108 protein-coding genes and 1 pseudogene (2 of these 109 only partly in view) are annotated in these 113,313 nt (G+C 69.1%); 70 read left to right on the top strand and 39 right to left on the bottom strand.

Annotation, left to right across the window (positions count from 1 at the left end; genetic code table 11):
• The 5 genes in view from AC4D2E_RS02435 to AC4D2E_RS02455 are tightly spaced (at most 45 nt apart) and all read right to left on the bottom strand, a layout consistent with a single transcriptional unit that may run on beyond the window.
• Positions 1-558 carry the 5' portion of a class I SAM-dependent methyltransferase gene (locus AC4D2E_RS02435; protein WP_104166187.1) on the bottom strand. 657 nt of this gene lie to the left of the window's left edge, so the window shows 558 of its 1,215 coding nt (coding positions 1-558); it begins with the start codon at positions 556-558; the stop codon falls past the left edge of the window.
• A 9-nt stretch (positions 559-567) separates the two neighbouring features.
• The gene (locus AC4D2E_RS02440) at positions 568-1,326 is read right to left on the bottom strand and encodes an iron ABC transporter ATP-binding protein (RefSeq protein ID WP_490951554.1); all 759 of its coding nucleotides are present in this window, start codon (positions 1,324-1,326) and stop codon (positions 568-570) included.
• 45 nt (positions 1,327-1,371) lie between these two features.
• Positions 1,372-2,385, bottom strand: coding sequence for an iron chelate uptake ABC transporter family permease subunit (locus AC4D2E_RS02445; protein WP_490951555.1), 1,014 nt, complete (start codon positions 2,383-2,385; stop codon positions 1,372-1,374).
• Positions 2,375-3,388 carry an ABC transporter permease gene (locus AC4D2E_RS02450; RefSeq protein ID WP_490909851.1) on the bottom strand — a complete coding sequence of 338 codons (1,014 nt, stop codon included), beginning with the start codon at positions 3,386-3,388 and terminating at the stop codon, positions 2,375-2,377. The genes AC4D2E_RS02445 and AC4D2E_RS02450 overlap by 11 nt, the downstream gene beginning before the upstream one ends.
• Before the next feature lie 32 nt (positions 3,389-3,420).
• The gene (locus AC4D2E_RS02455) at positions 3,421-4,365 is read right to left on the bottom strand and encodes a siderophore ABC transporter substrate-binding protein (RefSeq protein ID WP_490951556.1); all 945 of its coding nucleotides are present in this window, start codon (positions 4,363-4,365) and stop codon (positions 3,421-3,423) included.
• Positions 4,366-4,683: 318 nt separating this feature from the next.
• Here AC4D2E_RS02455 and groES point away from each other — a divergent pair, with 318 nt between their 5' ends.
• Together groES and groL are read left to right on the top strand one after the other, a co-directional pair.
• Positions 4,684-4,980, top strand: a complete 297-nt coding sequence (gene groES, locus AC4D2E_RS02460) for a co-chaperone GroES (protein ID WP_104166178.1) — start codon at positions 4,684-4,686, stop codon at positions 4,978-4,980.
• A 75-nt stretch (positions 4,981-5,055) separates the two neighbouring features.
• A complete protein-coding gene (gene groL / locus AC4D2E_RS02465; protein ID WP_104166176.1) occupies positions 5,056-6,669 on the top strand; it encodes a chaperonin GroEL in 1,614 nt (537 codons plus the stop codon).
• Positions 6,670-6,889: 220 nt separating this feature from the next.
• Here the strand turns inward: groL and AC4D2E_RS02470 are convergent, their stop codons facing one another.
• Positions 6,890-8,524, bottom strand: a complete 1,635-nt coding sequence (locus AC4D2E_RS02470) for a ribonuclease J (RefSeq protein ID WP_490909849.1) — start codon at positions 8,522-8,524, stop codon at positions 6,890-6,892.
• A 305-nt stretch (positions 8,525-8,829) separates the two neighbouring features.
• Between AC4D2E_RS02470 and AC4D2E_RS02475 the strand changes: the two genes are divergently transcribed.
• From AC4D2E_RS02475 to AC4D2E_RS02485, 3 genes are all read left to right on the top strand, one after another.
• Complete coding sequence (locus AC4D2E_RS02475; protein WP_490951557.1) at positions 8,830-10,884, top strand: acyltransferase family protein; 2,055 nt, start codon at positions 8,830-8,832, stop codon at positions 10,882-10,884.
• Positions 10,885-11,012: 128 nt separating this feature from the next.
• Positions 11,013-12,539 (top strand): IMP dehydrogenase, encoded by a 1,527-nt coding sequence (gene guaB, locus AC4D2E_RS02480; RefSeq protein ID WP_104166170.1) that lies wholly within the window; start codon positions 11,013-11,015, stop codon positions 12,537-12,539.
• A gap of 36 nt (positions 12,540-12,575) precedes the next feature.
• The gene (locus AC4D2E_RS02485) at positions 12,576-14,405 is read left to right on the top strand and encodes an ABC transporter ATP-binding protein (RefSeq protein ID WP_490909847.1); all 1,830 of its coding nucleotides are present in this window, start codon (positions 12,576-12,578) and stop codon (positions 14,403-14,405) included.
• A 24-nt stretch (positions 14,406-14,429) separates the two neighbouring features.
• Here AC4D2E_RS02485 and AC4D2E_RS02490 read toward each other — a convergent pair whose 3' ends face one another.
• On the bottom strand, positions 14,430-14,795 hold the full coding sequence (locus AC4D2E_RS02490) for a hypothetical protein (protein WP_104166166.1): 366 nt from the start codon (positions 14,793-14,795) through the stop codon (positions 14,430-14,432).
• Between the two features lie 169 nt (positions 14,796-14,964).
• Between AC4D2E_RS02490 and AC4D2E_RS02495 the strand changes: the two genes are divergently transcribed.
• Positions 14,965-16,104 (top strand): GuaB3 family IMP dehydrogenase-related protein, encoded by a 1,140-nt coding sequence (locus tag AC4D2E_RS02495; RefSeq protein WP_104166164.1) that lies wholly within the window; start codon positions 14,965-14,967, stop codon positions 16,102-16,104.
• A 17-nt stretch (positions 16,105-16,121) separates the two neighbouring features.
• Entirely contained in the window at positions 16,122-16,613 is a 492-nt protein-coding gene (locus tag AC4D2E_RS02500; protein WP_104166162.1) for a PTS sugar transporter subunit IIA, read from the top strand.
• Between the two features lie 18 nt (positions 16,614-16,631).
• Here the strand turns inward: AC4D2E_RS02500 and AC4D2E_RS02505 are convergent, their stop codons facing one another.
• Positions 16,632-18,377 (bottom strand): ABC transporter ATP-binding protein, encoded by a 1,746-nt coding sequence (locus AC4D2E_RS02505; RefSeq protein ID WP_490909846.1) that lies wholly within the window; start codon positions 18,375-18,377, stop codon positions 16,632-16,634.
• On the bottom strand, positions 18,370-20,091 hold the full coding sequence (locus tag AC4D2E_RS02510) for an ABC transporter transmembrane domain-containing protein (RefSeq protein WP_490951558.1): 1,722 nt from the start codon (positions 20,089-20,091) through the stop codon (positions 18,370-18,372). Before AC4D2E_RS02510 ends, AC4D2E_RS02505 begins: the two co-directional genes overlap by 8 nt.
• A gap of 130 nt (positions 20,092-20,221) precedes the next feature.
• Here AC4D2E_RS02510 and AC4D2E_RS02515 point away from each other — a divergent pair, with 130 nt between their 5' ends.
• The 4 genes from AC4D2E_RS02515 to AC4D2E_RS02530 all read left to right on the top strand — a co-directional run bounded on the left by AC4D2E_RS02515 (position 20,222) and on the right by AC4D2E_RS02530 (position 27,383).
• Positions 20,222-21,097, top strand: a complete 876-nt coding sequence (locus AC4D2E_RS02515) for an SURF1 family protein (protein WP_490951559.1) — start codon at positions 20,222-20,224, stop codon at positions 21,095-21,097.
• Positions 21,090-21,578: a DUF3817 domain-containing protein gene (locus AC4D2E_RS02520; protein WP_490951560.1), complete on the top strand. Its 489-nt coding sequence runs from the start codon at positions 21,090-21,092 to the stop codon at positions 21,576-21,578. The genes AC4D2E_RS02515 and AC4D2E_RS02520 overlap by 8 nt, the downstream gene beginning before the upstream one ends.
• 60 nt (positions 21,579-21,638) lie before the next feature.
• The gene (gene guaA / locus AC4D2E_RS02525; protein WP_490951561.1) at positions 21,639-23,225 is read left to right on the top strand and encodes a glutamine-hydrolyzing GMP synthase; all 1,587 of its coding nucleotides are present in this window, start codon (positions 21,639-21,641) and stop codon (positions 23,223-23,225) included.
• 93 nt (positions 23,226-23,318) lie between these two features.
• A complete protein-coding gene (locus AC4D2E_RS02530; RefSeq protein ID WP_490951562.1) occupies positions 23,319-27,383 on the top strand; it encodes a DUF4011 domain-containing protein in 4,065 nt (1,354 codons plus the stop codon).
• 50 nt (positions 27,384-27,433) lie between these two features.
• Here AC4D2E_RS02530 and cpaB read toward each other — a convergent pair whose 3' ends face one another.
• The 3 genes from cpaB to AC4D2E_RS02545 all read right to left on the bottom strand — a co-directional run bounded on the left by cpaB (position 27,434) and on the right by AC4D2E_RS02545 (position 29,305).
• Positions 27,434-28,105, bottom strand: coding sequence for a Flp pilus assembly protein CpaB (gene cpaB / locus AC4D2E_RS02535; protein WP_490951563.1), 672 nt, complete (start codon positions 28,103-28,105; stop codon positions 27,434-27,436).
• A gap of 100 nt (positions 28,106-28,205) precedes the next feature.
• Entirely contained in the window at positions 28,206-28,541 is a 336-nt protein-coding gene (locus tag AC4D2E_RS02540) for an FmdB family zinc ribbon protein (RefSeq protein WP_490951564.1), read from the bottom strand.
• An 86-nt stretch (positions 28,542-28,627) separates the two neighbouring features.
• Positions 28,628-29,305, bottom strand: coding sequence for a 5-formyltetrahydrofolate cyclo-ligase (locus tag AC4D2E_RS02545; protein ID WP_490951565.1), 678 nt, complete (start codon positions 29,303-29,305; stop codon positions 28,628-28,630).
• Between the two features lie 56 nt (positions 29,306-29,361).
• On the opposite strand from AC4D2E_RS02545, the gene galU reads away from it, so the two are divergent.
• From galU to AC4D2E_RS02565, 4 genes are all read left to right on the top strand, one after another.
• Positions 29,362-30,264, top strand: a complete 903-nt coding sequence (galU, locus tag AC4D2E_RS02550) for a UTP--glucose-1-phosphate uridylyltransferase GalU (protein WP_104166147.1) — start codon at positions 29,362-29,364, stop codon at positions 30,262-30,264.
• Positions 30,265-30,270: 6 nt separating this feature from the next.
• On the top strand, positions 30,271-30,894 hold the full coding sequence (locus tag AC4D2E_RS02555) for a GNAT family N-acetyltransferase (protein ID WP_490951566.1): 624 nt from the start codon (positions 30,271-30,273) through the stop codon (positions 30,892-30,894).
• 123 nt (positions 30,895-31,017) lie between these two features.
• Positions 31,018-32,016, top strand: a complete 999-nt coding sequence (locus AC4D2E_RS02560; RefSeq protein WP_490951567.1) for a hypothetical protein — start codon at positions 31,018-31,020, stop codon at positions 32,014-32,016.
• Positions 32,017-32,080: 64 nt separating this feature from the next.
• The gene (locus AC4D2E_RS02565; protein ID WP_104166141.1) at positions 32,081-33,397 is read left to right on the top strand and encodes a phosphotransferase; all 1,317 of its coding nucleotides are present in this window, start codon (positions 32,081-32,083) and stop codon (positions 33,395-33,397) included.
• Positions 33,398-33,410: 13 nt separating this feature from the next.
• On the opposite strand, the gene AC4D2E_RS02570 is transcribed toward AC4D2E_RS02565, so the two are convergent.
• Positions 33,411-34,289 carry an alanyl-tRNA editing protein gene (locus tag AC4D2E_RS02570; RefSeq protein ID WP_490951568.1) on the bottom strand — a complete coding sequence of 293 codons (879 nt, stop codon included), beginning with the start codon at positions 34,287-34,289 and terminating at the stop codon, positions 33,411-33,413.
• A gap of 38 nt (positions 34,290-34,327) precedes the next feature.
• On the bottom strand, positions 34,328-34,810 hold the full coding sequence (locus AC4D2E_RS02575; RefSeq protein ID WP_490952308.1) for an Lrp/AsnC family transcriptional regulator: 483 nt from the start codon (positions 34,808-34,810) through the stop codon (positions 34,328-34,330).
• 168 nt (positions 34,811-34,978) lie between these two features.
• Between AC4D2E_RS02575 and AC4D2E_RS02580 the strand changes: the two genes are divergently transcribed.
• The 10 genes from AC4D2E_RS02580 (at position 34,979) to AC4D2E_RS02625 (ending at position 44,538) form a co-directional block, all read left to right on the top strand.
• Positions 34,979-36,220 carry an MFS transporter gene (locus tag AC4D2E_RS02580; protein ID WP_490951569.1) on the top strand — a complete coding sequence of 414 codons (1,242 nt, stop codon included), beginning with the start codon at positions 34,979-34,981 and terminating at the stop codon, positions 36,218-36,220.
• A 59-nt stretch (positions 36,221-36,279) separates the two neighbouring features.
• Positions 36,280-37,302, top strand: a complete 1,023-nt coding sequence (locus AC4D2E_RS02585; RefSeq protein ID WP_490951570.1) for an N-acetylglucosamine kinase — start codon at positions 36,280-36,282, stop codon at positions 37,300-37,302.
• A gap of 114 nt (positions 37,303-37,416) precedes the next feature.
• Entirely contained in the window at positions 37,417-38,568 is a 1,152-nt protein-coding gene (locus tag AC4D2E_RS02590; protein ID WP_104166131.1) for an ABC transporter ATP-binding protein, read from the top strand.
• Between the two features lie 2 nt (positions 38,569-38,570).
• Positions 38,571-39,266 (top strand): ABC transporter permease, encoded by a 696-nt coding sequence (locus AC4D2E_RS02595; RefSeq protein WP_490951571.1) that lies wholly within the window; start codon positions 38,571-38,573, stop codon positions 39,264-39,266.
• The gene (locus AC4D2E_RS02600; protein ID WP_490951572.1) at positions 39,266-40,012 is read left to right on the top strand and encodes an ABC transporter permease; all 747 of its coding nucleotides are present in this window, start codon (positions 39,266-39,268) and stop codon (positions 40,010-40,012) included. Before AC4D2E_RS02595 ends, AC4D2E_RS02600 begins: the two co-directional genes overlap by 1 nt.
• Positions 40,009-40,977: an ABC transporter substrate-binding protein gene (locus tag AC4D2E_RS02605; RefSeq protein WP_490951573.1), complete on the top strand. Its 969-nt coding sequence runs from the start codon at positions 40,009-40,011 to the stop codon at positions 40,975-40,977. Before AC4D2E_RS02600 ends, AC4D2E_RS02605 begins: the two co-directional genes overlap by 4 nt.
• A gap of 89 nt (positions 40,978-41,066) precedes the next feature.
• Entirely contained in the window at positions 41,067-42,284 is a 1,218-nt protein-coding gene (locus AC4D2E_RS02610; protein ID WP_104166122.1) for a pyridoxal phosphate-dependent aminotransferase, read from the top strand.
• Between the two features lie 29 nt (positions 42,285-42,313).
• Positions 42,314-43,168 (top strand): PPK2 family polyphosphate kinase, encoded by an 855-nt coding sequence (locus tag AC4D2E_RS02615; RefSeq protein ID WP_490951574.1) that lies wholly within the window; start codon positions 42,314-42,316, stop codon positions 43,166-43,168.
• Between the two features lie 49 nt (positions 43,169-43,217).
• Entirely contained in the window at positions 43,218-44,054 is an 837-nt protein-coding gene (locus AC4D2E_RS02620; protein ID WP_490951575.1) for a formate/nitrite transporter family protein, read from the top strand.
• A 106-nt stretch (positions 44,055-44,160) separates the two neighbouring features.
• On the top strand, positions 44,161-44,538 hold the full coding sequence (locus AC4D2E_RS02625; protein WP_104166118.1) for a glyoxalase superfamily protein: 378 nt from the start codon (positions 44,161-44,163) through the stop codon (positions 44,536-44,538).
• A gap of 28 nt (positions 44,539-44,566) precedes the next feature.
• Here AC4D2E_RS02625 and AC4D2E_RS02630 read toward each other — a convergent pair whose 3' ends face one another.
• Both AC4D2E_RS02630 and xseA read right to left on the bottom strand, forming a co-directional pair.
• The gene (locus AC4D2E_RS02630) at positions 44,567-44,803 is read right to left on the bottom strand and encodes an exodeoxyribonuclease VII small subunit (protein ID WP_490951576.1); all 237 of its coding nucleotides are present in this window, start codon (positions 44,801-44,803) and stop codon (positions 44,567-44,569) included.
• Positions 44,804-44,903: 100 nt separating this feature from the next.
• Positions 44,904-46,205 (bottom strand): exodeoxyribonuclease VII large subunit, encoded by a 1,302-nt coding sequence (xseA, locus tag AC4D2E_RS02635; RefSeq protein ID WP_490951577.1) that lies wholly within the window; start codon positions 46,203-46,205, stop codon positions 44,904-44,906.
• 181 nt (positions 46,206-46,386) lie between these two features.
• Here xseA and AC4D2E_RS02640 point away from each other — a divergent pair, with 181 nt between their 5' ends.
• Together AC4D2E_RS02640 and AC4D2E_RS02645 are read left to right on the top strand one after the other, a co-directional pair.
• On the top strand, positions 46,387-47,229 hold the full coding sequence (locus AC4D2E_RS02640; RefSeq protein WP_490951578.1) for a hypothetical protein: 843 nt from the start codon (positions 46,387-46,389) through the stop codon (positions 47,227-47,229).
• A 61-nt stretch (positions 47,230-47,290) separates the two neighbouring features.
• The gene (locus AC4D2E_RS02645; protein ID WP_104166112.1) at positions 47,291-48,382 is read left to right on the top strand and encodes a 4-hydroxy-3-methylbut-2-enyl diphosphate reductase; all 1,092 of its coding nucleotides are present in this window, start codon (positions 47,291-47,293) and stop codon (positions 48,380-48,382) included.
• Positions 48,383-48,443: 61 nt separating this feature from the next.
• Here AC4D2E_RS02645 and AC4D2E_RS02650 read toward each other — a convergent pair whose 3' ends face one another.
• Positions 48,444-49,781, bottom strand: a complete 1,338-nt coding sequence (locus AC4D2E_RS02650) for a DNA recombination protein RmuC (RefSeq protein WP_490909825.1) — start codon at positions 49,779-49,781, stop codon at positions 48,444-48,446.
• Positions 49,782-49,844: 63 nt separating this feature from the next.
• On the opposite strand from AC4D2E_RS02650, the gene ychF reads away from it, so the two are divergent.
• From ychF to AC4D2E_RS02675, 5 genes and pseudogenes are all read left to right on the top strand, one after another.
• A complete protein-coding gene (gene ychF, locus AC4D2E_RS02655; RefSeq protein ID WP_104166108.1) occupies positions 49,845-50,930 on the top strand; it encodes a redox-regulated ATPase YchF in 1,086 nt (361 codons plus the stop codon).
• A gap of 174 nt (positions 50,931-51,104) precedes the next feature.
• The gene (locus tag AC4D2E_RS02660; RefSeq protein ID WP_490951579.1) at positions 51,105-51,386 is read left to right on the top strand and encodes a pyrophosphorylase; all 282 of its coding nucleotides are present in this window, start codon (positions 51,105-51,107) and stop codon (positions 51,384-51,386) included.
• A 419-nt stretch (positions 51,387-51,805) separates the two neighbouring features.
• A pseudogene (locus AC4D2E_RS02665) lies at positions 51,806-51,979 on the top strand (transposase); the annotation flags it as partial.
• Between the two features lie 80 nt (positions 51,980-52,059).
• Positions 52,060-53,982 carry a hypothetical protein gene (locus AC4D2E_RS02670; RefSeq protein ID WP_490951580.1) on the top strand — a complete coding sequence of 641 codons (1,923 nt, stop codon included), beginning with the start codon at positions 52,060-52,062 and terminating at the stop codon, positions 53,980-53,982.
• A gap of 17 nt (positions 53,983-53,999) precedes the next feature.
• Positions 54,000-54,542: a hypothetical protein gene (locus AC4D2E_RS02675; RefSeq protein ID WP_490951581.1), complete on the top strand. Its 543-nt coding sequence runs from the start codon at positions 54,000-54,002 to the stop codon at positions 54,540-54,542.
• A 1,654-nt stretch (positions 54,543-56,196) separates the two neighbouring features.
• Here AC4D2E_RS02675 and AC4D2E_RS02680 read toward each other — a convergent pair.
• Complete coding sequence (locus AC4D2E_RS02680; protein ID WP_490951582.1) at positions 56,197-56,382, bottom strand: NUDIX domain-containing protein; 186 nt, start codon at positions 56,380-56,382, stop codon at positions 56,197-56,199.
• Positions 56,383-56,472: 90 nt separating this feature from the next.
• Entirely contained in the window at positions 56,473-56,853 is a 381-nt protein-coding gene (locus tag AC4D2E_RS02685; protein ID WP_490951583.1) for a hypothetical protein, read from the bottom strand.
• Positions 56,854-56,922: 69 nt separating this feature from the next.
• Here AC4D2E_RS02685 and AC4D2E_RS02690 point away from each other — a divergent pair, with 69 nt between their 5' ends.
• The 7 genes from AC4D2E_RS02690 (at position 56,923) to AC4D2E_RS02720 (ending at position 62,433) form a co-directional block, all read left to right on the top strand.
• Complete coding sequence (locus AC4D2E_RS02690; RefSeq protein ID WP_490951584.1) at positions 56,923-57,219, top strand: hypothetical protein; 297 nt, start codon at positions 56,923-56,925, stop codon at positions 57,217-57,219.
• A 75-nt stretch (positions 57,220-57,294) separates the two neighbouring features.
• Entirely contained in the window at positions 57,295-57,819 is a 525-nt protein-coding gene (locus tag AC4D2E_RS02695) for a putative immunity protein (RefSeq protein WP_490951585.1), read from the top strand.
• 188 nt (positions 57,820-58,007) lie between these two features.
• Positions 58,008-58,859 carry a phosphotransferase family protein gene (locus AC4D2E_RS02700; protein WP_490951586.1) on the top strand — a complete coding sequence of 284 codons (852 nt, stop codon included), beginning with the start codon at positions 58,008-58,010 and terminating at the stop codon, positions 58,857-58,859.
• Positions 58,860-59,084: 225 nt separating this feature from the next.
• Positions 59,085-59,396, top strand: coding sequence for a hypothetical protein (locus AC4D2E_RS02705; protein ID WP_490909809.1), 312 nt, complete (start codon positions 59,085-59,087; stop codon positions 59,394-59,396).
• Between the two features lie 417 nt (positions 59,397-59,813).
• Positions 59,814-61,013 (top strand): excalibur calcium-binding domain-containing protein, encoded by a 1,200-nt coding sequence (locus AC4D2E_RS02710; protein WP_490951587.1) that lies wholly within the window; start codon positions 59,814-59,816, stop codon positions 61,011-61,013.
• Positions 61,014-61,177: 164 nt separating this feature from the next.
• Positions 61,178-61,810, top strand: a complete 633-nt coding sequence (locus AC4D2E_RS02715) for a class F sortase (protein ID WP_490909807.1) — start codon at positions 61,178-61,180, stop codon at positions 61,808-61,810.
• A gap of 401 nt (positions 61,811-62,211) precedes the next feature.
• Complete coding sequence (locus AC4D2E_RS02720) at positions 62,212-62,433, top strand: helix-turn-helix domain-containing protein (RefSeq protein WP_490952309.1); 222 nt, start codon at positions 62,212-62,214, stop codon at positions 62,431-62,433.
• Here the strand turns inward: AC4D2E_RS02720 and AC4D2E_RS02725 are convergent.
• Both AC4D2E_RS02725 and AC4D2E_RS02730 read right to left on the bottom strand, forming a co-directional pair.
• On the bottom strand, positions 62,334-62,831 hold the full coding sequence (locus AC4D2E_RS02725; protein ID WP_490951588.1) for a GNAT family N-acetyltransferase: 498 nt from the start codon (positions 62,829-62,831) through the stop codon (positions 62,334-62,336). The two genes, AC4D2E_RS02720 and AC4D2E_RS02725, sit on opposite strands and share 100 nt — an antisense overlap.
• A 109-nt stretch (positions 62,832-62,940) precedes the next feature.
• On the bottom strand, positions 62,941-63,231 hold the full coding sequence (locus tag AC4D2E_RS02730) for a DUF1905 domain-containing protein (RefSeq protein ID WP_490909805.1): 291 nt from the start codon (positions 63,229-63,231) through the stop codon (positions 62,941-62,943).
• A 371-nt stretch (positions 63,232-63,602) separates the two neighbouring features.
• On the opposite strand from AC4D2E_RS02730, the gene AC4D2E_RS02735 reads away from it, so the two are divergent.
• Positions 63,603-63,788: a hypothetical protein gene (locus AC4D2E_RS02735; RefSeq protein WP_490951589.1), complete on the top strand. Its 186-nt coding sequence runs from the start codon at positions 63,603-63,605 to the stop codon at positions 63,786-63,788.
• A 7-nt stretch (positions 63,789-63,795) separates the two neighbouring features.
• Here AC4D2E_RS02735 and AC4D2E_RS02740 read toward each other — a convergent pair whose 3' ends face one another.
• Positions 63,796-64,335 (bottom strand): hypothetical protein, encoded by a 540-nt coding sequence (locus AC4D2E_RS02740; RefSeq protein WP_490951590.1) that lies wholly within the window; start codon positions 64,333-64,335, stop codon positions 63,796-63,798.
• 809 nt (positions 64,336-65,144) lie between these two features.
• Between AC4D2E_RS02740 and AC4D2E_RS02745 the strand changes: the two genes are divergently transcribed.
• Entirely contained in the window at positions 65,145-65,618 is a 474-nt protein-coding gene (locus AC4D2E_RS02745; RefSeq protein ID WP_490951591.1) for a GNAT family N-acetyltransferase, read from the top strand.
• A gap of 421 nt (positions 65,619-66,039) precedes the next feature.
• Here AC4D2E_RS02745 and AC4D2E_RS02750 read toward each other — a convergent pair whose 3' ends face one another.
• Positions 66,040-66,624, bottom strand: coding sequence for a DapH/DapD/GlmU-related protein (locus AC4D2E_RS02750; protein ID WP_490909801.1), 585 nt, complete (start codon positions 66,622-66,624; stop codon positions 66,040-66,042).
• A gap of 217 nt (positions 66,625-66,841) precedes the next feature.
• On the opposite strand from AC4D2E_RS02750, the gene AC4D2E_RS02755 reads away from it, so the two are divergent.
• Positions 66,842-67,498, top strand: coding sequence for an HNH endonuclease family protein (locus tag AC4D2E_RS02755; protein ID WP_490951592.1), 657 nt, complete (start codon positions 66,842-66,844; stop codon positions 67,496-67,498).
• Positions 67,499-67,645: 147 nt separating this feature from the next.
• Complete coding sequence (locus AC4D2E_RS02760; protein WP_490951593.1) at positions 67,646-69,340, top strand: glycosyl hydrolase family 18 protein; 1,695 nt, start codon at positions 67,646-67,648, stop codon at positions 69,338-69,340.
• Positions 69,341-69,374: 34 nt separating this feature from the next.
• On the opposite strand, the gene AC4D2E_RS02765 is transcribed toward AC4D2E_RS02760, so the two are convergent.
• On the bottom strand, positions 69,375-69,689 hold the full coding sequence (locus AC4D2E_RS02765; protein ID WP_104166077.1) for a hypothetical protein: 315 nt from the start codon (positions 69,687-69,689) through the stop codon (positions 69,375-69,377).
• Positions 69,690-70,126: 437 nt separating this feature from the next.
• Between AC4D2E_RS02765 and AC4D2E_RS02770 the strand changes: the two genes are divergently transcribed.
• The 3 genes from AC4D2E_RS02770 to AC4D2E_RS02780 all read left to right on the top strand — a co-directional run bounded on the left by AC4D2E_RS02770 (position 70,127) and on the right by AC4D2E_RS02780 (position 74,605).
• Entirely contained in the window at positions 70,127-71,890 is a 1,764-nt protein-coding gene (locus tag AC4D2E_RS02770) for an ABC transporter family substrate-binding protein (protein ID WP_490951594.1), read from the top strand.
• Between the two features lie 142 nt (positions 71,891-72,032).
• Complete coding sequence (locus AC4D2E_RS02775) at positions 72,033-73,574, top strand: ABC transporter permease (protein WP_490951595.1); 1,542 nt, start codon at positions 72,033-72,035, stop codon at positions 73,572-73,574.
• Positions 73,571-74,605 carry an ABC transporter permease gene (locus AC4D2E_RS02780; protein ID WP_490951596.1) on the top strand — a complete coding sequence of 345 codons (1,035 nt, stop codon included), beginning with the start codon at positions 73,571-73,573 and terminating at the stop codon, positions 74,603-74,605. The genes AC4D2E_RS02775 and AC4D2E_RS02780 overlap by 4 nt, the downstream gene beginning before the upstream one ends.
• An 8-nt stretch (positions 74,606-74,613) precedes the next feature.
• Here the strand turns inward: AC4D2E_RS02780 and AC4D2E_RS02785 are convergent, their stop codons facing one another.
• A complete protein-coding gene (locus AC4D2E_RS02785; RefSeq protein ID WP_490951597.1) occupies positions 74,614-75,237 on the bottom strand; it encodes a PH domain-containing protein in 624 nt (207 codons plus the stop codon).
• Positions 75,238-75,326: 89 nt separating this feature from the next.
• On the opposite strand from AC4D2E_RS02785, the gene AC4D2E_RS02790 reads away from it, so the two are divergent.
• The 8 genes from AC4D2E_RS02790 to AC4D2E_RS02825 all read left to right on the top strand — a co-directional run bounded on the left by AC4D2E_RS02790 (position 75,327) and on the right by AC4D2E_RS02825 (position 87,568).
• A complete protein-coding gene (locus tag AC4D2E_RS02790; protein WP_490909795.1) occupies positions 75,327-77,168 on the top strand; it encodes an ABC transporter ATP-binding protein in 1,842 nt (613 codons plus the stop codon).
• Positions 77,169-77,386: 218 nt separating this feature from the next.
• Positions 77,387-79,024 carry a peptide ABC transporter substrate-binding protein gene (locus AC4D2E_RS02795; RefSeq protein WP_104166064.1) on the top strand — a complete coding sequence of 546 codons (1,638 nt, stop codon included), beginning with the start codon at positions 77,387-77,389 and terminating at the stop codon, positions 79,022-79,024.
• Positions 79,025-79,159: 135 nt separating this feature from the next.
• Entirely contained in the window at positions 79,160-80,086 is a 927-nt protein-coding gene (locus tag AC4D2E_RS02800) for an ABC transporter permease (RefSeq protein WP_104166063.1), read from the top strand.
• The gene (locus AC4D2E_RS02805) at positions 80,079-81,089 is read left to right on the top strand and encodes an ABC transporter permease (RefSeq protein WP_490909794.1); all 1,011 of its coding nucleotides are present in this window, start codon (positions 80,079-80,081) and stop codon (positions 81,087-81,089) included. Before AC4D2E_RS02800 ends, AC4D2E_RS02805 begins: the two co-directional genes overlap by 8 nt.
• Positions 81,086-82,813 (top strand): ABC transporter ATP-binding protein, encoded by a 1,728-nt coding sequence (locus tag AC4D2E_RS02810; RefSeq protein ID WP_490909793.1) that lies wholly within the window; start codon positions 81,086-81,088, stop codon positions 82,811-82,813. Before AC4D2E_RS02805 ends, AC4D2E_RS02810 begins: the two co-directional genes overlap by 4 nt.
• Positions 82,814-83,155: 342 nt before the next feature.
• Complete coding sequence (locus AC4D2E_RS02815; RefSeq protein ID WP_490951598.1) at positions 83,156-84,961, top strand: BCCT family transporter; 1,806 nt, start codon at positions 83,156-83,158, stop codon at positions 84,959-84,961.
• Between the two features lie 200 nt (positions 84,962-85,161).
• A complete protein-coding gene (gene typA, locus AC4D2E_RS02820) occupies positions 85,162-87,078 on the top strand; it encodes a translational GTPase TypA (RefSeq protein WP_104166055.1) in 1,917 nt (638 codons plus the stop codon).
• 22 nt (positions 87,079-87,100) lie between these two features.
• The gene (locus AC4D2E_RS02825) at positions 87,101-87,568 is read left to right on the top strand and encodes a hypothetical protein (RefSeq protein WP_490909791.1); all 468 of its coding nucleotides are present in this window, start codon (positions 87,101-87,103) and stop codon (positions 87,566-87,568) included.
• 13 nt (positions 87,569-87,581) lie between these two features.
• Here AC4D2E_RS02825 and AC4D2E_RS02830 read toward each other — a convergent pair whose 3' ends face one another.
• Positions 87,582-88,076, bottom strand: coding sequence for an ArsR/SmtB family transcription factor (locus AC4D2E_RS02830; RefSeq protein ID WP_104166051.1), 495 nt, complete (start codon positions 88,074-88,076; stop codon positions 87,582-87,584).
• Between the two features lie 153 nt (positions 88,077-88,229).
• On the opposite strand from AC4D2E_RS02830, the gene AC4D2E_RS02835 reads away from it, so the two are divergent.
• A complete protein-coding gene (locus tag AC4D2E_RS02835) occupies positions 88,230-88,517 on the top strand; it encodes a hypothetical protein (protein WP_104166049.1) in 288 nt (95 codons plus the stop codon).
• A 23-nt stretch (positions 88,518-88,540) separates the two neighbouring features.
• Here AC4D2E_RS02835 and AC4D2E_RS02840 read toward each other — a convergent pair whose 3' ends face one another.
• Entirely contained in the window at positions 88,541-88,771 is a 231-nt protein-coding gene (locus AC4D2E_RS02840; protein ID WP_104166047.1) for a putative acetyltransferase, read from the bottom strand.
• A gap of 144 nt (positions 88,772-88,915) precedes the next feature.
• Here AC4D2E_RS02840 and fdxA point away from each other — a divergent pair, with 144 nt between their 5' ends.
• From fdxA to AC4D2E_RS02855, 3 genes are all read left to right on the top strand, one after another.
• Entirely contained in the window at positions 88,916-89,242 is a 327-nt protein-coding gene (fdxA, locus tag AC4D2E_RS02845) for a ferredoxin (protein WP_043440973.1), read from the top strand.
• Positions 89,243-90,397, top strand: coding sequence for a succinyldiaminopimelate transaminase (dapC, locus tag AC4D2E_RS02850; protein WP_104166045.1), 1,155 nt, complete (start codon positions 89,243-89,245; stop codon positions 90,395-90,397).
• Positions 90,398-90,560: 163 nt separating this feature from the next.
• Positions 90,561-91,841 (top strand): citrate synthase, encoded by a 1,281-nt coding sequence (locus AC4D2E_RS02855; protein ID WP_490909790.1) that lies wholly within the window; start codon positions 90,561-90,563, stop codon positions 91,839-91,841.
• A gap of 78 nt (positions 91,842-91,919) precedes the next feature.
• On the opposite strand, the gene galE is transcribed toward AC4D2E_RS02855, so the two are convergent.
• Positions 91,920-92,945: a UDP-glucose 4-epimerase GalE gene (gene galE / locus AC4D2E_RS02860; RefSeq protein ID WP_490909789.1), complete on the bottom strand. Its 1,026-nt coding sequence runs from the start codon at positions 92,943-92,945 to the stop codon at positions 91,920-91,922.
• Between the two features lie 160 nt (positions 92,946-93,105).
• Between galE and AC4D2E_RS02865 the strand changes: the two genes are divergently transcribed.
• A complete protein-coding gene (locus tag AC4D2E_RS02865; RefSeq protein ID WP_490909788.1) occupies positions 93,106-93,720 on the top strand; it encodes a hypothetical protein in 615 nt (204 codons plus the stop codon).
• Between the two features lie 25 nt (positions 93,721-93,745).
• On the opposite strand, the gene AC4D2E_RS02870 is transcribed toward AC4D2E_RS02865, so the two are convergent.
• Both AC4D2E_RS02870 and dapD read right to left on the bottom strand, forming a co-directional pair.
• Complete coding sequence (locus AC4D2E_RS02870) at positions 93,746-94,624, bottom strand: hypothetical protein (RefSeq protein WP_258069746.1); 879 nt, start codon at positions 94,622-94,624, stop codon at positions 93,746-93,748.
• Between the two features lie 3 nt (positions 94,625-94,627).
• Entirely contained in the window at positions 94,628-95,599 is a 972-nt protein-coding gene (dapD, locus tag AC4D2E_RS02875; protein ID WP_490909787.1) for a 2,3,4,5-tetrahydropyridine-2,6-dicarboxylate N-succinyltransferase, read from the bottom strand.
• 33 nt (positions 95,600-95,632) lie between these two features.
• Here dapD and dapE point away from each other — a divergent pair, with 33 nt between their 5' ends.
• The gene (gene dapE / locus AC4D2E_RS02880) at positions 95,633-96,724 is read left to right on the top strand and encodes a succinyl-diaminopimelate desuccinylase (protein WP_490951599.1); all 1,092 of its coding nucleotides are present in this window, start codon (positions 95,633-95,635) and stop codon (positions 96,722-96,724) included.
• Positions 96,725-96,809: 85 nt separating this feature from the next.
• On the opposite strand, the gene AC4D2E_RS02885 is transcribed toward dapE, so the two are convergent.
• The 4 genes from AC4D2E_RS02885 to AC4D2E_RS02900 all read right to left on the bottom strand — a co-directional run bounded on the left by AC4D2E_RS02885 (position 96,810) and on the right by AC4D2E_RS02900 (position 100,109).
• Positions 96,810-97,679 (bottom strand): amino acid ABC transporter permease, encoded by an 870-nt coding sequence (locus AC4D2E_RS02885; protein ID WP_104166031.1) that lies wholly within the window; start codon positions 97,677-97,679, stop codon positions 96,810-96,812.
• On the bottom strand, positions 97,676-98,353 hold the full coding sequence (locus AC4D2E_RS02890) for an amino acid ABC transporter permease (RefSeq protein WP_104166029.1): 678 nt from the start codon (positions 98,351-98,353) through the stop codon (positions 97,676-97,678). Before AC4D2E_RS02890 ends, AC4D2E_RS02885 begins: the two co-directional genes overlap by 4 nt.
• 76 nt (positions 98,354-98,429) lie before the next feature.
• A complete protein-coding gene (locus AC4D2E_RS02895; protein WP_104166027.1) occupies positions 98,430-99,275 on the bottom strand; it encodes a glutamate ABC transporter substrate-binding protein in 846 nt (281 codons plus the stop codon).
• 57 nt (positions 99,276-99,332) lie between these two features.
• Positions 99,333-100,109, bottom strand: a complete 777-nt coding sequence (locus tag AC4D2E_RS02900) for an amino acid ABC transporter ATP-binding protein (RefSeq protein ID WP_104166024.1) — start codon at positions 100,107-100,109, stop codon at positions 99,333-99,335.
• A 139-nt stretch (positions 100,110-100,248) separates the two neighbouring features.
• Here AC4D2E_RS02900 and AC4D2E_RS02905 point away from each other — a divergent pair, with 139 nt between their 5' ends.
• The 5 genes from AC4D2E_RS02905 (at position 100,249) to AC4D2E_RS02925 (ending at position 103,791) form a co-directional block, all read left to right on the top strand.
• Positions 100,249-101,151, top strand: a complete 903-nt coding sequence (locus AC4D2E_RS02905; RefSeq protein WP_490951600.1) for an LOG family protein — start codon at positions 100,249-100,251, stop codon at positions 101,149-101,151.
• Between the two features lie 25 nt (positions 101,152-101,176).
• Positions 101,177-101,581 (top strand): DivIVA domain-containing protein, encoded by a 405-nt coding sequence (locus AC4D2E_RS02910; protein WP_490951601.1) that lies wholly within the window; start codon positions 101,177-101,179, stop codon positions 101,579-101,581.
• Entirely contained in the window at positions 101,578-102,231 is a 654-nt protein-coding gene (locus AC4D2E_RS02915; RefSeq protein ID WP_490951602.1) for a DNA-3-methyladenine glycosylase I, read from the top strand. Before AC4D2E_RS02910 ends, AC4D2E_RS02915 begins: the two co-directional genes overlap by 4 nt.
• Entirely contained in the window at positions 102,228-103,448 is a 1,221-nt protein-coding gene (locus AC4D2E_RS02920) for a hypothetical protein (RefSeq protein WP_490951603.1), read from the top strand. Before AC4D2E_RS02915 ends, AC4D2E_RS02920 begins: the two co-directional genes overlap by 4 nt.
• Positions 103,449-103,611: 163 nt before the next feature.
• The gene (locus AC4D2E_RS02925) at positions 103,612-103,791 is read left to right on the top strand and encodes a DUF3117 domain-containing protein (protein ID WP_104166016.1); all 180 of its coding nucleotides are present in this window, start codon (positions 103,612-103,614) and stop codon (positions 103,789-103,791) included.
• Positions 103,792-103,808: 17 nt separating this feature from the next.
• On the opposite strand, the gene AC4D2E_RS02930 is transcribed toward AC4D2E_RS02925, so the two are convergent.
• On the bottom strand, positions 103,809-104,447 hold the full coding sequence (locus AC4D2E_RS02930) for an O-methyltransferase (RefSeq protein WP_104166014.1): 639 nt from the start codon (positions 104,445-104,447) through the stop codon (positions 103,809-103,811).
• Positions 104,448-104,719: 272 nt separating this feature from the next.
• Between AC4D2E_RS02930 and sigE the strand changes: the two genes are divergently transcribed.
• From sigE to AC4D2E_RS02945, 3 genes are read left to right on the top strand one after another with little or no spacing between them, the layout of a single operon-like run.
• A complete protein-coding gene (gene sigE / locus AC4D2E_RS02935) occupies positions 104,720-105,367 on the top strand; it encodes an RNA polymerase sigma factor SigE (protein WP_490952310.1) in 648 nt (215 codons plus the stop codon).
• 5 nt (positions 105,368-105,372) lie between these two features.
• Positions 105,373-106,356 (top strand): anti-sigma factor family protein, encoded by a 984-nt coding sequence (locus tag AC4D2E_RS02940; RefSeq protein ID WP_490909780.1) that lies wholly within the window; start codon positions 105,373-105,375, stop codon positions 106,354-106,356.
• Between the two features lie 33 nt (positions 106,357-106,389).
• The gene (locus tag AC4D2E_RS02945; RefSeq protein WP_490909779.1) at positions 106,390-106,794 is read left to right on the top strand and encodes a twin-arginine translocase TatA/TatE family subunit; all 405 of its coding nucleotides are present in this window, start codon (positions 106,390-106,392) and stop codon (positions 106,792-106,794) included.
• A 27-nt stretch (positions 106,795-106,821) separates the two neighbouring features.
• Here AC4D2E_RS02945 and AC4D2E_RS02950 read toward each other — a convergent pair whose 3' ends face one another.
• The 3 genes from AC4D2E_RS02950 to AC4D2E_RS02960 are packed head-to-tail and all read right to left on the bottom strand — an operon-like array spanning position 106,822 to position 109,821.
• Positions 106,822-107,952: an Mrp/NBP35 family ATP-binding protein gene (locus AC4D2E_RS02950; RefSeq protein WP_258069741.1), complete on the bottom strand. Its 1,131-nt coding sequence runs from the start codon at positions 107,950-107,952 to the stop codon at positions 106,822-106,824.
• Entirely contained in the window at positions 107,949-108,548 is a 600-nt protein-coding gene (locus AC4D2E_RS02955) for a DUF1003 domain-containing protein (RefSeq protein WP_490909778.1), read from the bottom strand. The genes AC4D2E_RS02950 and AC4D2E_RS02955 overlap by 4 nt, the downstream gene beginning before the upstream one ends.
• On the bottom strand, positions 108,541-109,821 hold the full coding sequence (locus AC4D2E_RS02960; protein WP_104166007.1) for a magnesium transporter MgtE N-terminal domain-containing protein: 1,281 nt from the start codon (positions 109,819-109,821) through the stop codon (positions 108,541-108,543). Before AC4D2E_RS02960 ends, AC4D2E_RS02955 begins: the two co-directional genes overlap by 8 nt.
• Positions 109,822-109,977: 156 nt before the next feature.
• Between AC4D2E_RS02960 and AC4D2E_RS02965 the strand changes: the two genes are divergently transcribed.
• Positions 109,978-110,844: a general stress protein gene (locus tag AC4D2E_RS02965; protein WP_490909777.1), complete on the top strand. Its 867-nt coding sequence runs from the start codon at positions 109,978-109,980 to the stop codon at positions 110,842-110,844.
• Positions 110,845-110,939: 95 nt separating this feature from the next.
• On the opposite strand, the gene AC4D2E_RS02970 is transcribed toward AC4D2E_RS02965, so the two are convergent.
• Entirely contained in the window at positions 110,940-112,583 is a 1,644-nt protein-coding gene (locus AC4D2E_RS02970) for an aminopeptidase P family protein (protein ID WP_490951604.1), read from the bottom strand.
• Positions 112,584-112,692: 109 nt separating this feature from the next.
• On the opposite strand from AC4D2E_RS02970, the gene AC4D2E_RS02975 reads away from it, so the two are divergent.
• Positions 112,693-113,313, top strand: the 5' portion of a protein-coding gene (locus tag AC4D2E_RS02975; protein ID WP_490909775.1) for a PHP domain-containing protein. Its footprint extends 222 nt past the window's final position; 621 of the gene's 843 nt are visible here — the first part of the coding sequence; it begins with the start codon at positions 112,693-112,695; its stop codon lies off the right edge, out of view.

Genomic DNA, 113,313 nt, shown 5'->3' on the forward strand with positions numbered 1-113,313 from the left:
GAACGCCTCGGGGTCGAAGAGGCGGGACGTGCCCGACGTCGTCGTCGTCCTGCGCGCCGGGTCGAGCCAGACGCCGTCGAACGCCGTGGTGTCGACGGCGGAGGCGTCCGCGTTGACGACGCGCGCGTTGGGGAAGGGGAGCAGGTTCATGGTCGCGGCCGCGGCGGTCGTCTCGTCGAGCTCGACGGCGGTGACCTCGCGGTCGAGGGTGGCCAGGGCCATGCTGTCCGCCCCGAGCCCGCATCCGAGGTCGGCGACCCTCAGGAGGCCGGCGTCGACGAAGCGCTGGGCGTGGCGGGCGGCGACGGTCAGGCGCGTGGCCTGCTCGAGCCCTGCGGCCGTGAAGATCATGCGTTCGGCGAAGGGGCCGAACTTGGCGGACGCCTTCGCCCGGAGCCGTGACTGGGTGAGGGCCGCGGCGACCACCTCGGGGGAGTAGCCGGCCTTCCGCAGCTGCCCGGTGAGGCGCAGGCTGTCCGCTTCGGTGTAGGGCCCGAGCGAGTTCAGCAGCTCCCAGCCGTCCGTGGTCAGGATGTCCGCGATGTTGTCCGACGCCATGCTGCCAGCCTAGGCGAAGTACACGCCGATCCTGTTGCCGCGGATCTGCTCCACCTGGATCTCGACGTCGTACACCTCGCGCAGCACCTCCGGCGTCATGATCTCCTCCGGCGGGCCCTGGCGGATGAGGGCGCCGTGGCGCATCGCGAGGATCGTGTCCGAGTAGCAGGAGGCGAAGTTGATGTCATGGATGACCAGCACCACGGTCTTCCCGAGGTCGTCGGCGAGGCGGCGGAGCAGGCGCATCATGTCCACGGAGTGCTTCATGTCGAGGTTGTTGAGCGGTTCGTCGAGCAGGATGCAGTCCGTGTCCTGCGCCAGCACCATGGCGATGAATGCCCGCTGGCGCTGCCCGCCGGAGAGCTCGTCCACGAAGCGGTGGGCCAGCTCCGTCAGGTCGAGGTAGGCGAGGGCGCGCTCGATGAGCTCGCGGTCCACGACGGTGGGGCGGCCGTTGTTGTGCGGGAAGCGGCCGAAGCCCACGAGGTCGCGCACGGAGAGCCGGACGGTGAGTTGGTTCTCCTGGCGCAGGATGGCCAGGGTCCGCGCCAGGACGGGGCCCGCCGTCGTGCTCACGTCCAGTCCGTCGACCACCACCGACCCGGCGTCGAGCGGGAGGAGCCTGCTCATCAGGGACAGCAGCGTGGACTTGCCCGCGCCGTTCGGACCGATGATCGAGGTGACGCCGCCCCGGGGGATGGTGCAACTGACGCCGTCGACCACCGTGGCGGCGCCGTAGCGCTTGGTGGCACGGTCGATGGTGATCATCGGAGACGGCCTTTCATCGGATACGGCCTTCATCGGATACGGCCTTCATCGGATACGGCCTTTCAGGAGGAGGACGAGGAAGACGATGCCGCCGGTGAACTCGATGACGATGCTGAGCGCGGTGTCGAAGGCGAAGACCTGCTCGAGGACGAGCTGCCCGCCGACGAGCGCGATCACGCCGAGGAGGACGGCGATGGGCAGCACCACGGCGTGCCTGAACTGGTTGCAGAGCTGGTACGCGAGGGCGGAGACGAGCAGGCCGAAGAACGTCGTCGGGCCCACGAGGGCGGTGGAGACGGCGACGAGCACCGAGCAGACCACGAGTACGAGCGTCACGGTGCGCCGGTGGTCGACGCCGAGGCCCACCGCGGTCTCGCGGCCGAGGGCGAGGACGTCCAGCCGGTGGCGGAGCCGCCAGGCGGGGATGCACAGCCCGGCGACCGCGACCGCGGAGATGAGCAGGAGCAGCGGATCGACCCGGTTGAAGCTCGCGAAGAACAGGTCCTGCAGGATGATGTACTCGCTCGGATCCATCAATCGCTGCAGGAGCGACGAGGCGCCCCGGAAGAACACCCCGAACACGATCCCGACGAGCAGCAGCAGGTGGAGGCTGCGCCCGCTGCCCAGGAACAGCCACCGGTACAGCAGCCAGGAGAAGCCGACCATGAGGGACACCTCGACGGCGAAGCGGACGGGAGCGCCCAGGGTGAGGAGTGTCCCGGCGCCGAGCACGAAGGTGAGCACCGTCTGGATCAGGATGTAGAGCGCGTCCAGTCCCATGATCGACGGCGTGAGGATGCGGTTGCCGGTGACGGTCTGGAACAGGACCGTGGACACCCCGACGGCGACGGCGACGAGCACCATCGCGCCCACGCGGTTCAGGCGTCGGGGGAGCACGTAGGCGGGGTTCCCCTCGAGGCCGACCAGGAGGAACGCCGTGACGAGCGCGGCAGCGGTCACGCCGAGGACCACCAGCCAGGCGGCGGGCGGGAGGGACCGTACGGGTCTCCGTGCGGACTGCACGACGGCGGTGGGAAGGGTCCCGGTCCTAGCGCGCACCGGCGTTCCTCCTCACGAGCAGGGTGATGAACAGGATGCTGCCCACCACGGAGACGATCACGCCCACCGGCACCTCGTACGGGAAGCGGATGATGCGCCCGAGGATGTCGCAGGCGAGGACGAAACCGGCCCCGACGACGGCGATCCAGGGCACGGCGCGGCGCACGTTGTCGCCGATGAGCAGGGACACGAGGTTGGGGACGATCAGTCCGAGGAACGGGATGGCTCCGACCACCACGACGACGACGGCGCTGATGAGGCTCACGAGCACCAGGCCGAGGTTCATGGTGCGCCGGTAGTCCAGCCCCAGGTTCGTGGTGAACTCCTCGCCCATCCCGGCGACCGTGAAGCGGTCCGCGCAGATGTAACCGACCACGGCGAGGACGGCGACGATCCACAGCAGTTCGTAGCGGCCGCGGACCAGTCCCGAGAAGTCACCGATCATCCAGGTGTTGAGGGTCTGCAGCAGGTCGAACCGGTAGGCGAAGAACGTGGTGACCGCGGCGATGACGCCGCCGAGCATGATGCCCACCAGGGGGACGATCAGCGTGTTGCGCAGCGGGATGCGGCGCAGGACGGTCAGGAAGAGGGCCGTCCCGGCCATGGCGAAGAGGGCGGCGACGAGCATCTTCCCGACGATCGGCGCTGCGGGCAGGACGAGCGTGGCCACGAGGATGCCTGCGGTGGCGGACTCGACCGTCCCCACCGTGGAGGGTTCGACGAACCGGTTCCGGGCCATGAGCTGCAGGATGAATCCGGCGATGCTGAGGGCCACACCGGCCAGGACGACCGCGAGCGTCCGCGGCACGCGACTGACGAGGAAGGTCTGCCGGACGTCGGCGTCACCGGCCAGCAGGTCCGCGGGCGAGACGTCGGAGACGCCGACGAACAGGCTCACGAGGGCGAGCAGCAGCACGGCCCCACCGGCCAGCCACAGGGCGGGTGATCCGGTGGAACCGTGCTGCTGGACCGGCCGCTGCGGCCGGAGGGCGAGTGCTGGCATGGAGGCGCCTGCCGCAGGATGCGGTGGGCGGATCAGGCCGCGACGGCCTCGTGGACGGCCGAGACCATGGCGTCGAGGTTGTCCAGCCCGTAACCGATGAGGTACCAGCTTGCCGAGTCGAGGTATGTCACGGCGTCGTTCTTCGCAGCAATCGTCCCGTTCACGAGGTCGTTGTCGAGGACCGCCGCGCCTGCCGCTCCCGCCTCACCGACGGCGGCGTCGCGGTCGATCACGAACAGGTGGGCGGGGTCGACCTCCGCGATGTACTCGAAGGAGACGGCCTCGCCGTGCGTCCCCTCACTCTTCACCTCGGCGGCGGGATCGACGCCGAGCACGTCGTGGATCAGGCCGAACCGGGAACCGGCACCGTACGCCGTGACCTCGCCTGCGCTGGTCATCAGGACGAGGCCGTCCCCCGCCGAGGAGGCTGCGTCCTTCGTCTCGTCGATGGCGGCGTCGAGGGCCGCCAGGCGGTCGGCGACCTCGTCCTCGACGCCGAAGACCCGGCCGAGGGATTCCGTGTGCTCCGCGAAGCTCGCGATCGGATCGGCCGCGTCGACGCTCAGGTCGATGGTGGGCGCGATCGCGGAGAGTTCGTCGTAGGAGTCGGCGACGCGGCCCGAGATGATGATCAGGTCGGGGGCGGCTGCAGCGATCGCCTCGAAGTCCGGTTCCTTCATGGATCCGATGTCGGTGACGTCCCCGCCCTCGTAGGCCGAGAGCTGCTCTGGGAGGGTGCCCTGCGGGACGCCGGCCACCTCGACGCCGAGCGCGTCGAGCGTGTCCAGAGCGCCGAGGTCGAACGTGAAGACCGTCTGCGGGTCCACCGGCACCTCGGTGGTTCCCTGCGCATGCTCGACCGGGACCGTCGAGGAGTCTGCGGGCTCTCCGGCGGCTTCGGAGGATCCGCCGCACGCCGTCAGGGCGAGGGTGGCTGCAGCGGCAGCGGAGAGGACGGCGAGGCGCACGTGTGACATGGATGAACTCCGGGGGAAGGGGCCGGGCGGCCGGGGACCAAGAAGTAAGGAAAGCCTTACCTGCCTGAATGTAGGCGAAGCGCGGCGAATTACGCAAACGAAGCATGACGTATTAGGAGATGTGTCGACGCAGCCCATCGATCATGGCCATGGATTGGCACTCGCCTTGACCGAGTGCCAGCCCTTGCATACAGTCGGAGTTGGCACTCACTCACTACAGGTGCTAATCCCGAGGGAAGCGTTCGCCGGCACCGCGACGACGGTTCACGCCCCGCCCGACGGCCCCAGTCCATTGGTATCGAACGCAAAGGAGAGCCCGTGTCGGTCTCTATCAAGCCGCTTGAGGATCGTATCGTTGTCCGCCCGCTCGAAGCCGAGCAGACCACTGCTTCCGGCCTCGTCATCCCGGACACCGCCAAGGAGAAGCCCCAGGAGGGCGAAGTCGTAGCTGTCGGACCCGGCCGCGTCGATGACAACGGCAACCGCGTTCCCGTCGACGTCGCCGAGGGCGACATCGTCATCTACTCGAAGTACGGCGGAACCGAGATCAAGCAGGGCGGCCAGGAGTACCTCGTGCTCTCCGCCCGCGACGTCCTCGCGATCGTCGTCAAGTAACACCCCGATTGGAGAAGCCCCGGCCCGAAGTGGCCGGGGTTTTTCTCGCTGCACAAGCCTGAAAGGAACCAACGAATGGCAAAGCAGTTGGAATTCAACGACGCCGCCCGCCGTGCCCTCGAGGCCGGCGTGGACAAGCTCGCGAACACCGTCAAGGTGACGCTGGGCCCCCGCGGACGCAACGTCGTGCTCGACAAGAAGTGGGGCGCCCCCACCATCACGAACGACGGCGTCACGATCGCCCGCGAGGTGGAACTCGACGACCCGTACGAGAACCTCGGCGCCCAGCTCGCCAAGGAGGTCGCCACCAAGACGAACGACGTCGCCGGTGACGGAACCACCACCGCCACGGTCCTGGCCCAGGCGCTCGTCAAGGAAGGCCTCCGCAACGTGGCCGCCGGCGCCGCCCCGGGTCAGCTCAAGCACGGCATCGAGGTCTCGGTCCAGGCCGTCGCCAAGCGCCTGCTCGAGAACGCCCGCGAGGTCGTCGGTCAGCAGACCGCCGACGTCGCCTCCATCTCCGCCCAGAGCACCGAGGTGGGCGATCTCCTCGCAGAGGCCTTCGACAAGGTCGGCAAGGATGGTGTGATCACCATCGAGGAGTCCTCCACCACGCAGACCGAACTCGTCCTCACCGAGGGCATGCAGTTCGACAAGGGCTACCTCTCCCCGTACTTCGTGACCGACGCCGAGCGCCAGGAAGCCGTCCTCGAGGACGCGCTCATCCTCATCAACTCCGGCAAGATCTCCTCGCTGGCGGAATTCCTGCCGCTGCTCGAGAAGGCCCTGCAGGCCGGCAAGCCGCTGTTCATCATCGCCGAGGACATCGAGGGCGAGGCGCTCTCCACCCTGGTGGTCAACAAGATCCGCGGCACCCTCAACGTCGTCGCCGTCAAGGCTCCGGGCTTCGGTGACCGCCGCAAGGCCATGATGCAGGACATCGCCACCCTCACGGGTGCGCAGGTCGTCTCGCCGGACCTCGGCCTCAAGCTGGACCAGGTGGGCCTCGAGGTGCTCGGTTCCGCACGCCGGATCACCGTCACCAAGGACGCCACCACGATCGTGGACGGCACCGGCAGCGAGTCCGACGTCGCCGACCGCGTGGCGCAGATCCGCGCCGAGGTGGAGCGCACCGACTCCGACTGGGACCGCGAGAAACTCCAGGAGCGCCTCGCGAAGCTCGCCGGCGGTATCGGCGTAATCAAGGTCGGCGCCGCCACCGAGGTGGAGCTCAAGGAGAAGAAGCACCGCATCGAGGACGCCGTGTCCTCGACGCGTGCGGCTCTCGAAGAGGGCATCGTGGCCGGCGGCGGTTCCGCGCTGGTCCACGCCGGCAAGGCACTCGACACCGACCCCGACGTCCTGGCACTCGAGGGCGACGCGGCCACCGCGGTCGGGCTCGTCCGCCGCGCGCTCGCCCAGCCACTGCGCTGGATCGCCGAGAACGCCGGCCACGAGGGCTACGTCGTCGTCGCGAAGGTCTCGGACCTCGAGGTGGGCCACGGCTTCAACGCCGCCACCGGCGAGTACGAGAACCTCGTCGACGCCGGCATCATCGACCCGGTCAAGGTGACGCGGTCGGCCCTGCAGAACGCGGCCTCGATCGCGGCCCTGGTGCTCACCACGGAAACGCTCGTGGTCGAGAAGCCCGAGCCGTCCGACGACGAGGGCCACGGCCACTCGCACTAGTCACAGGGGCTCCGGCCCGCTGCGTCCCAGAAGCACCCCGGCTCCGCTGAGCCGGGGTGCTTCTGCGTCCGGGCCGTCGTGGCGTCGGCGTCGCTCCTGCCCACTCCGCGGCGTCGCCCGGTGGGCATGTCGGGACACCCGGATCCGACGCCGCCGGCTCCGGCAACGACGAAGCCCCGGCACCCAACGGGTACCGGGGCTTCAGCGCAGTGCGCCGGGGTCAGGCGTCGACGACGATCGCGTTGACGACGGGCTGGCGGTTGTAGAACCGGCGCATCCAGTTGGCCGTGGCCCGCTCGATGATGTCCTCGGGGTCCTGGCGGCGGCCGCCCTGGCGGTTCGAGGCGGCATCGCGCAGCGCCTTCTCGACGGCGGCGCCGGCCTTGTCGAGGTCCTCGTCGGAGCAGGAGAAGCCCTTGGTGAAGAACTCGGGTGCCTCGACCATGTTGCCGTTGTCCGGGTCGATGATCGCGAGGATCGTTACGACGCCCTCCTCGGCCAGGCGGCGGCGCTCCACGAGGTCCTCCTCGGTGATGCCGCCCACGCTGTCGCCGTCGACGAAGACGAGTCCGGCGTCGACCTTGCCGGAGATGGTCGCGCGGCCGCGGACGAGGTCCACGGTCACGCCGTCCTGCGCGAGGACCACGTTGCGGGGATCGACGCCGGTGGCGACGGCGATCTCCGAGTTGGCCCGCAGGTGCCGCCATTCGCCGTGCACGGGCATGACGTTGCGGGGCTTGACGATGTTGTAGCAGTAGGCGAGCTCGCCGGCGCTGGCATGGCCGGAGACGTGCACCTTGGCGTTGCCCTTGTGGACCACGTTGGCCCCGATCTCGGTGAGCGCGTTGATGATGCCGTAGATCGCGTTCTCGTTGCCCGGGATGAGGGAGCTGGCCAGCAGCACCGTGTCACCCTCGGTGATCCGGATGGCGTGGTCGTTGTTGGCCATGCGCGAGAGCGCGGCCATCGGCTCACCCTGCGAGCCCGTGCAGATGAGGACCACCTTGTGGTCGTCGCTGCGCTCGAGCTTCTTGAAGTCCACCAGCAGACCCTGCGGGATGTTCAGGTAGCCCAGATCCGCCGCGATGGTCATGTTGCGCACCATCGAGCGGCCCACGAAGGCCACCTTGCGGCGGTGGCGGTGGGCGGTGTCGATGATCTGCTGGATGCGGTGGATGTGGCTCGCGAAGCTCGAGACGATGATCCGGCGCGGGGCGGTGCGGAACACGGCGTCGATCGCGGGCCCGAGGTCCTTCTCCGACGTCGTGAAGCCGGGGACGTCCGCGTTGGTGGAGTCGGTGAGGAACAGGTCCACGCCCTCCGCGCCGAGCCGGGCGAAGGAGCCGAGGTCGGTGATGCGCCTGTCCAGCGGGAACTGGTCCATCTTGAAGTCCCCGGTGTGCAGCACCATGCCGGCCGCGGTGCGGATGGCGACGGCGAGGCTGTCGGGGATGGAGTGGTTCACGGCGACGAACTCGAGGTCGAAGCCGCCCATCGTGCGCCGCTCACCCTCCTTGACCTGGATGGTCTTCGGGGTGATGCGGTGTTCCTTGAGCTTGGCCTCGATGAACGCCAGCGTGAGGCGCGATCCCACCAGGGGGATGTCGGCGCGTTCCTTGAGCAGGTACGGCACGCCGCCGATGTGGTCCTCGTGGCCGTGCGTGAGGACCACGGCCACGACGTCGTCGAGGCGGTCGCGGATGTAGGAGAAGTCCGGCAGGATCACGTTGATGCCGGGCTGGTGTTCCTCCGGGAACAGCACCCCGCAGTCCACGATGAGCAGCTTGCCGTCGAACTCGAAGACGGTCATGTTCCTGCCGATCTCACCGATACCCCCGAGAGCGACGATGCGCATGGCTCCCTTGGCAAGTTCCCGTGGTGCTTTCAGTGCGGCAGCTCTTTTATTCACAGATCAGGTTTCTCTCGTTGGTGAGGAACGGCGGGGGAGCGGCCGTCAGACGAGCGTCGTCGAGGCCGGCACACCCGGCGATTCCGTGCTGGTGGTCCCCTGCGTTCGGGGAAGATACTCCTCCTAGAGTACGGGGTTCGGGGCGAGGGCGGGGGCCGGCCGGTCCGCCGCGGTGCCGGACGACGGCGGCCGGACGGTAATCTGGAGCTTTGCGTCCCTGCCCCGGGCCCGCCCCCGACAGGAGGAACAGCGTGTTCTCCATCCCCCTGACCGCTGCTCCGGCGACCGCCGTGACGGCGCCCGGGGGCGTCGACACCCGCCGGTTCCGTCCCGAGGTGCAGGGACTGCGGGCCCTCGCCGTCGCGATGGTGGTGGTCTACCACGTCTGGCTCGGCCGGGTGTCCGGGGGCGTGGACGTCTTCCTCCTCGTCTCCGCGTTCCTGCTCACGGTCACGTTCACGCGCAGGCTCGAGACGCAACAGCCCCTCGCCCTCGTGGCGTACTGGCTCAACCTGCTGAAGCGGCTGCTGCCCGCCGCCGCCGTCGTCCTCCTGTCCGTCCTCGCCGCCACGGCCCTCTTCGTGCCGAGCTCGCGGTGGCGTGCGGTGTTCGACCAGACGTGGGCGTCGCTGACCTACCGGCAGAACTGGGAGCTCGCGGGTAACGCCGTCGACTACTACGCCCTGGACCACAGCGCGGCCAGCCCACTCCAGCATTTCTGGTCCCTGTCCATCCAGGGGCAGGTGTTCCTGATGTGGCCGCTCCTCTTCGCGGCGGCCGGCGCGCTCGTCGCCGTCACGCGCCTGCGGCCGCGGCCCGTGCTGATCGCCCTGTTCGGCGCCCTCTTCGGGGTGTCGCTCGCGTTCTCGGTGTGGCAGACGGGGACGGACCAGGCGGCGGCCTACTTCGACACGCGCGCCCGGCTGTGGGAGTTTGCCCTCGGATCGCTCGTGGCCCTCGCCCTGCCGTACGTCGTGCTCCCGCGGCGGATGCGGGTGGTCCTCGGTTGGGCGGGGGTGGTGATGATGCTGGCGTGCGGCGTCCTCCTGCAGGTGCAGCAGCAGTTCCCGGGCTTCGTCGCCCTCTGGCCCACGCTGGCCGCGGCCGCCGTGATCGTCGCCGGCCGTACGGACAGCCCGGCCGGCGTGGACCGCTGGCTGTCCTCCGGGCCGCTCCTGCGGCTCGGCGGTGCGTCCTACGCGCTCTACCTGTGGCACTGGCCCGTCCTGGTCATCTGGCTCGTCGCCGCCGGGAAGCAGGGGGCCGGACTGCTCGACGGCGCCGTCGTCATCGGCGCCTCCCTCGTGCTGGCCGTGCTCACCACGCGCTTCGTGGAGGAGCCGGTGCGCTCGTGGTCCTGGCCGGCCGCGAAGCGCCGGCGCACGGGCCTCGTGGCCGCGCTGGCCCTGGTCCTCGTGGCTGTCCCGCTCTCCGGCTGGGAGTACCGGGTGCAGGCCCAGGAGGCGGCGGTGGAGCAGCAGACGCGCGCCGACAACCCGGGCGCCGAGGCCCTCCACCCGGGCTTCGAGTACCGGGGCTCGGAGGACGCCCTGGTGAAGCCGCTCGCGAGCAGCCTCGGCGCGGAATGGGCCGCCGTGGACGGGCCCTGCTCGGAAACCCTGATGCCCGCCGACCCGCGGCTGTCCTCGTGCGTCCAGACGGGCGACGCGGCGACGGCGGAGCGGACCGTGCTGGTGCTGGGCGACTCCCACTCGCAGATGTGGATGACCGCCCTCGGTGCCATGGCCGGGACCAACGACTGGCTCGCCGTCTCGGTGCACCGGCCCAACTGCCGGTTCGTCGACGCGCACGGGAGCGTGGACCCGGAGTGCCAGGCCTTCAACGAGGCCGTCCGCGCCTACGCCCTGGACCTCGCTCCCGACGCCGTGCTCACCGTCGGGACGCGGACGGACTGGAGTTCGCCCGCCGAGGAGGTCCCGGCCGGCTTCGAGGCCGGCATCACGCCGCTCCTGGACGCCGGCATCCCCGTCGTCGCGCTCCGTGACACGCCGCGGTTCGAGGAGGACATGGCCGAGTGCACGGCCCGCCACGCCGCCGACCCCACGGCCTGCGACGTCCCGGCGGCGGAGGTGCTCGCGCCGTCGTCGCCCCTCCTGCCGCTGGCCGGACGCCTGCCCGGTCTCGAACACCTGGACCTGACCGACGTCGTCTGCGCGGGGGCGACGTGCCCCGGCGTGGTGGGGAACGTCCGCGTGTACATGGACCGCGACCACCTCTCCAAGACGTACGTCGAGACGACCGTCCCGGTCTTCGAGGAGCGCTTCACGGCGGCCCTCGGCTGGTGACGTGAGCGCTGTCACCGGAATAGGGGGCTTCCCCGATCCGTTCTAGACTGTCAGGGCCCGCCGGCGCATCCACAGCCGCCGCTCCGGAGCCCCACCCCCCACCGGGCGACATCGAAAGAGGCGCAGCAGTGACCCAGCAGTCAGGCCAGAACGAGACCCACGACCCCTTCGGATTCATCGGCCTGACGTACGACGACGTGCTCCTGCTCCCCGGCCACACCGACGTCATCCCCTCGGAGGCCGACACGTCGTCGCGCATCTCCAAGCGCATCACGGTGAAGACGCCGCTGCTCTCCTCCGCGATGGACACCGTCACGGAGTCCCGGATGGCCATCGCCATGGCGCGGCAGGGCGGGCTCGGCGTCATCCACCGCAACCTGTCCATCCAGGACCAGGCGGACCAGGTGGACCGCGTGAAGCGCAGCGAGTCCGGCATGATCACCAAGCCGCTGACCATCGGCCCGGACGCCACGCTGCAGGAACTCGACGAACTCTGCGGGCACTACCGCGTCTCCGGCCTCCCCGTCGTGGACGAGGCGGGTCGCCTGCTCGGCATCGTCACGAACCGCGATACGCGCTTCGTGCTCGAGCGCGACTTCCCGCGTACGCTCGTGCGCGACGTCATGACGAAGATGCCCCTCGTGACCGGTGCCGTGGGGATCAGCGGCGACGACGCCATCAACCTCCTCGCGCAGAACAAGATCGAGAAGCTCCCGCTCGTCGACGATGAGGGGATCCTGCGCGGCCTCATCACCGTCAAGGACTTCACGAAGGCCGAGCAGTACCCGCTGTCCACGAAGGACGACGACGGCCGCCTCCGCGTCGGCGCGGCCATCGGCTTCTTCGGCGACGGCTGGGAGCGCGCCATGGCGCTCGTCGACGCGGGCGTCGACGCGCTCTTCGTCGACACCGCCAACGGCCACAGCGCGGGCGTCCTCGAGATGATCTCGCGCCTCAAGGCTGAGGCGTCCCTGGCGCACGTCGACATCATCGGCGGTCAGGCAGCTACCCGCGAGGGTGCGCAGGCTCTGATCGACGCCGGCGCCGACGGCATCAAGGTGGGCGTGGGTCCGGGGTCCATCTGCACCACCCGCGTCGTCGCCGGCGTCGGCGTCCCGCAGGTCACCGCCATCTACGAATCGGCGAAGGCCGCCATCCCCGCCGGTGTGCCCGTCATCGCCGACGGCGGCCTCCAGTACTCCGGCGACATCGGCAAGGCCCTCGTGGCCGGCGCCGACACCGTGATGCTCGGCTCGCTCCTCGCCGGCTCCGCCGAGGCCCCCGGCGAGCTGGTCTTCGTCAACGGCAAGCAGTTCAAGACCTACCGCGGCATGGGCTCGCTGGGCGCCATGCAGACGCGCGGCAAGAACACCTCGTACTCGAAGGACCGCTACTTCCAGGCGGACGTGACCGGGGACGACAAGCTGATCCCCGAGGGGATCGAGGGCCGGGTCGCCTACCGCGGGCCGCTCGCCTCCGTCGCCTACCAGCTGGTCGGCGGCCTGCGCCAGACCATGTTCTACACCGGCGCGCGCACCATCCCCGAGCTGAAGGCCAAGGGCAAGTTCGTGCGCATCACGGCCGCCGGCCTGAAGGAATCCCACCCGCACGACATCCAGATGACGGTCGAGGCACCCAACTACGGCTCCAAGTAGGGCGCAGCGCGTGGCCCTCCGGGCGGGAGGGCCCGCGTGAGCGGCCTGCCGCAGCCCCAGGCGGCCGCCCGCCGCAAGCTCCGGCTGGGACCGTACGCCCGCGCCGTCGGGCAGGTCCTCGTGGTCAGCGCGAAGGCGTCGCCGGGCGCCGTCGCGATGAAGGTCGCGGGCTCCCTCATCTCGGCGGTCCTGCCGCTGGTCACCACCTACTACGCATCCCTGACGACGACGGCGCTGGCCGCCGCCTACGCGGGGGACCCGGACGCCGGGCGGTCCGCCGTCGTCTACGTGATCGTCACCGCCGTCCTCGGGCTGCTGTGGGGAGCGTTCACGAGCGTGGACCGCTACATCCAGCAGGTGCTGAGCTTCCGGGTCGGCGCCATGGTGGGCGACCGCATGTACGAACGCTTCCTCGCCCTGGACTTCTGGCGGTACGACGACAAGGAGACGATCGACCTCTACGACCGCGCCCGCCGGTTCTCCGACTCCTATGCGCGCGTGCTCGACCGCATCGCCGCCATCTTCACGCAGCTGGTCTCCGTGCTGCTCGCGATCGGCGCGCTGCTCCTGGTCAGCTGGTGGATCGCCCTGATCGTGCTGGTCGCGATCATCCCCAGCGTCTACCTGCAGTTCCGGCTCGCGCGGGAGCAGATGGCGCACTGGAACACGCAGGTGGACTCCCGGCGGCAACGGCGCATGATCGAGAACAACCTCATGAAGCCGCAGCACATCGCCGAGATGCGCCTCTACGGGATCGTCCGGTACCTGATGGACCTGCGCTCCACCCTGAGGGACGCCGACGAGAAGCGGCGCCTCGACTTCCAGAAGCGGTACATCCCCAAGCAGCTGCTGGCGGACGCCCTGCAGTACGGCGCAGAGCTGCTCGCCCTGGTGTGGATCGTGGGGCAGATCATCGCCCGCGCGCAGCCGGTGGGCCAGTTCCTCTACGTGCAGCAGATCGTCAGCCGGGCCCTCAGCACCGCCAACAGCCTCGTGTCCTCGCTGAGCTCCATCGACGAGGACCTCGCGAACCTCAAGGACTACGAGCAGTTCATGGACTTCCCCGTGTCCACGGCGGCGACGGCACGCCTGGAGGACGCGCCGTCCGCCGTCGAGCTCCGCGACATCCACTTCACCTACGCCGGCGGCGAGTCGGAGGTCCTCAAGGGCATCTCGATGACCTTCGAGCGGGGGACCCACGTGGCCATCGTGGGCGAGAACGGGGCGGGCAAGTCCACGCTCATCCGGGTCCTCGCGGGCCTGTACCAGCCGAGCCGGGGAACGGTGCTGCTCGACGGCCGGGACCTGCGGGGCATCCGCATCGACGACTGGCACCGGCACCTCGCGGTCATGTCGCAGGACTTCCTGCGGTACGAGTTCGCGACGGCGGAGAACAACATCTACTTCGGCGACGTCCACCGGCCGCGCGACGAGGCGAGGGTGCGCCGGGCGGCGCGCGAGGCCGAAGCGGCGGACTTCATCGGGAAGATGCCCAACGGGTTCGGGAACTACGTCAGCAACTGGATGGAGGACCCCCGCGGGCGCAAGGGCAGCGGCCTGTCCGGCGGCCAGTGGCAGCGGCTCGCCATGGCCCGCAACTTCTACCGCGACGCGCCCTTCATCGTCATGGACGAGCCGACGTCGGCCATCGACGCGCTCGCCGAGCACCGCATCTTCACGCGACTGTTCGCCGACCGCTCACGGACGATCATCGCGATCAGCCACCGCCTGGCGACCATCGAGAAGGCCGACGTCGTCCACATGCTCGAGGACGGCGAGATCGTGGAGTCCGGGACGCACCGCGAGCTCGTGGCGCTGCGGGGCCGGTACTTCCGGATGTTCGAGAGCCAGCTGCCGGACGCCTGACGGCGTCCCGGTGCCTCCCGGATCTCACGCCGGGACGTTCTCCGCCTGCTCGTCGTCCTGATGCTCCTCATGGCCGATCGACTTCTCCTCCAGGAACTGGCACAGGGACGCCGCCACGAGGAGTTCCGCGGCCAGCCCGTGCAGTTCCGCGGCGGTCAGCTCGGAGTCCTCGCTGCGGGCGCCGAACGAGATCGACCACCGCGGGTCGCCCACGGCGACGGGCTGCAGGTAGATCTCGGTGCTGTCGTTCCTGAGCGGCACGATCACGAGTCCGGTATCGGCGCCGTCGGCGCCGTCCTGCACCAGCACCGAGATGAGGGCGCCGCCTTCCCGGGTGGTCCTGAAGTCGTCGATCCAGGTCTCCAGGGTCTGCTTGCTGCGGAACGGCATCCCGTCGTCCTTCCCCGTTGGTCCTTCCCCGACAGTCCTTGTCCGAGGTCCAGGATAGGGTGCCCGTGCGTTCCCGCCGGACCGCGGGACCCGGCCGCGCCGTGCGCGGACCGGCCGCCCTTCACGACGCGACACCTGCCGGGAGGGCGCGCTGGGCTAACCTAGAGCAGTGACTTACGAGATCGAGATCGGCCGAGGCAAGCGCGGACGCAGGGCATATTCGCTGGACGACGTGGCGGTGATGCCCTCCCGCCGCACCCGGGATCCGCTCGACGTCTCCGTGCAGTGGCAGATCGACGCCTACCAGTTCGAGATGCCGGTCGTCGCGGCCCCCATGGACTCCGCGATGTCGCCCGCCACCGCGATCGCGATGGGCCGGCTCGGCGGCCTCGGGGTCCTCAACCTGGAGGGTCTGTGGACCCGCTACGAGGATCCGCAGCAGGCCCTGGACGAGATCGCGGGCCTGAGCACGGAGAACTTCAGCCCGGCGGCCACCCGCCGCATGCAGGAGATCTACGAGGCCCCGATCCAGGCCGACCTCATCACGAGCCGCCTCGCCGAGATCCGCGAGGCCGGGGTGACCGTCGCCGGATCGCTCACGCCGCAGCGCACCCAGCAGTTCTACAAGACGGTCCTCGCGGCCGGCGTCGACATCTTCGTCATCCGCGGCACCACGGTGTCCGCCGAACACGTCTCGAAGAACGAGGAACCGCTCGACCTCAAGAAGTTCATCTACGAACTCGACGTCCCCGTGATCGTGGGCGGCGCGGCCGGCTACACCCCGGCACTGCACCTGATGCGCACCGGTGCGGCCGGCGTGCTCGTCGGCTTCGGTGGCGGCGCGACGACGACGACCCGCCGCGCCCTCGGCATCCACTCGCCGCTCGCCTCCGCCATCGCCGACGTCGCCGGAGCGCGGCGCGACTACATGGACGAGTCCGGGGGGCGCTACGTCCACGTCATCGCCGACGGCGGCATGGGCGCCAGCGGCGACATCGTCAAGGCCATCGCGATGGGCGCCGACGCCGTCATGCTCGGTTCCGCGCTCGCCCGCGCCGAGGAGGCGCCCGGCAAGGGATGGCACTGGGGCCAGGAGGCCCACCACCCGGAACTGCCGCGCGGCGACAGGGTCAACATCGGTACCGTCGGGCCCCTGCAGGAAGTGCTGTGGGGACCGTCCCACCACACGGACGGCACCTCGAACCTGATCGGGGCGCTGCGGCGGGCGATGGCCACCACCGGGTACTCGGATCTGAAGGAATTCCAGCGGGTGGAGGTAGTCCTCTCGCCCTACGTCTCGGTCGACTGAACCCCGAAAGGCACCCCGTGAGCGAGAAGCCGCTCGATCCGCACGACGCCGACCTCACCACGCCCGACCTCGTGATCCTCGAGATGGAGGCGACCTCCAAGGAGGAGGCCGCCGCCCAGCTCGCGGGACGGCTGTACGACGCCGGCAGGCTCTCGGACCTCCAGGCCTTCCTCGACCAGGTCAACTCCCGCGAGCACCAGATGGCGACGGGACTGCCCGGCGGCGTCGGCTTGCCGCACGCACGCAGCGAGTACGTCAACCAGACCTCCATCGCCGTCGGGGTGACGCGCTTCGGGTACAGCCTCGACTTCGGCGCCGTGGACGGTCCCGCCACCCTCGTCCTCCTCATGGCCACACCCGCGCAGTCCTTCTCGGAGCACCTGGAGGTCCTCGCGACGATCGCCCGCAGCCTGTTCAAGGAGAACTTCCGGGAGTCGCTGCGCCGTGCCCACGACGCCGAGGTGATCTCCGAACTGATCAACTCCTCGCTGGTGTTCCACAACCACTAGCGGCGAGCCCGCGGGCGGCTACTCGCTCCGCCACGAATGCCACAGGGACGCGTACGCGCCGTCGAGCGCGAGCAGGTCCTCGTGCGAGCCGAGCTCGGTGATCCGCCCGTCCTCGACGACGGCGACGCGGTCGGCGTCGTGCGCCGTGTGCAGCCGGTGCGCGATGGCGATCACGGTCCGTCCCTCGAGGACCGCGCTGAGCGATCGTTCGAGGTCGCGGGCGGCCTGCGGATCGATCAGGGACGTCGCCTCGTCGAGCACCAGGGTGTGCGGGTCGGCGAGGACGAGCCGCGCCAGCGCCAGTTCCTGGGCCCGCGCCGGACTCAGCTCGAACGCCCCCGAGCCCACCTCCGTGTCCATGCCCTCGGGCAGCTGCTTCACCCAGTCGAGCGCCCCGACGCTGCGCAGGGCGTCCTCGATCTCGCCGTCGCCCGCGTCCGCCCGGCCGAGGCGCACGTTGTCGGAGACGGAGCCGACGAACACGTGGTGTTCCTGCGTCACGAGCGCCACCTCGCGGCGCAGGTCGTCGAGCGGCCGGTCCACGAGCGGCACGCCGCCCACCGTGACGGAGCCCGACGTCGGCGGGTGGATCCCGGCGATCAGGCGCCCCAGCGTCGACTTGCCGGCCCCCGAGGGCCCGACGACGGCGAGGCGCTCGCCCCGCACGAGCGTGAGGTCGACGCCGTGCAGCACGTTGTGCCCGGGGCGGTAGGCGTACGTCGCGGCCGACACGACGATGTCCTCGTTCGCCGGTTCCGCCGTCGTCGCCTCCCGGTCCGGCTCGACCCCCTTGATGCCGACGATCCGCGCCAGCGACGCGGCGCCCACCTGGATCTCGTCGGTCCACATGATGAGCAGGTCCACCGGGTCGATCAGGCGTACCGCGAACAGGGCCACCGCGGCCACGGCTCCGGGGGTGACGAGGCCCTGGCCGGCGAGCCAGCCGCCCCAGAGGAGGACGGCGGCGGCGGGCAGCCAGAAGGCGACGTCCGCGGCGGGGAACAGGACGGAGCGCAGCCACAGCGTGTAGCGCTCCGCCCGGTAGCTGCTGCCGAGGGCGTCGTCGAGGTCCGCGCGGCGCAGCCCGCCGAGGCTGAGGGCGTCCACCGTGCGGGCGCCCTCGATGGTCTCGGTGATCGTCCCGTTCACGACGGCGTAGGTCTCGCGTTCGCGCATGTACCCGCCGGCGCTGCGCCGCAGGTACCAGCGCGTGACGGGCCAGAGCAGGGGCAGTCCCACGAGGAGGGCCAGCGACAGGACCGGGGAGGTGACGACGGCGGCGCCGAGCGTCAGGACGATGGTCACCACCGAGACGACGACCTGCGGCACGCCGAAGCGCACCGTGTGGGACACGGCGTCGATGTCGTTGGTGGTGCGGGCCACGAGGTCGCCCGTGCCCGCCGTCTCCACCGTGGACAGGGGGAGTGCCGTGACGTCCTCCATGAAGTCCTCGCGCAGTTCGGCGAACACGCGTTCGCCGAACACCATGCCGGACCGGACGGCGTACCGGCGCAGCACCGACTGCACCGCCAGGAACGCGAGCATCCCGGCCGATACGGTCGCGACGAAGCCGGGCGTCGTGCCCGCCGCGAGTGCGTCGACGAGGATCCCGAGCAGCAGGGGGCCGGCGAGCCCGGCGACGGCCGATCCGACGTACAGGGCGATCACCGCTCCGAGGCCCCGCCGGTGATGGCGGATCAGGCGGAAGGCTTCGTCGCGGACCGTGGCCGGCGCGGCGACGGGAAGTACGGCCGTGCTACTCACTGCGGATCACCACATCCCGATAGGCGGGGTTGCCGGCCATGAGGTCCGTATGGCTGCCCTGCGCGGCGACGCGGCCGTTCTCGAGGAAGACGACGCGGTCCATGCTGCGCAGCAGGAGCGGGCTCGCGCTGACCAGGACGGTCGTCCGGCCGTCTTGGCGCCGCGCCCCGGCCAGCCGGGACGCGATGCGCTGCTCCGTGTGTGCGTCGACGGCGCTCGTCGGCTCGACCAGGACGAGGTTCTCGGCCCCCGTCAGATAGGCGCGGGCCAGGACGAGGCGTTGCCGCTGACCCCCCGAGAAGCCCCGACCCCGTTCCGTCACCGCGTGGTCGAGGCCGCCGTCGAGGCCGTCCAGGATGTCGAGGGCGCTCGCGGCCCCGAGGGCCGCGAGGATCGTGCCGTCGTCGTGCCTGCCGTGCGGGTCGAGCTGCCGGCGCAGCGGCCCGCTGAAGAGCTGGGGGCTCGCCTCGCTGACCACGATGCGCCCGCGGACGGCAGCGAGCGGCACATGCCGCAGGTCGGCGGTGCCCCACCGGACACCCGCCTCCTCGAGGACGGCGTCCTCGAAGCGGCCGAGGCGCGTGACGGCGTCGGTCGCCTCCGCGGGGTCCTTCGAGACGACCGCGGTCAGCAGGCCGGGTTCGACGACGACGCCGGAGCGCTCGTCGACGAGGACGGAGCCCGACGGCGGGGCGGGGACCGGCGTCGTGGTGTCGGCGACATCCGCCTGGACCGCGAGCACCGCGAGGATCTTGCGGGCGCCCACGTGCGCGCGGATGAAGCGCGCCACGGAATCGGCCGCCGCCCGGATGGGCGTCATCAGGAAGATCGAGAAGCCGTACAGGGCCACGAGTTCGCCGGCTGTGATGTCGCCCGAGAGCACCAGGGACGCCCCGACCCACGTGAACACCACGCTGAAGGTGCCCGCGATGAAGACCTGCGACGCCTCGAGGTCCGCGAGGGAATGCGCCACGCGGATGCCCGAATCGCGGGTCCGGGCGGATTTCGCCCGGTACCGGTCCACGAAGATGTGCTCGCCGCCGATGCCGCGCAGGACGCGCAGCCCGGCCACGGTGTCCGCGCCGACCGCCGTCATCCTGCCGGACGCCTCGCGCTGCTCGCGCTGCCGCGCCTGCAGGGGGCGCACCACGAACAGGAGCAGTCCGCAGCACACGGGGACGCCCGCGAGCACCACGACGCCGAGCACGGGCGAGGTCTGCCAGATCAGGACCGTCACCACGAGCCACGCCGCGGCCGCGCCGGCGAGACGCGTCAGGACCTCGTAGACCTCGCCGACGCGGAAGGCGTCGGAGGCCGCCGTGGAGACGACCTCCCCCGTGGGCAGCGCCGCGGGCAGCGCATCGCCGGTCCTGCTGATCGTGTGGCCCACGAGGCGGACGGAGCGGAACGCGGCCTGCATCCAGTTGCTGACCCCGGCGCGGTGCGTGGCGGTGTCGGAGACCGCCTGGACCACCATGAGGCCGAGCAGGACGCCGGCCCAGGCGACGAGCGCCGGATAGTCCGCGCCGATCACGCCGTCGTCGATGGCCCGGCCGAGCACGAAGGGCATGACGGCCTGCGATGCCATCCACACGGTACCGAGCAGGATCCCGGCGGCCAGGGTCGCCTTCTGGTGGCCCGCGAGCCACAGCAGGTAGCGCGCAGGCGAGCGCAGATCCGGGGGACCGGTGAGGGGGTAGGGATAGGAGCGCACGAGGATCAAGCGTAGACCGTATCCGGGCCCAGTGATAGAGATATCCCAATCAGTTTTTCCGGCCGCGTCCGGAGGGCTCCGGCGCGGGCGCCATTCGTTGTTCTACACAGGCACGAAGTACCGTTAAGGGGTGTTGAAGACCGCGCTCAAGCCTCGATGGATCCTTCTGCTGATCCTCGCGATGGCGATCGCCTCGGTCTTCGTGCTCCTCAGCCAGTGGCAGTTCAACTCCTCGCGGCAGGCCCCACCGCCTGCGCCGAGCGCCACCGAGGACGTACGGCCCCTGGCCGACGTCCTCCAGCCCCTCACCCCCCTGTACGCCTCCGGCGCCGACCAGATGGTCTCGCTCGACGGCGATTTCCTGCCGGACACCCGCACCTTGGTCCAGGACCGCCTGCGCGACGGCGAGGACGGTCTCTGGGTGATCCAGGCGTTCGCCGTCGACGGCGCGGAGGCCGGGGGCGCCGCGCAGGGTGCCGTCATCCCGATCGTGCTCGGCTGGTTGCCCGCGGCGGAGGACGTCGCCTCCCTGCCCGAGCAGGACGGCCCGGCCGCCGTCGTCGGACGCCTCCTGCCGCCCGAGGCGCCCCTGGTGCAGCGGCCCGTCGAAGGCCAGGTCCCCTCGCTGTCCACGGCCGAGCTCGCCAACCGGTGGGACGTGCGCGCCTATGCGGCCTTCGTGGTGGCGACGACGGTCACCGCCGGGGGAGCGGACGTGCCCTTCGCTGCCGGCATGCAGCCGGTGGTCGTCGGTCCGCAGCCGCAGGAGACGCCGATCAACTGGCTCAACATCTTCTACGCGATCGAGTGGTTCGTGTTCGCGGGCTTCGCGTTTTTCCTGTGGTGGCGCCTCGTCGCCGACGACCACCGCCGCGCGCTGGAGGACGCCGCCGACGCCGCCGAGGAGGCAGGGACCCAGCCCGCGTCCGGCACCCCGTCCGATCCGACGCCTGCATCAAGCTCCGAGATGAGACCCGACACCGAAGGCGGAACGCACCGTGACTGAGCCAGCTCTCGACCCGACCACCGGACCGGGCCGCCCGCCCGCCACGGGCACCCCGAAGCGGCGGTTCGGCGGCACGCATGCCCAGATCCGCTCCGCCCTGACGTTCTACAAGGTCCTCGCGTACGCGACGGGTGTCATGCTCCTGCTCGTCGTCGTGGAGATGGTCGCCAAGTACGGGTTCGGGACGGAGATCGTCGCCGGAGGAGGCGCGCCCCTGCAGTTCCTGCCCGAAGCCGTCGCGCAGACGGCCGGGGGACTGAATCTCTCGACCACCGTGCTGATCGTCCACGGCTGGCTGTACGTGGTCTACCTCATCGCCGACTTCCGCCTCTGGCAGATCATGCGCTGGCCCTTCGGCCGCTTCGTCCTGATCGCGCTCGGCGGCGTGGTGCCGCTGCTGTCGTTCGTCGTCGAGAAGCGGATCCACCGTCAGGTGGAGGAGGACCTGGCGGCCCACCCCGAGGCCGCGTCCCGCTACTGAGCGGCTTCACAGAGGCCCGCTGATGCGGTCCGGCCCGCGTCCGCGGACTATTGTTGACGGGTGACTACACCCGAGAACGGCTCCGAACACCGACCTGTCCTCGTCGTGGACTACGGCGCACAGTACGCCCAGCTGATCGCGCGCCGGGTCCGCGAGGCCGACGTCTACTCCGAGATCGTGCCGCACACCCTGAGCACGCAGGAGATCCTCGCGAAGAACCCCGCGGCGATCATCCTCTCCGGCGGGCCGTCGAGCGTCTACGCCGAGGGTGCCCCCCGCGTCGAAGCCGACCTGTTCGAGGCCGGCGTGCCGGTGCTCGGCATCTGCTACGGCTTCCAGGCGATGGCGGACGTCCTCGGCGGCACGGTCGCCAGGACGGGCCTGCGGGAGTACGGCTCCACGGACGTGCGTTCCGACGGCGCGGCCCGCTCCATCCTCAGCGGCACCCCCGAGCACCAGAATGCGTGGATGAGCCACGGCGACAGCGTGCAGTCCGCTCCCGAGGGCTTCGAGGTCCTCGCCAGCACCGCCGGTGCGCCCGTCGCTGCCTTCGCGAACGAGGACAAGGCGCTTTACGGCGTGCAGTGGCACCCCGAGGTCAAGCACTCCCAGCACGGCCAGGCCGTCATCGAGAACTTCCTCTTCCGCGGCGCGCGCCTGGCCCCGAACTGGACCACCGGCAACATCCTCGAGGAGCAGGTGCAGCGCATCCGCGAGCAGATCGGCGATGCCCGCGTGATCTGCGGACTCTCCGGCGGGGTCGACTCCGCCGTGGCCGCCGCACTCGTGCAGCGCGCGGTCGGTGACCAGCTCACCTGCGTGTTCGTCGACCACGGGCTGCTGCGAGAGGGCGAGGCCGGGCAGGTGGAGCGCGACTTCGTCGCCGCGACCGGCGTCAAGCTGTACGTCGCGAACGAGCAGCGCCGCTTCCTCGACGCACTGGCCGGCGTCTCCGACCCCGAGACCAAGCGCAAGATCATCGGCCGCGAGTTCATCCGCGCCTTCGAGGAGGCCGAACGGGCCATCATGCGCGAGGCGGAGGCGGACGGCGAGTCCATCCGCTTCCTCGTCCAGGGCACGCTCTACCCCGACGTCGTCGAATCCGGCGGCGGCGAGGGCGCCTCGAACATCAAGAGCCACCACAACGTGGGCGGGCTGCCCGAGGACCTGCAGTTCGAACTCGTCGAACCCCTCCGGGCCCTGTTCAAGGACGAGGTACGCGCCGTCGGCGCCCAGCTCGGCCTGCCGGCGGAGATCGTGGGACGGCAGCCGTTCCCCGGGCCGGGGCTGGGCATCCGGATCGTCGGGGAGGTCACGGAGGAGCGGCTCGAGCTGCTGCGCACGGCGGACGCGATCGCCCGTGCCGAGCTCACGGCGGCCGGGCTCGACAACGAGGTCTGGCAGATGCCCGTGGTCCTGCTCGCGGACGTCCGCAGCGTCGGCGTGCAGGGGGACGGCCGCACCTACGGACACCCCATCGTCCTGCGGCCCGTGTCGAGTGAGGACGCCATGACCGCGGACTGGTCCCGCCTCCCGTACGACCTGCTCGCGCGGATCTCGAACCGGATCACCAACGAGGTGGACGGCGTCAACCGCGTGGTGCTCGATGTGACGAGCAAGCCGCCGGGAACCATCGAATGGGAGTAGTCGCGCTCCGGGGTGGGCATCAGCCCACTCCGGTCCGCCCGGGCCGCGTTGCTATCCGCGGGGTCCGGACGCTTTTCGGATAGCTTGGAAGACATGCCCATCTGGTCGAGATCAGCACGAGACAATGCAGGGAAGAAGGCGGCGGTGCCGGAGCAGGACCAGCGTGACGCGGCGGGAGAGCCGGCGGATCAGCCGCAGCAGGGCCGGCCGGTCGCCGCGCCGGAGCAGCAGCCGGCGCCGTCGCCCGCGGGCCCGGCCGCCCAGGACTTCCTCGAGCCCTGGCTCGAAGGGCTCGGATCGCAGGCCAGCGGGGACACCCTGCTCCACTTCCGGCCCTCCGCCGGGACCAGCATCGACCTGACCCATGCGCACCCCTCGGGCCTCGCACAGCTTCTCGCAGGACGCCGGACGAGGCTGTCCACCCTCCTCCGGGACCCGGTGCAGTACAGCGCTGCCAAGGCGGCCGCCCGCGCCCTCCGCGCCAAGATCTTCGAACTCGGGACCGAACGCGGGATCGACGTCGGCTACCTGGCCGCCGGCACGGCGTCCTGGCGGTCCGTGGACGACTCCGGGCGTTCCCAGACCCTCAACGCCCCCGTGCTCCTGACCGCCGTGTCCCTGACCGTCCACGCGTCGCAGGACGACTACGAGCTCCAGATCACCGAGCAGGCCCGCATGAACCCGGCGCTCGTCCGGCACCTGCGGAACCAGCAGGGCCTGCAGGTCGACCCGGCGGGTATCGCTCGCCTCGCCTACGGGACAGCCCGGTTCGACCCGCATCCGGTCCTCGAACGCATGCGTGTGCTCAGTGAGGGCGTACGCGGCATGTCGGTGGAGCACCGCATCCTCGTGTCGACCTTCGCCGACCTCGCCGGGGTGAGGGGCGATCCTGCCCTGCGCCCCGAGCACCCCGTGCTGGCGGCGCTCATGGCGTCGGCGCGCGGTGACGAGGAGGCCGCCGCGTCGCTCACGACGGCGGCCGACGGACTCTCGTTCCCGGCACCCGACGAGCGTGATCCCCAGGACGAGCTCCTGATCCTCGACGCGGACCGCGCCCAGCAGGAGGTCCTCGACCTCGCGTCCGCCGGCGTGAGCGTCGTCGTGGCCGCTCCGCCCGGGACGGGCCAGACCCAGACGGCGCTCAACCTGGCGGCCAGGTCCGCCGCGGCGGGCCGTCGCGTGATCGTCGCCGCCGAGCGCCGGGGCACGCTCAACGAATTCGTCCAGGACCTCGACGGCCTGGACCTCGGCTCCCTCGTGCTCCAGCTCGGCAGCCAGACCGGTCCCGCCCAGCTGCGGGAAGCCGTCATCCGGGCCCTGGTCCGGAACGAGAAGGCGGCCGAACCGTCGCTCGGGACCCTGCACTCCACGCTCAGCGAACACCGGCACCAGCTGATCGAGCACGTGCGCAGCCTGCACAACGTGCGCAGCCGGTGGAGCTGCTCGCCGTACCAGGCGATGCAGTCCCTGGCCGGACTCACCGCGCTCGACCCGGCGCCGTCCACCACGGTGCGCCTCAAGCGCAGCGTCCTCGACTCCATCCCCGACCGTCGGGAGCTCACGGAACGCCTCCAGCGGGCCGCGGAACTGGGCAGCTTCAGCAAGGCCTCGACCGAGAGCCCCTGGTACGGCGCGCAGCTGCTCAATCGCAAGGAGACCGAGCACGCGCACGGCCTCGCCGAGGAGCTCGCCACCGGGATCCCCGCGCTGCGCGGTGAGGTGCAGCGCGTCGCGGAACACTCGCACATCACCCTCGGCGAGAGCTTCAGGGAGTGGGGGGAGCAGCTCGAGCTGCTCGTCGCCGTGCGGGGCAGCCTCGACAAGTTCACGCCGGACATCTTCGACCGCCCCGTGACGGACCTCATCTCGGCCACGGCGCCGTCGGCATGGCGGAAGGAACGCGGCATCGAGATGAGCTCGATGACGCGGTCCCGGCTGCGGCGCGTGGCCAAGGAGTACATCCGGCCGGGCGTCCACATCTCCGACCTCCACAGTTCGCTGCTCGAGGTGCAGGAGCAGCGCACGCTGTGGACGCGGTACGCCCTCACCGAGCGCCACCCCTCCGTGCCGACCGGGCTGGCCGAGATCCACGCCTCCTACCGCGACGTCGAGGGGCGCCTCGCCGAGCTCACCGCCATCCTGCGGCCCACGGCGGAGCACCCGGACCTCGCCGGACTGGCCCTGGACGGCCTCGAGGCCCTGCTGCGAGACCTCGCCGCGGACAAGGACACGCTGGAGACGCTGCCCGAGCGCACGCTGCTCCTCGACGAGATGCGCGAGCAGGGCCTCGCGGAACTGCTCACCGACCTCGCAGCCCGGGAGGTGCCCGCCGACCGCGTGGGCTCCGAGCTCGAGCTCGCCTGGTGGCAGTCCGCCCTCGAGGCCATGATCAGCGGGGACGACTACCTCGCGATGTCGGACGGTGCGAGCCTCCGCAAGCTGGAGGCCGAGTACCGGCTCGCGGACAACGCGCACATCGCCTCCGGATCCGCCCGGGTCCGCTGGATCCTCGCGGACCGCTGGCGTGCCGCGGTCGAGGGCCACCCCGAGGACGCCGCACGGCTGCGCCAGGAGCTGAAGGACGGCACCCTGACCCTGGAGGTCTTCGCCGCCCTCCACCGCGACCTCGTGGCGGCGCTCCTGCCCATCTGGGCCGTGAGCCCGCTGACCGTCCGGGGCGCGGTGCCCGGGGACTACCGGTTCGACACCGCCGTCATCCTCGACGGCGAGTCGATGTCCCTGCAGAGCGCGGTGCCGTGTGTGGCCCGCTCCTCGCAGACCGTGGTCTTCGGCGACGACCGCCTGGCCGCTCCCACCCGCTTCAGCATCGAGGTGCAGTCCGCCGACCGCGCCTCGGCCCTCGAGCCCCTGCCCAGCGCCTTCGACGCGCTGCGTTCGGTCCTGCCCGTGCGCGGACTGACCGAGGTGTACCGCGGTGTGGACCGCGGCCTGGGGACCTACCTGAGCGAATCGTTCTACGACGGGAAGCTCACCCGCCTGCCGCAGGCCTCCGAGGTCACCGGGGAGGGCCGCGGACTCGTGGTCGAATACCTTCCGAACGGGACCGGGATGCCGAGCTCCGAGCACGACGGCGTGGAGAGCGTCGACGTCGAGGTCAATCGGGTCGTCGAACTCGTCTTCGAGCACATCCGCCGCCGTCCGGGCGTCTCCCTCGCCGTGGTCACCGCCAGTGCCCGGCACGCCGCGCGGGTCGGGGAGGCCATCCGCCTGCAGATGGCGGAGTTCCCCTGGGCCGCCGGGTTCTTCACGCCGGGCCGGGAGTCCTTCCGGGTGGTGCCGGTGGAACGCGCCGGAGGCCTGGTCCGTGACGACATCATCTTCTCGCTCGGCTACGGCCGCACCCCCCACGGGCGTACCCTGCACTCCTTCGGACCGCTGTCGGGTCCCGACGGGCGCCGCAACTTCGTGATGGCCATGACGCGTGCCCGCCGGCTGCAGCACGTGCTCACCTGCTTCGAGCCCTCCGACCTCGACCCCGACCGCCTCACCGCCGGCGCCCTGGACTTCTTCGAGCTGCTCCAGCGCGAACTTGGCGGCGACGCCGGCCGGAGCAGACCCACGTCCGGAAGCAACGAGGACCCCCTCGTCGCGGACCTCGTGGACCGGCTGCGGCACCGCGGCGCCGAGGTGTGGGACCACTATGCGGGTGTCCTGGACATCGTCGCGGTGCGGCCCGCCGACCTCCGGGCGGACGGGAGCGCCGCTGCCGCGCAGGACGAACGGCCCGCACCGCTGGCCATCGAATCGGACGGCACCGGCCGCTACAAGTCCATGTCCGTGCGGGAGCGCAGCAGGCTCAGGCCCCAGATCCTCGAACGCAGTGGGTGGCGCTACATGCCGCTGTGGACCATCGAGGTGTTCACGGACCCGGACGGCTGCGCGGAGCGCGCATCGGCGCTCATCGGGCTGCCGCCCCGCGATCATGCAGACCAACCGACGCCACGGAAGGACGCCGACAGGATGAGCCGCGACGACCAGCAGCCGGACCGCGGCGCCGCCGCGGGCCAGGCGTCCCCGAAGGATTCGGGGCCGGCCATCCCGGCGACCGCGGGGGAGGACGACCCGCGAGCCTGGGGCGACACCCCCGATGATCACGACGCGTGGCTCAAGGAGCAGCGGCCGCCGCACTGGGGCTGAGCGCGGCATCCGGCGGCACAAGGGGACGGCGGGACGGCGGAGACGCGCGCTCATGAGCCGGTGGTGAGGACGAGGTGCACGTCCCCGGCGCTGGAGGCTCCGGCGAGCGTCGCGGCGTCCTCCGGGCCGGCCGCGACGACGACGAGCCCGCCGTCGTCCCCGGCACCGGGCCACGTCCCGCTGCCGGCCTCCGGCGCGGTCCACAGGACGGCGACCGACCGGGCGAGGACCGTCGAGTCGCCCGGGACGTCGAACCCGTTGCCCGTACTGAGGATCACGTCCACGCGCTGCCCGGGGGCCAGGAGCTGGACGGTGGCGGCATCGACCGGACGGAGCGGGACCGCCACGGTGCCCTGCGCCATCCCCGTCAGCAGGCCGTCGCCGACGAAGGCGGTCCCGGAGAGCGGGAAGCCTTCCGGCAGGGGCGTGGCCAGCTGCCGACCCACCACCTCGTCGGCGCGGCGCAGGGTGCCGGCGACGACGGCCTGGTCGGGGACCCGGACGATCGCCACGTCGGCGTCCGTGAGGACGGTCCCGACGGCGAGGTCGCGGGCCGCACTGACGACCGGCGTCGTCGGGTAGTCCTCGCCGACGATCGCCTCGACGGCGACGCCTGCGGCAGCACACAGGAGGAGACACGCGAGGAGCCTCCGGCGTCGATGCAGCATCCGGTGGAGGCGGTGCCTGAGAGGGGCGCCCCGGGGGCGGCGGACGGTGTGCATGGACCGACGCTAGGCGGTGGTGTCCCGCCCGACGGGCCGTGCCGCTGCTATGTGGACATCAGCCGGCATCCGCGGCCGTGCACGGATGACGGTCCGACGGTCAGGAGGCGGCGCGGTCGGCGCCCGCCGAGGCCGGGGCAGCTCCGGAGGAGGAGCCGGCGGACGCGCCGGCGGTGCTCGGCACGCTGGAGGACTCCGAGGACCCCGACGACGGCACGGCGGGAGGGGCGGGTGATTTCGCATCCGTGCTCGACTTCGTGTCGCGGGAGTCGTTGCGGTAGAAACCCGAGCCCTTGAAGACCACGCCCACGCTGTTGAACTTCTTCCGCAACGCGCCGTCGCACATGGGGCAGACGGTCAGGGAGTCGTCGGAGAAGGACTGCTGGATATCGAAGGTGTGGCCGCAGTCCTTGCAGGCGTAGGCGTACATGGGCATGGAGATCCTCCTGGACAGGCTTCGTGGTCACCGGCAGGCACGCTTCCAGCACACGCTGTTGGCACTCTCCGGGGTCGAGTGCCAGTCTACACCGGCGGGCGGCGTGTCCGGGTGTCCAGCACCCCGTCGGCGGTGAAGACGCCCTGGAGGGGCTGGTCGTAGGGCTCGGCCGGGATGGCGCCCGCGGGCAGGACCTCGGAGCGGTAGACCGCGCCGAGCCGGGGGACCGCGTCCGGCCGACCGAGCGGATGCCGCGCCAGGAAACGGTCGTAGTAGCCGCCGCCCTGACCGATCCGGTGCCCGGAGCGGTCCACGGCGAGGGCTGGGACGAGGACGAGGGCGACGTCCGGCAGGTCCTCGAACGCCTGCCGTGGCCCGGTGGGCTCGAGCACCGGGGCGCGAACGGAGCGCCGGAGCGGGACGCCGGGGGCCCAGGCGGTCCAGGACAGCTGGTACCCGGGCTCGCAGACGGGGACGGCCAGGCCGTAGCCGAGACGGTGCAGGTCGCGGAGCAGCGGCGCGGTGTCCGGCTCCGGGTCGAGGCCGAGATAGGCGGCGATCGTGGGGCGGCGGGATGCCGGGTCCGCGGCCCGGCCGGCGGTCCCCCCGAGGTACTGCGTCACGACGAAGGCCAGCGCCTCCGACTGCCGCTGCCGGTCGACCGGGTCCAGCGCGGCGCGGGCCTCCCGGAGCGATCGGCGCAGCCGGGCCTTGTCCGGGCCGGCAGCTGCTGCGGGCCTGGTAGCACGAGGAGAAGAGCTCATTCCACCATTGTGCCGATCGCCCGGGAAACGGGGGCCCGTTATGTAGTGTGGTTCCCATGACTTTGCGATCACGCGTGACTAAGGCCGTCATTCCCGCGGCCGGGCTGGGAACCCGCTTCCTTCCCGCAACCAAGGCGATGCCGAAGGAGATGCTCCCCGTCGTCGACAAGCCCGCCATCCAGTACGTGGTGCAGGAGGCCGTGGACGCCGGCCTGTCCGACGTCCTGATGATCACCGGGCGTAACAAGCGCGCCCTCGAGGACCACTTCGACCGCGTCCCCTTCATCGAGCAGACCCTCGAGGACAAGGGCGATCACGACAAGCTCGCCGCGGTGCGGCGCCCCTCGGAACTCGGCGACATCCACTACCTGCGCCAGGGCGACCCGAAGGGTCTCGGCCACGCCGTGCTGCGCGCCCGGCTGCACGTCAACAACGAGCCGTTCGCCGTCCTGCTCGGCGACGACCTGATCGACGAGCGCGATCCCCTGCTGGAGACCATGATCGAGGTGCAGGCGAAGACCGGCGGGTCCGTCATCGCCCTGATCGAGGTGGATCCCCAGCAGATCAGCGCCTACGGCTGTGCGGACATCACCGAGATCGACGGCGAAGGCCACGTCCGTGTGAACCAGCTCGTCGAGAAGCCCGCCGTCGAGGACGCGCCGTCGAACCTCGCCGTGATCGGCCGCTACGTCCTGCACCCCCGCGTGTTCGACGTCCTCGAGACCACCGCACCGGGCCGCGGCGGCGAGATCCAGCTGACCGACGCCCTGCAGACCCTGGCGAGCGCCGAGGGCGAGGGATCCGGTGTCTACGGTGTGGTGTTCCGCGGCCGCCGTTACGACACGGGCGACAAGCTGAGCTACCTGAAGGCCGTGGTGACGCTCGCATCGGAGCGCGAGGACCTCGGTCCGGACCTCCGTGCCTGGATCAAGGACTTCAGCAAGAACATCCCCGAGTAGTCCGCCGTGTGGTCGGCAACCAGCTGGCCCGTGAACCTCAGGACCGGATCCCTGGTCCTCAGGCCCATCCGCCACAGGGACAAGGCAGCCTGGACGGCGTTGCGGCAGCGCAACGCCGCCTGGCTCGCGCCCTGGGAGGCCTCCAACCCGGACCCGGAAGGCTTCCTGCCCACCTACCACCAGATGGTGCGCTCCCTGACGTCCCAGGCGCGTGCCGGTGTGGCGCTGCCGTTCCTCATCACGGAGCAGCAGCCCGGATCCCGGGATGCGCGGCTCGTGGGACAGCTCACCGTCTCGGGCATCACCTGGGGCTCGGCGATGACGGCGACGCTCGGCTACTGGGTCGACGCCGAGCGGGCCGGCCGGGGGATCGCACCGACGGCGGTGGCGCTGGCGACGGACTACTGCTTCCGGGATCTCGGGCTCCACCGGATGGAGATCAACATCCGCCCCGAGAACCGGGCGAGCCTGCGCGTCGTGGAGAAGCTGCACTTCCGCGACGAGGGCCTGCGCCCGCGGTTCCTGCACATCGCCGGACAGTGGGCCGACCACAGGAGTTTCGCGCTGACGGCCGAGGACGTGCCACGGGGTCTGCTCGGTCCCTGGCTCGAGAGCCGGGGCCCGCACTAGCCCCAGGCGGAGCCGTGGATGCCGATGGGGGCATATCCGCCGCCGACACACCGGCCCCAATGCCGGAGCCGGGCAGCATGTGCTTCTACGGTTCTGAGTGTGGTCTTCTCCCTGGATAGTTCGTTGGTACTCGCGGCAGTCGTCGGCATGTGGCTGCTGTGGGTGGCGCCGTCCCTCCTCGGCAGGACCACACCGGCGCTCGCCGGGACCAGACGCCCGACGCCGACAACCGGGAGCCGCCGTCCCGGGGGGAGCATGATGACGATGACCGAGCACCAGGACGATGCACGCCACCCGGACACCCCCTGGGCCACGTCCGGGCCGACGCCGGGCACTCCAGCGGTCTCGGCCGGCACGGCGTCCGGTCGCCAGTCCTTCACTCCGCGCCCGGGGCGCCTGGCCGTCGCCCTGGCCGGCGCCCTGTGCCTCGTCGGCACGCTGGTGACCCTCGTGCTCGGCGCGATCGGCGTCGTGTCCCTCCTCGTCCCGCTGGCCTGCCTCGCCGGGACGGTCGCGTCCGTCGCGGTCCTCAGGCTGCTCGCCGTGCGCGCGCGGCGGGACCGTGTGAACCGCGCGTTCGCCGACGCCATGGCCCCGGTCCGCAAACCCGCCCCCGAGGAAGCGTCCCGGCCGGCCCCGATGGTTCCGGCGCGCCCCACCGCGCCGACGCGTCCTACCGTCCTGTTCGACGCCGAGGACACCTCCGAGCGCCCCCTCACCGCGATGGAGCAGCGGACGGCCGCCCTCGCCGGTGCCCACGGCTCATCCGTCGTGCAGGTCCGTGACGCCGGGCCGGCCGAGGACGGACGGACCGTGCCGCCCACCGAGGCGGGCGTCGCCGCGCCCATGCCGGGATCCGCGGCCTGGGCCCCGGTCGAGGTACCCCGCCCCACGTACGTCGGTGCCGCGAAGGCCGAACGCCAGGCCCCCGCCCCCCTGGACCTGCCGGAAGCCCCGAAAGCCGCGTCGAAGACGCCCATCAAGGCCTCGGAAGCCGCTGCCCGTGTCGCGGCCGGCGCTGCCGGTACCGCGGACGCCGCTGACGCCGCTCCCGCGCACGACGCCGCCCCCGCGACGGGCCGCATCAATCTCGACGACGTGCTGCAGCGCCGGCGCGCCTGACGACCCCGACATGCCCCCGGCTGCGACGACGGACCTGCGCCCGTAGGGCCCGTCCGGCGATCGCATGAGGGCACGGGACGCACGCATCATCCGGGAGCAGGACGCCATCGCGTTCCTGGGTTCGGACGCGCCGGGGGATCTCCTGCGGCGTGTCCTCGCCGATGCGGGATGGGAGCTCGGCACCTGGCGGCTCGCCTCCCTGCATCACCGTCCCGGAGCGGGGGCCACGGGCGTCTTCTCCGTCGAGGTCGCCCCGCCCGGCGGCGCAGGGTCCGGCCGCGGCATGCCGCCCGGGCCCGCCCCCACCCACGCGTGCATCACCTCCTGCGCGCTCCCGCACCCGCCCGGCGGAGTCACCGTGGTCCACCGGCGCGGCGCCGACACCCTCTCGGGATGGGCGCACCCCGGGGATCCGCTCCTGCCGGGTCTCCCCTCGGCCCTCGACCCGGCAGCCGTCACGCCGTTCGCCTTCGGGCCCGGGTACGAGGCGGATGCGACGGTGCTGGAACTCAGGAGCTACCGCCCGATGCGCCGTGCGGTGGTGCTGGCACGGAACGGGGAGGAGCGCCGCTATCTCAAGGTGCTCCGGCAGCACGCGGCGGGGCCCCTGGCGGAACGGCACCGGATGCTGCGGGCCGCCGGGGTCCCCGCCCCCGCCCTCGCCGCCGGGCCGGTGCAGGACGTCGTCGCCATGCACGCGGCTCCCGGCACGCCGCTCGCGGAACTCCTCCTGCGCGACGGCGCGGCCGGCGTCGAGCCCGACGCGCTGCTGCAGGTCCTCGCCTCGCTGCCCGCCGCGGTCCTGGGGCTGCCCGCGCGCCCGCCGTGGTCGGCGAGGGTCCGGGACTACGGGGAGGGAGCCGCCGCGGCGCTGCCGGGGGAGGCCGAGCGCATCCGCCGCCTCGCCGCCGACATCGACGCCGTGGTCCGCGCCAGCGACGGCGGCCCCCTCGTGCCGACGCACGGGGACTTCTACGAGGGGAACCTCCTGATCACGGACGGATCGGTGTCCGGGCTCCTGGACGTCGACGCGCTCGGGCCGGGGCACCTCGTGGACGACCTCGCCTGCTTCCTCGGCCACCTCGCCGTCCTGCCCGCGCTGCACGCAGGATATGCCCAGGTGCCGCACGCCCTGCTCCGCTTCCTGCGGGCCTTCGACCGCCGCGTCGACCCCGTGGCACTCCGGAGCCGCGCGGCCGCCGTCAGCCTCACGCTCGTCGCCGGAGCACGACGCCGCGCGGAGGACGGGGACGGCACGGCGGGCGCTGACGGCGCCAGGGGCGGCGCACCCGAGGCCGTGTCCCGCCTGGAGGTCGCCGAGCAGTTCCTGGCGGAGGCGCAGCGACTCCGGGGAGGGACCCGCCCCGGCCGCACCCGGTGACCCGGAGGGGTCCTCAGTCCGGTGCGGGAACGCCGACCCGGGTGCTCATCTGCAGGACCGGCGTCCCGTCCTCGTCGGCGAGCTCGAGCCGGACGGTCACGTCCACGCCGGCGAGGGAGGTCAGGTGGGTCCCGCCGCAGGGGATCCCGGCCCGTTCCCCGGGCAGGTCGCAGACCCAGCGGCGGCGGTCGGTGAGTCCGGGGCCGTCCGCCGCGATGCTGATGGGGGCTCCCGTGGCCGTCCATCCCGCGAGCGTCGTGTTCACCGCCTCGGCCGTGGCCCGGGTGTCGAGGCCCTCGACGGAGAAGCCCTTCCGTCGGAGGGACTTGCCGAGGCGGTACCGGTCGAGGGACCCGAACTCGCCGATCACCGTCGTGTCGATCGCCAGCGCGTCGAAGTTCGGTGCACCGAGGGCGTCGGGCGCCACGTCCTTCTTCCAGCGGCCGGCCAGCGCCCGGTTCAGCGCGAGCGAGGCGAGGTGGCACCCGGTGTGCCCGGCCGACACGGCGGCGCGATGCGCGCCGTCGACCCGCACGACGGCGTCGTCGCCCTCCGCCGGGCCGTCACCCTCCGCGCCCTCGATCAGGTGGACGACGACGAACGCCCATCCCTTGGAGCCCTTGCGGACGGGGGAGTCCGCACCGAGGTGCAGCGTGGCGCCGTCGGTCGCGCCGACGACGCAGTCGGTCACGGCCCAGCGGCGGGCGCCGATCTCGAGGACGCCCCGATCCGCGCCCTGGTCCGGCCAGGCGGAATCCACCGGGTGGAAGGCGGTGGCCTCGAGCAGGACGGCGCGCCGGCCGCCGCGGGCTTCGACGTGCAGGACCCGGGAGGCCGCCTCGGTGGCTCCGGCGGGGTAGGTGACGCGCGTGTCGGTGGTGGGCAGGGTCATGGGGTCTCCTCGACGTGGTTCGTGATTGGGCGTCCCGGTCAGGGGTCCGCGGGACGCTGGGCGAGCCGCTCGAGCAGGGGCTCGGTGCGGTAGGGGATGTGCTCGTGCAGGGCCAGGACGGTCTCGGTGCGGATGACGCCCTTGATCCTCAGGACGGACCGCAGCGCGGCCTGCAGATTGTGGGTGTCGGTGGCCGCGACCCTGCACCAGACGTCGCCCCGGCCGGAGATCTCGTGTACCTCGAGGACCTGGTTCAACGTGCGGAGCCCGGCGATGACGCCGTCGAGCTCGCGGTGGGACACCTCGATGGTGATGAACGCGACGACATCGTAGCCGAGCGACTCCAGGTCCAGTTCACGCCCGCTGCGGCGCAGCGTCCCGGTCCGCAGGAGCCTGCGGAGGCGGCTCTGCGCCGTGTTGCGGGCCACCCCGAGCACCTCGCCCAGCTCGCTGACCTGCGCACGGGGATCCCTCACCAGCTCGAGCAGCAACCGCAGGTCGAGGTTGTCCAGCTTGCTCATCACGCTCACTCCCCATCAGGCGGCCTGCGCCGAGTTGCGCACCGCGCTCAAAAACGGACGCTGCAACACAGCACTGCGGTCAATCCACCCCATCCTAGAGGGGGCCGTGCAGGAGCGTAGCCGTGGAAGCGCCCGTTGCGGGCGCGTGCGAGCGAGGAAAGTGGTGGGATGAGCGTCATCGACGAGCTGCGGATGCGGCCGACGGCGGTCGCGGACCGGAGATGGGACGCATCGCTCGCCGTCCGTCTCGTGCTGGCCGTGACCGTGATCTCGACCCTCCTGATCGGCGCGAACCTCGCGACCCCGCTCTACCCGCTCATCCAGGCCGAGCTCGGGCTGTCGCCCTTCGCCGTCACGGTCGCCTTCGCGTCCTACGTCGTGGCCCTGATCGGCGGTCTCGTCCACGCCGGCCACTGGTCGGACCACATCGGACGCCGGGCCGCCCTCGTCCTCGCCGTCGTCCTCGGGCTCCTCGGTGCCGCCCTCTTCGCCGTCGCCACCTCGCTGCCGATGCTCGCCGCCGGCCGCATGCTCCAGGGCGGCGCCGTCGCCCTGGCGACGGGTGCCAGCGCCGCCGCGCTCCGCGACCTGCTCCCGAGCCGCCCCGACTGGGCCTCCCGGTTCACCCTCATGGCCTCCGCCGGAGGGGTCGCCGCGGGCCCCGTGATCGGCGGTCTGCTCTCGCTCCTGCCCTCGCCGACGAGGACCCCCTTCGTGGTGTACCTCATCGTGCTCGCGAGCCTCCTGATCCCCCTGGTGCTGCTCCGGGCGCGCCCGGCGATCAAGCCCGCCGTGGAGGGGAGGCCCCTGGCCGCGCTGCGGCCGCGCCGGCCGGCCGTGTCGAAGGAGGCGCGCCGTTCCTTCTGGACGGCGTCGTCCGTCGGGTTCCTCAGCTTCGCGGTGTTCGGGTTCACCCTGAGCCTCGCCCCGACCTGGTTCGCGGGCATCGCCGGGACGACCTCCCGCCCGCTGATCGGCCTCCTCGCCGCTCTCGTGCTCGGCTCGTCCGCCATCAGCCAGCTCGTCTCGCCCCGCGGGCGGTTCGTGGTCCCGGCGGGCCTCGCCGGCATGGCGCTGGGCGTGGGCCTCCTGCCGGTCGCGCAGGCCTCCGGCAGCCTGCCACTGCTCATCGGGGCGTGCGTCGTCGCCGGCTTCGGTCAGGGCATGGCCTTCCGGGTGGTCTTCAACGAGGTGTCCGTCACGGTGGACCCGTCCCTGCACGCGCAGACCGTCAGCGCCGTCTACGTCCTCACCTACCTCGGCAGCGCCGTCCCGGTCCTCGGCCTCGGCGCCGCGGCAGGCGTCTGGGGCCTCGACGCCTCGGTCACCGTCTTCGCGCTGACCATCTGCGCGATCTGCGGCGTCCTCGCCGTGGGCTCCCTGGTCCTCCGGGCCAGGGCCCCGCGCTGAGGCACCGGCCCGGTCCTGCCGCACCGCGGCACCCGCCGGCCTGTTTGTAGGCTGTACGCATGTCCGAGACCCCCGCGCCGTCCGCCCCGCACCCGTCCGCCGACGGGGGGGCCGCCCCGGGCGGCGGGTCAGCGTCGCTCGTCGTCGGCCTCGACATCGGCGGCTCCAAGACCCACGGCGTGCTCTGGCGCGGCGGGCGGCTCGTCGCCGAGGCGAAGGCGGGAAGCGCCAACGTCCAGAACGTCACCCCGGACGACGCCGCCCGCAGCCTGGGCGGGCTGTTCCGCGACCTCCTGGCCCACGAGGGCTCGGGCCCGGTCGCGCGCGTCATCGCCGGCTCCGGGGGCGTGGACACACCGGCCGACGCCGACCGCCTCCGGGCGCTGATCGCCCTCCACGCACCGCGCGCGACCATCGACGTGGTGCACGACACCCGCCTCATCCTCGCCGCGGGAGGGGCCCACACGGGCATCGCCGTCATCGCAGGCACCGGCTCCGTCGCGTGGGGCACCAGCCACGACGGCCGTGAGGCCCGCTCCGGCGGCTGGGGGTACCTCCTCGGCGACGAGGGCAGCGGGTACTGGGTGGCCCGCGAGGCCGTCCGCCGGGCCCTGCACCGGCACGACCTCGGACTGGGCGCCGACGCCCTCGACGCCGCGGTCCTCGCCCTCAACGGCGTCGCCACGCCCACCGAGCTCATCGGCCTCTTCCATTCGGACGCCGGGCGCACCTACTGGGCGGCGCAGTCCCGCGTGGTGTTCGACGCCGCACGGGACGGCCACCCCGACGCCGCCGCCATCCTCGACCGCGCGGCCACCGACCTCACCCGCCTCGTGCTCGACGTGGTGTCCGTGATCGGGGTATCCGGCCCCGTGGTGCTGGGCGGCGGGCTCGCGATGCACCAGCCGGCACTGCAGGAACGCCTGCGGACCCGGCTCGCGGAGGAGGGCATCGACGACGTCGTGATCCTCCGCGAGGACCCCGTGATGGGTGCCCTGTTCCTGATGAAACGCACGCGCCACCAACCCGCGGTGTCGTCCGCTCCGAAGGCATGGTTAGACTCAGAACCTCCGACAGCTTGAACTGACCGCGGCGCATCCCGCGCGGCGACATACCAGACGGCAAGCAGGAACCGCATGGGCGGTCCGTGGGCGCAGCCCGGCCGAGAAGCTCCTGCCACGAAAGGCACAGCTGCCATGACATCCCCCGAGCAGGCCGGCACGCGGCACCAGATCGAATTCCGCGGCGTCACCAAGACCTACGACGGCGGCCGCCCCGCGGTCGACGACCTCACCATGGACATCGAGCGCGGCAAGATCACCGTGTTCGTCGGCCCCTCGGGCTGCGGCAAGACCACCTCCCTGCGCATGATCAACCGCATGGTGGAACCGACGTCGGGCCAGATCCTGGTGGACGGGCAGGACGTCTCCCGGCAGAAGGCCTCCGAGCTGCGGCGTTCGATGGGCTACGTCATGCAGTCCTCGGGCCTCCTGCCGCACCGGTCCGTCCTCGACAACATCGCCACGGTGCCGCGCCTGAACGGCGTCCGGAAGGCCGAGGCGCGCACGCGAGCGAAGGAACTCCTCGCCGTCGTCGGCCTCGCCCCCGAACTGGGCGGGCGGTATCCGGGGCAGCTCTCCGGCGGGCAGCAGCAGCGCGTCGGCGTCGCACGGGCGCTCGCGGCCGATCCGCCCATCCTCCTCATGGACGAGCCCTTCAGCGCCGTCGACCCCGTGGTCCGCGCGGAACTGCAGGAGGAGCTGCTGCGCCTGCAGCGGGACCTCGCGAAGACCATCGTCTTCGTCACCCACGACATCGACGAGGCGACCGTCCTCGGCGACAAGGTGGCCGTCTTCGCCGTCGGCGGCCGCCTCGCCCAGTACGCCGCCCCCGAGGAGATCCTCCGCGCCCCCGTCGACGACTTCGTGGCCGGCTTCGTGGGGCGCGACCGCGGCTTCCGCCACCTCTCCTTCCAGCCGGGCGCCGGCGTCACGGTCCACCCCGTCGAGACCATCGAGGTCGATCAGCTCGCCGACCCGACCGTGTCGGTCCGCTCGCCGTGGACACTGCTGGTCGACGCCGACGGCCGCCCGCACGGCTGGGTCCCGCAGGCCACCCGCGGCAGCATCGCCCGGCAGGCCGACGCTGTCCCCGGAGGTTCCCTCTACACGCGCGGCGACACCCTGCGGCGCGCGCTCGACGCCGCGCTCTCCTCGCCGTCGGGCCAGGGCGTGACGGTCGACGACGACGGCCGCGCGGTGGGCGTCGTCCGTGCCGCCGAGGTCTTCGAGCTCATCGAGGCCGCGCGGCTCGACCGGGGCCGCGCCGACCACAACACGGCGGTCTGACCATGGACTGGTTCCTCGCGAATCTCGACTTCGTCTGGCTGCACACGCGCCTGCACCTCTTCCAGGCCGTCGTGCCGCTGCTCCTCGGGCTGATCGTCGCGGTGCCCTTCGCGCAGCTCGCACGGCTCAACGCCGTCGTCGGATCGGTGCTGCTGACCGGCTCCTCGATCCTCTACACCATCCCGTCCCTGGCCATGTTCGTGTTCCTGCCCGTGGTGCTGGGCACCCGGGTCATCGACCCCGTGAACGTCATCGTGGCCCTCGCGATCTACGCCTTCTCGCTGCTCGTGCGGTCCACGCTCGACGCCCTGAACTCGATCGACGACGGCGTCCGGCAGGCCGCCGTCGCCATGGGCTACACGCCCGTCCGCCGGTTCCTGACCGTGGACCTCCCGCTGTCGCTGCCCGTGCTGTTCGCCGGGCTGCGCGTCGTCTCGGTCACCAACATCTCGCTCGTCAGCGTCGGCGCGCTGATCGGCGTCCCGAGCCTCGGGACGCTGTTCACGGACGGGCTCTTCCGGTCCTTCCCGACCGAGATCGCCGTCGGGATCATCATCATCCTGCTGCTCGCGCTGGTCATGGACCTTCTGTTCGTGCTCGCCGAGCGGCTGCTGACACCCTGGACGCGCAAGGTCGCGGCCGGTAGCGCGCCGGACGCGGAGATCGTGGCGCTCGAGGCGAAGGTGGCGGGTGCCTGATGGACTACTCGAGTGACAACCTCTTCGTACAGATGTGGGAGTGGCTGACCGCACCCGCCAACTGGGAGGGCGACCGCGGTATCCCGGTGCGTGTCGCCGAGCACCTCGGCTACACGGGCCTGACCATGCTCATCGCCCTGGTGATCGCCGTCCCGATCGGTCTCTACGTGGGCCACACGGGACGCGGCCGCGTCGTGATCGTCTCCGGCGTCGGCATCCTCCGCGCCCTGCCGACGCTCGGCCTGGCCTTCCTGTTCGTCCTGCTCGCCGGTCTCGGCCTCATGCCGCCCATCTGGGCCCTCGTGCTGCTCGCCGTCCCGCCCCTGCTCACCGGGATCTACGCAGGGATCTCCTCGGTGGACCGCACCGTGGTGGACGCCGCCCGGAGCATGGGCATGGGGGAACGGCAGATCCTGCTCCGCGTCGAGGTGCCGAACGGGCTCCCGGTGATCCTCGGCGGAGTGCGAGCCGCCCTGCTGCAGGTCATCGCGACCGTCGCCGTCGTCGCCTTCATCAACCTCGGCGGGCTCGGGGTCTACCTCGTCGAGGGGACGCAGCTCGCCGACTACGGGCGCCTCTTCGGCGGCGCCGTGATCATCACGGTCCTGGCGATCGCCGTCGACCTGCTCATGGGACTGCTGCAGAGAATCGTCATCTCACCCGGACTCCGGACCTCGGACCGGGTGAGGGCCCAAGGATCTGGCCGGCAGAAGGCCGTCGCCAGTGCACAAGGAGGAACAACATGAAGAACCTGTCAGCACAACGCGCCGGACGGCGCGCTTTGATGGGACTGGCTGGCGGCCTGACGGCCGCGCTGGCGTTGACTGCCTGCGGTGCCAACAGCGACCCCCAGGGGGAACCACAGGAATCGGCCGCTGCGGACGGAGGGTCCGTCGTCGTCGGCTCGGCTGATTTCCCCGAGAGCCAGATCGTCGCCGAGATCTATGCCGGGGCGCTCAACGCCGCCGGTGTCGAGGCCACCACCAAACTCAACATCGGTTCGCGGGAGATCTACTACACCGCGCTCGAGGACGGCTCCGTCGACATCATCCCCGACTACAGCGGCAACCTGCTGCTCTTCGCCGACCCGGAGGCGACCGCCGAATCCGCCGGGGACATCGTCGCCGCGCTCCCGGACGCCCTGTCCGCGAAATCGCCGGACGTCAACCTCGCCGTGCTCGAGCCGTCGGAGGCCGAGAGCAAGGACGCGCTTGTGGTGACCGCGGCGACCGCCGAGAAGTACGACCTCACCTCGATCGAGGACCTCGCGGAGGTCTGCGGCGAGATCACCATCGGCGCGCCCAGCACGTTCCAGGAGCGCGCCTACGGCCTGCCCGGCCTGAAGGCGAAGTACGACTGCGAGCCCGGCGGGTTCGAGGCCATCAACGACGGCGGCGGGGACATCACGCTGAACGCCCTCCTGGACGACACCGTGCAGGCCGCGGACATCTACACGACGACGCCGTCGATCGACGACAACGACCTCGTGGTCCTCGAGGACCCGGAGAACAACTTCATCGCGCAGCAGGTCCTCCCGCTCGTCAACACCGACACGGTGAACGAGGACGCGCAGACCGTCCTCAACGAGGTGTCGGCGCAGCTGACCACGGATGACCTGCTGTCCCTGAACCGCGAGGTCAGCGGCGACGAGAAGCGGAACCCCGCGGACGCAGCCGCCGACTGGCTCGCCGAGAAGGGCCTCGCCGGCTGACCCTCCGGCAGGCTGCTCCTCCCGGCGGGGGCCCGCTGCACGGCATTGCTATGCCGCGCGGTGGGCCCCTGCTGTGGCATCCTGAAGAAATGGCCACCTACAAGCAGTCAGGCAAACTCCAGAACGTCCTCTACGACATCAGGGGGCCGCTGCTCGAACACGCCATGACCATGGAGGCCCAGGGCCACCGCATCCTGAAGCTGAACATCGGCAATCCCGCACCGTTCGGCTTCGAGGCACCCGACGCCATCCTCGTGGACATGATCCGCAACCTGCCCGAGGCCCAGGGCTACAGCGACTCCCGCGGCATCTTCTCGGCGCGCACCGCCGTCGTGCAGTACTACCAGAGCCGCGGGATCAACTCGATCGACGTCGACGACGTGTACCTCGGCAACGGGGTCAGCGAGCTCATCACGCTGTCCATGCAGGCCCTGCTGAACGCGGGCGACGAGGTGCTGATCCCCACACCGGACTACCCCCTCTGGACGGCGTCCGTCGCCCTCGCCAGCGGCACGCCCGTCCACTACCTCTGCGACGAGGACAACCACTGGTGGCCGGACCTCGAGGACATCGCGGCCAAGATCACGCCCAACACCAAGGGCATCGTGCTCATCAACCCGAACAACCCGACGGGGGCCGTGTACCCCCGGAGCATCCTCGAGGGGATCGTGCGGCTGGCCCGCGAGCACGAGCTCATCGTGTTCGCCGACGAGATCTACGAGAAGATCCTCTACGACGACGCCGTGCACATCAACGCCGCGTCCGTCACGGGCGACGACGTCCTGTGCCTGACCTTCAGCGGCCTGTCGAAGGCGTACCGGATCGCCGGTTTCCGCAGCGGCTGGATGGCCATCTCCGGGCCCAAGCGCGACGCCGCCGACTACATCGAGGGCATCAACCTCCTCGCCAACATGCGCCTGTGCGCGAACGTCCCGGCCCAGCACGCCATCCAGACCGCGCTCGGCGGGCACCAGAGCATCAACGACCTCATCCTGCCCGGCGGGCGCCTGCGGCAGCAGCGCGACAAGGCCGCCCAGATGCTCAACGCGATCGACGGCGTGAGCTGCGAACTGGCGCAGGGAGCCCTGTACCTGTTCCCCCGGCTCGACCCCGAGGTCTACCCGATCAAGGACGACGAGCAGTTCGCCCTGGACCTCCTGAAGCAGCAGAAGATCCTCATCTCGCACGGCAGCGCCTTCAACTGGGTCAACACCGACCACTTCCGCATGGTGACGCTGCCGAGCGTCGAGGTGATCGAGGACGCGATCGGGCGCCTCGCGGACTTCCTGTCCACCTACAAGCCCTGAGCAGTCCCGACCCACCCGCAGGAGGCACCATGCCGAACGGATCCGAGAGCGCAGCCGAGACGCGGAGGCTCCTCCTCGCGGGACCGGACTTCTCGCTCGGTGCCGTCGACCCCCGCTCCACCCCCGGGTTCGACGGCGGCAAGAAGGAAGGTGCCCAGGCACTCGCCGCGGGAGCCGACACGCTCGCGTCCCTGCAGGAGAAGCTCTTCGCCGAGAGCCGGGCCGGCAGCGAGATCGCCGTGCTGCTGATCCTGCAGGGGATGGACACCTCCGGCAAGGGCGGGGTGGTCCGTCACGTCGTCGGGCAGGTGCACCCGCAGGGGGTGCAGCACTACGCGTTCAAGGCTCCGACGGAGCAGGAACAGCGGCACAGCTTCCTCTGGCGCGTCCGCCGGCAACTGCCGTCGCCGGGCATGATCGGGGTCTTCGACCGATCCCACTACGAGGACGTCCTGATCCACCGCGTGCGGGGCCTCACGCCGGCGGCGGAGGTGGAGAAGCGCTACGGGTCCATCCGGAGGTTCGAGGACCAGGTGGTGGGGGCGGGCACGCGGGTGCTCAAGGTGATGCTGCACATCAGCCAGGACGAGCAGAAGGCGCGGCTCGCCGACCGCCTCGACCGCAAGGACAAGTTCTGGAAGTACAGCCCCGAGGACATCGAGGACCGCGCCCTCTGGCCGCAGTACCAGGAGGCCTACCAGGCGGCCGTCGAGAGGACGAGCACCCCGGACACCCCCTGGTACGTCGTCCCCGCCGACCGCAAGTGGTATGCCAGGCTCGCCGTGCAGCACCTGCTGACCGCGACACTGGAGGACATGCAGCTGAGCTGGCCGCGGGCATCGTTCGACGTCGCCGCCGAGCAGGAGCGCCTGCACGCATCCTGACCCGCCGGCCCGGCGCGCAGGACACGACGACGGAGCCCGGAAGGACATCATGAGCGAGGAACGCAGACGGGAACTCGGCGCATCGGACGCGCCGGTCGAGGACGAACTCAAGGAGTCGTTCGACAAGACCGTGGACGAGGGAGCCGACCGGCTCCAGCGGACCATGAGGGCCATCATCGTCACCGGCCTGTTCGGCGGTTTCGAGATCGGGCTCGGCATCATGGCGTACCTGGCCGTGCTGCACGAGACCGGCGACGAGCTGCTCGCGGGGCTCGCCTTCGGCGTCGGGCTCGTCGCGCTGCTCCTCGCGCACAGCGAGCTGTTCACCGAGAACTTCCTGATGCCGGTCGCCGCGGTCGTGGCGAAGGAGGGCAGCCTCGTGCAGCTCGCGAAACTGTGGGGCGGCACGCTGGTGGCGAACCTCGTGGGCGGGTGGATCTTCGTCTGGATCGTCATGCAGGCGTTCCCCCAGTGGTCCGGGACCGTGAGCGAGAGTGCGCGCCATTTCGTCGACGCACCGTTCTCCCTGCAGACCGTGGCCCTGGCCGTCCTGGGCGGGAGCACGATCACCCTGATGAGTCGGATGCAGCAGGGCACGTCCAACGATGTCGCGAAGATCGTGGCGACGATGATCGGCGGCTTCCTGCTCGCGGGCCTGCAGCTCTTCCACTCGATCCTCGACTCGCTGCTGATCTTCGCAGCGATCCAGTCCGGCGCGGACATCGACTACGGCCAGTGGCTCGGCTTCTTCGGCTACACCCTGCTGTTCAACATGCTGGGCGGACTCGTCCTCGTGACCCTGCTGCGCCTCGTGCGCACGAAGGAACTGATCCAGGAGCGGCGCGAGGAAGCACCTGCCGACCCCGACGCCCCGCACGGGACGTGAGATGCCCGGGTTCGTCGAACCCGCCCTCCGCACGGGCCGATGCGGACCAGTCCTGACCGCATGACCTCCTAGTCTTGAGGCTCCACCACCTCGGAGGGGGACCACCATGGACTGGAAGATCGAACTCGTGGCCGTGCCGGTCAGCGACGTGGACCGCGCCATCGCGTTCTACCGCGATCAGGCCGGATTCACGCTCGACCACGATCACCGGGTCGGTGAGGGCGTACGCTTCGTGCAGCTCACCCCTCCCGGGTCCGCCTGCTCCATCGCCTTCGGCGAGGGGATCAGTGAGATGGCGCCCGGATCGCAGCGCGGGATCCAGATCGTCGTGGCCGATGCGGAGCGTGCCCGGACCGAGCTCGTCGGCCGCGGCGTGGACGCCACCGACGTCGACGACCAGCCGTGGGGGAGGTTCGTGTACTTCGCCGATCCCGACGGCAACGCCTGGGCGCTGCAGGAGCTGCCCGCGACGCCCTCCTCCTAGGCGGGATCCCGGGGCAGTGCTCCCGGCGCTAGGTGCCCTCGGCCTTGTCGCGTGCCGCCGCCAGCCTGACCTTGGCGCCCTCGAGCCACGCCTCGCAGCGGTCGGCGAGGGCCTCGCCGCGCTCCCAGAGCGCGAGGGACTCCTCGAGGCTCACGCCGCCGGCCTCGAGCCGCGAGACGACGGCGACGAGCTCCTCCCGGGCCTGCTCGTAGGACAGCGTGTCCACCGCCGAGGGGCTGGGGTCCGACTGCTGGTTGTCCGTCATGGCATGGTCCTCATCTGCTGGGTGGCCCGTACCCGGGCCCGGAAATCTGTCGGGGATCCTGAAGGGTGAGGCCCGGCAGGGCCGCTGTCATGCCTTCCGGTCACGACGCCTCCCGGGGTACCGGCGGGTCGTCGATGACCGCTCCGAGCTGCCCGCCGGCGACCCGGATCCGCACGGCGTCCCCGCGCTCCACGTCGTCGGGAGTCCTCACCACCTGCCCGTCGGCGCGCTGCACGACCGCGTACCCGCGGTCCAGCGTGTTCTGGGGGGAGAGGGAGCGCACGCGCTCGCGGAGGTGGTGGACGGCGTCGGCGTCGCGTTCCACCGCGGCGGTGGTGGACCGCAGGGCCCGCGACCGGAGGCGTTCGACGTCGGCCTGCCGCACGTCGATCATCCCCTCGGGCCGCGCCAGGGAGGGGCGGGACCGCAGGTTCGCGAGGCTCTCGCCCTCGCGGTGCACGAGGACTCGGATCGACCGCTCGAGAGCCGCACGCGCCTGGCCGATCCGGCCGAGTTCCTCCGTGACGTCGGGGACCACGCGCTTCGCGGCGTCCGTGGGGGTGGAGGCGCGCAGGTCCGCCACCTCGTCGAGCAGGGGCCGGTCCGCCTCGTGGCCGATGGCGCTGACCACGGGCGTGATGGTCCGGGCGACGGCCCGGACCAGCGACTCGTCGCTGAAGGGCAGGAGGTCCTCCAGGGCGCCGCCGCCACGGGCGATGATGATGACGTCCACGTGGGGGTCGGCGTCGAGCGCCGCCAGGGCCCCGGTCACCTGCGCCACGCTGTTCACGCCCTGGACGGCGACCTCCCGCACGTCGAACTCGACGGCCGGCCACCGCAGTGCGGCATTCCGCATGACGTCCTTCATGGCGTCCGAGTCGCGCCCGGTGATGAGCCCGATGCGGTGGGGGAGCAGCGGCAACCGTTTCTTGCGGGCCGGCGCGAACAGGCCCTCCGCCGCCAGTGACTGCCGCAGCCGTTCGATGCGCGCGAGGAGGTCGCCGATCCCGACGGGCCGGATGTCGATGGTCTGCATCGAGAGGCGGCCGGTCTTGACCCAGAAGTCCGGTTTGAGGCGCGCCACCACGCGGGAGCCCCGGTCCAGCGGGGAGGACACGCGGTCCATGACGCTGCCGTAGACCGACAGGGAGAGCGAGACCTCGGTGTCGACGTCCCGCAGCGTGATGTAGCACATGCTGGCGCGGCGGTTGAGCTCGATGACCTGCCCCTCGACCCACGCCGCCGGCGCCCTCTCGATGTGCGCCTTCAGCTTCTCCGACAGCAGATGGAGCGGCCACGGGGAGTCCGGCGACGTCTCGGCCGCGGTGGCAGGGACGGTCGACGGCATCCGTACCTCACCGCGGTCACCGGCGGGCCGCGCGCTGGTTCCCTCGCTCGTCATGGGTGTCCTGTCCTCGGGATGGGTGCTGCCGCGTCTGCTCGTGCAATCCGCACTGTTCATCTCTACCATCCCTCACCCCCGGCGGCCGGTACCGCGGGGGCATGTGCGTCCGCGGGACGAGGGCAGGAGTCCGGGATGGTCCGAGCAGGCATAATCGTGAGTTCCCCACCCGAAGGATTCCATGCGGACCGTCGCCTCTGCCCTGCTGGCCCTGCTCGCACTCATCGTCACCGCCGGCGGCCTGGCGTGTGCGTGGGTGGACCGGAACGTCGTGGAGGAGCCCGGGTTCGTCGCGCTCGCGGCGCCGCTCGGTCAGGACGCGGACTTCCAGGCCGCGCTGACGGCGTCCGTCGCCGAGGACTTCTCCGCGCACAGCGGTCTCCCTGACCCGCTCGCCGCCCTCGCGGAACCGCTCATCAGGGATGCGACGGCGGCGGTGACGGCGTCCTCCGGCTACGCAGGGGCCTGGACCGAGGTGCTCCGCCGATCGCACGCCGTCACCCTGGCGCACGCCGCCGACCCCTCGGACCCGGCACCGGCCCTCCTCACGCTCGACCTCGCGCCGGTCGCGGAACTCGTGGCGGAGACGGTGGGCGGAAGCCTCGGCCTCGACGTCCCGGTCCCCGCGGACACGAGCATCGCCATCGGGTCCGTCGAGCGCAACGGGCTGTTCGGCGCCGTCGTGGATGCGGTGCAGCTGTGGCCCCTGTACCTCGCCGGCGCGGGGGTCCTGGCCCTGCTGGCCCTGATGACCGCACGACGACGCGGCACCACCCTCGCCCTGCTGGGACTGGGGGTTGTGGTCATCGGCGTTCTCGGGGCCCTCGCCGTGGCCTGGGTCCCCGCGGCAGCGGCGCAGCTGCCGGGCACGAATGCGGTCGCCGACGTGTTCCTCGGCGGTCTCGCCGACCGGATCGGCGCCGCCGTGGCCGCCGACAGCGTACCGGTGGTCGTGGTCGGGCTCATGGTGGTCGCCCTCGGTGTGGTGGGGCAGTTCGCCGTCGGTCGCAGGCGCGGGGCTTAGCTCACAGCGGAGTGGCCCCGGATCACGCGGGCGCGGCTCGGCGAGCCGGTAGAATCGGCGCATGACCAGTACCACCGTTCAGGTCCCCATGCCCACCATCCCGCGCAGGCGCCGCACGCCTGCGGACGTGCTCGCCGCTGCGCCGGTAGCAGGGGAGAAGACGGTGCTGCTCGCAGCCCCCCGCGGGTACTGCGCCGGTGTGGACCGTGCCGTCATCGCCGTCGAGAAGGCCCTCGAGCACTACGGGCCCCCGGTCTACGTGCGCAAGCAGATCGTGCACAACCTGCACGTCGTCTCCACGCTCGAGGCGAAGGGCGCCATCTTCGTGGACGAGACCGACGAGGTCCCCGAGGGGGCGCTCGTCGTCTTCTCGGCCCACGGCGTCTCGCCCGCCGTCGTGCAGTCGGCGGAGGACCGCGGGCTGCGCACCATCGACGCCACCTGCCCCCTCGTGACGAAGGTGCACAAGGAGGCCCAGCGCTTCGCCCGGGACGATTTCGACATCCTCCTGATCGGCCACGAGGGCCATGAGGAAGTGGAGGGGACGGCCGGCGAGGCCCCCGACCACATCCAGATCGTCAACGGGCCGGAGGACGTCGACAAGGTGCAGGTGCGCGACCCCGAGCGGCTCATCTGGCTCTCGCAGACCACACTGAGCGTGGACGAGACCATGCTGACCGTGAATCTCCTCAAGGAGCGCTTCCCGACGCTGCAGGACCCGCCGAGCGACGACATCTGCTACGCCACCTCGAACCGGCAGGCGGCCATCAAGAAGATCGCGCCGCAGACGGACCTCGTCATCGTGGTGGGATCGGCCAACTCCTCGAACTCCGTCCGCCTGGTGGAGGTGGCGCTCGAGTACGGCGCCCGGGCGGCGTACCGCGTCGATTTCGCGAACGAAGTGGACGAGTCCTGGTTCGAGGGCGTGGCGACCGTCGGCATCTCCTCCGGGGCCTCCGTCCCGGAGAACCTCGTCCAGGACGTGCTGCGGCTGCTCGCCGAGTACGGCTACGGGCAGGTCGAGGAAGTCGTGACGGCGCAGGAGGACATCATCTTCTCCCTGCCCAAGGAGATCCGCGCCGCCCTCAAGGCGATGGGGGACCCGTCGCAGGGACGGGGCGGACGCGGGGCGGACCGGACCTCGCTGAACTGACCTTCAGACAGGCAGGGACGCAAGCAGGGGCGAGGGACGGCCGGAACCGGCTGCAGCAGCCCTAGCCCGCCGTCCCGTCGAGGAGTTCGTGGGCGGTGAGGGACCGCGGCGTGGCGTCGATCGAGGCGGCCGACTCTCCGGAGGCCGCCGGACTGCCGATCCGCTGCGCCCGGGCGGTGCCGAGCAGGCTCACCTCGGCGCTGGGTCCGCCGGCGTCGGAGCCTTCAGCTGCAGCGTCGACGACGTCGAGTGACGCCGAGTCGAAGGCGCCGATGCGCCGCGCCGTGGGCAGGACCCTCGACTCGAGTGCGCCGACGAAGGAGTTGTAGCGTTCCACCGATGTCTTCAGGGAGGACCCTAGGCGGGTGACGTGCCCGCCCATGGTGCCGAGGCGCTCGTACAGCTGCTTGGACAGGTCGAACAGTTCCCGCGCGTTGTCCGTGAGGACGGCCTGGCGCCAGCTGAAGGCGGCACCCTTGAGGATGCCGAGCAGGGACACCGGGGAGGCGAGGGCCACGCTGCGGCCGAACGCGTAGTCCAGCAGCTCGGGATCCGCGCGCAGGGCCTCGGACAGGACAGACTCGACGGGGATGAAGCAGATGACGAGCTCGGGGGAGTTCGTCGCCCCTTCCCAGTACTTCTTGCGGGCCAGGGCATCGACGTGCGCCCGGAGTGCCTTGCTGTGCTGCTTCAGCAGCTCCGCACGCCGCGCCTCGAATCCGGCCACGGCCCCCGCGTCCGCGGATCCGTCGGCTGCGCCCGCCAGCTCCTGCGCGGCGAGGAAGGCGCTCAGCGGCACCTTGGCGTCGATGACGAGCTGCTTGTCGCCCGGAAGCTGCACCACCATGTCGGGCCGTGCCGTCTCGCCGTCGCTGCCGGCGGCGACCGAGACCTGCTCCAGGAAATCGACCCGTGACAGCATGCCCGCCGCCTCGACGACCCGCCGCAGCTGGATCTCGCCCCACTGGCCGCGCGCACTGTTGCTGCGCAGCGCCCCGGCGAGGGAATGCGTCGTGGACAGCAGCAGGGCGTCCGCTTCCCGTGACTCCTCGAGCTGCCGGGCGAGCTGCCCGTACTGTTCCACGCGGTCGCGCTCCAGCAGGCCCACCTGCCGCTGGACCTGCGTGAGCTTCTCGGCGACCGGGGCGAGGGCGCGCAGGACGTCGTTGTCCGTCGACGTCTTGCCGGTCAGTTCGCGATTGTGCTGCTGCAGGAGGTCCCGCTGCGCGGCGGCCGCCGCGAGGTCCGTCGTCGTGCGTCCGAGCCGGGCGGTCGCGTCGTCGAGCTCCGCCCGGAGCTCCTCGGCGCGCGGCCGGAGGGATCGCGCCACCATGAAGGCGCCGACGGCGCACCCGAGGACGAAGGCGAGGACGACGAGGAGGACGGCGGTTGTGCTCATGCCCACACTGTTGCAGGAACCTCCGACATTCCCCGACATTGCTCACCGGTAGACTTGTCTCCCGTGGCTCTTACTATCGGCATCGTCGGACTGCCCAACGTCGGCAAATCAACCCTCTTCAACGCTCTGACGCGCAACAACGTCCTGGCGGCGAACTACCCGTTCGCGACCATCGAGCCGAACGTCGGCGTGGTCAGCCTGCCCGATCCGCGTCTGGCGCAGCTCGCCGAAGTCTTCGGGTCCAAGCAGATCCTGCCCGCGACCGTCTCCTTCGTGGACATCGCCGGCATCGTCAAGGGCGCGTCCGAGGGCGAGGGCCTCGGCAACCAGTTCCTGGCGAACATCCGTGAGGCGGAGGCCATCGCCCAGGTCATCCGCGTGTTCGACGACCCGGACGTCATCCACGTCGACGGCAAGGTGGACCCCAGCTCCGACATGGAGACCATCAACACCGAACTGATCCTCGCCGACCTGCAGACGCTGGAGAAGGCCATCCCGCGCGTCGAGAAGGAAGTGAAGATCAAGAAGCGCGAGGCCGCGCAGCTGACCGCCATGCAGGCCGCGCAGTCCGTCCTCGAGCGCGGCGACACGATCTTCGCCTCGGTCACCAGCGACAAGCTCGAGATGGAGCACCTGCGCGAACTCAGCCTGCTCACGGCCAAGCCCTTCATCTACGTGTTCAACGTCGACGACGCCGTGCTCGGCAGCGAGGAGCGCCAGGCGGAGCTGCGGCAGCTCGTCGCCCCCGCCGACGCCATCTTCCTCGACGCCAAACTCGAAGCCGACCTCGTGGAACTCGACGAGGCCGAGGCCCGCGAGATGCTCGAGATGAACGGCCAGGACGAGTCGGGCCTCGACCAGCTCGCCCGCGTCGGCTTCCACACCCTCGGCCTCCAGACCTACCTCACGGCGGGGCCCAAGGAGAGTCGGGCCTGGACGATCAAGAAGGGTGCGACGGCGCCCGAGGCCGCCGGAGTCATCCACTCCGACTTCCAGCGTGGCTTCATCAAGGCCGAGGTGGTCCATTTCGTGGACCTCATCGACGCCGGCTCGATGAGCGAGGCCAAATCCCGCGGCAAGGTCCGCATCGAGGGCAAGGAATACGTCATGTCCGACGGCGACGTGGTTGAGTTCCGATTTAATGTGTAATTGCGTGCTGATTTGTAGGCTCAATTCACCGGGTCAGGGGCCTGGACCTGAACGTGTGGTCGTTCTTGCCGGTCTAGATTCACCGGGTTGGTATTGGTAGGGTCATCAGCGTCCGCTCGCCGGTGATTCTTCATCCGGCATTGAAGCGGTGGTCTCTGGGGGAGGATATTTTTCATGTCGCGTGTGTTGTCTACCGAGCAAGCGAAGGCTGCTATCGGTCAGGTCGAGTCGATCATCAATGGTGGGTTCTCCGATCAGATCTCCGCGCTTGATGCGCAGGGCAGGATCCTGTCGGACCCGAATATCTGGGACGGGCCGTTGGCCACGCAGTTCCGCGGGTCCACGTGGCCGGAGACGAAGGCGGCGCTGGACAAGGCGAAGCAGGAGCTCGAGGAGCTGCGCACGCAGCTGCAGAAGATCTCCCAGGACATCTTCTCCGCCGGCGGCGGCGCCTGAGCACGAGCCTTTCGTAGTGACGTCCCGCTGATCGTGCCACATGGTGGAGTGGTGCGGTCAGCGGATCGTCATCGAGACAGTAGCCTTCCCGGTACTGGCATCTCCTGACCGGGTTTTCGCAGAGCGGGTCTTTTTGGGTTGTTCTGCCGTGTGCGGGGGCGTCCTCCGCCGGTCGTGGTTGTTGCAGGTCTCTTTTCTTATAGGTCTCTTCTTGTTGTAGGTCTCTTTTCTTCGTGCTTTTCCCGTGTGGGTCTCTGCCCGGCGGATGTAGTGGTTCTTCCTGTTAGTTTCTTGCTGTTGTTTCTGTGTCTGGGGGGCGTTCGTTGTGACCGATTTCGTGGAGATGCCGTTGTTGCCGGAATCGGATGCCTCCCATGGTGGGCGGTTCGACTACGCGGTGGCGGGCACGGTGCGGCGGGCGGCGCTGGCGTCAGGTCTTCCTTGCCTACTTCACGACCCACCGCGCGAACAACGGCGGCACAGTGGCCATCAACGGCATCATCGAACGCCACCGTCGCCTCGCCCGAGGCTACCGCAATCGCCGCAACTACCGGCTCCGCATGCTCCTCGCCGCCGGCGGCCTCGAACAATGACCCCCACCCGATGTCCGAAGAGCCGTATTGGGTTGGGTTTGTCGTGGCGCGTGCCTGTTCGTTTGTCTGAGGAAGTTTGAATGAATTTCGATACGGGGGTCGCCGATCGTCTGATCGGCGCATGTCGAGATGCGGCACGTGCATTGCAGGATCAACGCGGCGGACGGGAGTCGGTTTCAACGGCGGCTTGTGCGGAATTCCGGGGCGTGTTCGCGGACTGTTTCCGGGAGAACGTTGCCGCTGAACGGGCGGCCCGTTCAGAGTTGGTCCATATGCTGGACGATGTCGCACGTCAGGTCCAGAAGGCGAAGTGCGCCGCGGAGGTCGAGCAGCGTCGCCTGAGTGAGCTGACGGCGTGGGTTCTTGCCGCCGGGTGGGCGAGCGCTGGCAGTGGTGTCGCAGTGGATGTGGAGCCGCGCCCGTCCACGGAGGAGACCGACCGTCCGTCGGTGAACGCGGACATTGCACGGCAGGGGTTGCGTGCCTGGGCGAGCGGAAGCACTGCCGGGGCGAGTTCCGCTGACCCTGCCACCCTGGACTCCGCGGTGTCGACCTTCAGGATCCAAGACGACACAGCCCGGGGTGCGGCTGACGGAGTCGGTGCAGCAGCGTCAGAGTTCGAGCGGGAATGCTCTTGGGCGCACTCTGATCTCGATGCTGTCGGTAGTGGGCTGCGGCGGTTCCTGGAGGACAACCAGCAGGACGCGACCCGGCTTTCCGACATCGCTTCGATGTTCCGTGCTGCCGGTGGCAGCGGACATGTCGGTCAGGTGACGGTATCGAACGACGTCCTTGTGCTTGCCACCGTACCGGCGTCCTTATCGAATGCGGCCCTCCTGAGCTATCTGTCCACTGCGACGCCGGCGGATATCAAAGCGCTGGCAACATTGACCGGATGGCAGCAGACCCTTCAGCGCATGGATCCGTCGACGATCGGGGCTTGGTGGGCGGGCATGAACACGGGGGCCGGCGCCGCCGCGGACGTGGCCGGCGTCTCGCAGCGGCAGGAGCTTCTGCTGGCTGCGGCTCCGGCGATGTTCGGCGCCTTGGACGGGATGCCCGCACTGGCCAGGGTACGGGCCAACCAGTTGAACGCGCCAAGCCTGCTCCGTGCGGCGGAGAAGGATCTGGAAACAGCCCTGAAGTTGTCGGGGACCGGGCAAGCCCGCCACGACCCGAACCGAACGGAGATGCTGCAGAATGCGGTGGCATACCTGAAGCAGGTGGAAGCCGGGGACGTCCAGCTCTACCTCTACGACCGGGATCGATCCCGGATTGTGGAAATGATCGGCACTCCAGAGCCCGACACACGGCACGTGATCACCTACGTTCCGGGGACATTCACCGGAATGAACAGCTTCTACACCGGCGGGGTACAGCAGGTGTCGAAATACCTCAGGAGACAGGCGCCAGGGACGGTAGCTTTCGTCTACAAGGATGGGCGATTCCCTGGAGAGGAGGACACAGCCGGCGGCCCGAACATGGGGAGAATCGGCGAGGCGAACGATCAGGACCTTGCACGCGCGTCCGGGCAGCAACTGGCATCCTTCGAGTCCGGGATGCGCACGGATCCCTACCTGAACGGTGCCGAACAAACCGGCATCGGACACAGCTGGGGCCTGACAAACGTCACCAGCTCCGAAGTCGCCGGAGCCCGGTATGACAAAGTGATTTCCCTCGCCGGGGCCGGGATGCTCCCGGACTGGGAACCCCAACCGACTACGGAATACTCGAACCTGTACTACTACGATGTGCTCATCCACGGTCAGGGAGTCACCAACCCCTTCACGAATCGAGGGGTTGTGTGGGATGGGAACAACCCGATTCATCGCGACGAGTTCGACCAGAACTACTACCGCGGCCCCGACGACGACGAACTCGACGGTGCGATCAACAGCGTCGAAGAAGGGAGCATCCTCATGGATAACCACAGCCTCATCGCCACCGACAGCGAGGACAACATGAAAGCGCTCGAAAAAATGCTGAGAACTGTGACTCGATGAGGGCGCGAAGCGATGCCATGGCGTTGTTGCTGGTGGGTCTGATCGGGCTTGCCGGCTGTGCAGGAAACCCAAACGCAGATCCGACCGAGCCACCTGAGCCAACGGCTGCTCAAACACAGGAGGAACCGATGGAAGCTGAACTTACCTGGCAGGAAGCCAAAGCCCACACCCAGGCCATGCAACGGGAGATCGCCGCACTGATCCCGGAAGACGCTGTTCTCTCGATCGATCAACAGCAGACGGGCACGCTTCTGTCCTGCAACGAGACCCAGCACCACTGGGCTGCTTCAACCACGATCACGGTCGCCGAAGGAACCGAGATAGAGCCCATCGTGAAAACCATCGAAGCCCACTACCGGGCGAACGGAACCGAAATATCCGTCGATAGGGACGAAGTCGATAGGAACGAAGATGAAATCTATCGGATCCAGATCGACCCGCCTGCTCCAGGGGAGAGCCACCTCGTCTCCGAAGGATTGTCCCCGAACGAAATCCGTATCGCATCCGGATCTGCGTGTTTCACTTTGCCCGAGGGCATCTACCCGGGCGGCGATTTCTAAAGGCGGGGGATGGAAAGGACCCCATCAATTGCAATGAGTTCGAACAGCACTACTAGTGGGCCCCGGAGACGGCAAACTCAACTGTGCGATCGACACCATTCGAAGAAGGGAGCATGCGCATGAACAACCACACATTCATCGCCTCCAACCGCGTGGACAACGAGTAAGCACCCAGGGAGATTCTTTGCACTTGCTCTTAATAATTGGAGAAGGAGGCTGGCTGCCAGCGTGGCCAGCGTCCTTTGTGTACCGTACGCAGGCGTGATCTACCTGCGTTCGGGCCCAGTGTTTTCCGTGGGCCGTGCATCGAACGTGGACACACCGTCGCGGACATTTCGGAACTGAGTTCCCCGCATGTATCGCGCCTGTCCATGCGTCTGCCGTATGTGTTCGGATCGAGGTTCCAGGCTGATGCCCTGAGGATGTATGCGGCCTTGTAGGGCGACTTTCACCCTGTATCGACACCGGCAGTTCGAGGCGGCCTCAAGGGCCGGTCCTCAGCGGCACGAACCCTTTTTTGAGCGTCAGTGCCGGTCCGTGAGCGGCCTCACTTTTCCGGCGGTTCGGACCCTACAGGTCTATCAGATTCCCGAGGGTGTAACGCAGGTTCGAACGTGCCTGGCTGGAGCAGGCGGCGCGCGATTTAGTGGGCGAGCTAGCGGAAGCTGTGGGCTCAGCCTTGGAGCCGGCTCTCAGCAGAGGATCTTCTGAAGCGGTGCTCCCTCTGAACCCGGCTGCGGCGAAAGCAGCAGTCTTTCAGGGCCGCAACAACTTGTGCTGCACGCCGTTCAGCCCCTGCTGGTCGGGATGTGGGGGAGTCGACCAGCAGTGGCTGGCTGGACAGGGCATCGACCATGAAGCCGACGAACCACGGTGAGCTCAGACGTTATTCGGCTACGGAACGTGGTTGAATTCAGATTCAATGTGTAGAAGTTTGCCAATTGCTTGAGAAAGGCCCGAGATGCTGATCGTAACTCGGGCCTTTCTGTCTTTGCTGCCTCTGTCAATGGGAACGCAAGACACGTTCGTGATGACGATTGTTCCTGATCTGATTGGGGCTCGAAGCGCGTTAGCGTCAAGGTCATGGACCGTAGGGAAATAGAGGACGCCGCGACGCTCATGACCCTGCTGCGTCGTGGTAGGTACCCCTCATCGATACGGGGGCTGCTATCGGGATGGGACATGCTGCAGGCCGACGTCCCTTCACGGGAACAGATGGAGACGGCAATATCCGTCCTGATAGGTTCGGGCCTTGCTGAGGTCGACTCATCCTGGGGGATGCGGCTCACGGAGCAGGGCGAGCAGCTCAGGCGCTCCGTGAAGGGTTCTGGGGGGATGCGGCTGATACCGAGGGCAATCAGCGACCTACTGGCAGGACGTGAGTTGAGCCGTGCCCCGTTGCGTCTGCCTGAGTCGGTCTTCGCCCCGGCGCGCGAGGATTATCTGGACACTGCTCGTCGCCGGGCTGAGCGCCGATCACGACATCGCTGGTGGTGGCCCGAGCCATATAGGCGCCCCCGTCGGTGACGCCACCGGGCAACGGTCGCCCGCCGCTGAGCATGAGGACGTTATTGCGGATGCGACCCCTCTGTGACGTTGGTTGGCTACGGAACGTGGTGGAATTCAGATTCAATGTATAAGTTTTTCGCCTGAATCACTGGAAATACCGCTCTTCGAAGAGTTCGCGGACCGCGGCTTCCTCCGGAGTTTTTCCGGGTTCGATGGAGCGGGCGGGCACTTGGACGCCGGCCTCCGTCATGGGTAATGCGTCGTGCGTGAGCACCAGGAGGTGCCCCTCCTGCACGACATAGCAAACAACTTTCTGGACTTCACGGGTCACCGCTTCACTCAACGGACCTCTTGCGGTGCACCTCACCGACCCGTTCGGGGCCTCTGTCAGCACTGTCACAGTCAACCGGATAACGTTTGGTCAGCGGGCAGGGATGTCGCCTTCGTAGTCGTTCCACATACCGGCCAGGACCTGCATCGCGAACCGCTGGTCGTCCTCGGATGCTTCCTCGCCGGCGAAGTCCATGACGAAGTAGTTCACGCTGAAGCCGTCCTCACGGGTTGACTCGTACTCTGTCGCCGCTGCGTGGGTTCGGAAGCGGTAGCAGTGGGCTTCCGCTGTGCTGTATGCCTCGACGCATATGATTTCGCTGCCACAGGCCGTGCCGGTGATCTCGACGACGTCGGTGGTGACGTCTTTTCCGGTGTATTCGCCGTCCATCACGTCTTCGAGGGTGAGGGTGAGTTGAGGGTGCAGGAAGAGAGAGATGATTCCCGCGACGAAGATCCGTGGTACCCCCACCAGGCCAGCATTGATCCAGTGTCTTCCCATATCGCCTCAGTGTGCAGGAACTGGTCCTAGGATCACCGGATGGATTCCTTTGACGTCACGGTCGAGCACGAAGTGTTCCGCGTCAGTGAAAGACGACAGCCCGGTGGGGCCTTGTCCTATGACTTCGCGTGGCTCAACGGACCAGCCGATGGAACGTATGGCTTCAGCGTCCGGCGGGTCACGTCCGGGACGGGAGGAATCACCTCGGATGATGCGGCCCGCATGACACGAGAAGAGCTCGTCGCGGAGGTCCGCGGGTTCGTCGAGAATGTGTATGGACCGGGAGGGATCGGGGAGACCTGGCCAGATCATGTCCCTGCCCGCGACCGCCGATGACCGCCAGCGGATCCCCTACCGTGCAGCAGCAGGTTGTATTGCCGCCCGGGAGGAGAGGGGGTAAGAAACAGTCTCATGATCCTTCCTGCTGTTCGCGATCCTCGCCTCGTGTCCATTCGGCGCGGTGGGCAATTGGCCGAGGCTGATCACCAGCTCCTGGCCTTGTGGGCAGCTACCTGCGCCGAGCATGTTCTAGGGCTGTTCGAGGAATCAAACCCTAGTGACGACGGCCCTCGTGCGGCGATCGAAGCAGCACGAGCATGGACGCGTGGCGAAGCAACGATGATGGTCACCCGAGCGATCGGAGGACACGCGATGGGCGCTGCGCGTCCCCTGCGTGGTGGTCCACGGTTTGCCGCATACGCAGCTGGCCAAGCGGCCTGCGTCGCACATGTTCCCGAACACGACCTAGGCGCGGCCGCCTATGCCATCAAGGCTGCCGCAGCTGCAGCGCCACGCGATCACCAACGGGACGCCGCGCGTGCTGAGCGCGACTGGCAGCGTCAGCAGGTTCCCGCCCATCTCCGCCCCCTTGTCCTCGAGGACCAAAGCCGCAGAAACAGCATCTGCTGGTTCGTCTTCGAGGACGAACTCCGCTGAGGAACAGCCCCTAAACCGTTCCCCATCGGAACGAGCGAAGCGCTGCAGCGACTCCTGGCCCGCCAATCAGCCGTGAAGGCCCCGCCATCCTGACGAAAACTCACGTGCCCCCGTTACTCATTCCCGCAGTATGCCCGGGCCACGAGGTGGTGGGTTTCGTTCCGTGGACACCGACCTAGACTGTTCCGATGACCAGCTGGGATCGGGAGCTTCTGAGCGAGGAACAGGCGAAATTCGTCGTCGGGCAGCTCCCAACACCCTTACTGGTGGAGGACTTGTCCTGGAACCTGGTCGACACCAGGGTTTTGCACGTCCGAGCCGAAGATCGGGACTTCGTGGTGAAAGCTGCTCCGTCCTCGAATCATCACATCGGGCGGGAAATCACCGCCCATGAAACCTACACGGAGCCGCTCGTGCGGGAGGCCAGGACCGGGCGGCTGGTTGGGGCGAGTAGGGCCGCGAACGTCCTCATCACGGCCTATTTGCCCGGCACGCTCGTCGAGGGCTCAGATGCAGAGTGGTGCGCGGACATGTACGCCCAGGCGGGCTCTTCCCTTCGATCACTCCACGATCAGCATGCACGCGTCGATGAAGGCTACGAGATGCGCGTGACCCAGAAGGCGATCGAGCTGCTGGGTCAGCGCCACCGCATCGATTACGAAGTGGCGTCGGAGGCACGCCGCATCCTGGCCTCGGATCGGCCGGGCCCGGCCGTCGTCGCACCAACCCACGGCGACTGGCAGCCGCGGAACTGGCTGCACGACGGCGCCTGGCTGCACGTGATCGACTTCGGCCGGTTCGATCTCCGGCCGGCCGCCACGGACCTCTGCCGCCTCGCCACCCAGCAGTGGAGAGAGCGACCCTGGTTGGAGGCGGCGTTCTTCGAGGGTTACGGACCGGACCCACGTAGCAAGGAGACCTGGCGGATTGATCTGCTGCGGGAAGCTGTCGGCACAGCAGTGTGGTCCTTTCTCGTCGGCGACACCGTGTTCGAGGCCCACGGACACAGAATGCTGCACGAAGCGATATCCCGCTTCTAAGGATCAATCCTGCTTCCAGCGCCGTCCGGCTTTGCCACTCCGCTGGTCGTACAGCGTGTGCCAGAGCGCGTCGTGACCCGCCGCGCGCTCGTGCAATCAAGGGATCCTCTACCGAGAATTTGCTTCTGTCATCCCAGCGGACCGACGCCGAGTAGGAGTGTTGTCGTGTGCTGCTCCTCCCCGTATGCCTGCGAAAGGTGTTTCCGGCTGGTCAATGCTGGAAGGGTGGACTGGTACGACACGAAGATGCCGGTATTCGGAGACCGAACTGGGGGAAGCATGAAGGTATTGAAGTCGACCGGCACGATCGTCTTCGCTTTCGGTGCCGCACTCGCTGCCTGCATGTTCGCCCTGATGCAGTACGCGCACAGTGTGCGGCACACCGCGGTACCGATCGTGCCTGGGCTCCTGCTCCATCTCGGACTGACCATTGCCCTAGCAGGCCTACTTCTGTTGGCGATTGCCCTGATCGGGTTGTACCTCACAAAGAAACAGAACCACAGATTCTGCTCATCCGCGGGCAAGCAAAAGCGCTGATCCCGCTGGCCGGGCCACGCCTGCAATCGGCGGACAATCAAGCCACCGACTTCGAGTACATTGTCGAGCGTCCAGTGGTAGGGGATAACGTCGGGACTGAAAATGCTAGTGAACCGAGAACCTTTACCGAGCGACATTACAGTTCACGTCACTTGTCGAAGCAACTCAACTGACGCACTCGTTCGGTGTACCCGGACATGATGGTTCGATCCTGTAACCATCTTGTGCTGTTCGTCGCTGCAACTGGTCGGTAGGGTCCGTTCTGGACGACGTCGTATTTCCTGCGGCATTCCCCGCGTGACGGTCTCCCACGATGTATCCAGTTGCTCAAATCACCCGCGCTCCCGGTCCTGGCCATTGCATTCCATGATGCGAGGACAAGATCCGCGGACATTCACCTCAGACAGAAAGAATCACATGAAGGTCACGCTCAAGCAATCAACGCACCTCGTCAGGGGGGTATCGATGCTGGCCCTCTCGGCCCTGCTGTTAGGCGCTGGATCAGCAATCCCCGCTCACGCAGCCGAAGGCGTGCCATTCACCCCAGCCATCGACCTATCGGTCGCACCGGTGACCCCGGTGGGTTCCAAGGCCACCGTCACGGTGAACGTAGACGCTGTGGCAGGGGATGAATGGACCGATGTGAACGGGACGAAAGCGCTCGTCACGGTACGGGTCGATGTCTACGAGCATGAAGGAAAATTCTCTGCGCCTGCTCAGGTGCCGGGCCCTGTATCCAGCGAGACCTTCACGACCTCCGAAGGGCCCGGGGAATACACGTTCACTCCCCAGGATGTGACCTACGTGGACGGTGCCGGGTACACGTTCGTGGCGTCGATTCTCGTTGCCGACGGTTCGAACCCCGAATACATCGAACAGGACACGAGCACCGAGTACGGTGCTGAGGGAACATCCACTGATTACCTCCTCGCCCCGAGCCTTTCGTGGACTCCGAGTGCCGAGAGAGTGGAGCGGGGAAGCGCGGTCACGACGACATTGAAGGGGTACAACTTCGCCGGGAGGACCCTCGACGTGCAAACGCGCCTCGCTGGTCCCTTCGAATCCGTGGACGCCGCCTGGACCGGGATTCCCGAGTCGATCGCCACAGTGGTCACATCGTTCGATGGGACTGGTGAGGTGACCACCGAACCGATCGTTGTCACCGAAGCGGGCATCTACATCTGGGACCATGCGATCGTCGTCGGCGATGAGCGCCAGCCGATCTTCTTCACCCAGTGGAAGCCGGACGGAAGCACCCCCGGGCTCATGCTCGAGGTGATTGCTCCCGCAGGCCCCGCCGAGCAGCTGCCAGCGCCGGAGAAGGCGACTCCGGAGACCGACGCGAACATCTTCACTGGCTACGCAGACTGTGGAGCGGCGAAGGCCGCCGGGTGGATCAACATCGAGAAGGGTCAGACTCACTACAGCCCCGCTCTCGACCGGGACCAGGATGGTATTGCGTGTGAGACCGACGGGTCCGACTCCGCCGTGGTCATCGACGGCGGCACTGCCCAGACCTCCGGTCTCACCTCCGCCGGTGTCGCAGGGTCCTGCCTGATGCTCGGTGCTCTCGCTTTCGGCCTTGTTCGTCTCCGGAGGAAGACGCCAGCAGCGTAGGTATCAGAGCCTCCACGACGTGGGCCGGCTGAAGCACGTCTTCAGCCGGCCCACCCTTCTCCGAAGGGTCCATGATGTCAGTACCGAGTAAGAGGGTCGCGGTTTCCCCGCGGAGAAAGCCTGCACGACCAGCAGGCATCGCTGTGACCCTTGCAATTGCATGCATGGGCGCAGCGTTGTTCTTCTTCTGGGGCTCTCAGGACCCGACCCCGATGGCGCACGACGTCACGCAGGCATCAGAGGGGGATTCCCTCCGCGATCAGCCTGGGATCGACCCGAAAGGCGTGCAGGAGCCGTCCAGAGACGCAGCCCGATCACCCGATCCGTCAACCGCACCGGCTCCTGTGCCGGTCGCGCCATCGACGCTCGACATCCCCTCCGTCGGCATTTCAGCGCCCATTGTCGAAGGCGGTGCAGAAAGCGGCGAGATGGTGCTCCCTGAGTCGTCCAAGGTCGCTCAGTACACCGGGGCTGCTCCTCTTGAGGCCGAGGACGGTTCAACGGTGATAGCAGGGCACGTGAATTTCACCGACGGGTCCTGGGGTGCGCTGGGACCTCTGCACCAGGTGCGGGAAGGCGCCCCTGTCTACGTCACGGACAGCGAGGGAGAAGTACGCCAGTACGTCGTGAGCAAGATGTCGGTCCTCCACAAGGAGTCCCTCCCGTACCAGATCTTCAGGACCGAAGGGGATCGCCAGCTCGTTGTCGTGACATGTGGCGGTGAGGTGGAGAACGTCGACGGCGCATGGGTGTACACGCAGAATCTGGTCGTCTATGCGACGCCGGTAGCAAACTGATCGACGGCGCTGCAACGACGAGCCACTGAAGCGCTTGTTGGCCGACGCCCGATGCCGGTCCTCACTGCTCCTATCGCCACATAGGGCCGCCACTTAACAGCGGTTGGAGGGATCGGCGCACGCTCGGCCCCCACGATGAAGATGGACGGACGAGTACCTCTTGCGCGCGCCCAAAGGGGCTACCGACTGTCATTCGCCGTCTCAGGAAGCGATGGCGGCCTCAACTGGTCAATGCACCACTACTTGGCAGGATGAGTGGTGCAGGTGCGTGTGGAGCTCACGACGGAGCAGCAGCAGGCCATCTGGGAGGGGTGGCGGGACGGTGAATCGTTCCGTCAGGTCGGTGACCGGGTAGGGCAACCGGCGCACGTGGTCCAGTACTTCCTCCGGGGTCATGGGGCATCAAGCCGAACGTTCCTCGGCGGAACCGCCGGCACCTGACTCATCAGGAGCGCGAGGAAATCTCTCGCGGTGTTGCAACAGGGTTGTGTATCCGCAGAATCTCCGCGGCCCCGGGGTGGTCTCACTCGACACTGGCTCGGACCAGGCCGGCCAGCATCTTCTCGAAGATGTCATCTGTCTCGGTGGCCCACTGCTTCTGTCCATTGTCGTCGACGTACTGATAGGTCGTCGTGGTTGTCTGCCCCGTGGGCCTGAAGCCCAGGCGTTCATAGAGCCGGCGGGCACCGTGGTTCTCGATGCCTACGCCGAGGTAGAGCCTGTCGAATTTGGCCCGCGTGGCGTGATTCTCTATCCAGGCGCAGAGCGCTGTGCCTACCCCGCCACCTCGAGCAGCTTCCTGAACAAACAGGTGCTTCAGCTCGGGGGTGTATTCCGAGGTCAGATCCAGGACCACGGTCCCGACCGGCTGGGTCATCCGCCAGGCTGCGGCGTACACGATACGGTCGGCGGCTTGGCGTTGAAGAAGGGTCCGTGCGATGCCCGATCCTGGTGGTTCGGCCATCTCAAGTGCGACCAAATCTCCATCGGCGCACTGTCGAACCGCTATCTCCTCAGTCATATGGTGTCCCTCGCTCACGTCTCTTCTTCGAGCCTACCGAGCGCGGTACTACCGCGGCCCGCCCGAACCGTGGTCCGGCAGGGATTCTTGACTGGATGTAGGACGCCGCTCAGGCGGTGCGCGCGGACAGGTGCACGTCGACCACGTCTCCGAGGCCTTTGCCGAGAGTCTTCCGCAAGGCAGCCCGAATCGGCATCATGTGGGTGCCACCGCCAACGGGCAACATGGAAGCGGCGTACTCGTGGCCGTTGACGGTACCTTCGACTTTGACGGCTCTCCCGGTGCCGAATGCCTCGGCCGAACCTGGCATCTGGACGCACAGCCATCCGCTGTTGTTGTCGGCGATGATCTGCGCCGAGAAGGTTATGTTGAGGGCGGGGAAGTTGGGGGTATCTGTCATGCGCGGCCTCCTGGTGGTCATAGGGATACTTGTCCCAGCTGGCCGATCACGATTCCGAGTCAAGTGCATGCTTCACACCAAGCCGGGCATCGGGGCTCACTGGCAACCTCGAGTCGAGACTTACATCTATCCGCCACAGTCTTGAGTAGCTCGCGGGCGGTCCCAGCAAAGTCAAGGTTCGGAACCCATCCGGGAGAGGATGCGTTTGTGAATGACCTGCTATCTGCCACGCAGATAGCAGGCGGGTAGGTAAAACGACTACGAATTCGACTTCCCGGTTCGATAATAAGCCAACGCAGCCATGGCATGTCTGGAGTGGGTTATCGCAATGCGATGACTAGGCTCTGATCACTGGGTATCCGATATTAATCATGGGGGTAGTAATGGCTCTTGGTGGACCGGAGATTTTCATTTTCCTGCTGGTGTGGCTGATCCTGATCTCAGCCGCAGGGGTTGTGCTGTACCTCATCATCCGTCTGGGCGTGAAGCACGGAACACGGTCCTACTACGCCGAGGCTGCACCGCGTCCGAACCCTGATTCACAGCCTGACCAGTGATGAACTATTACTCCGGGCCAATGAACGACTGTTCAGAGTCATCCGGAGCCTTCTTCTGGTTCGCGGTCGCTCTGATCAACGCGGGCCTCGCCGAGCAGAAGAACCGCTCCCGGTGGGCGTGGTTCCTGATCTCTCTGCTGTTGGGGCCGCTCGCCACCGCGATGATCGTCATCTGGCCAGCACCAACACCTGGGGCGTCGGTGATGTCCCCTCGTGCCGACCGACAGATGCCCGAGGCGTAGTCGTCGGAAGGTGGTTCCTCGACGGGTCTCGCGTCGTGGGGCAGGATGCTCCTATGGGGAACAGGACGAAATGTGTTGTTACTGCCGTCTGTACGGCTCTTCTGCTCGCCGGCTGCTCTTTCCCTCCGTCCTTCTCCGAGGAGGAGAAGCTTGAGATGCGGAACAGGACCAGCGAATACCAACAGGTTGTCCTGGAAGATCTGGTCGTGACTGAATCCGAGTACCGGGACGCGGTCGATGCGATACGCAACTGCGTCCAGGACAAAGGATGGGGGGTCGGGCCCGTCGCTGAGCAAGACGGCCACCAGCTCGGATTTCAGTCCTCCTACAGCGGGGACACCCCACCCGGTTATGAAGAGATGCAGGCCTGCGAACAGGAATTCATGTCCCAGGTCGGCCCGATCTGGGTGTCCCAGCGCGCCGCATTGACCAGCTAAGCGGAGTGCGCCGAAAAGGACAGCCGGCAGACTCGTACCGCGGATACACCTCCGAACGGCACCGAGCGCCTGCAGGGATTGGTTTGACCATGCACGCGCAAGCATTCATCATCTGCCGCCGTGGAGCGAGGCCCTCGCCGGTGTTTCAGCTATGAGTACGGCATCCGTGCACGTCATCTTCGCGATTACCAGACGTCACCCTTCGTAGTGCCACGGCAGGTGCTTCATGGGGTTGATTGCCGGAATAGGGATGTTCGTCATCTCCCACGCTCAACCAGCTCTGGACCCTGATCGATTCGCGGCTGGAGCGTGGATCCTGGGCAATCGGTGATCTTCGCCTTCGAGGGCGCGATCCTTGGGACTAGGTAGGGTTTGGCCGGCGGCTTCGGCGCCCTGCTTTCGTTGCGTGTTCGCGCAGCAGTCACAGAGCCGGAAAAGTTGCACTACTCAGCTACTGCGGGGCTGGGAGCAGCCGCGGTCACAGCAGCATGCACTGTCCTAACCTTCAACGGTAGGCACGCCTCTTTGAGTGTCGATCCGGGTGGGCGTCGGGCTCGGCTCGGTATCGGCAGTCACTGCTGCTTTCCACACACGACGCCTTCTCCGCCCAACTCCAAGCCCTACCGGCTAGCGACCCTGAAACGCTCATGAACTACGGGGCCACTATCCTTCGTCCCATGACGTGCACCATCCAACTCGCCGCCTTCGAGGATCCGGCCCTTGAGGTCTTCCTGCGTGCCCACTTGGCGGATATGGCACCGCAGTCTCCGAAGGAGAGCCAGCACGCGCTGGACATGGCTGCCCTCCAGCAGCCGGGCGTCAGACTTTGGGTTGCTGCCTGGCACGAACGGCGGATAGCAGGCACGTGCGCATTAGCGGTGCTGGAGCCAGGGCACGAGGAGCTCAAAAGCATGCGGACAGAGCCCGAGTTGCGGGGGCGGGGAATAGCGTCCGAGTTGCTGAATCACGTGCTCGCGGATGCCCGAGCACGTCACATCAGTCGTATCTCCTTGGAGACCGGAAGCATGGACTTTTTCGCGCCCGCCCGAGCACTCTATGCCAGACACGGCTTCGATCCGTGCCCACCCTTCGGCTCCTACAAAGAAGATCCGCACAGCTCATACATGACGCGCGTAGTAATGACCGCTTGACCATCCTCAAGTGAGATACCTTCGTGGGCAATCTAGGTGATCGTGGCGCCCCGGCCCGGCGCAAGGGCATCGACCGGCAACTCGAAGAGCGTTACTGGCACCAGCACTGACGGAACAGGCCCCGGTCGGAGCGCACCTCGGTTGGCGCCTCTGACGTGCAGGTTCTCGTCGAGACTCGGCGTGAGGACTAGGTCCTGCGTCGCGACAGGATGGGCCAGAGCGGCGGCGAGACAGAATCTCGTCGGTCGTCACCCTGTCACGATGACGTTATTTCGTGACGGAACGTAATGGAGTTCCGCGTCAACGTGCAGTGCTTCATTTCCGCAGCGAAAGAATGCGGCTCAGCCGACCGGATTCGATTGAGCTGCACGTTTCTGTATCCGCACAACGATGTCCGATGAGGTACTCCCAGGCCGGGGAATCACCCTTCCGGAACCGTGCCCACCTGCTTTGCCGGCACACCGAGGACCACTGCCCCCGCGGGAACATCCTTTGTGACGACTGCACCGGCGCCCACCACGGCCCCGTCGCCAATCGTCACGCCTGGCAACACCGTCACGTTGGCCCCGAACCACACGCCCCGGCCGATCACAACGCGGGCCGGGTGCATGTCGGCCCGTCGGCTCGGCACTATGTCGTGGTTCAAGGTCGTGATCACGGCATTGTGACCGATGAGGGACCCATCACCGATGTCGATACCGCCCTGGTCCTGAAACCGGCAGCCGCTGTTGACGAACACATCCACGCCGAAACGGATGTTCTTGCCGAAGTCAGCGCTGAACGGCGGGAAGAGTTGGAAGGACCAGGGGACCTCGCGTCCGGTCAGCTCGCTCATCAGGGCGCGCACCTCCTTGGGGGAGTGGTACCGCCCATTGAGTTCGGCAGTGATGCGCAGCGACTCCTGGCTCGCTGCGTGCATTGCCTCATGGTGCGGTGAACCTCCGGGGATCGTCTCCCCGGCGTTCAATGCGGTCAGGAGCTCGTCGAGACCCGGAATTTCAGCCATGCGCAACGATATCGTGCCCTTGCCGCACCCTCAGGAAGCAACCATATGAACCCGGCAGAAACTCCTACGCGGGAATGACGGGTAAGGGCCGCGGAGTGCGAAGTGCATGTTCTGCCCGAAAAGACGGAAGCGTTACCCCAGTGCCATCCGATGTGTGACAAATCATGGCAAACTGCCAAAGGCGTCCATTGGGGACGTCCATCACTCTGGGGAACCTATGAACATCAAATCGGGGCTCATTGCTGTCCTGACTGCCGGACTTCTCTTCACCGGTATCACCGCTCCCGCCGAAGCAGGAGCCACCTACACCACCAATCTCCGCGCCGCGGCACGCGCACTCCCCGTAGCGAACGAGAACAACGTCGGCTACGACCGGTACCGTTACTTCGGAGGCTGGCTCGACCAGAACAGGGATTGCCAGGACACTCGCGCCGAAGTCCTTGTCACCGAGACGAAGGCTGCGCTTTCCTACACGACGGCCCGTCACTGCACCGTTGATACCGGACGGTGGACCACGACCTTCGACAACAAGGTGCACACCTCCGCGAAGACCGTGCAGATCGACCACACCGTCCCTGTTGCCGAAGCATGGGGGTCCGGCGCTCAGAAATGGACCCAAGCCCGACGTGTCGCGTTCTACAACGACATCGGCTATGCCGGCGCCCTCAACGCCCAAACCACACTGCTGAACCAGCAGAAGCAGGCCAAGGGGCCCGAGGACTGGCTGCCACCGCTCAACCGGTGCTCCTATGTCGCTCAATGGGTGACGGTGAAAGCACGCTGGGGAATGACGGTGGATTCACGGGAGAAAGCGGCCCTCGTCCGTATCGCGGAACAATGTCCCGTCTCACAGTTGACCATCACGAAGTACTGACCTAGTGAAGGAACGCCCCGCGCTCCGAATGGGTGCGGGGCGTTTCTATCTGTGGTTTCCGTCCGACTCGCACCCGCGGCACGCGACATACCGTAGCCTGATGGAGCCGCTGCCTGCCGGTGCTGGTCTCACATGCCGGAGGAACGAATGAAGCGAGTGCGCCCGCGCCCATTGCAGCGGATCGGCGTCCTGGCCGTCGCTGCCCTGCTGGGAATCAGCGGCATTGCGTCCTGCTCATTGCAGGACCCTTCGGAGGGGGCCGGTTCCGAGGATCCCGCCACGATCCCGGCCCGCATCAACGGGTACCGGAGCGTCGGCTACTTCCCCCAGTGGGGGGTCTACGGGCGCCAATTCCCGATGAAGTCCCTTCAGGACTCGGGTGCTGCCGGAAATCTCAGCCACATCAACTACGCCTTCGGCAATATCCACCACGAGACGCTCACCTGTTTCGAGGCGAACCAGGCTCAAGGAAGCGGTCCGGACGGCTCCGACGGCGCCTCCGACGCCTGGGCGGATTACGGGATGGCCTACAGTGCCGCCGACTCCATCGCCGGTATCGGCGACACAGCCGACCAGCCGCTGGCCGGGTCCTTCAATCAACTGCGGCAGCTGAAAGCCGCCAACCCCGGGCTGCGTGCAGTGATCTCGCTCGGCGGGTGGACCTGGTCGAAGAATTTCTCCCGTGCCGCCGCGACCGACGATTCCCGCAAGGCGCTCGTTGCCTCCTGCATCGACCTGTATATCAAGGGAAACCTTTTGACCATCGATGGCAGGGGAGGCGCAGGGGCTGCGGCCGGCATCTTCGACGGCATCGATATCGACTGGGAGTGGCCCGGCAGCGACAACGGGCTCGACGGGAACGGGGTGGACCCCGAGAACGACGCCGAGAACTTCCGGCTGCTGCTGCAGGAATTCCGGGAGCAGCTCGACGCCTACGGTGCCGTCAAGGGGGCCTCCTATTCCCTGAGTGCCTTCCTTCCTGCCAATCCGGTGGACATCGAGGCCGGCGGCTGGAACAACCCCGAACTCTTCGAGTACCTCGACTTCGGGAACATCCAGGGCTACGACCTGTGGGGAACGTGGGAGCCGGGACTCACCGGCCACCAGGGGAACCTGTTCGATGATCCGGAGGATCCGCGCCCGAACAGTCAGCGGTTCTCGGTGGACCGGACCGTGAGTGCTTATCTCGATGCCGGAATCGATCCCGGCCAGCTCGGGCTCGGCCTCGCGGCGTTCGGCAGGGGCTGGGCAGGTGTCGACACCGCGAAGCCCTGGGGCGCAGCCACCGGGCCGGCGCCGGGCGGCGAAGAGCCCGGCCTCGAGGACTACGACGAGCTGCGGGAGGTCGGCGAGGAGTTCACCGACCCGACGGTCGGGGCGGCCTGGCGTTTCGACGGCGATACGTGGTGGAGCTACGACAACCCGGAAACCGTGCGCCTCAAGAGCGATTACGTCCTCGAAAAGGGGCTCGGCGGTGGCATGTGGTGGGACCTGGCGGGCAACCGGGACGGATCGCTCCTGACCGTACTGTCCGATCGGCTGCGCGAAGCTCCACAGGGCCCGGCTCGCGACAGGGTGATGCTCGCGACCGCGGTCCAGGTACCCAGTACGTCCACAGCGGCACCGGGTACGCCCGCTCCGGGCGCTGCGCCGGCAACCGCACCCTCACTGTCCGCCCAAGAGGCTGCGGACGCCGCACCCGTGACGTGGGACGAGGACGAGGTCTACACGGAGGGCCGCCGGGTGGTCTTCGAGGGCGAGGTGTACCGGACGCAGTGGTGGACCAGCGGCGATGTTCCCGGCGTCGAGCAGTGGGGCCCGTGGAGACCGGCGGACGACTGACCGCCGCATCGGGCCTCGACGTCCGAGAACGCCGTCACCACATCCGGCTGGTGGTCTCCGACACGAAACCGCGCCCGTCCGAGAACCAGTGGATCGTCGGGCTGTTGCGCGCGGTCGGCGTCGTGAGCTCGGCGAACAGGTCGGCGTTGAACCGGTTGTTGAGCTCGGGGGAACTGAGCACCGTGTCGCGGGTGATGACGAACACCGGACCCTTCAGGCCCCTGCTCTGGATGGACAGGTGCACCTCGGCATGCTCGTCGAGACGCGCCTTGAGGGCCCCGATCGCCGCCTGGACGTTCGCGTCGTCGTCCCAGACCGCGGCGTGCTTGTCCACGAACAGCCAGGCCATGGTGCTCCTCGTCCGTACCGCGTGCCACTTCGCAGGGGGTCCGCCCGGTCCGCGCCCATCTAGCATCGACCCGGCGGTCGTCGTTCTAGCAAAGCACTGGGCCGAACGCCTTATCAAGAACCGGACGGCGACGGGGATCGAGGACCCGTTGCCGACGGGGAATCCCGCCGCGGCAGCCCCTGCCCCAGGACCATATATTGCTGGGGGCGCGCTGGGGACTACCTGTGAACCTTTGGTTGCAGCTCGGTAACAACACCTAACTGGTCCGTCCCCGGGATACCTGTCGGCAACAATGTCCACTTAGGCTTTTGGTCACGTGAGTAGCGTCACCTCCTGGGGGTGACGTGCCGGCTGTCATGCAACACCGCCTGAAGCCGCAACCACACTATGAAAGAGGAGGCGGAATGCGTTTCGGACGTACTTCCAAAGCTGTGGGAGTGGCTGCTGTCGCAGCGCTCGCATTGAGCGCCTGCGCTGCCAACACGGGGACTGAAACCACCGAAGAGGGCACCGAGGGCGAAGCAACCGGCGGAAACATCCGCGTCGTCGAAGTCAATGCCTTCAGCTCGTTCAACTCGAGCACCTCCGAAGGCAATGTGGACATCAACGGAAAGATCGCCTACGCGACCCACTCCGGCTTCGTCTACATCAACAACGACCTCGAGGTCGTGAAGAACGAGGACTTCGGCACCATGGAGGTCCTCTCCGAGGATCCGCTGAGCGTCAAGTACACGGTCAACGAAGGCGTCACCTGGTCCGACGGCGAACCGGTCGACGGCGGAGACCTGCTGCTGGCGTGGGCCATCGAGTCCGGCTACTTCAACGACTCCACCACCGACGACGCCGGTGAGGTCGTCTCGGGCGCCACCTACTTCGACTACGCGGGCGACACCAGTGGCCTCGGACTCACCGAACTCCCGGAGATCGGCGAGGACGGCCGCTCCATCACCCTGAACTACTCCGAGCCCTTCGCCGACTACGAGGTGGCCTTCGGCCTGATGAGCGAGGGTGGCATCGACACGCCCGCTCACGTACTCGCGGAGAAGGGCGGCCTGGCCGACGAGGATGCGCTGATCGAGCTCATCAACACGACGCCCGCCGGTGACCCGGAGTCTCCCGTGGAGCGCCCCGAGATCCAGGCACTGGCGGACTTCTGGAACACGGGCTTCGACACGAAGTCGCTCCCCACCGACCCGTCGCTCTTCCTCTCCAACGGTCCATTCATCGCCTCCGCCATCACGCCGGACCAGTCGATGACGCTGACCCGCAACGAGGACTACGACTGGGGCCCTATCCCGAAGGTCGACGAGATCACCGTCCGCTACATCGGTGAAGCCCCCGCCCAGGTGCAGGCCCTGCAGAACGGCGAGGTGGACATCATCGCCCCGCAGGCGTCGGCCGATACCGTCGAGCAGCTCGAGGGCCTCGAGGGCGTCACTGTGGAGCAGGGCAACCAGCTCTCCTACGACCACCTCGACCTCAACTTCAGTGGCGTGTTCGAGGACGAGAACGTCCGCGAGGCGTTCATGAAGACCGTCCCGCGCCAGCAGCTCGTGGACACCATCGTCAAGAAGATCAACCCGGACGCCGCACCGCTCGACTCGCAGCTGTTCCTCACGGATCAGGAGCCCTACGAGGAGACCGCCGCGAACAACGGGTCGGACGCCTATGCAGAGGTCGACATCGAGGGCGCCAAGGAACTCCTTGCCGGAGCGACGCCCGAGGTCCGCATCATGTACAACCGCGACAACCCGAACCGCCTGAACTCGTACACGCTGATCGCTGAATCCGCCGCCCAGGCCGGGTTCAAGATCGTCGACGGCGGCCTCGGATCCTCTGACTGGGGAGCCGCGCTCGGCAACGGGACCTACGACGCCACCATCTTCGGTTGGATCAACTCGGGCGTCGGCGTGTCCGGCGTTCCGCAGATCTTCAAGACCGCCAACGGGTCCAACTTCAACGGGTTCTCGAGCCCCGAGGCCGACGCGCTGATGGACGAGCTCATCGTGACCACGGATCCGGACGAGCAGGACAGGATCCAGATCGAGATCGACAAGCTGATCTGGGACTCGAAGTACGGACTGCCGCTCTTCCAGGTGCCCGGCGTCGACGCTTACAGCGACAACGTCACCGGCATCGAGTACATGCCGAACCAGACCGGTGTCTGGTGGAACTTCTGGGACTGGCAGGTCGTCCAGTAGTTCCGACGCCGGAACACGCTCGACCGAGGAAGGCGCCGGGACGGGGGACTCGCCCGTCCCGGCGCCTTCTTCTGCGTCACTGAATTAGAATTTGCGTCAACACGGGAACCCCTACCCGATTCAAACTTGAGGCCTGAGACCTATGGTGACCTACATCGTTCGGCGTCTGGTGACTGCCGTCCTCATCCTGTTCGGCGCATCGTTCGTCGTGTACCAGCTCACCGCCCTCTCCGGTGATCCGCTCGAGGACCTGCGCGCGAGCAACGCCCCGAACCGGGATCAGCTCATCCAGGCGCGCACCGAGCTCCTCGACCTGAACACGCCGGCGCCCCTGCGGTACTTCGGCTGGCTCGCCGGGGCCGCGAAGTGCATCGTCCCCTTCGCCGCCACCTGCGACCTCGGGTCCAGCATCCAGGGTGAGGCCGTCACCACCTCGCTCAGCCGCGCGATGGGCAACACCATCACACTCGTGGCGACCGCCACGGTGCTCGCGATCATCATCGGCATCTCGCTCGGCATCATCACGGCGCTGCGCCAGTACAGCGGGCTGGACTACGGCGTGACCTTCATGTCCTTCCTGTTCTTCTCCCTCCCGATCTTCTGGCTGGCCGTCCTGCTCAAGGAGTTCGGGGCCATCGGCTTCAACAACTTCCTCGACGATCCCGACATACCGCCGTCCACCATCGCCGTCGTCGCCATAGCGAGCGGACTGATCTGGGCGCTCTTCGCCAGCAAGTCCTGGAAACGGAAGGGGATCGCCTTCGTCCTCGGCGCCGTCGTCGCCGCGGTGCTGCTCTTCCTCCTCGACCTCGTGGGCTGGTTCGCCGACCCCGGCCTCGGACCGGTCGTCATCCTCGTCACCGGCGTCGGTATCGCCTTCGGAATCGTCCTGCTCACCGCCGGCCTCCGCAACCGCAAGGCCCTGTACTCCTCGCTGATCATGGTGGCCCTGGGCCTGGTGGCCTACTACGTCGTCAACCCGGTCCTCAACGCGGCAACCATCTGGATGATCATCATCCTCGCGGTCATCACCGTGCTCGTCGGCCTGGGGGTCGGCTACGCCATGGGCGGGTACGACCGCAGCCAGAGCATGCGCGCGGCGGCCCTCACCGGTCTGCTCATGGGCTTCCTGATCGTCGTGGACCGCTTCATGGTCACGTGGCCGTCGTACGTGAGCAACCCGCGGGTCCGCGGCAGGCCGATCGCCACGGTCGGCGCGGAGACGCCCGGGCTGGAGGGGACGTTCTGGATCAACGGCCTGGACACCTTCACGCACCTCCTGCTCCCCACCCTCGCGCTGCTCCTCGCGTCCCTCGCCAGCTACAGCCGCTACTCCCGCGCCTCGATGCTCGAGATCATGAACATGGACTACATCCGCACGGCCCGGGCCAAGGGCCTCAGCGAGCGGACGGTCGTCATGCGTCACGCGTTCCGTAATGCGCTGATCCCGCTCGCCACCCTCGTGGCCTTCGACATCGGCGCGCTGATCGGCGGCGCCATCATCACCGAGCAGGTGTTCGCCTTCTCCGGCATGGGCCAGCTCTTCGTCCAGGCCCTCCAGCGGACGGACCCCGACCCCATCATGGGCTTCTTCCTGGTGGCCGGCATCCTGGCGCTGGTGTTCAACCTCGTCGCCGACATCGCGTACTCGGTCCTCGATCCTCGCGTAAGGGTAAAAGCATGAGCATCCAGACCCCCTCCGACTTCCCCGACACCGACGCCGCGACCGTCACCGGACCGGAGCGTCCTGCCTCCGAGCCGGAGGCCAAGGGCCTGTCGCAGGGGCAGATCGTCCGGAAGAAGTTCTTCGACAACACCGCGGCGATCATCAGCCTCGTCGTGTTCGCCGTCGTGTTCGTCCTCGCCTTCACATCCGTCGGGTTCGCCGGCATCCCCGGGTGGTGGAAGTACAACCACACCGAGTTCCTCCCCCTGGTCAACGGGGGAGCGCCGACCGTCACCGGCCCCTTCAGCTGGGGGGACCACCCGTTCGGCCAGGATTCGATCGGGCGCGACTACTTCGCCATGACGATGCGCGGCACCCAGAACTCGATCATCATCATGTTCATCATCGGCGCCCTCGCCGGCCTCGTCGGGGTCGTCATCGGCGCGTGCTCCGGCTACTTCCGCGGCTGGCCCGAAGCCGTGCTGATGCGCTTCACCGACGTCATCATCATCATCCCCGTGGTCCTCGCCGCAGCGACCCTCGGCGAGGCGGTCAACCGGTTCGTCGGCCCGGGTGCGCAGATCTGGCTCCTGGGGCTGTTCCTCGGGCTCGTGCTCTGGACCGGCCTGGCGCGCCTCGTCCGCGGCGAGTTCCTGACGCTCCGCGAGCGCGAGTTCGTCGACGCCGCGAAGATCGCCGGAGCCTCCAACACCCGGATCATCTTCAAGCACATCCTGCCCAATGCGGTGGGCGTCATCATCGTGAACACCACCCTGCTCATGTCCTCCGCCATCCTGCTCGAGACCGCACTGAGCTACATCGGCTTCGGCGTGAAGGCGCCGGACGTCTCCCTGGGCCTCATCATCAGCCAGAACCAGGAGGCGTTCCAGACGCGACCATGGCTGTTCTGGTTCCCCGGCCTGTTCATCGTGCTGATCTGCCTGTGCATCAACTTCATCGGCGACGGCCTCCGCGACGCCTTCGACCCGCGGCAGAAGAAGTTCAGCGCGAGCCGCGCCAAGGAATCAGGGAAGCCTGCAGCCGCGTGAGCAGGTGCCTAGGAGCCCAGGTCCAGGGAGACCGCGCCGGCCGCCACCAGCAGGACCGCACCGGCGATGCAGGACCAGTTCCAGCGGCGGTGGACGCTGCCCGGGTGGTCGACGTCGATCCGGCCGCCCTCCACGAGGGCCTGCCAGCGCGTGCGCACCTCGTAGGCGGCATAGCCCGAGTCGGTGTTCTTCATGTCGCCCGGGCGGACGGACCCGCCGGGACCGTAGCTCGTCGAGGGCAGGTTGGTGACGTGCTCGGGTTTGCCGGCGTGGGTCCCCCACACCCCGGGAGCGGGCGCCGCCCAGGCGGTGTACGCGCCGGACGGCGTGACGAGCTTCAGTGCGTACTTGGTGTCGACATCGATCAGCGCGGACCACGGGACCCGGACGGTCGCCAGGGGGTTGCGCAGGGTGACGGCGTCCTCGGCGAAGACCACCGCCGGGTACCAGAACAGCCACCAGCCCGCATAGGCGACGCCGATCAGCGGCCAGCCGGCGAGCAGGCCGGCGGGGCCCTGCGCGGCGACGACGGTGGCCAGGCCGCCGAGCGCGACCAGCACGGCGACACCCGTGAACCAGACACTGGTCCGCGGCCTGAACACGGTGGCCCCGGCCACCTTCGAGCTCTTCATGGCTCAATGATCCCAGCACGGCAGCCGCTCGCGGCAATCCAGGAGGGGTCGCGATCCCGCGGCGCCTCCGTCACGAAGGAGGACCCCTCATGAGTACCCAGGTCATCGGCGGCACCGGAGACACCGGAGCGGATCTGCCGGCATCCCAGGGTCCCGTGCTCGAGGTCCGGAACCTCAGCGTGGACTTCGGCGTCGACAAGAAGTGGGTTCCTGCGGCCATCGACCTGAACTACGAGGTGAAGGCCGGCGAGGTGCTCGCCATCGTGGGGGAGTCCGGCTCCGGCAAGAGCGCCAGTTCGATGTCGCTGCTCGGGCTGCTGCCCTCGAACAGCCGGGTCACGGGCGAGGTGCTGCTCAACGGCAAGTCCGTGCTGACGATGTCTCCGGCCAGGCTGCGCCAGATCCGCGGCAACGACGTCGCCGTCATCTTCCAGGAACCCATGACGGCCCTGAACCCCGTCTACACCGTCGGCTTCCAGATCGTCGAGACGCTGCGCCTGCACAACGAGATCTCGCCCGACGAGGCGAAGCAGCGCGCGCTGCGCCTCCTGCAGATGGTCGAGCTGCCGGACCCCGACAAGGCGTTCCGGTCCTACCCGCACCAGCTCTCCGGCGGCCAGCGCCAGCGCGCCATGATCGCCCAGTCGCTGTCCTGCGACCCCAAGCTCCTCATCGCCGACGAGCCCACCACGGCCCTCGACGTGACGGTACAGGCGGAGATCCTCGACCTCATGCGCAACCTGAGGACCCAGCTCAACAGCGCGATCGTCCTGATCACCCACGACATGGGCGTGGTCGCGGACCTCGCCGACCGGATCGCCGTGATGCGCCAGGGGCGCATCGTGGAGACCGGTACGGCGGAGCAGATCTTCAGGAACCCGCAGCACGAGTACACCAGGGCGCTCCTCGCCGCCGTGCCCCACCTCGGGCAGGGGGACGGGAACGACGACGTCGACGTCACCGCGGCGCTCGCGGCGGCGACCCACACGGACCTGCAGACGGTGGACCACGACGAACTCGAGCGGCGCGAACAGAACGTGCTCGCGCAGCTCGCCGACGCCGAGCACGAGGTGGCCTCGCACGGGACGCCCGGGGTGGCGCCGGTCCTCGAACTGATCGACGTCGCCATCGAGTACCCGAAGCAGGGGCGCGTGCCGGCGTTCCGCGCCGTCGAGGGCGCGAACCTGACGGTGTACCCCGGGCAGGTCATCGGCCTCGTCGGGGAGTCGGGCTCGGGCAAGACGACCATCGGCCGGGCCGCCGTCGGGCTGCTGCCGGTCGCCGCGGGATCCCTGAAGGTCGTCGGCACGGACGTCTCCGGGTTCCGCCCCTCCTCCAAGGAGCTCGCCAAGGTCCGCCGCCACGTGGGCATGGTGTTCCAGGACCCGTCGTCGTCGCTGAACCCCAGGCTGCCCATCGGTGAGAGCATCGGCGAGCCGATGTACCTCGCGGGCGAGGCGAAGGGCGGCGAGCTGCAGAAACGCATCGAGGCGCTCCTCGACCAGGTGGAGCTACCGCGTGCCTACCGCAACAGGTATCCGCACGAGCTCTCGGGTGGCCAGAAGCAGCGCGTGGGTATCGCCCGGGCGCTGTCGCTCAAGCCGAAGCTGATGGTCGCGGACGAGCCGACGTCGGCCCTCGACGTCTCCGTGCAGGCGAAGGTCCTGGAACTGTTCCAGAACCTGCAGCGCGAGCTGGGCTTCGCCTGCCTGTTCGTCACCCACGACCTGGCGGTCGTCGACGTGCTCGCGGACTACATCTGCGTGATGCGGCGCGGCCGGATCGTGGAGCAGGGGTCCCGGGACCAGATCCTGCGCAGCCCCCAGGACCCGTACACGCAGCGGCTGCTGGCGGCGGTCCCGCTGCCTGATCCCGAGAAGCAGCGGGAACGCCGCGAACTCCGCGCCAAGCTCCTGACGGTCTCCGACTGACCGAGGGGACGCCCCCCGCTCCGACGCCCGGTCCATGCCCGCCCTGCCGCCGCAGGGCGGGCTTTTCCGTGGGCTGGAGGGCCCTCCACTCCTCCTGATGTTCAGAGAAGCAACAGAACGGGCATATGATTTCTCGGTGTGAGTTGGCTCTCGCGCTCTGCGAGGGCCGCTGAACCGGCCGAATCCGGGCCGGTAGGACCCAATTATTAGGAGGCGGAATGCGTTTCACGCGCACTTCCAAAATGCTCAGCGTCGCGGCCCTGGCCGCGCTGTCGCTCAGTGCATGTGGCGGCGGAGACACCGAATCAGGCGCCGAGGGTGGCAACACCGAAGCCGTGATCGTGGTGGATGGGTCCGAGCCCCAGAACCCGCTGATCCCCACCAGCACCAACGAGGTGGGCGGCGGAGCGATCCTCGACCTCGTCTTCGCGGGCCTCGTCAGCTACGACGCCGACGGCAAGCCCCAGAACGAGATGGCGGAGTCCATCGAGACGGAGGACGCCCAGAACTACACGATCACGCTCAAGGAGGGCAAGACCTTCACCAACGGCGACCCGGTCACGGCGAGCTCCTTCGTGGACGCCTGGAACTACGGTGCCGCGGCGAAGAACGCCCAGCTCTCGAGCTACTTCTTCGAGAGCATCGAGGGCTACGACGAGGCCAGCGCCGAGGGCTCCACCGTGGAGACCATGAGCGGCCTGAAGGTCGTCGACGACCGGACGTTCACCGTCGCGCTGTCCCAGCCGGAATCCGACTGGCCGCTGCGCCTGGGCTACAGCGCGTTCTACCCGCTGCCGGCCGCCGCCCTCGAGGACCCCGCCACGTTCGGTGAGAACCCGATCGGCAACGGACCCTACAAGTTCGCCTCCGAGGGTGCCTGGCAGCACAACCAGCAGATCGAACTCGTGCCCAACGACGAGTACGAAGGTCCCCAGGCCGCCCAGAACGGCGGCGTGACGTTCAAGATCTACCAGAACGACACGACGGCCTACCAGGACCTGATCTCGGACAACCTGGACGTCCTGAAGACCATCCCGACGAGCGACATCAAGAACTTCGAGAGCGATCTCGGCGAGCGTGCCATCGAGGCGCCGTACGCGGGCAACCAGACCATCGCCGTGCCGTACTACCTACCGAACTGGGAGGGCGAGGCCGGCAAGCTGCGCCGCCAGGCGCTGTCGATGGCGATCAACCGCGACGAGATCACCGAGGTCATCTTCAACGGTGGCCGCGAACCGGCGAAGGACTTCACCGCTCCCGTCCTCGAGGGCTACAGCGCGGACCTGCCGGGCAGCGAGAACCTCGAGTACAACCCGGAGGAAGCCAAGAAACTCTGGGCCGACGCCGAGAAGATCTCGCCCTACGACGAGTCGCAGCCCCTGACCATCGGCTACAACGCCGACAAGGGCGACCACAAGACGTGGGTCGAGGCCGTGGTGAACAACATCAAGAACAACCTCGGCATCGAGGTCGCGGGCAAGCCCTACGCGACCTTCAAGGAAGCCCGCACCGAGGCGACGGACGAGACCCTCACGGGTGCCCTCCGCGCCGGCTGGCAGGCCGACTACCCGTCGCTGTACAACTTCCTCGGACCCATCTACGCCACCGGCGCCGGGTCCAACGATGCCCGCTACAGCAACCCCGAATTCGACCAGCAGCTGACCGACGGACTCGCCGCCGGCTCTGTCGAGGAGGGCAACGAGGCCATGAACAAGGCCCAGGAACACCTCCTGGAGGACCTTCCGGCCATCCCGCTGTGGTACCAGGTCGCCCAGGGCGGCTGGAGCAACAACGTGGACAACGTTGAGTTCGGCTGGAACGGCGTTCCGCTCTACTACGCCATCACCGGCAAGTAACCCGTAACGGTCTCGGGGCCTGCCCGGCACAGGGCAGGCCCCTTTTCCGTGCTCCAACGAAAAGGTTCGACACCTCATGAGCAACCCCCACCCGCATCCCGTCCGGATGCACGCAGTACCGGCAGGTGCACGCTGATGGTCTGGTACATCGTCCGGCGCTTCCTGCAGCTGATCCCCGTCTTCCTCGGCGCGACCCTGCTGGTGTACTTCCTCGTCTTCAGCCTCCCGGGTGACGCCACCGCCGCCATCTGCGGCGAGCGCGGCTGCACGCCCGCCGTCGTCGCCGGACTGCGCGAGCAGTACAACCTCGACCAGCCCTTCTGGATCCAGTACCTGCTCTACCTCAAGGGCGTACTGACCTTCGATCTCGGCACGAACTTCTCCGGCCGCCCCATCGCGACGATCATCGCCGAGGTCTTCCCGACCACCGCGAAGCTCGCCATCATGGCCCTCGTCATCGAGGCCGTCTTCGGCATCGTCTTCGGCCTCATCGCGGGCCTCCGCAAGGGCCGGATCTTCGACTCCTCGGTCCTCGTCCTGTCCCTGATCGTCATCGCCGTGCCCATCTTCGTGCTCGGCTTCCTGATGCAGTTCCTGATCGGCGTCAAACTCCAGTGGACCAACCCGACCGTCAGCGGCGACGCGACCATCACCGAGCTCCTGCTCCCGGCCGTGGTCCTGGGACTGGTGTCCTTCGCCTATGTGCTGCGCCTGACCCGGACCAGCATCATCGAGAACGTCAACGCCGACTACGTGCGCACCGCGACGGCCAAGGGCCTCAGCCGCCGGCGCGTCGTCGTCGTGCACGTCCTCCGCAACTCCCTGATCCCCGTCGTGACCTTCCTCGGTGCGGACCTCGGTGCCCTCATGGGCGGCGCGATCGTGACCGAGGGCATCTTCAACGTGAACGGCGTCGGCAACACCCTCTACCGCGCCGTGCTGAACGGTGACGGACCGATGGTCGTCTCGATCGTCACGTTCCTGATCCTCATCTTCTGCCTCGCGAACCTGCTGGTGGATCTCCTGTACGCGTGGCTGGACCCAAGGATTCGATATGCCTGAACCAACATCTTCCGTCGCTGTCACCGAGGCCGCCGCGCCCGTGGCACGCACCAAGACGTCCGCCTACCCGATCGAGCACTTCGTCGCCGACCTCGACGAGACGCCGCTCCGGGCCACGGACAGCGCGGTGTCCGACGCCGCTCCCCGCAGCCTGTGGGGCGAGGCGTGGCGCAGCCTGCGGAAGCAGCCGCTGTTCATCATCAGTGCGATCCTGATCCTCGCGGTCATCTTCGTGGCGCTGTTCCCCGGCCTCTTCACCAGCGAGCCGCCCAACGAGAACTGCCTGCTGGAGAACTCGGACGGCGGACCGGCCCCCGGCCACCCGCTCGGCTTCACCGTGCAGGGCTGCGACATCCTCTCCCGCGTGGTGTACGGCACGCAGTCCTCGCTGACCGTCGGCCTGTTCGCCACGCTCGGCGTCGTCGTGATCGGCGGCCTCATCGGTGCACTGGCGGGCTTCTTCGGTGGCTGGGTCGACGCGATCCTCGCCCGCGTGGGCGACATCTTCTTCGCCCTCCCGCTGATCCTCGGCGCGATCGTCGTCGTGCAGCTGCCCGTGTTCCAGCAGAACCGGAACGTGTGGACGCTCGTCGTCATCCTCGTGGCCTTCGGCTGGCCGCAGATCGCCCGCATCACGCGGGCGGCGGTGATCGAGGTGCGCAACGCGGACTTCGTCACCGCGGCCCGCTCGCTGGGCGTCTCGCCGCTGGGCGCCCTCGTCAAGCACGTCATCCCCAACGCGCTCGCGCCGGTCATCGTCATCGCGACGATCTCGCTCGGCACGTTCATCGTCGCGGAGTCGACGCTGTCCTTCCTCGGCATCGGGCTCCCGCCGGACGTCATGTCCTGGGGTAATGACATCTTCTCGGCGAAGCCGTCGCTGCGCAGCAACCCCATGGCGATCTTCTGGCCGGGCCTCGCCCTGTCGATCACCGTTCTGAGCTTCATCATGCTGGGCGACGCCCTGCGTGACGCTCTCGACCCGAAGGCACGCAAACGATGAGTCACAGCACAGGAACCCAGACGCGCGGCCGCCGCGCCGCGTCGGACGGAGCGGATACACCGCAGCCGCTGCTCGAGCTCCGGGACCTCGCCATCACCTTCTCGACGTCGACCGGGGAGGTCCCGGCGGTGCGCAACGCGCACCTGACCGTGATGCCCGGCGAGACCGTCGCGATCGTGGGGGAGTCGGGATCCGGCAAGTCGACGACGGCGCTGGCCGCGATCGGCCTCCTGCCCGCCAACGGCAGGGTGTCCAACGGCAGCATCATCTTCGACGGCGAGGACATCACCCACGCCTCGGAGAAGCGGATCGTCGCACTCCGCGGGTCCTCGATCGGGATGGTGCCGCAGGACCCCATGTCCAACCTGAACCCCGTCTGGAAGATCGGGTTCCAGGTCCGGGAGACACTGAAGGCCAACGGGCTTCCCAGCGGACCGCAGGATGTCGCCAAGGTGCTCTCCGAGGCGGGCCTGCCCGACGCCGAGTCGCGCGCCAACCAGTACCCGCACGAGTTCTCCGGTGGCATGCGCCAGCGCGCGCTGATCGCGATCGGGCTGTCCTGCCGGCCGCGCCTGCTCATCGCCGACGAGCCGACGTCGGCCCTGGACGTCACCGTGCAGCGGCAGATCCTGGACCACCTCGACACCATGACCGAGGAGCTCGGCACCGCCGTGCTGCTCATCACCCACGACCTCGGGCTCGCCGCCGAGCGCGCGCACAAGGTGATCGTCATGTACAAGGGGCAGGTCGTCGAGGCCGGGCCGGCCCTCGAGCTGCTCACGAACCCCCGCCACCCCTACACGCAGAAGCTCGTGGCGTCCGCGCCGTCGATCGCGTCGCGCCGCATCGAGTCCGCCAAGAAGGCCGGTGTCGCGACCGACGACCTGCTCGCACCGGCGGCACCGGCGGACGCCGCCCGGGACAGGGTGATCGAGGTCGAGGACCTGACGAAGGTCTTCAGGATCCGCGGCAACTGGGGCAGGTCCACCGACTTCACCGCGGTGGACAAGGTGTCCTTCTCCATCGCCCGCGGGACCACCACCGCCGTGGTGGGGGAGTCGGGCTCGGGGAAGTCCACCGTGGCGAGGATGGTCCTCGGCCTGGAGAACGCGACGTCGGGCAGCATCCGGTTCGACGGCGTGGACATCACCACCCTCGGCCGGAAGGAGATGTTCGACTTCCGCCGGCGCGTGCAGCCGATCTTCCAGGACCCCTACGGCTCGCTCGACCCGATGTACAACATCTACCGGACCATCGAGGAGCCGCTCCGCGTCCACGGCGTGGGGAACGCGAAGAGCCGGGAGAAGAAGGTGCGTGAGCTGCTCGACCAGGTGGCGCTGCCGTCCGCGATGATGCAGCGCTTCCCCAACGAGCTCTCGGGCGGGCAGCGGCAGCGCGTGGCGATCGCGCGCGCCCTGGCGCTCGACCCCGAGGTGGTCATCTGCGACGAGGCCGTCTCGGCGCTCGACGTGCTGGTGCAGGCGCAGATCCTCAACCTGCTCGCCGACCTGCAGTCGGAGCTCGGCCTGAGCTACCTGTTCATCACCCACGACCTCGCGGTGGTCCGGCAGATCGCCGACCATGTGGCCGTCATGGAGAAGGGCAGGCTCGTGGAGCAGGGCACCACCGACGAAGTGTTCGACAACCCCCGCACGGCCTACACCCAGGCCCTGCTCGCGGCGATCCCCGGGGCGGGGCTGGTCCTGCCTCCCGAGGTCGCCTGAGGTAGAGGCCCGGCCTGCGCGCGTCGTCGCGCAGGCCGGTCGACGGACGGCAGGCGGTCCCCGGTCGGGGGCCGCCTGCTGCGTACGGACAGGTGACACCCGTCCCGGAGGTAACAATGAGCGCACGATCCGCGGCGGCGCCCTCCGCGGGAGCCGATCGCCCGGGATCCCTGCACTGGCGCCGATCCGTACGGCGCCGACGGCGCAGCGTACGACGTCGGGAGCGCCGGGGCACTCCTGTCCTTCGCCTCTTGACGCGGTGATCCTCGGTAGGCTTGGCAGTTGCCCTGTGACGCGGCGCCACCGCGACGCGTCACGTCGCATCACCGAAGGAGACGATTCATGAGTATCAAGCCCCCGGAAGAGGCTGTCGCCGGTCCGCCCACGCCGAAGGAGCGGACCGGAGAAACGAGCACGGGACAAAGAGCGCGATTGGCCCTGCCGGTGTTCATCCCGGCCGCGGCCCTGATCGTGGTTTTCGTCGCGTTCGTCCTCGTTTCCCCGGACACCGCGGCCGCCCTGTTCGCGGGCATCCAGGAGAACGTGATCGGCGCCTTCGGCTGGTACTACGTGGCCATCGTGGCATTCTTCGTGGCGTTCTCGCTGTGGGTGGGCTTCAGCCGCTACGGCGACATCCGCCTCGGCAAGGACGACGACAAGCCCGAGTTCTCCACCATGTCCTGGTTCGCCCTGCTCTTCGCCGCGGGCATGGGCATCGGCCTGGTCTTCTGGGGCGTGGCCGAACCGCTCAACCACTTCGCCAGCCCCCGCCCCGGCGTCACCGGCACCGAGGTGCAGATCGGGCAGCAGGCCATCACCCAGACCTTCCTCCACTGGGGACTGCACGCCTGGAGCATCTACGTCGTCGTGGGCCTCTCGATCGCCTACGCCGTGCACCGGCGCGGCCGCCCGATCTCCATCCGCTGGACCCTCGAACCCCTGCTCGGCGACCGCGTCAAGGGCGCCTGGGGCCACGCCATCGACGTCGTCGCGCTCGTGGGAACGCTGTTCGGCGTCGCCACCTCGCTGGGACTCGGCGTGCTCCAGATCTCCTCGGGGCTGGACAGCGCGAACATCCTCGCCGCCACCGAAGCCACGCAGGTGGGGTTGATCCTCTGCATCACCGCCCTGACCATCGTGTCCGTGATCTCCGGCGTGGGCAAGGGCATGAAGTGGCTCTCGAACATCAACCTCGTCCTCGCCGGGCTCCTGCTGCTCGTGGTGCTCTTCGCGGGTCCCACGCTCTTCCTCCTGCGCGAGTTCGTCCAGTCCATCGGCAACTACCTCCAGAACGTCGTCGGGCTGACCTTCAACACGCTGGCGTTCTCCGGCGCGGAGGGTGAGGCCTGGCAGGCGGCCTGGACCACGTTCTACTGGGGCTGGTGGATGTCCTGGGCTCCGTTCGTCGGCATCTTCATCGCCCGGATCTCGAAGGGACGCACCGTCCGCGAGTTCGTCGCGGGCGTGCTCCTGGTCCCCACCACCCTGGGCTTCCTGTGGTTCTCCGTGCTCGGCGGCTCCGCCATCTACCGCGAGATCTTCGGCCAGGGCGGCCTGATCGCGGAGGACGGCTCGGTGGACACCGAGAACGCCCTCTTCGGGCTGCTGGGCGGACTGCCGGGCGGGCCTGCGCTGCTCATCGGCGCCATCCTCCTGATCGCGATCTTCTTCATCACGTCCGCCGACTCGGGTGCCCTCGTGATGAGCATGATCTCCACGGGCGGCGACCCCAATCCGAGGAACTGGATCCGCGTGTTCTGGGCGGTGCTGGCAGCGCTCGTCGCCATCGCCCTGCTCCTGGTGGGTGACACCGGCCTGAGCTCCATCCAGACGGCGGCGATCCTCACGGCGCTCCCGTTCAGCGTCGTGATGCTCGCCATGTGCGTGGCGACGGCCAAGGCGTTCCACGGGGAGCACCGAGCGTGGCAGGCGACCCAGCGGAGGCTCGCGGCGACGGCGATGGCCGACCGCGTGGCCGATCAGGTCCACGAGTCGATGTCAGGTCGGGTGGAGCGGCAGGTGCAGGAACACCTCGCCGACCATGCGTCGGACACGCTGTCCGAGGGACCTGCCGGCACCGATCGGTCCGCCGGGCAGAGCGCCGGCGAGGCTGCCGGTCCGCGGTTCCGGCGGACCCGCCGGCCGTAGCCGCACACCCCGCGATCCACGCACGACGGCGGCGGTCCTCCCGCGGGGAGGGCCGCCGCCGTGGTCCGTGCACACCCTCCGGACGCCGGTTGACAGGGTGCATTAGGTCCGTTTTTGCCCAGCGCCTAGACTGGTAAGAGGGCGAGCAGTGCAGCCGCCGTCAATTTTCCCGCAGTAGATACCGAATTGAGTAATAACGCATGTCTGAAACCACAGGCAACACCGCTGTTCGCAGCGACCTCCGCAACGTAGCCATCGTGGCCCACGTTGACCACGGAAAAACCACCCTGGTCGACGCCATGCTGAAGCAGACCAACTCGTTCGCTGCGCACGGAGACGTCGCCGACCGCGTCATGGACTCGGGTGACCTCGAGCGCGAGAAGGGCATCACCATCCTCGCGAAGAACACCACGGTGTTCTACGACGGCCCCTCCGCCAAGGGCGAGACCATCACCATCAACGTGATCGACACCCCGGGCCACGCCGACTTCGGCGGCGAGGTGGAGCGAGGCCTCTCCATGGTCGACGGCGTCGTCCTCCTCGTCGACGCCTCCGAGGGCCCGCTGCCCCAGACGCGCTTCGTGCTCCGCAAGGCCCTCGCGGCCAAGCTCCCCGTCATCCTGCTGGTCAACAAGACCGACCGCCCGGACTCCCGCATCGAGGAGGTCGTCAGCGAGTCGATGGACCTCCTCCTCGGCCTCGCGTCCGACCTCGCCGACGAGGTCCCCGACCTCGACCTCGACCTGATCCTCAACGTGCCCGTCGTCTACGCCGCGGCCCGCGTCGGTGCCGCCTCGATCGAGCAGCCGGCCAACGGCTCCGCACCGGCCAACGACAACCTGGAGCCCCTGTTCCAGACGATCATCGAGCACATCCCCGCGCCCCGCTACAACCCGAACGGCGTCCTGCAGGCGCACGTCACCAACCTCGACGCCTCGCCCTTCCTCGGCCGCCTCGCGCTGCTGCGCATCTTCAACGGCACGCTGCGCAAGGGCCAGCAGGTCGCCTGGGCCCGCCAGAACGGTGAGCTGAAGACCGTCAAGATCACCGAACTCCTCGCCACCAAGGCGCTGGACCGCGTGCCCACCGATTCCGCCGGACCCGGCGAGATCGTCGCCGTCGCCGGCATCGAGGGCATCACCATCGGGGAGACGCTCACCGACGTCGACAACCCGCAGCCGCTGCCGCTGATCACCGTCGACGACCCCGCGATCTCGGTCACCATCGGTATCAACACCTCGCCGCTCGCCGGCAAGGTCAAGGGCGCCAAGGTCACCGCCCGCCAGGTCAAGGACCGCCTCGACAAGGAGCTGATCGGCAACGTCTCGCTCCGCGTCCTGCCCACGGCCCGCCCCGACGCCTGGGAAGTCCAGGGCCGTGGTGAGCTGGCACTCGCCATCCTCGTGGAGCAGATGCGTCGCGAGGGCTTCGAGCTGACCGTCGGCAAGCCGCAGGTGGTCACGAAGACGATCGACGGCAAGATCCACGAGCCGATGGAACACATGACCATCGACGTCCCCGAGGAGTACCTCGGCGGGGTCACGCAGCTCATGGCCGCCCGCAAGGGCCGCATGACCAACATGGCCAACCACGGCACCGGCTGGGTCCGCATGGAGTTCATCGTCCCCGCCCGCGGCCTGATCGGGTTCCGCACCCGCTTCCTCACGGACACGCGCGGCGCCGGCATCGCGGCCTCGATCTCCGAGGGCTACGAGCCGTGGGCCGGCGACATCGAGTACCGCACCAACGGCTCGATGATCGCCGACCGCTCCGGCGTCGTCACCCCGTTCGCGATGATCAACCTGCAGGAACGCGGCTCCTTCTTCGTGCAGCCCACCTCCGAGGTGTACGAGGGCATGATCGTCGGCGAGAACTCCCGCGCCGACGACATGGACGTCAACATCACGAAGGAGAAGAAGCTCACCAACATGCGTGCGGCCTCCTCCGACACCTTCGAGAACCTGACGCCCCCGCGCAACCTCACCCTCGAGGAGTCCCTCGAGTTCGCCCGCGAGGACGAGTGCGTGGAGGTCACCCCCGAGTCCATCCGCATCCGCAAGGTCATCCTCGACGCCAACGAGCGCATGCGCGCCTCGCGTTCGCGCGCCCGGGCCTAGTCCCGACGGGAACGTCAGCACCATGGCCTACGACGACGCCGGTCCTCCCCCTGCCGGGGAGGGCCGGCGTTCGCCGTTCCCGGTGCCATCTCCCGACACCCCGCGGCGCGGTGCCGCGATCGCCGGCGCCGTGGCGGCAGGGGTGGCGGCAGGGGTCTTCGGGACGGCCCTGCACGCGCACGTGCTCTTCGTGGGCGGGGCTGCCCTCCCCGTCGGGGCGGCGGCCGCCCTGGTGCTGGCGGGCAGCCTGTTCCTGCTGTGCGGTCTCTGGGCGCGGAACGTGATGATGACGGCGGTGGCGGGCGCCGTCGCGTACGGGATCGTGGGGCTCCTCTCGCGGTCGTCGAAGACGCTGATCGTCACCGGATCCTCGACGGTCGCCCCGGGGACGGCGCTCGCGGGGAATCTCTGGCTCTTCGGCGTGCTCGTCGTGACGCTCGCCGCGGTGGTGCGGGCTGTCGCCGTGCTCCGGCCACGCCGGCGACCCTAGGAAGCGGCCGGACTCAGTCGGCCGTGCGGTCGAGGTGGTGGGCCAGCATGACGGAGGTCGCCGTGCCGTCCTCGTCGGGCCCGCGCCGTGCGTAGTCCTCGAAGACCGCGCGGATGCGCCCCATCATCTCCGTACGGTGCTCGTCGTTGAGCCGGACGCCGACGCGCCAGACGTCGATCTCCGACGGCTCGAGGCCCTCGATCTCCTGCAGGAACGTCTCGACGAGGGCGGGCGCCGAATGCGGCACGCGGCTGGTGCGCGACAATCCGGTGGCGCGGTAGGGGATCTCCTTCGCCCCGCGGTTGCCGACGCGGGTGTCCTCGGCGGCAAGGAATCCCGTGGTGAGCAGGGTGCGCACGTGGTGGAGCGTCGTCGCCGGGTTGAGGCCCAGGGCCTCCGCGATCTCCTTGTTGGTCCTCGCCCTGTGCAGGCACAGCCGCAGGATACGGAGCCTGACGGGAGAGCTGAGCGCCCGACCCCGGGCCTGGAGATCCTCGTCTGAGTCCATGCGCCGATTGTACGGGAGATCGCCTGCGGGATTGGCAGGTCCCAATCACTGAGTCGGGCAGGCGACCGCCGGCCATCCTCGTCGGACCTTGCCATCCGGGCCGATCGGTGATTCGGTAGCGGGACTGCATCACGTGAGCATCAGGGGGACGGTATGGCCGATGTCAGGACGTGGGAAGTCGTTCTGCGATGGGGGATCATCCTGGGGGCCGTCGCGGTGACGGTGCTGCTGGTGAGCCCGGTGATCATCGCCAACGTCGGGACGACGATCGTCGAGGGGGCATCGGCTGCCTCGACGACGGTGACGGTGCTCGTGTCGATGCTCCCCACCGTGCTCCTCCCGTTCTCCGCAGCCCTGGTGGGCGCGGCGCTGGTGATGCGCCACGCCGAGGCCCTCGCATCAGCGGCGTCGGGCGTGGCCGCCCGGGAGCCCGGGGACTGACAGGGTCCGCGGAGCGGACGCGGTCACCGCCTCCGAGGCGCGCGGCGTGGGGGTGCCGGCGGCACCGGCCGGGCCGCGGTGACGTCGGCGAGGCGCACGACGTCGTCGCCCCTGCGGGTCCGCACCGTACAGGTGGTCCCGTCGATGGCGACGAGGTCGCCGAGCGAGTCCGTGAACCCGGTGTCCACGCGACGCCGGACGACGACCCTGGTCCCCAGGGGGAAGGAGGCGAGGAGGGATGCGGGTGTCTGCACGCCTCAAGGGTAGGCCCCGGCGGGACCCTGCGGGCGACGGGGCCGCGGAAGCCCCGGTGCTGCCGGGACGGGCCGTTGCGTTAAGCTGGAATCCGCACCGCGGGTGCGTCAGCCCGACCCCAGTCACCAGGAAAGGCGTGGGAAGTGACCTACGTAATCGCGCAGCCATGCGTGGATGTCAAGGACAAGGCCTGTATCGAGGAGTGCCCTGTCGACTGCATCTATGAGGGCGAGCGGTCGCTCTACATCCACCCCGACGAGTGCGTGGACTGCGGCGCGTGCGAGCCCGTGTGCCCGGTCGAGGCGATCTACTACGAGGACGACACCCCCGAGCAGTGGGCCGAGTACTACAAGGCCAACGTCGAGTTCTTCGACGACCTCGGCTCGCCCGGCGGCGCGGCGAAGGTCGGCAACACGGGCTTCGACCACCCCATCATCGCCGTCCTGCCGCCCCAGAACCAGCCCGCATAGGTGGCGGCCGGGGAGCCGAAGCCGTTCGGCCTGCACCTGCCCGACTACCCGTGGGACGCGCTGGTGCCCTACCGGAAGACCGCCTCCCGCCATCCCGGGGGCCTGGTGGATCTGTCCATCGGCACCCCGGTGGACCCGACGCCGGACCTGATCCGGGCGGCACTCGCCGCCGCCGCCGATGCGCACGGCTACCCCACCACCCACGGCACGGCGGCACTCCGTGAGGCGATCAGCGCCTGGTTCGCACGGCGCAGGGGAGTGCCGGGGCTCGACCCCGCGGACATCCTGCCGACCGTCGGCTCCAAGGAGCTCGTCGCGTGGCTGCCCCTGCTGCTGGGACTGGGCGAGGGCGACGTCGTCGTCCGGCCCTCCGTCGCCTACCCCACGTACGACGTCGGTGCCCACCTCGCGGGGGCGACGCCGGTCGCTGCCGACTCCCTCGCCGACCTTCCCGGGGACGTGCGGGCCCGCGTCCGCCTGGTGTGGATCAATTCGCCCGGCAATCCGACGGGGGAGGTGCTCGACGTCGAGGGCCTGCGGACCGTCGTCGACGACGCCCGTGCGCTCGGCGCGGTCGTGGCGTCCGACGAATGCTACGGCGAGCTGGGCTGGGGCCGCTGGGACCCCGCGGAGGGCGGCGAGCCCGTGCCCAGCGTGCTCGACCCCCGGGTGTGCGGCGGATCCCACGAGAACCTGCTGGCCGTCTACTCGCTGAGCAAGCAGTCCAACCTCGCCGGCTACCGGGCCGCGTTCACGGCCGGGGACCCGGTGATCGTCGCGAACCTCGTCAACTCCCGCAAGCACGCGGGGATGATCGTGCCGTACCCCGTGCAGGAGGCCATGCGGGTGGCACTGGGGGACGACGCCCACGTGGCCGCGCAGAAGGACCTGTACCGTCGTCGTCGTGCCCTGCTCGTCCCGGCCCTCGAGGCCGCCGGCTTCACGATCAGCGGCTCGGCGGCCGGACTGTACCTCTGGGCGTCGAACGGAAGCCCCACCTGGGACACCATCGACAGGCTGGCCGGACTCGGGATCCTCGCGGGCCCGGGAACGTTCTACGGCGAGGCCGGGCACGGCTTCATCAGGATGGCCCTCACGGGGAGCGACGAGCGGATCCGGGCCGCGGTGACGCGTCTCGCGGACGCTCCGCGCTGAGACGCGGTGGTCGTCCGTGCCGTCGACTTCCGGAGGGCAGCAGGATTAGCGATCGGGGGCCCGCTGACGGTAGCGTTTGGCGTGAATGTGCTGAGCCCGGGGGCCCTCGTGCGAAGCGATGATTTGTGGCGATGACCGCGCTCCAGCTCCTGAAGGAGAATCAATGACCGAGCAGAATGCCTCACTGCACTACGGCGACGGCGAACTCAGCCTGCCGCTGGTACGCGCAGCCGAGGGCAACCACGGCTACGACGTGTCGAAGCTGCTGAAGCAGACGGGCCAGGTCACCTTCGACCCTGGCTTCATGAACACCGCGGCTACCACCTCGGCCATCACCTACATCGACGGCGATGCGGGGATCCTGCGGTACCGCGGGTACCCGATCGAGGAGCTCGCGAAGAACTCCAGCTTCCTCGAGGTCTCCTACCTCCTGATCTACGGGAACCTGCCGACGCCCGAGGAGCTGACCGCCTTCGACGGCCGCATCCGCCGGCACACGCTCCTGCACGAGGAGCTGAAGGGCTTCTTCGGCGGCTTCCCCCGGGATGCGCACCCGATGCCCGTGCTGTCCTCGGCCGTCTCCGCGCTCTCCACGTTCTACCAGGACTCGCTCGACCCGTTCGACGACGAGCAGGTGGAGCTCTCCACCTTCCGCCTCATGGCGAAGCTGCCGGTCATCGCGGCCTACGCGCACAAGAAGTCCATCGGCCAGCCCATGCTGTACCCGGACAACTCCATGAACCTGGTGGAGAACTTCCTGCGGCTCTCCTTCGGCCTGCCCGCCGAGCCGTACGACCTCGACCCGCTGATGGTCAAGGCGCTGGACCTCCTGCTCATCCTCCACGCCGACCACGAGCAGAACTGCTCGACGTCGACCGTCCGCCTCGTGGGCAGCTCCAACGCGAACATGTTCGCGTCCGTCTCCGCGGGGATCAACGCGCTCTTCGGCCCGCTGCACGGCGGCGCCAACGAGGCCGTGCTGAACATGCTCCGCGACATCAAGGCCCAGGGCATGCAGCCCGAGGACTTCATGGAGAAGGTCAAGAAGAAGGAAGACGGCGTCAAGCTCATGGGCTTCGGGCACCGCGTCTACAAGAACTACGACCCCCGCGCGAAGATCGTCAAGGCCACGGCCCACGACATCCTCAGCAAGCTGGGCGGCAACGACGAACTGCTCGACATCGCCATGCGGCTCGAGGAGAAGGCCCTCGCGGACGACTACTTCATCGAGCGGAAGCTGTACCCGAACGTGGACTTCTACACGGGTCTGATCTATAAGGCCATGGGCTTCCCGGAGAAGATGTTCACCGTCCTGTTCGCCATCGGGCGCCTCCCGGGCTGGATCGCCCAGTGGCGCGAGATGATGCAGGACCCGCAGACGAAGATCGGCCGTCCGCGCCAGCTGTACACGGGTGAGGGCGAGCGCCACTACCCCGCGAACTGACCCCGGCTCCCACCCGGACGAACGGCGGCCGCCCACCTCCAGGAGGTGGGCGGCCGCCGTCGTTCCGTGCCGGGCGGGTCAGTTCCCGCCGGCGGTCGCGTAGCCCTGCGGGTTGTTCTTCTGCCAGCGCCAGTGGTCCTCGCACATCTCCGCGAGGGTGCGGGTCGCGGACCAGCCGAGGTCCGCGAGGGCGGACGACGGGTCGGCGTAGCTGACCGCGGCGTCGCCCGGCCGGCGGGGAGCGAACTCATAGGGGATGTCGCGGCCCACCGCGGCGGAGAAGGCCCGGAGGACCTCGAGGACGGAGGAGCCGTTCCCCGTCCCGAGGTTCCAGGTGTGCACGCCGCCGCGGGCCACGAGGTAGTCCAGGGCGGCGAGGTGGCCCTCGGCCAGGTCCACGACGTGGATGTAGTCGCGGACCCCGGTGCCGTCCGGCGTGGGGTAGTCGTTGCCGAAGACCAGGACCTTCTCGCGGCGGCCCACCGCCACCTGCGCCACGAACGGCAGGAGGTTGTTGGGGATGCCCGTGGGGTCCTCGCCGATGGTGCCCGAGGAGTGTGCGCCCACGGGGTTGAAGTACCGCAGCAGCGCGATGTTCCAGCGGGGGTCCGCGGCACCGAGGTCCGTCAGGATGTCCTCGATCTGCTCCTTCGTGCGCCCGTAGGGGTTCACCGCGTCGAGGGGAAGCTTCTCGGTCAGGGGCACCTCCTCGGAGGCGCCGTAGACGGTGGCCGACGAACTGAAGACCAGGGTCCGTACGCCGGCGTCGTCCATGGCCCGCAGCAGGTTCAGGGTGCCGCCGACATTGTTGTGGTAGTAGTACAGCGGCTTCTCCACGGACTCGCCGACGGCTTTCAGGCCCGCGAAGTGGATGACGGCGTCGACCTCCTCCTCGGCGAAGATGGCGCGCAGCCGGGGTTCGTCGAGGAGGTCGGCCCGGTGGAAGGTCGGCGTGCGGCCGGTGAGGGCGGCGACCCGTTCGAGCGAGGTCTCGGTGGAGTTCAGCAGGTTGTCGACGACGACGACGTCGTGGCCGTGGTCGAGCAGGGTCAGGACGGTGTGCGAGCCGATGTAGCCGCTGCCACCGGTAACGAGTATTTTCACGCTTTCATCCTAGGTGCATCCGCGCGGGTGGGACGTGATGCGACCGGCCCGGCCCCCGGACGGCGGCGGGCCGCCCTGGCCGATGCCGCCCATGCCTCTGGAGCCGTCGGGATCCTGGGATTACTGTAGACGTGAACCCGACCGGCTCCGAAGGAGGCCCATGTCGCACGCCGAATCCGGCTACAGCGCATACTTCACGGTGGACACCTCGGAGGTGCTGCTCGTGGCGCTGTACCTCAGGGACTGCGCGGGGCTGCAGGGCACGGGCCTGCCGGCGCTGCCGCCCCTGCTCCCGGCGGTACGCAGGGTCGAGACACGGCGCCTGACCGGGCCCGTGGGCGGACGGGCGACGCTGCGCGTGGAGTGGGAGGCGTGGTGGCACAGCCTGCTCGCCCACCGCGTCGGGGACGCGGTCCTGCCGCTGCCGCCATCGTTCGAGGCGCTGGACGGCATGGCGGGGCTGAAGGCCCTCCTGCGCGCGCACTTCGGCACCGCGATGGCGTGGGCGGCGGAACGGTGCGCCGAGTACGCCCTCCGCGTGGGGTCCAGGGGGGTGGACAGCATGGACCGCCTGCTCGGCCGGATGATCCAGGAACGGGAACTCGAGCTGGAGCGGCCGGCCCGCCCCTTCATGCTCGAGGTCATCGAACTGCCCCTCGGCGGTGAACGGGCCTGGTGGGTGGAGCCGGACAAGCTCCTGATGAGCCAGGACCTGTTCGACGACGAGCGGTCCTTCCGCAGCTACGTGGAGCCGATCATCAGGGTGCTCGCCTGAGCCCCTGGCCGCCATGCGCCGTGCCTCAGGGTGTGGCCCCCGCGACGGTGATGGTCACCGCCCCGGTCTCGGTCGTCGTCGACGACCAGCCGCCGTCCGCGCGGACCCATTCGAGGCCGGAGAACGCGACCGAGGTGATCTGCAGGGCGGACGCGTTCGCCACCGCCCACTGCGCGACGGCCCAGCCCCTGACGTCCGCGGCGTCCAGCGTGAGGCGGGTCCCGTCCGCCGTCCCGCCGAGCGGACCGAAGACCTCCTCGGCCGCGATCGAGACGGCGAGCGGGTCGCCGTCGGCGGAGGGCTCGCGGAGGGTGCAGTCCAGGGCGGCGGGGGAGTGGCCCGTCAGCGCGGAGGCGAACGCCCGGCCCTCCGGCTCGTGGTCGGCGTACGCCGTCGGGTAGGCGGAGCGCTGGACCGTCTGCGCGGCCTCGGTGACCGGCAGGCTCTCGTACCCCGGGATCCTCACCAGGGCGTCGTAGAAGGCCCCCGCGGCGTAGAGGGGCGTCATGACCTGCTCCTCCGTCCCCCAGCCCTGCGAGGGACGCTGCTGGAACAGCCCGCGGGAGTCCGGTCCGGCGTCGTCCCCGTAGTCGATGTTCTCCAGCCGGGACTCCTGGATCGCCGTCGCGATGGCGATCGACGCCGCACGGGCCGGCAGCGCCCGGTTCACGGCGACGCCTGCGATGAGGGCGGCGTTGCCGGCCTGCTCCGGGGTCAGCTCGAAGGTGTCCGCCCCCACCGTCGCGCTGCACCGCTCCTGCACCAGGACCTCGCTCTCGTCCAGCTGGCGGACGGCGACGGCGGTACCGCCCACCACGACGACGGCGAGCCCGGTGAGCATGGCGCCGGTACGGAGCTGTCGCCGCCGTCGTCGGACGGCAGCCGACGGGGGCCGCGGGGACATGCGCTAGTTCGCGTGCAGGGCGGGGTTGAGGGCGATGCCCTCGCCGCTCCGGGGACGGGCTTCGACGGCGCCCGTGGCGGAATTGCGCAGGAAGAGGATCCCGGCCTCCCCGGAGAGCGTCGTGGCCTTGACCAGCGACCCGTCCTGCAGCGTCACCTTGGTGCCCGCCGTGAGGTAGAGCCCGGCCTCGACGACGCAGTCGTCGCCGAGGGAGATCCCGACGCCGGACTCGGCGCCCAGCAGGCACCGCTCGCCGATGGTGATGCGTTCCTTCCCTCCGCCGGAGAGAGTCCCCATGATCGACGCCCCACCGCCGATGTCCGAACCGTTCCCGACGACGACGCCCGCCGAGATACGCCCCTCGACCATGGAGTGGCCGAGGGTGCCGGCATTGAAGTTCACGAAGCCCTCGTGCATCACGGTGGTGCCGTCGGCGAGGTGGGCGCCGAGACGGACGCGGTCTGCGTCGGCGATCCGGACGCCCGCCGGGACCACGTAGTCGACCATGCGCGGGAACTTGTCGACGCCGTGGACGGCCACCGGGCCCCTGGCGCGCAGCGCGGCCCGCACCGTCTCGAAGCCGTCCACGGGAGCCGGCCCGTGGTTGGTCCACACGACGGTCGCCAGCAGGCCGAAGATGCCGTCGAGGGAGATGGTGTTCGGCCGGACGAGCCGGTGGGACAGGAGGTGGAGCCTGAGGTAGGCGTCCTCCGTCCCCGCGGGGGCGTCGTCGAGGTCCACGACCAGGTCGACGACCCGCTGCGTGACACGCCGCGCGTTGTCGACGCCGGACTCCGCGAGGGCCTCGAGCGTGTCCCGCAGGCCGGCCGCGGCGTCGATCGTGGGCTCGCCGATCCAGGGGGCGGGGTACCAGGTGTCCAGGACGGTGCCGTCGGAGGCGACGGTGGCGAGGCCGAGGCCGCCGGCCGGCCGGCCGGGAGCGGACATGGACGAGCTGGGCGTGGGAGGAGTCATGGGCGCAAGTCTACCGAGCGATAGTGTTGCAGCATGATGCCCACCCCCTCCACGACACTCGACCTGAGCTCCGACGTGGCCCACCTGACAGCGCGCCTCCTCGACCTCGAGAGCGTCTCCGGCAACGAGGCGGGCATCGCGGACGCCATCGAGCAGGCCCTGCGGCGACTGGAGCACCTGGAGGTGGTGCGCGACGGCGACTGCGTCATGGCGCGGACCGGCCTCGGACGATCCGAGCGGGTCATCCTGGCCGGGCACATCGACACGGTGCCCCTCCCGAAGGTCCCCGGCTCGCGGGGCACCGTGCCGTCGGCGTGGGACGGCGACGTCCTGTACGGGCGCGGAGCCACCGACATGAAGGGCGGCGTCGCCGTGCAGCTCGCGCTCGCAGCGGCCCTCACGGAGCCCTCGCGCGACATCACGTTCATCTTCTACGACCACGAGGAGGTCGAGGCTTCCCTCAGCGGTCTCGGCCGGGTCGCGGCGTCCTACCCCGAGTGGCTGACGGCGGACTTCGCGGTGCTCCTGGAACCGACGGACGGCACCGTGGAGGGCGGCTGCAACGGCACCGCGCGGTTCGACGTCCGGATCGCCGGCAAGGCCGCGCACTCGGCGCGTGCCTGGCGGGGCGTCAACGCGATCCACGGCGCCGCCGAGGTCCTCGTCCGCCTCCGGGATCACACGCCGGCCACCGTCCACGTGGACGGCCTGGACTACCGGGAGAGCCTCAACGCGGTGACGATCACCGGCGGCACCGCCGGCAACGTCATCCCGGACAGTACGGTGATCGAGGTGAACTACCGCTTCGCCCCCGACAAGACGCCGGAGCAGGCCGAGGAGTACGTCAGGGCGCTGCTCGAGGGGTTCGACGTCGAGCGGACCGATGCGGCCGCCGGAGCGCGCCCGGGGCTGCAGCACCCCGCGGCGGCCGCGTTCGTCGCAGCCGTGGGCGCGGACCCGAAGCCCAAGTACGGCTGGACCGACGTCGCGCGCTTCAGCGCCCTCGGGGTGCCGGCCGTCAACTTCGGTCCGGGCGACGCGCTCCTCGCGCACACGGACGACGAGCACGTGCACGCCGACGCGATCCGCGCGTGCCTGGGCGCCCTGGTGACCTGGCTGTCCTGACCGGCGTCGCCGCAGCGCACCGCCTGAACGGCGAAGGACCCGGCCTGTCCGCCGGGTCCTTCGCCGTCGAGGGTGCAGGAACGGCTCAGGTGGAGGCCGGATCCATGGCGATGGCTTCCTCCGCGGCGGGCTTGCGTCCCTTGGTCCTGAAGCTCAGGAGGACGGAGAGCCGCGTCGCGAGGGTGGACAACCCGAAGTTGATGATGATGAAGATCGCGGCGGCGACCATCAGCGACGGGATGATGTTGCCCTCGCCCACGCCGAGCCGGCGCATGTACTGCAGGAGCTCGGGGTAGGTGATGATGAAGCCCAGCGCCGAGTCCTTGAGGATCACCACGAACTGGCTGATCAGGGCCGGCAGCATGGCGATGAGGGCCTGCGGCACCTCGATGCTGCGCAGCGACTGGCCGGCCGTGAGACCGATGGCCATGCCGGCCTCGCGCTGGCCCGTGGGCAGGCCCTGGACCCCGGACCGGACCAGTTCCGCGATCACGGAGCCGTTGTAGAGCGTGAGGGCGACGACCACCGCGATGAACGGTGCGTCCTGGGGCGGCACGGCACCCGAGCTGCCGAGCGCCAGCCAGAAGAAGATCATCATGAGCAGCACGGGGACGGCACGCAGGAACTCGACGACGACGCCGGCGACCCACCGGACGGGCGTCAGGTGCGAGAGCCGGCCGACGCCGAAGATCAGGCCGAACACCACCGAGGTGACGATGGCGATCGCGGCAGCCTTCAGCGTGTTGGCGAGCCCCGGGAGGATGAAGAACTCCCAGGTCCTCGCCTCGAGGAAGGGCGTCCACATGCTCGCCTCGAGCTGTCCCTTCTCGCCCAGCGTCGCGATGATCCAGGCGAGGATGCCGAGGACGATCAGCACTCCGACGATGTTGCCGATCAGGATGTTCCGGCGTGCGCGCGGACCTGGCGCGTCGAAGAGGACCTGCTGCGCGCTCATCGTGCCACCGCCAGTTTCCGTGAGGCCCAGGTGGTCAGCAGTCCGATCGGGATCACCAGGATCACGAAACCGAGGGCGAAGGTGAGGAAGATCGGGATCACGAGGTCGGAGCGGAACTCGATCATGGTCTTCATGAGGCTCGAGGCCTCGGTGGCCACCGAACCCGCAGCGGCGACCGTCGAATTCTTGATGAGGGCGATGAGCACGTTCCCCAGGGGTGCGATGGCGCCGCGGAAGGCCTGGGGGAGGATGATGAGGCGCGCCGCCGGCAGGAAGCTCAGGCCGATGGCCCGTGCAGCCTCGGCCTGTCCGAGCGGGACGGTGTTGACGCCACTGCGGATCGCTTCGCACACGAAGGCCGCGTGGTACACGGACAGGCCCACGATGGCGATGCGGAACAGGCTGGCATTCAGGTCGGCCGCCAGGCTGATCTGCATGACGGAGAACAGCCCGAGGAAGCCGAAGGCCAGGATGATGGTCAGCGGCGTGTTGCGGAAGATGTTGACGTACGCTGCACCGAACCACTGCAGGCTCGGGATGGGGGAGATGCGGAACAGGGCCAGCACCGTGCCGATGATGAGCGCGCAGATGGCGGCCCAGAACGACAGTTGGATGTTGACCCAGAACGCAGCGAGCACGTCGTAGGTCTCGAACAGCGACAGGTAGTCCTCCACGGTTCACCTCTTTCCTGGTGGGGACATGGCATTGGCGGGGCGGTCCGGGCGGACCACCCCGCCAATAGGGGTGATGCTAGGCGCAGGGCTCCGGCGTGGGCGGATTCAGCTCCGCGTTGTAGGTGTAGTCGGCACCCTCGGTGTTGCTGGTGATCGCTTCCTCCCACGACCCGTCACCGATCATCTTGGTGATCGCCGAGTTGATGTCCCCGCAGCGGTCGCTGCCCTTGGGCAGGCCGACCCCGTAGTTCTCCTCGGAGAAGGTGTTGCCGACGACCTTGAACTTGCCCGCGTTGGCTTCCTGCGCGGCGAGGCCGGCGAGGATGATGTCGTCGGTGGTGACGGCGTCGATCTGGCCGCCGCCCATGGCCGTGACGCACTCGGCGTAGCCGGGCTGCTCGACGAGCTGCACGCCCGGGTACTGGTCCTTGATCTTCTGGGCCGACGTCGAGCCCGTGACCGAGCAGAGGTTCTTGCCCTCGAGGTCCTCGGGGCCGGTGATGTCGCTGTCCGTCGGGACGAGGAGGTCCTGGCCGGCGACGAAGTACGGTCCCGCGAAGTCCACGGTCTCCTTGCGGGTGTCGGTGATCGAGTAGGTCGCGAAGATCATGTCCACCTGCTCGTTGGCCAGCAGGTTCTCGCGGTTCGCGGACGGCGCCTCGACGAACTCGATGTTCTCCTCGGACACCCCGAGCTCGGCCGCCACGTACTTCGCGACGTCGACGTCGAAGCCGGAGTAGGACCCGCCCTCGTCGTAGCCGAGGCCCGGCTGGTCGAACTTGATGCCGATGCGGAGGGTCTCGCCGCCGCCCTCGCCGCCGCCGCCGCCTTCACTCTCGGGGCTGTCGCCACCACCACAGGCGGACAGCGTGAGTGCTGCTACGGCAGCCACCGCGGCTGCTGCATATCGGGTCTTTCGCATTGGTTCTCCTTGCGTCGCGGCCTCGGGAGGCCCTCGTGGGTTCTGGTGATGCGGGGGTCAGTGCGAGAGGATCTTGCCGAGGAAGTCCTTGGCGCGGTCGCTCTGCGGATTGGTGAAGAACTCCTCGGGTGTGGCCTCCTCCATGATCTGCCCGTCGGCCATGAAGATCACGCGGTCCGCGGCACGGCGGGCGAAGCCCATCTCGTGCGTCACGACGATCATGGTCATGCCCTCCTTGGCGAGCGCGACCATGGCGTCGAGGACCTCGTTGATCATCTCCGGGTCGAGCGCCGAGGTCGGCTCGTCGAACAGCATCACCTTGGGCTTCATGGCGAGGGCGCGTGCGATGGCGACACGCTGCTGCTGGCCGCCGGACAGCTGGGCGGGGAGCTTCTGCGCCTGGTTGTCGACGCCGACGCGCTTCAGCAGCGACATCGCGAGCTCCTTGGCCTCGCCGCCCTTCATGCCCCTGACCTTGATCGGGCCCAGGGTCACGTTCTCGAGGATCGACTTGTGCGCGAAGAGGTTGAAGGACTGGAACACCATGCCGACGTCGGCGCGCAGCTTCGCGAGGGCCTTGCCCTCCGCGGGAAGGACCTTGCCGTCGATCGCGATCTCGCCGTCGTCGATGGTCTCGAGGCGGTTGATGGCGCGGCACAGGGTCGACTTCCCCGACCCGGAGGGCCCGATCACGACGACGACCTCGCCGCGCCCGACCTCGAGGTTGATGTCGCGCAGGACGTGGAGATCCCCGAAATGCTTGTTCACGTTCCTGAGCGAGACGAGGGGGCTTCCCGAGGACGCGGGCGTAGTCGGTTGCGGTTCACTGGTCATGGGAGAAATGTAGCGAACTATTCCTTGTCAGCAATACACCGGGGTGCGATGGGGGCGATTGTGATTCAAGTGCAATCAGTGCCCTGTCCAGTGGCCTGTCCATCTCCTGAGAACCCGGGTCATTGGTTAGCCTAGGACAATGTCTCACTCCCAGGATCCTCCGGCCGGTGATCGCACCGGACCTTCCACCGCTGACGACGGCGCCGTGCAGGCAGTACCCGACGGCCCCGTGCAGGCCGCGAACGGCACGTCCCGCGCCCGCGCGAACGGGGGGCCCGCACCGGTCCGGGCGACGCGGCACAAGGGTCCGGTGGAACTGCGGCGCGGCCAGGCGGCGGCTCCGCAGTCCGACAGCATGCTGCTGGACGCCGATTCCGGCGGAGGATTCACCCGGACGGATCCGTGGCGGGTGCTGCGTATCCAGAGCGAATTCGTCGAGGGGTTCGGCACGCTGGCCGACCTCGGCCCGGCCATCAGCGTGTTCGGGTCGGCCCGCACGCCGCAGGACTCGTCCTTCTATGCCATCGGCGAGGAGGTGGGCCGGCGCCTCGTGGCAGCCGGGTACGCCGTCATCACCGGGGGAGGCCCCGGCGCCATGGAGGCCGCGAACAAGGGCGCCTGCGAGGCGGGCGGGGTCTCCGTGGGTCTCGGCATCGAACTGCCCTTCGAGCAGGGCATGAACGAGTGGGTGGACCTGGGGATCAACTTCCGGTACTTCTTCGCCCGGAAGACGATGTTCGTCAAGTACGCCAACGGGTTCATCGTGCTGCCGGGCGGCTTCGGGACCCTCGACGAACTGTTCGAGGCGATGACCCTCGTGCAGACCCGAAAGGTCACCTCCTTCCCGATCGTGCTCATCGGCGTCGACTACTGGCGCCCGCTCCTCGACTGGATCGAGGGCACGCTGCTCGCCGAGGGCACCATCTCGGAGAACGATCTCTCGCTGGTGCAGCTCGTGGACACGGCGGAGGAGGCCGTGCGGATCGTGGCGGCCTCGTCGGGGCACCGGCAGGCCCCGAGTGCCGCATCCGGACACCGCTGACAGGCGATTCTGGCACCATAGCGGTGTGACTATCTTCCTGGTGATCCTCGCCGTCCTGCTCGTGGGAGGGACCGCCGTCCTCGCCGTGGGGCCCCGGCTCCCGGCACTGCTCCGGCGCCCGGGCGTGGCCCTCGGGGCGGGCTCCCGCCAGGCCGGCGGACGGCCCGCGGACGACAGCGGGAGGGGTGGGCCGTCCCGGGCGGACGGCCTCGGCCTCGTCGAGCCGGTGGCGAGCCTGCCCCCCGTGCTGTTGCCGGAGCACCCCTCCGCGCCGGATGTCGACGCCGTGCGGTTCGGCCTCGGGCTCCGCGGCTACCGCATGGACCAGGTGGACGAGGTCCTCGACCGGCTCGCCGCCGCCCTCGCCGAGCGGGACGCCGTCATCGGTGAGCTGCGCTCGCGGCTCGCGGCGCAGGACGCCCGGCGATGAGCGGCGCGGTCCCCGGCTCGGACGGCCGGCCGCGGTGCGGCTGGGCGGTCTCCAGTACCGAGTACGAGCAGTACCACGACCTCGAATGGGGCCGCCCCGTCCGGGACGAGACGGGACTCTTCGAGCGGCTGAGCCTCGAGGCCTTCCAGTCCGGCCTGAGCTGGATCACCATCCTGCGCAAGCGGGAGGCGTTCCGCCGGGCGTTCGCGGGCTTCGTCCCGGAAGCGGTGGCGCTGTTCGACGAGCACGACGTCGAGCGGCTCATGGCCGACGCCGGCATCGTCCGGAACCGGCAGAAGATCGACGCGACGATCGCCAACGCCCGGGCCCTCCTCGCACTCCCGGATGGCACCACCCTCGGCTCGGTCCTCGAGCGTCACCGCCCTGAGGCGGGCCCTGCCCCCGCCACCCTGGCCGATGTGCCGGCGGTCACCGCGGACAGCACGGCGCTGGCCCGGGACCTCCGCGGCCTCGGGTTCCGCTTCGTGGGCCCGACGACGGCGTACGCCATGATGCAGGCCACGGGGTACGTCGACGACCACCTCCAGGACTGCTGGGTCCGCGCCTCCGCGGGAGGGACCGTGGAGGCGGGGCAGCCCGCGGGCACCGGCGTGACCGTCAGGACCTCGTCCGACGACGGCACCGCGTGAACCGGACGGGGACCGCGACCGGCTCCACCGCACGGCCGGTCCGTCCGCGGGTCCACTGGGCCCTGCAGGTCCTTGCCGTTTTCGCCGCCGGTCGTCTCGTGTCCACCGCGATCCTCCTGCTCGCCGCGGCACGCCAGGGTCCCAGCCCGTGGTCCGGCCCCGCTCCCGGCTACGGCGCCTTCATCAGCTTCTGGGACAGCGGCTGGTACGAGCGGATCTTCACGGAGGGCTACCCGTCCGAGCTGCCAAGGGACGCATTCGGCGTGGTGAGCCACAACCAGTGGGCGTTCTACCCCCTGTACCCGGGGCTCGTGCGCGGCCTGGCCGCGGCCACCGGCCTGGGGTGGGGGGCCCTCGCCCCGGTGGTGTCGGTGGCCGCGGCGGCGGCGGCGTCGCTCGTGGTCTACCGCCTGTTCCGGTTGCGGTCGGAGCACCGGACGGCGCTCGCAGGGGTCGCCGTCGTGTCCTTCGCCCCCGTCGCGGCCGTCCTGCAGGTGCCGTACGCCGAGTCGCTGCACCTGCTGCTGCTGGCCACCGCGCTGTACCTGGTCTCCATCGGCCGGTACGTCGCAGCCATGCCCGTCGTCGTGCTCATGGGCCTGGCCCGCCCCGCCGGGGTGCCCTTCGCGATCGCGATCGGCATCCTCTTCCTCCACGCGCTGTGGACTGCGCGCCGCGGCGGTGATCCGGGCGACCGCCACGAGGCGGCCGGACGCCTCGTCCCGCTGTTCCTGCTCGGCGTGGTCTCCTCCGTCGCGGCGGTCGCCTGGCCGCTCATCGCCTGGGCCGCGACCGGGGAACGCGCCGCCTACGTCGCGACGGAGACGGCCTGGCGGGGCGAGGCCCTCGTGCCGTTCCTGCCCTGGTTCCACGCGCCGGCCGCCGTCGTCGGCCCCGCGGCGGGGGCGCTGGTGCTCCTCGGCCTCGTGCTCGGGCTGGCCGGCATGTTCCTCGCACCGTCGGTGCGCTCGATCGGCCTCGTGCCCGGCGCCTGGTGCGCCGCCTACCTGCTCTACCTCGCGGCGTTCTGGGACCCGCAGTCCAGCACCTGGCGCATCCTGCTGCCCCTGTTCCCCCTGGCACTCGCGGTCGCGACCCCGCGCGGGGGGCGCCTGCTCTGGGTGCTCCTGCCGGTCTGCGTGGTCCTGCAGTTCCTGTGGGTGGACCGGCTGTGGGCCTGGACCCCGACCGGCCCGGACGGGGATTATCCACCATGATTGTGATCCACGCCGCACCCGAATTAGCAGGTGCAGGACTTGTGCTGAATAATAAAGGTGATGACGTGCACATCGGGGCCCTGTACAGGTCGCTGCGGTGGAGCACTGTTTACTGACGCGCTGCCGCTGATCGCGGTTGCGCCCTGTTGAAAGGGACACCCCCATGGCTGCCATGAAACCGCGTACCGGCGATGGACCGATGGAAGTCACCAAGGAGGGGCGCAGCCTCATCATGCGGGTGCCGATCGACGGCGGCGGACGCCTCGTCGTCGAACTCAATGCCGAGGAGGCGGGCCGTCTCAAGGATTGCCTGCTCGGCGTCACGAACCAGCTCGCGCGCTAGGTCCCGACGCCGAGCCGTCAGGCGCGCTGCTTGACCGCCAGTAGGAGCCCGCTGCCGGTGGGCAGGAGCGCGGACACGAGGGCGTCGTTCTCGCGGACCATCCGGCCGACCTGACGCAGGGTGTTGGTGGACTGCTCGCGGACGGCCGGCTCCGCCACCCGGTCCTGGTCCAGAGCGTCGTTGACGATCATGATGCCGCCGTCCTTCAGCAGGCGCGTGGCCTGTTCGACGTACACGGGGAGTCCCGGCTTGTCGGCGTCGATGAAGACCAGGTCGTAGGCCGCATCGGTGAGGCGGGGGAGCACGTCCGCGGCGCGCCCGGAGATGGTCCGCGTCCGGTTGGACGGGATGCCCGCCTCCGCGTACGCCTCCCGCGCGGCACGGAGGTGGTCCACGTCGGAGTCGATGGTCGTCAGGACCGCGTTCCGGCCCAGGCCCCGCAGCAGGCAGACACCGGAGACGCCCGCGCCGGCGCCGACCTCGACCGCCGTCGTCGCCTTGGACGCCGCCGCGAGCACGGTCAGGGCCGCCCCGACGGCCGGTGTCACAGGGCTGACCCCGAGTTCGTGAGACCTATCGCGCGCCCTGAGCAGGGTGTCGTCCTCCTCGGGGAGTCCTTCGGTGTAGGACCAGCTGCTGTGTTTGTCGGCGGCCATGGACATCCATTCTGTGAGCGCGGGAGATTTCGGGGGCCGTCGGCAGGCCGGAGCCCCGCCCCAACACTACTGTGCGGCGCGGGCGCACTTCCATGCGGGGACGGGCGCGGGCGTACGCCCGCGCACCTGCCAGCGAGTTCCCAGCTTGGTGGGAAAGACTTTTCGTTCGGGACATCCGGCGCGAGCACAGTCTCGAATCCCTGTCACCACCGTCCGCGCCCCACGGCGACGGGCGGATCAGGTCCGGAAGTCGAGGCGAAGAGGGGAACATGATGTCCAGTGCGAAGGCGGCCGAGGCGGCCGGGGAGGAACTCCCTGCCGCGGATGCGCCGATCCTCGATGAGCACGGCAACCCCTGGGTGGCGCCGTCGTGGGAGGAGGTCGTCACCACCTACTCGCCCAAGGTCTACCGGCTGGCCTACCGGCTCACCGGCAACAGGTTCGACGCCGAGGACCTCACGCAGGAGGTCTTCGTCAGGGTCTTCCGCTCGCTCGCGAACTTCAAGCCCGGAACCCTCGACGGCTGGCTGCACCGCATCACCACGAACCTCTTCCTCGACCAGGCGCGCCGCAAGACCCGCATCCGGTTCGACGGGCTGACGGAGGAGGCGGAGAGCCGCCTGCCCAGCAAGCACCCCGGCCCCGAGCGCAGCTTCGAGTTCAACAACCTCGACATCGACGTCCAGGCCGCCCTGGAGGAACTCCCGCCCGACTTCCGCGCCGCCGTGGTGCTCTGCGATCTCGAAGGGCTCGCGTACGACGAGGTGGGCCGGGTGCTCGGGGTCAAGCTCGGCACCGTGCGCTCGCGCATCCACCGGGGCCGGACCATGCTGCGGGAGAAGCTCGCGCACCGCGACCCCCGTACGGCCGGCAGGAGTGGTTCCGCCCTGGGTGTCCCGCGGATCGCGGGCCTGGGCTGAAAGTCATGCTCCATCCCCATCGCTCCCTCCAGGACCTCGTGGACGGTGAGCTGTCGGATCGACGGCGCATCGCCGTGGAACGGCATGTCGCCCGCTGCCCGTCCTGTGCGGCTGCCCTCGTGCGGATCCGCGACCTGAAGAGCACGCTGCTGGGCCTCAGCCGTCCGCAGCCGCATCCGGACTTCCAGCGCCGGCTGCTCTCTTCAGGGCCCGATGGCGCTCCGGAGCCCCGCGGACTCCCTGCCCGCTCGAGTACGGCCTTCGTCGGCGACCACCACGAGCGCGCCGAACCCCGTCGCCTCCGCCCGACGGTCCTCGCCGTGGCCGGCGGCTCCGCCGTCGTCGCCGCCGCCATCCTCGCCTCCGCCTACGTGGTGGGCTCGGAAGCCAGGCCCGTGGCAGGGGGCTCGATGACCGGGGCGGCGGCGGTGCGGTCGGGCTGGGAGGCGGTCGCCCCCCGGACACCGACCTTCCTCGACACGGACCAGCTCGAGACGCTGCGGGCCGGCGGCTGGTACTGCCCGGAACTCGAGGCGCTCGGCTTCACGCTGCAGAGTGCGGAGGGCATCACCGTGGGCGGCAGGCCGACGCTCGAACTCGTCCTCGAGAACGACGGCGACACGGTGACCGTGTACGAGCAGCGGAAGGTCGGCGGCGCGGGCATGGACCGGAGGGCCTCCGCGGCTCCCCGCAACGCCGTCACCGGCAACAGCGTGGTCTCGGACGGTTTCGAGCACGTCGGCGGTGCGGCCCAGGACGTCTGGGTCCGAGCCGGGGCGCCCTGGCAGGCGGTCCTCGATTCGCCATCGGTCACCTACACCGTGGTCTCGGACCTCCCACCGGCCTCCATGCCGCAGACACTCAGCCAGCTCGTCACGACGGAGCACGCCCAGCTCTCCCTCGCTCCGCAGGGGCGGGAGGACTCGATGGTGGGGCGCATCATCCGGGGCCTGTCGATGATCACCCACCCGCAGGACGACGCCGGATAGGTCCGGTGCGGAACGGGAAGGTAGTCTTTTCACGTGTTGGGAATCAACGGTCTCGAACTCGTGGTCCTGGCGCTGATCGCCGTCATGGTGCTCGGCCCGGAGCGGCTTCCGGAGTACGCTGCCCAGCTCGCCCGGCTCGTGAAGGGGCTCCGGCGCATGGCGACCGGGGCACGGGAGCAGCTCCGCGAGGAAGTGGGCCCCGAACTCGACGAGGTGGACTGGCGGAAGCTCGATCCGCGCCAGTACGATCCCCGGCGCATCATCAAGGAAGCGCTGCTCGACGACGTCGAGGACGCCTTCAAGCCCGTCAGTCAGGGCGCCCCCAGAACCGTTCCAGCGGCCGCCACACCGGGCGCCGCGCGCCCCGCCCTCCCCGTGCCGGTGGGCCCCCGGCTGCCCGCGGGCCAGGCCGCGCCGTACGACCTCGAGGCGACCTAGGACCGTTCCCGCGGTGCGTCGGAGCCCTCAGCGGACGCTGACCGGCAGTTTCAGTCCCGCCAGCCCGCGGGGCCGCCGTGCGAGGGCGCCGGCGATGGACTCCAGTTCCGCGCCCGCCGCCGAACCGCCTCCCTGCAGGACGAGCGGCATGCCGGCGTCGCCGCCCTCCCGGAGGGCCACGTCCAGCGGGATGCTGCCGAGCAGCGGGATCTGGGAGCCGAGCGTCGTCGACAACCGCGCTGCGACCGCGCTGCCGCCGCCGGCCCCGAACAGCTCCAGCCGGGTGCCGTCGGGGAGTTCGAGCCAGGACATGTTCTCGATGACCCCGGCGACGCCCTGCCCGGTCTGCGCGGCCATGGCACCGGCCCGCTCGGCGACGTCCGCGGCAGCGCTCTGCGGCGTGGTGACCACCAGCAGCTCGGAGGCCGGGAGCAGCTGGGCGACGGAGATGGCGATGTCGCCGGTGCCCGGGGGGAGGTCCAGGAACAGCGCGTCGAGGTCCCCGAAGTAGACGTCCGTGAGGAACTGCTCGAGGGCGCGGTGCAGCATGGGGCCGCGCCAGGAGATGGGCTGGTTGCCCTCGACGAACATGCCGATCGAGATCACCTTCACGCCGTGGGCGACCGGCGGCAGGATGAGTTCGTCCACCCGTGTGGGCTGCTGCGTGATGCCCATGAGGGCGGGGACGGAGAAACCGTAGACGTCGGCGTCCACGATGCCCACGCGGAGACCCTGCGCGGCCATGGCGACGGCGAGGTTGACCGTGACGCTCGACTTGCCGACGCCGCCCTTGCCGCTCGCCACCGCGTAGACCCGGGTCAGCGATTCGGGATCGTTGAAGGGGATGCCGCGGCGCCCGCCCGCGCCCTTCAGCTGCTCCTTCAGGGCGTCGCGCTGCTGCTGGGTCATGACCCCGAGGTCCACCTCGGTGCCGTCCACGCCGTCGACGGCGGAGAGGGCCGCCTCGGCATCATGCACGATGGTGTCGCGCAGCGGGCAGCCCGCGATGGTCAGCAGGACGCGGATCCGCACCGTCCGCCCGACGATCTCCACGGACTCGAGCATGCCGAGCTCGGTGATGGGACGGCGCAGCTCGGGATCGATGACCGTGTCCAGGGCCGAGCGCACGGCCTCCTCGGTGGGCAGGTCGCGGCTCACCGGGACTGTTTCCTCCCGGCGGCCGGGACCTTCGGCAGGGCGACGGTGTTCTCGGACGGCTTGCGCGGTTTCCGCTTCTGCAGCGTGAGTTCCTGCCCGTCCGTCGTCTCGAGCAGCTCCTCCAGGATGGACCGGAGCTCGGAGCGCACGTAGTCGCGGGTGGCGACCTCGCGCAGTGCGATGCGCAGCTCGGCGATCTCCCGCGTCAGGTACTCGGTGTCCGACAGGTTCCGTTCGGCGCGCTGGCGGTCCTGCCGCAGCGAGACCCTGTCGCGGTCGTCCTGCCGGTTCTGGGCGAGCAGCAGCAGGGGAGCCGCGTAGGAGGCCTGGAGGGACAGCATCAGGGTGAGCGCGGTGAACCCGAGCGCCGCGCTGTCGAAGCGGAAGTCCGCCGGCGCGAAAGTGTTCCAGACGAGCCAGATGATGCAGAACACCGTCATGTACAGCAGGAACTGGGGCGTGCCCATGAAGCGGGCGAAGTTCTCCGTCGCGCTGCCGAAGCGGTCCGGGTTGGGCCGCGGCCTCAGGAGGAAGCGCTTCCGGACCACCCGGGGCGTGTCCAGTCCACGTGAGCTCGACCTGATCTTCTCAACCACGGCGGTCGCCTCGCTTCTGTACGGGTGCATCGTCCTGTGCCCGCCAGTCGTCGGGCAGCAGGTGGTCCAGCACGTCGTCGACGGTCACGGCGCCGACGAGCCGGCCCTCCGTGTTGACGACGGGCAGCGAATTCAGATTGTAGGTCGCGAGGATGCGCGACACCTCGCTGACGTTCGACTGGTCGCCGATCGCCTCGAGGTCGGTGTCGATGATGTTGCCGAGGGGCTCCGGCGGTGGGTAGCGCAGCAGCTGCTGGATGTGCACGACGCCGAGGTAGCGGCCGGTCGGCGTCTCCAGGGGTGGGCGGCAGACGAAGATCGAGGACGCCAGCGCGGGGGTCAGTTCCTCACGCCGCACGTGGGCGAGTGCCTCCGCGACGGTCGCCTCCGGCGGCAGGATCACCGGCACGGTGGTCATGAGGGACCCTGCGGTGTCCTCCTCGTACTCGAGCAGGCGGCGCACGTCCTCGGCGTCGTCGGGCTCCATGAGTTGGAGGAGCTCCTCCTTCTGCGCCTCGGGGAGCTCGTTGAGGAGGTCCGCGGCGTCGTCGGGGTCCATCTCCTCGAGGACGTCGGCCGCTCGCTCGCGCGTCAGGGACGTCAGGATCTGGACCTGGTCGTGATCGGGCAGTTCCTGCAGCACGTCGGCGAGCCGGTCGTCCTGCAGTTCGCCGGCCACCTCGATGCGCCGCTTGTCGTTCATCTCGTGCAGGGCGTCCGCGAAGTCGGCGGCCTTGAGGTCGTCATGCTGGGCGACGAACTGGGTGGCTCCCTGCGGTTCGTCCGTGGTGCCGTGGAAGGCGTCGAGCCAGTCGATGATGAGGCGTTCCCCGCCGCGGCGCAGCCCGCGCAGGGGCGACGAGCCGCCGCGGCGCACGAAGAGCTGCGACACGTGCCAGTCGCCGGTCCTGTTGCGCTCCATCGCGACGTCCTCGACGACGGCGTTCCCGCTGCCGTCACGCAGGGTCAGGCGGCGGTCGAAGAGTTCGGCGACCATGAGCATCTCGGCGCCGCGCTGCTCGAAGCGGCGCAGGTTGACGAGGCCGGTGCAGATGATCTGGGACGGGTCCATGGAGGTGATGCGGGTCATGGGCACGAAGACGCGCTTCTTGCCGGGCACCTCGACGACGAGGCCGATGACCTGCGGCGGTTTGGTGGGGCCGCGGTCCAGCACGACGGCGTCCCGCAGGCGACCGAGGCGGTCACCGAGCGGGTCGAAGACGTCGAGGCCCAGGAGTCGGGCCACGAAGACGCGGGTCGAGTTGGTAGTCACCTCCCTAGGCTATCGGGCGCGGCACGTCAGGACGGCATCAGAGTCGGTCGGGGCGACACCCGTCCAGCCACCGGTCAGGACACGTCCAGCGGACCGGCAGTTCTCTCCGGGCGAAGTGCCTCCCATCAGCCGGAGCGGTAGGCAAGAATGGAGAGCATGTCCACACCACCACTTGGAACCACCGCCGCCCGCGACCTCGGCCGGGTACTGCCCACGGGCGAGCCGATCGGCCGGTACACCAGCTACCTGGATGCCCAGAAGGCCGTCGACTACCTCGCCGACAACAAGTTCGCGGTTCAGCGGGTGGCCATCATCGGCAACGACCTGAAGACCGTGGAACGGGTCACGGGGCGCCTCAGCTACCCTCGGGTGGCGCTCGGCAGTGCGGCGACCGGCGCATGGTTCGGCCTGTTCGTGGGACTCATCCTCAGCCTGTTCGCGGGGAGCGAGTCGGGGGTCACCATCACCTCGTCGATCGTCCTCGGCGCCATATTCTGGCTGCTCTTCGGTGTCATCACCTACGCGTTCCAGCGGGGCAAGCGCGATTTCACCTCGACCAGTCAGGTCGTGGCGACGAGCTACGACGTGATCGTCGAACCGGAGCTCGCCGCGGAGGCCCGCAGGCTCCTGCAGCAGCTGCCCATGAACGGCCAGGCGCAGCATCCGGGCGCCAACCCCTCCGCCTGGGGGCAGGCACCGGGCCGGCAGCCGGGCCAGCCGCCGCAGCGCCCCGCCTCGTGGAACGACCCCTACGCGGGTCAGCAGCAGCCGCAGCCGCAGCAGGAGACCCAGCCGGAGCAGCCCGGGCCGGACGAGGGCCAGACCGCAGGCCTCGGCACCACGGGTCCCCGGCGGGGACAGTTCCCCGACCTCCCGGACGGACGGCCGCAGTACGGCGAACGCGTGGACGGCCAGGGGGACGGGACGCCCGCGGCGGGCCCCGGCGACAGCACCCGCACCGGACCCGGACCGCGTGCCGACGGCGGCGGGCACGGCTCGACCGCGGCAGGCGGGCAGCGCTAGAGCCCGGGCGGCGTCGGACGACGACGGCGCCCGACGCACGAAGGCAGGGACCCGACCGGGGTCCCTGCCTTCGTTCCTTGGTTGCGCCGGTCGGGCTACTCGCCGGTGCTGCCCCAGATGCCACCCATCCAGTCCTCGACGTCCCCGGGCGTGCGGGGGAGGGCCGCGCTGAGGTTGACCGGGCCCTCGGCCGTCATGAGGATGTCGTCCTCGATGCGTACGCCGATCCCGCGGTACTCCTCGGGGACCGCGAGATCCTCGGCCTTGAAGTAGAGGCCCGGTTCGATGGTGAACACCATGCCTTCGGTGAGGACCCCGTCGAGGTAGAGCTCGCGTTTGGCCTGGGCGCAGTCGTGGACGTCCATGCCGAGGTGGTGGCTGGTCCCGTGCGGCATCCACCGCCGGTGGTGCTGGCCCTCGGGTGCCAGCGCCTCCTCGAGGGAGACGGGCAGGAGTCCCCAGGCATCCAGGTTCTCGGCGAGCACGGTGACCGCGGCGTGGTGGATCTCGCGGAACTTCCGGCCGGGCCGGGCCGCCGCGAAACCGGCGTCGGCGGCGTCGAGCACCGCCTGGTAGATCCGGCGCTGCACCTCGGTGTACCGTCCGTTCACCGGCAGGGTGCGGGTGATGTCGGCGGTGTAGAGGCTCTCGGCCTCGACTCCGGCGTCCAGCAGGATCAGATCCCCGGCACGGACATGACCCGTGTTGCGGATCCAGTGCAGCGTGGTGGCGTTGTTGCCGGAGGCGGCGATGGTGTCGTACCCGAGGTCGTTGCCCTCCTCGCGGGCACGGGTGAAGAACGCGCCTTCGACGACCCGCTCCCCGCGTGGGTGCGTGATGGCGCGCGGGAGGGTCCGGACCACCTCGTGGAAGCCCTCGACCGTCGCGGCGACGGCCGCCTCCATCTGCTCGATCTCCCAGGCGTCCTTGACGAGCCGCAGCTCGGACAGCACCTCGGCGAGCACGGCGTCGAGGGCATCGGCCTTCTCGAGGTCCACCCCGGTGTTGATCCGCGAGGTGTCGACGAGGGCATCGGCGTTGAAGTCGACCTCGCGGAGCAGGCGGATGCCGACGCCGCCGATCTCGACCACGCCGGCGTCCTTCGTGATGGCGACCTCGAGCCCGGCGAGATCGGCGGTCCTCAGCGCGAGCTGGGCCTCGATCTGGGCCATGGACAGGCGCTGGCCGATCCAGAACTCGCCGTAGCGGGCGTTCGCATAGAACTCGTCGCTGTCGCGTCCGGCGGGTTCGCGGAAGTACAGCGTTGCGGTGTGGTTGCCGCCGTCGTCGCCGGTGCCCTGCTCCACGGGCTCGAGGACGAGCACGGCGTCGGGCTCGTGGTCGAGGCCGAGGCCGGTCAGGTGGGCGAAGCCGGAATGGGGGCGGTAGCGGTAGTCGGTGTCGTTCGAGCGCACCTTGAAGGGGCCCGCGGGGACCACGATGCGCTCGCCGGGAAAGCGGTCGGAGATGGCCCGCCGGCGGCGTGCGGCGTGCGGGGCGACGGGCGACGCGGCGGGGAGTTCCCCGGAGGCCGGTGCCCAGTTGCCCGCCATGAAGGCCTTGAAGGCCTCGGAGTCGGGCCGCTGGGAGCGGTTGTCGTTCCGGTCCGAGAGGGCCTGGCCCTCGGGGGAGTCGGTGGGATTCAGGGATGCGGGTGCGGTGTCGTCAGAGCTCACCCCGTCATCCTCCCACCGAGGCCGTACCGCGGGAAAGTCTGGCCCCGGAGCGAGGACGGGCATGTGGCGGGGAGGATCATCCCGGTGAGCGGCGCATCCGGGCGCGAGGCAGCCGGGACGGTCGCAGGCGTCCTGGCGAGGCCTCGCGCCGGGTACGCGTAGATTGGATCCGGTGAGAATCGATCTGCACACGCATTCCAACGTCTCGGACGGCACCGAGGACCCCGACGTCCTCATCCGGTCCGCGGCAGCCGCGGGGCTGGACGCCGTCGCCCTCACCGACCACGACTCGACGGCCGGCTGGGACCGGGCCCGGGCCGCAGCCACCACCCTCGGCATCGCCTTCATCCCCGGCATGGAGGTGTCCTGCCAGACGGACACGGGCATCAGCGTGCACGTGCTCTCCTATCTGCACGACCCGCTGCATCCCGGTCTGCTCACCGAGATCGAGAAGTCGCGGACGGCCCGCCTGACGCGTGCACGCCGCATGGTCGAACTGATGGGGGAGGACTTCCCGATCACCTGGGAGCTCGTGGAGCAGCACGTGACGGAGGGTGCCACCGTGGGGCGCCCGCACATCGCCGATGCGCTGATCACGCTCGGCATCGTGGCCACGCGATCCGAGGCCTTCGAGACCATCCTGACCGCGCGCTCACCCTACTGGGTCAGCCACTACGCACCGCATCCCGCGCACGCCGTCGCGCTCATCCGCGACGCCGGCGGGGTCCCCGTCTTCGCCCACCCGTCAGCCTTCACCCGAGGCGCCGTGGCGGGCGGAGCCGTCCTCGACGAG

The sequence above is a fragment of the Arthrobacter sp. TJ-265 genome (genome assembly GCF_058269135.1).

Bases quoted from the DNA above. Each gene is read 5' to 3' on its own strand.
- AC4D2E_RS02670 (WP_490951580.1), top strand. From the start codon at position 52,060: ATGAATTTCGATACGGGGGTCGCCGATCGTCTGATCGGCGCATGTCGA.
- AC4D2E_RS02745 (WP_490951591.1), top strand. From the start codon at position 65,145: ATGACGTGCACCATCCAACTCGCCGCCTTCGAGGATCCGGCCCTTGAG.
- AC4D2E_RS02490 (WP_104166166.1), bottom strand. From the start codon at position 14,795: ATGCCGTTCCGCAGCAAGCAGACCCTGGAGACCTGGATCGACGACTTC.
- AC4D2E_RS02615 (WP_490951574.1), top strand. From the start codon at position 42,314: ATGCCGAACGGATCCGAGAGCGCAGCCGAGACGCGGAGGCTCCTCCTC.
- AC4D2E_RS02915 (WP_490951602.1), top strand. From the start codon at position 101,578: ATGAGCGGCGCGGTCCCCGGCTCGGACGGCCGGCCGCGGTGCGGCTGG.
- AC4D2E_RS02765 (WP_104166077.1), bottom strand. From the start codon at position 69,689: ATGGCCTGGCTGTTCGTGGACAAGCACGCCGCGGTCTGGGACGACGAC.
- AC4D2E_RS02710 (WP_490951587.1), top strand. From the start codon at position 59,814: ATGAAGGTCACGCTCAAGCAATCAACGCACCTCGTCAGGGGGGTATCG.
- AC4D2E_RS02625 (WP_104166118.1), top strand. From the start codon at position 44,161: ATGGACTGGAAGATCGAACTCGTGGCCGTGCCGGTCAGCGACGTGGAC.
- AC4D2E_RS02930 (WP_104166014.1), bottom strand. From the start codon at position 104,447: ATGGCCGCCGACAAACACAGCAGCTGGTCCTACACCGAAGGACTCCCC.
- AC4D2E_RS02545 (WP_490951565.1), bottom strand. From the start codon at position 29,305: ATGAGCTCTTCTCCTCGTGCTACCAGGCCCGCAGCAGCTGCCGGCCCG.
- AC4D2E_RS02810 (WP_490909793.1), top strand. From the start codon at position 81,086: ATGAGTCACAGCACAGGAACCCAGACGCGCGGCCGCCGCGCCGCGTCG.
- typA (WP_104166055.1), top strand. From the start codon at position 85,162: ATGTCTGAAACCACAGGCAACACCGCTGTTCGCAGCGACCTCCGCAAC.
- AC4D2E_RS02715 (WP_490909807.1), top strand. From the start codon at position 61,178: ATGGGCGCAGCGTTGTTCTTCTTCTGGGGCTCTCAGGACCCGACCCCG.
- AC4D2E_RS02440 (WP_490951554.1), bottom strand. From the start codon at position 1,326: ATGATCACCATCGACCGTGCCACCAAGCGCTACGGCGCCGCCACGGTG.
- AC4D2E_RS02825 (WP_490909791.1), top strand. From the start codon at position 87,101: ATGGCCTACGACGACGCCGGTCCTCCCCCTGCCGGGGAGGGCCGGCGT.
- AC4D2E_RS02725 (WP_490951588.1), bottom strand. From the start codon at position 62,831: ATGACTGAGGAGATAGCGGTTCGACAGTGCGCCGATGGAGATTTGGTC.
- dapE (WP_490951599.1), top strand. From the start codon at position 95,633: ATGATGCCCACCCCCTCCACGACACTCGACCTGAGCTCCGACGTGGCC.
- AC4D2E_RS02540 (WP_490951564.1), bottom strand. From the start codon at position 28,541: ATGCCCATGTACGCCTACGCCTGCAAGGACTGCGGCCACACCTTCGAT.
- xseA (WP_490951577.1), bottom strand. From the start codon at position 46,205: ATGACGAGCGAGGGAACCAGCGCGCGGCCCGCCGGTGACCGCGGTGAG.
- AC4D2E_RS02470 (WP_490909849.1), bottom strand. From the start codon at position 8,524: ATGCGCATCGTCGCTCTCGGGGGTATCGGTGAGATCGGCAGGAACATG.
- AC4D2E_RS02455 (WP_490951556.1), bottom strand. From the start codon at position 4,365: ATGTCACACGTGCGCCTCGCCGTCCTCTCCGCTGCCGCTGCAGCCACC.
- AC4D2E_RS02675 (WP_490951581.1), top strand. From the start codon at position 54,000: ATGGCGTTGTTGCTGGTGGGTCTGATCGGGCTTGCCGGCTGTGCAGGA.
- AC4D2E_RS02565 (WP_104166141.1), top strand. From the start codon at position 32,081: ATGAGGGCACGGGACGCACGCATCATCCGGGAGCAGGACGCCATCGCG.
- AC4D2E_RS02750 (WP_490909801.1), bottom strand. From the start codon at position 66,624: ATGGCTGAAATTCCGGGTCTCGACGAGCTCCTGACCGCATTGAACGCC.
- AC4D2E_RS02830 (WP_104166051.1), bottom strand. From the start codon at position 88,076: ATGGACTCAGACGAGGATCTCCAGGCCCGGGGTCGGGCGCTCAGCTCT.
- AC4D2E_RS02855 (WP_490909790.1), top strand. From the start codon at position 90,561: ATGACCGAGCAGAATGCCTCACTGCACTACGGCGACGGCGAACTCAGC.
- AC4D2E_RS02775 (WP_490951595.1), top strand. From the start codon at position 72,033: ATGGTGACCTACATCGTTCGGCGTCTGGTGACTGCCGTCCTCATCCTG.
- AC4D2E_RS02660 (WP_490951579.1), top strand. From the start codon at position 51,105: ATGTCGCGTGTGTTGTCTACCGAGCAAGCGAAGGCTGCTATCGGTCAG.
- AC4D2E_RS02690 (WP_490951584.1), top strand. From the start codon at position 56,923: ATGGATTCCTTTGACGTCACGGTCGAGCACGAAGTGTTCCGCGTCAGT.
- AC4D2E_RS02760 (WP_490951593.1), top strand. From the start codon at position 67,646: ATGAAGCGAGTGCGCCCGCGCCCATTGCAGCGGATCGGCGTCCTGGCC.
- AC4D2E_RS02575 (WP_490952308.1), bottom strand. From the start codon at position 34,810: ATGAGCAAGCTGGACAACCTCGACCTGCGGTTGCTGCTCGAGCTGGTG.
- AC4D2E_RS02610 (WP_104166122.1), top strand. From the start codon at position 41,067: ATGGCCACCTACAAGCAGTCAGGCAAACTCCAGAACGTCCTCTACGAC.
- AC4D2E_RS02450 (WP_490909851.1), bottom strand. From the start codon at position 3,388: ATGCCAGCACTCGCCCTCCGGCCGCAGCGGCCGGTCCAGCAGCACGGT.
- AC4D2E_RS02585 (WP_490951570.1), top strand. From the start codon at position 36,280: ATGTCCGAGACCCCCGCGCCGTCCGCCCCGCACCCGTCCGCCGACGGG.
- AC4D2E_RS02570 (WP_490951568.1), bottom strand. From the start codon at position 34,289: ATGACCCTGCCCACCACCGACACGCGCGTCACCTACCCCGCCGGAGCC.
- AC4D2E_RS02790 (WP_490909795.1), top strand. From the start codon at position 75,327: ATGAGTACCCAGGTCATCGGCGGCACCGGAGACACCGGAGCGGATCTG.
- AC4D2E_RS02780 (WP_490951596.1), top strand. From the start codon at position 73,571: ATGAGCATCCAGACCCCCTCCGACTTCCCCGACACCGACGCCGCGACC.
- AC4D2E_RS02600 (WP_490951572.1), top strand. From the start codon at position 39,266: ATGGACTACTCGAGTGACAACCTCTTCGTACAGATGTGGGAGTGGCTG.
- AC4D2E_RS02595 (WP_490951571.1), top strand. From the start codon at position 38,571: ATGGACTGGTTCCTCGCGAATCTCGACTTCGTCTGGCTGCACACGCGC.
- galU (WP_104166147.1), top strand. From the start codon at position 29,362: ATGACTTTGCGATCACGCGTGACTAAGGCCGTCATTCCCGCGGCCGGG.
- AC4D2E_RS02800 (WP_104166063.1), top strand. From the start codon at position 79,160: ATGGTCTGGTACATCGTCCGGCGCTTCCTGCAGCTGATCCCCGTCTTC.
- cpaB (WP_490951563.1), bottom strand. From the start codon at position 28,105: ATGCACACCGTCCGCCGCCCCCGGGGCGCCCCTCTCAGGCACCGCCTC.
- AC4D2E_RS02805 (WP_490909794.1), top strand. From the start codon at position 80,079: ATGCCTGAACCAACATCTTCCGTCGCTGTCACCGAGGCCGCCGCGCCC.
- AC4D2E_RS02895 (WP_104166027.1), bottom strand. From the start codon at position 99,275: ATGCGAAAGACCCGATATGCAGCAGCCGCGGTGGCTGCCGTAGCAGCA.
- AC4D2E_RS02620 (WP_490951575.1), top strand. From the start codon at position 43,218: ATGAGCGAGGAACGCAGACGGGAACTCGGCGCATCGGACGCGCCGGTC.
- AC4D2E_RS02645 (WP_104166112.1), top strand. From the start codon at position 47,291: ATGACCAGTACCACCGTTCAGGTCCCCATGCCCACCATCCCGCGCAGG.
- dapD (WP_490909787.1), bottom strand. From the start codon at position 95,599: ATGACTCCTCCCACGCCCAGCTCGTCCATGTCCGCTCCCGGCCGGCCG.
- AC4D2E_RS02735 (WP_490951589.1), top strand. From the start codon at position 63,603: ATGGGGGTAGTAATGGCTCTTGGTGGACCGGAGATTTTCATTTTCCTG.
- AC4D2E_RS02865 (WP_490909788.1), top strand. From the start codon at position 93,106: ATGTCGCACGCCGAATCCGGCTACAGCGCATACTTCACGGTGGACACC.
- AC4D2E_RS02835 (WP_104166049.1), top strand. From the start codon at position 88,230: ATGGCCGATGTCAGGACGTGGGAAGTCGTTCTGCGATGGGGGATCATC.
- AC4D2E_RS02580 (WP_490951569.1), top strand. From the start codon at position 34,979: ATGAGCGTCATCGACGAGCTGCGGATGCGGCCGACGGCGGTCGCGGAC.
- groL (WP_104166176.1), top strand. From the start codon at position 5,056: ATGGCAAAGCAGTTGGAATTCAACGACGCCGCCCGCCGTGCCCTCGAG.
- AC4D2E_RS02640 (WP_490951578.1), top strand. From the start codon at position 46,387: ATGCGGACCGTCGCCTCTGCCCTGCTGGCCCTGCTCGCACTCATCGTC.
- sigE (WP_490952310.1), top strand. From the start codon at position 104,720: ATGTCCAGTGCGAAGGCGGCCGAGGCGGCCGGGGAGGAACTCCCTGCC.
- AC4D2E_RS02630 (WP_490951576.1), bottom strand. From the start codon at position 44,803: ATGACGGACAACCAGCAGTCGGACCCCAGCCCCTCGGCGGTGGACACG.
- AC4D2E_RS02785 (WP_490951597.1), bottom strand. From the start codon at position 75,237: ATGAAGAGCTCGAAGGTGGCCGGGGCCACCGTGTTCAGGCCGCGGACC.
- AC4D2E_RS02905 (WP_490951600.1), top strand. From the start codon at position 100,249: ATGTCTCACTCCCAGGATCCTCCGGCCGGTGATCGCACCGGACCTTCC.
- AC4D2E_RS02695 (WP_490951585.1), top strand. From the start codon at position 57,295: ATGATCCTTCCTGCTGTTCGCGATCCTCGCCTCGTGTCCATTCGGCGC.
- AC4D2E_RS02700 (WP_490951586.1), top strand. From the start codon at position 58,008: ATGACCAGCTGGGATCGGGAGCTTCTGAGCGAGGAACAGGCGAAATTC.
- AC4D2E_RS02590 (WP_104166131.1), top strand. From the start codon at position 37,417: ATGACATCCCCCGAGCAGGCCGGCACGCGGCACCAGATCGAATTCCGC.
- AC4D2E_RS02870 (WP_258069746.1), bottom strand. From the start codon at position 94,624: ATGTCCCCGCGGCCCCCGTCGGCTGCCGTCCGACGACGGCGGCGACAG.
- AC4D2E_RS02605 (WP_490951573.1), top strand. From the start codon at position 40,009: ATGAAGAACCTGTCAGCACAACGCGCCGGACGGCGCGCTTTGATGGGA.
- AC4D2E_RS02925 (WP_104166016.1), top strand. From the start codon at position 103,612: ATGGCTGCCATGAAACCGCGTACCGGCGATGGACCGATGGAAGTCACC.
- AC4D2E_RS02795 (WP_104166064.1), top strand. From the start codon at position 77,387: ATGCGTTTCACGCGCACTTCCAAAATGCTCAGCGTCGCGGCCCTGGCC.
- AC4D2E_RS02940 (WP_490909780.1), top strand. From the start codon at position 105,373: ATGCTCCATCCCCATCGCTCCCTCCAGGACCTCGTGGACGGTGAGCTG.
- AC4D2E_RS02970 (WP_490951604.1), bottom strand. From the start codon at position 112,583: ATGCCCGTCCTCGCTCCGGGGCCAGACTTTCCCGCGGTACGGCCTCGG.
- AC4D2E_RS02885 (WP_104166031.1), bottom strand. From the start codon at position 97,679: ATGAGCGCGCAGCAGGTCCTCTTCGACGCGCCAGGTCCGCGCGCACGC.
- AC4D2E_RS02530 (WP_490951562.1), top strand. From the start codon at position 23,319: ATGCCCATCTGGTCGAGATCAGCACGAGACAATGCAGGGAAGAAGGCG.
- AC4D2E_RS02755 (WP_490951592.1), top strand. From the start codon at position 66,842: ATGAACATCAAATCGGGGCTCATTGCTGTCCTGACTGCCGGACTTCTC.
- AC4D2E_RS02965 (WP_490909777.1), top strand. From the start codon at position 109,978: ATGTCCACACCACCACTTGGAACCACCGCCGCCCGCGACCTCGGCCGG.
- AC4D2E_RS02900 (WP_104166024.1), bottom strand. From the start codon at position 100,109: ATGACCAGTGAACCGCAACCGACTACGCCCGCGTCCTCGGGAAGCCCC.
- AC4D2E_RS02730 (WP_490909805.1), bottom strand. From the start codon at position 63,231: ATGACAGATACCCCCAACTTCCCCGCCCTCAACATAACCTTCTCGGCG.
- AC4D2E_RS02815 (WP_490951598.1), top strand. From the start codon at position 83,156: ATGAGTATCAAGCCCCCGGAAGAGGCTGTCGCCGGTCCGCCCACGCCG.
- AC4D2E_RS02650 (WP_490909825.1), bottom strand. From the start codon at position 49,781: ATGAGCACAACCGCCGTCCTCCTCGTCGTCCTCGCCTTCGTCCTCGGG.